Origin of the sequence: Streptomyces sp. PsTaAH-124, from assembly GCF_000373685.1 — a bacterium.
Taxonomy (GTDB): Bacteria; Actinomycetota; Actinomycetes; order Streptomycetales; family Streptomycetaceae; genus Streptomyces; species Streptomyces andamanensis.
The window spans coordinates 1-115,343 of record NZ_KB892170.1; the positions used below are offsets into that span (position 1 = coordinate 1).

The following is a 115,343-nucleotide window of genomic DNA, read 5'->3' on the forward strand; positions in this document are numbered from 1 at the left end:
GTCGCCTACCGCTACTTCGCCACCCCCCGACGCCGGTTCATCCTGGCCGACACTCCGGGGCATGTGCAGTACACGCGGAACATGGTCACCGGTGCCTCCACCGCCGAGCTGACCGTGATCCTGGTCGATGCCCGCAACGGTGTGGTCGAGCAGACCCGCCGTCATGCCGCGATCGCCGCGCTGCTGCGGGTGCCGCATGTGGTGCTGGCGGTGAACAAGATGGATCTGGTGGGCTATCGGGAGCCGGTGTTCGCGGCCATCGCGAAGGAGTTCACGGCGTACGCGACGGAGCTGGGCGTGCCGGAGGTCACGGCGATCCCGATCTCGGCGCTGGCCGGGGACAACGTGGTGGAGCCCTCCGCGGTCATGGACTGGTACGGCGGGCCCACCGTCCTCGAACACCTGGAGACCGTCCGGCTGGGCGACACCTCGGCGAGCGGACCTTCCCGCTTCCCCGTGCAGACGGTGATCCGGCACGGCGGGGAACGCCACTACGCCGGGCAGTTGCTGAGCGGCCGGCTCCGGGTCGGGGACACCGTGACGGTGCAGCCCTCCGGCCGCGTCACCACCATCACCTCGCTCGACGTCCTCGGACAGCCGGCGGACGCCGTCCGCGCGGGCCGGTCCCTCAGCGTGCGGCTCGCGGACGAACTCGACGTCGGGCGCGGCGACATGCTCACCGCCGGACCCCGGCCGCCACGGATCGCCAAGGAGACCGAGGCGACCGTCTGCCATGTCGCGGACACCCCGCTGACCGTCGGCCACCGGGTGCTCCTGAAGCACACCACACGCACCGTGAAGGCGATCGTCACGGAGATCCCCTCGCGGCTCACCCTCGACGACCTCTCCCAGCATCCCGAACCGGGGCGGCTCGTCGCCAACGACATCGGCCGGGTGCGGATCCGCACGGCCGAGCCGCTCGCCCTCGACTCCTACGCCGACTCGCGGCGCACCGGCTCGTTCCTGCTGATCGATCCCGCCGACGGCACCACGCTCGCGGCCTGCATGGTGGGCGACGCGTTCGCGACCCGTACCGCGCAGCTGGCCGCCGACGGCGACGGGTGGAACTTCTAGGATGGGGGGACGGGCGGGCGCCCGAGGGGACCGCCGGAGGTGGGGGAGAGCCTGTGATCGTCTGGGTGAACGGCGCGTTCGGCAGCGGGAAGACCACGCTGGTCGAGGAGCTGCGTCTGCGCCGGCCCGACGCACTGGTCTTCGACCCGGAGCTGGTGGGCTTCGTCCTGCGCCGGATCGTGGAGGTGCCGACCGGTGACTTCCAGGATCTGCGGCAGTGGCGGCGCCAGGTCGTCGGCATGGCCGTGGGCCTGGTGGAGGAGTACGGGCGCCCCGTCCTGGTGCCGATGACCCTGGTGGACCCGGCTTATCTCGCCGAGATCCTCGGTGGCCTGAAGGACGCGGGCGTCGAGGTGCACCACTTCTTCCTCCAGGTCCCCGAGGACGTCCTCGTCGGGCGGATCGACGGGCGGAGCTTCACCCCGGACGATCCCGCCAAGGACGAGGAGGTCCGCGCCTGGTGCAGATCCAGGATCGCGTCGTGCCTGGCCGTGGTGGACGCCCTGCCGCCGGACACCGTGCTGCTGGACGGCCGCTCGGCCCCGGCCGAGCTGGCCGACGCCGTGCTCGCGCGGATCCCGCGGCAGGCTCAGGGGAGCTGAGTCCGCTCAGCGCTGCCGACGGGCCCGGCGGCGGGCGCCCAGCAGGACCCGCAGCGCCCCCGCCACGGGCGGCTTCGCCGATCCGTGCAGCAGCCCGGTGCCGCGCGCCAGCGCAGCGTCCGCCGTCAGCAGCTCGATGTCGATGAGCGCGACGATCAGAGCGCTGTACGGGGACGAGGTGAGGGCGGGCAGCTCCCGGGCGGTGAGCAGGTCCGCTCGGGCCGCCTCGATCTGATGCCGGACCAGTGCGCCGACGCCCGGCGAGGCCCGGCCGGCGGCGATGTCCCGCGCCGTGACGGAGAAGCGCTCCAGCGTCCGTGCCGGGACACCGGTCCGCCCCTCCCGTGCGTCCTCGGCGAGGTCGTTGACGAAGTCCAGCCGCTGGGTGCCGTCGATGAGCGTCCGGCAGGCGGTCCGGTACGGCCCGTCGTCCCCCTCCGGCGCCAGCAGGATGCCGACCAGCAGGAAGGCGGGCATCGAGTAGGCGTCCAGGTAGACCTGGTAGTCCGCCTCGTCGGCGAACCCGGTGAACTCGAGCTCCGCGTCGGCGGTGGACAGATACGCCTCGACCACGTCCCGCAGCCGCGGATGGGCGCCGATGGTGTGCATCAGCGCGCGGATCATGGGATCGGTGCTCCGCCCGCTCGCCAGCGCCTCGCGCACGTGCCGCCGGAACTCCTCCCACGCTTTTGCCCGCAGGGGCTCGGGACCGGTGTCGAGAAGATCGTCGCCGTGGTGCATCACCGCCGTCGCCGCCACCACGTGCGGCAGCAGCGGCCGGGGCAGCAGCGTCCTCGCCGCCAGGTACGCACTGCGCCGGAAGCGCGCCACCAGTTCCCGCTGTGCGCCGTAGTCGCTGCGCAACTCCGGCTCCCGTATTCCCGCCGTGTCCAGGGACCGGCTCCATGCGCTCATGATCGCATCGTAGGCGTACCGCCCGAAGTCCGGTCGCGCACGGTCCCCCGGACAACTTCACACGTATGCTGAGGGCTAGCCGAAGACATGTGTTTCGGGAACCCGGCCCGGCAGGGACGACCTCCGCTATAAGGTGTGTGCAGATGTGAGACGCGGGCACACATACGCGGGCACCCGGCCGACCGGGACCACCGGGCCGTGAGCCATGCCGAGAACCACTTCCACCGAGGAGCGAGCAGTGCCCGAGAACAACCAGAGGCCCCTGACCACGGTCGCCGGTGCGCCGGTCCCCGACAACCAGAACTCCCTGACGTCCGGCCCGCGCGGTCCGATGCTCCTCCAGGACGTGTGGTTCCTGGAGAAACTCGCCCACTTCGACCGCGAGGTCATCCCGGAGCGCCGGATGCACGCCAAGGGCTCCGGCGCGTTCGGCACCTTCACCGTGACCCATGACATCACGCGGTACACCAGCGCGAAGATCTTCTCCGAGGTCGGCAGGCAGACGCAGTTGTTCGCGCGGTTCTCGACCGTCGCGGGCGAGCGCGGCGCGGCCGACGCCGAGCGCGACATCCGCGGCTTCGCCCTGAAGTTCTACACGGACGAGGGCAACTGGGACCTGGTGGGCAACAACACCCCGGTGTTCTTCTTCCGCGACCCGCTGAAGTTCCCCGACCTCAACCACGCGGTGAAGCGCGACCCGCGCACCAACCTGCGCGACCCCGAGAACAACTGGGACTTCTGGACCAGCCTCCCTGAGGCCCTGCACCAGGTCACGATCGTGATGTCCGACCGCGGCATCCCCGCCTCGTACCGGCACATGCACGGCTTCGGATCGCACACCTACAGCCTGGTCAACGCCGACGGCGAGCGGTTCTGGGTGAAGTTCCACCATCGCACCCGGCAGGGCATCGAGAACCTCACGGACGCCGAGGCCGAGGCCCTGATCGGCAAGGACCGGGAGTCCCACCAGCGCGACCTGTTCGACGCCATCGAGCGGGGCGACTTCCCGAAGTGGAAGCTCTTCGTCCAGGTCATGCCGGAGGCGGAGGCCGAGCACTACCGCTTCCACCCCTTCGACCTCACCAAGGTCTGGTCGAAGCAGGACTACCCGCTCATCGAGGTCGGTGAGTGGCAGCTCGACCGCAACCCCGAGAACTACTTCGCGGACGTCGAACAGGCCGCGTTCACCCCGGCCAACGTGGTCCCGGGCATCGGTTTCTCCCCGGACCGCATGCTCCAGGGCCGGCTCTTCTCCTACGGTGACGCCCAGCGCTACCGCCTCGGTGTGAACCACCACCAGATCCCGGTCAACGCCCCCAGGAACCCGGTGAACTCCTACCACCGCGACGGCGGCATGCGCGTGGACGGCAACCAGGGCGCCACCCCCGGCATCGAGCCCAACTCCTACGGCCGCTGGCAGGAGCAGCCCGCGTACCGCGAGCCGCGGCAGGCCGTGGGCGCCTTCGCCGACCGGTTCGACTTCCGCGAGGACGACGACAACTACTTCGAGCAGCCCGGCGACCTGTTCCGCCTGATGAGCCCCGAGCAGCGGCAGGCGCTCTTCGAGAACACCGCGCGGGCGATCGACGGCGCCTCGCGGCGGACCGTCGAGCGGCACATCGCCCACTGCACCAAGGCCGACCCCGCCTACGGCGAGGGCGTCCGCAAGGCGATCGAGGCCCTGGCCGCGGGCGACCGCTGAGCCCCGCCCGGCCCGGCGGGCAGCCCGCCCCCGCCGGGCCGGACCCATGTCCGCGCCCGCACGACCGCCCGTACGGCCACGATCACTTGTACGGGCACCATCGCCCGTACGACCGACCGGACCAGGAGGAGCCGCGCGTGAACGGAGACGGACCGTGACCCCCGAGCAGACGCGTCGCGTCGTCGGCCTGGCCCTGGACCTGGCCCGGGAGGGCCGCACCGGGGAACTGGCGGAGTTCGTGGAGCACGGGCTGCCGGTGGACGTCGGCGACCCGTCCGGCAACACCCTCCTGATGCTCGCCGCCTACCACGGCCACGCCGACACCGTCCGCGCGCTGATCCGGCTCGGCGCCGACCCCGACCTGCGCAACGCCCGCGACCAGACACCCCTCGCCGGCGCCCTGTTCAAAGGCGCCGACGACGTGGTGGGAGTCCTCAGGCAGGCGGGTGCCGACCTCGACTCCGGCACCCCCACCGCACGGGCGGCCGCCGCTCTGTTCGGCCGCGCCCACCTGCTCGCCGACTAGCCCCGGGCCCGGGACCGGACGTGGGCGCGGATCAGCCCAGCGGTACGACGACCTCGCCGCGGTACGCGGCCTTCTCCGCCTCGTCCAGCATCAGCGCGGCCACGGAGGCGCGGGACATCCTCGGCGGCAGCAGGGGCCGACGGAGCTCCGCGAGCCGTACGACGCGGCGCCCGGGACCGAGGGGCCCGCCGGTCAGATCCGGTGCGTGGAACACGGTGGCGCCCGCGTCCAGGGCGATCCGGTCGGCCTCGGCCTTCTCGGCCAGTTCCCCGCCGACCGCCATCCGCATCACCGCCTGGTAGAGGCGCCCGCCCGCACCGATCGACAGGCCGGACCCCAGCGCGCCGAGCCACACCGTGCGGACATGTGCCGCGGCGAGCAGTCCGGCCCCGGCGACCAGGGCGCCCGGACCGTCCTTCTTCCCGATGCCGATGGCCGAGACGGCCGCGTCGACGTCGTCCAGGCCGGGGAAGGTGCGCGGGGAGAAGACGTCCGCCCGCCGTACGTCGATGTGCCGCCCCGGCGGCGGAGCGGCCCGCTCCGGGTCGCGGACGAGGGCGACGACCTCGTGCCCCCGCTCCAGGGCCTGGGTGGTGAGCAGGCCGCCGACCCTGCCCGACGCGCCGAGTACCGCGATGCGCATGATGATCCGCCTCTTAACTGAACAACCGTTGGTGTTGTGAGTAAACGACTGTTGGTGACGACTGTCAAGGCGCCTCGTGGCTGTAGCATGAACACCTGTTGGTCAACGGTCCACGCTGGTCGGAAGGGGGAACGTGTCGACTGACGAGGAAGCCGCCACCACCCGGCGCCGCCGTAATCCGCGCGGGCAGGGGCAGGTGCTCAGGGCCCAGCTGGTGGAGGCCGCGGCGAAGCTCCTGGCCACCCTCGACCAGCCGGAGACGCTGACCCTGCGGCAGGTCGCGCGGGAGGTCGGGATCGCACCCGCCAGCATCTACGGCCACTTCCCGGACCTGGGCGCGCTGGTCGAGCACGTGCTGCGGCTGCGCTACGACGAACTGGCCGGTCTCATGCACCAGGCCGCGCGGTCCGCGCCGGACCCGCTGGCGGACCTCGTCGCCCGGTGCGCCGTGTATGTGCGCTGGGGTGTCGAGCAGCCCGGCCACTACCGGACGCTCTTCGGCGGGCGGATGCCGGCCGACCTCGTCCCCGGATCCGCCCACGGCGCCGGTGCCGAACTGCTGGAGTCCGTCGTCGCCTCCCTGGCGGCCGTCACCGGCACCGACGCGAGCCCCGACGCGGAACGCCGGTGGCAGGCCGGGCTCTTGCTCTGGACCGCGATGCACGGTCTGATCAGTCTCTACAACGACCACGGGGACATGCCCTGGCCGCCCCTGGACGACCTGCTCGCCGACCTGATCAGCCTGCACACCGCCCGGCCTGCGGCCGAGATCGCCGCACTCCTGGTCCAGGACGACGGCTGACCGCTCCCGGACGGCAGACCGCACCGGAGCGGGCTCGGCGCTCCTGAACACGCTGCGCCGGCTCGGCAGCGCCCTCGGCGTGGCCGTCCTCGGACCGGGATCGCTTCTCCGGTCGCGGTACGGGGCCGTGACGCACGACCGGCTCACCGGTCTCCCGGCGGACGTCCGCCGGACGGGCCTTCCTCGGCGCGACGCACCGGACGGGACCGGTCGCACCCGCACCCCGGGGAGGGGTGCGGGCGCGGTGTCCGTGCAGGTCAGGCGGTGGGGCGGGGGCCCGCGGCGCGGCGGAGCCGGTTGGCGATCGCCAGGCCGAGCCCCTCCTCGGCCGGAAGGGAGGCGACGATGAGGTCGCACTCCTGCCGGTCGAGCTCGCGCAGGAACCCGTACAGACCGCGCGCGTACGCGGCCGTCGAGGCGGGGACCGCGACCACGGCGTGCGCCTCGACCGCGGTACCGGCGAGGGCGGCCGGGAGGAAGACGCCCACCCGGTGCCCCCGCTCGCGCGCGAGCCGCGCCTCGGCGACGATCTCCTCGGGCTCGACGAGGACGACCCGGGCCCGCGGTGCGTAGTGCGACGGATGCTGGCCCGGCACCCGGACGGCGCTGGTCGAGGGGACCGCGAGCGGGTGGCCCAGCACCGCTTCGAGATCCTCGCGGGTCACCCCGCCGGGCCGGAGGATGCTCGGGACATCGCCCGTGACGTCGACGATGGTCGACTCGACACCGACCTCACACGTGCCGCCGTCCAGCACGAAGTCGACCGCGTCGCCCAGCTCCGCACGGACATGGTCGGCGGTGGTGGGACTGACCGAGCCGAAGCGGTTGGCGGACGGTGCCGTGACCCCGCCGCCGAAGGCCGACAGCAGCGCGAGCGCGACGGGATGGTCCGGCACCCGCACGGCCACCGTCTCCAGGCCGCCCGTCGCTTCGAGGGGCACGCGGGCGCCGCGCCGCAGCACCAGCGTGAGCGGCCCCGGCCAGAAGGCCCCGGCCAGCAGGCGCGCCGTCTCGGGCACCTCTTGGACCCAGTCGTCCAGGTGCTCCGCGCCGCCGATGTGGACGATCAGCGGGTGCGAGGGCGGACGGCCCTTGACCTGGAAGATGCGCGAGACGGCGGCGGGGTTCTCGGCATCGGCCCCCAGGCCGTACACGGTCTCCGTGGGCAGGGCCACGAGCCCGCCGCCGCGCAGCACACCGGCCGCCTTCTCGATGTCACTGGTTCTTGCCATCACCCTCGCCATCCTAGGCGCGCCGGGGACCGGCGACGGCCGCCGGAGGTCCGGGCGCGGGCCGCGGACGGCAGGGCGCCCGGCCGCGCACCGGACCCGGACCGTCATCCGATCGGGACGTAGCCGGTGTGCCGCAGCGGCGCTCGGGCGGGGGAGAGGTGTGCCGGCCGGGTCAGGGGCGGTCGGTGAGATAGCCGCCCATGGACCGGAAGTACTCCGTCGCGGGCAGCTCGCGGCCGTCCTCGGTCCGGACGCGGGTGACGGCCAGGCCGTGGTTGCGGCCCGTGCGGGCGTCGGCACCGGCGACGACGACCACGCCGTCGCCCTCGCGGTAGAAGATGCGGCCCGGGGTACCCCCGTAGCGGCCCTCGGACACGACGGCGGCGAGGATCTCCAGGCGCCTGCCCCGGTGGAAGGTGAAGGCGGCCGGATAGGGGGCGGACTGGGCGCGGACCAGGCGCTCCAGGTCCTCGGCGGGCCAGCCCCAGTCGATCCGGATGTCCTCCTCGGCCCGCTTGTGGAAGAAGCTGGCCTGCGACCGGTCCTGCCGGGTGAACTCGGTCTCGCCGGAGGCGATCCGGTCGAGGGCGCCGATCGTGACCGGGGCGATCAGGTCGACCGTCTTGTGGAACAGGTCGGTGGCCGTGTCCTTCGGGCCGACGGCGACCGCGCGCTGGAGGACGATGTCACCCGCGTCGAGCACCTCGTCCATCAGGTGCGCGGTGACGCCCACTTCGGACTCGCCGTTGATGAGCGCCCAGATCAGCGGGGAGAAACCGGCGTACTTGGGCAGCAGCGAGTCGTGCACGTTGAGGGTGCCGTGCGGCGGCAGGGCGTAGACGCGCGGCGGGATCCAGGTCCGCCAGTTGTTGGCGACGATGATGTCCGGGTCGGCCTCCTTGAGCCGCTGGAACAGCTCGTCGTCGTCGGGGCGGTTGCGGATGACGACCGGGACGCCGTGCTCCTCGGCGAGTTCGGCGACCGAGTCGCTCCAGATCTTCTCGTAGGCGTGCTCGCTCCTGGGGTGGGTCACGACCATCACGACGTCGTGTTCGGAGTCCAGGAGCGCTTTCAGGGTGCGATGGCCCCAGGTCTGATAGCCGAACATGACGACCCGCATCAGGGGTTCCTCCTCGGGGAGAGCGATATCACCAGAGGTGAGTAAAGCAAGCCTTACCTAACGTTGCAACAGCCATGTTTCCGGGTGCGGTTGGCGGGCGGCTGGACAGGTCGTCCGCTTTGTCTGGTCGACAGCGTCGGGTGATGAGGTTAGCTTTACCTAAGTTCCGTTCGGCCGTCGGTCCTCGGCGTGCCTGGAACCCGTACCGCCCCGTCCCCGCAACCCCCGTATCCGCACATCCCCGTATCGGTACCGGAGTTCCTCCGGTCTTCCGGCTTCCCCACCCCGACAGGACGCCCGCAGGCGGCTGTCCCGCACGAATGGGAGTGACATGTCACAGGCTCTTCCTGGCGACGCTCCACTGATCCACGATCTGATCGGTGTCGGCTTCGGGCCGTCGAACGTCGCCATGGCGATCGCGCTGAGCGAGCACAACGCGCGCGTCGGAAGACACGAGACGGTCACCGCTCACTTCTTCGAACAGCAGACCGGCTTCGGCTGGCACCGCGGCATGCTGATCGACGACGCGACGATGCAGGTGTCCTTCCTGAAGGACCTGGTGACGCTCCGGAACCCGGCGAGCGAGTACAGCTTCCTGTGCTATCTCCAGGACAAGGGCCGTCTGATCGACTTCGTCAACCACAAGAACCTCTTCCCGCTCCGGGTCGAGTTCCACGACTACTTCGAGTGGGCCGCGGCGAAGGTCGACGACATGGTCTCCTACGGGCACCGGGTCGTCGCCGTCGACCCCGTGGTGCGCGACGGTGTGGTGGAGTACTTCGACGTGACCGCCCGGTCCGGCGACGACGTCGTCGTCCACCGCGCCCGCAACCTCGTCCTCGGCACCGGACTGCGCCCGCTCATGCCCGAGGGCATCGAGCGCGGCGACCGCGTCTGGCACAACTCCGACCTGCTGGCGAAGGTGGACGGCCTGGCGGGCACCGAGCCGACCCGCTTCGTCGTCGTGGGCGCCGGCCAGAGCGCCGCCGAGAACGTCGCCTATCTGCACCGCCGCTTCCCCCGCGCCGAGGTCTGCGCGGTCTTCTCCCGCTACGGCTACAGCCCGGCGGACGACAGCAGCTTCGCCAACCGCATCTTCGACCCCGAGGCGGTCGACCAGTACTTCGCGGCGCCGGAGGACGTCAAGCGCCGGCTGATGGACTACCACGGCAACACCAACTACTCCGTGGTGGACATCGACCTCATCGACGACCTGTACCGGCAGGCGTACCAGGAGCGGGTGCTCGGCACCGAGCGGCTGCGCTTCCTGAACGTCTCGCGCCTGACGGGCGTGGCGCGGACGCCAGACGGTGTCCGGGTCACCGTCAGGTCCCTCGTCACCGGCGAGGAGACCCGGCTGGACGCCGATGTCGTGGTGTGCGCCACCGGGTACCTGGAGGCCGACGGCCTGGGCCTGCTCGGCGAGGTGGCGGACCGCTGCCTCCGCGACGACCAGGGCCGCGTCCGCGTCGAACGGGACTACCGGGTGGCGACCGATCCCGAACTGGCCTGCGGCATCTACCTCCAGGGCGGCACCGAGCACACGCACGGCATCACCTCCTCCCTGCTGTCCAACACCGCCGTACGCGTCGGCGAGATCCTGGACTCGATCCTCGACCACGGCCTCAAGGCCGCGCCCGACGCCATCCGGCCCGTCGCCGGGGGAGCCGGCGGCCAGATCCACCAGCCCGCCGGCTAGCCGGTCCGCGGCACCCAGCAGATCCGCGGCACAGCAGAAAGGAACGTCGGTGCCCCTTGTCACCCGCCCGCGTCCCGGCGGCCGGCCCCCCGGCCGGTGCGGAGCACCCCGGCGCCCCGGCGGCCGGGCCCGAGGCAAGGGATAACCTTCGTCGACATGGGCACGACTACAGTGGAACGTCCCGCGCCCTCGCGGGTGGTCGCGGGGGCCCGGCGGCGGCGGATCGCGGGCCTGGGCATCATCGTCGGGATCCTCGTGGTCGCCGCGGTGCTCTCCCTGGCCGTCGGTGCGCGGGCGTTGAGTCCGGCCGAGGTGTGGCACGGACTGTTCGGCGCGCCGGACCCCGACCAGAGGGCCACGGAGATCCGGCTCATCGTGCGGACCGTACGGGTGCCCCGTACGGTGCTCGCGATCGTGGCCGGGATCGCGCTGGGCACCAGCGGGGCGCTGATCCAGGGATACACGCGCAACCCCATCGCGGACACCGGCCTGCTGGGGGTGAACACCGGCGCCTCGTTCGCCGTCGTGTCGGCGATCTCCCTGCTCGGGCTCACCAACCCCTTCCAGTACGTGTGGTTCGCCTTCCTGGGCGCAGCGATCGCCGGTGTCGTCGTCTTCGGTCTCTCCAGCATCGGCCGGGGCGCGGGCAACCCGCTGACGCTCGCGCTGGCCGGACAGGGTGTCACCGTGTTCCTCGCGGCGATGACGACGGCGGTGGCGCTGTCGGACAAGGCGGCGATGAACGCGCTGCGCTTCTGGAACGCGGGCTCGGTGGCCGGCGTCCGGTTCGACGTCATCTGGCCGATGACGGCCTTCATCGTGGTCGGACTGGTGCTGGTCCTCGCCACCCTGCCCTCCGTCAACCTGCTCAACCTGGGTGACGACGTGGCGCGGGGCCTGGGTGTGAACATCACGCTGATCCGGACGGTCGGCATCGTCGCCATCACGCTGCTCGCGGGCGCGGCCACGGCGGCGTGCGGTCCCATCGCCTTCCTCGGGCTGATGGTGGCGCACGTGGCCCGCTATCTGGCCGGTCCCGACTACCGCTGGCTGGTGCCGTACGCGGGTCTGCTCGGCGCGGTCGTCCTGCTGGTCTGCGACATCGTGGGCCGCCTGGTGGTGCGTCCGGGGGAGCTGGAGGCGGGGGTCCTCGTCGCCCTCCTCGGCGCGCCGTTCTTCGCGGTCCTGGTGTGGCGGGGAAAGTTCAAGAACGCATGAACACGACAGTGGTGAAGTCCTCGGTGGCGCCGGGTGTGCGCATCGGCTCCGTGTCCTTCGTGTGGCGGCCCAGGGTCGCGCTGGTCACGCTGGTGCTGGCGGCGGCGGCCTTCCTGGTGTTCTGCCTGTCCATCGCCGTGGGGGACTTCCCCCTGAGCCTGAGCCAGGTGCTCGCCACGCTGTTCGGGCGGGGCGAGCAGGTGGACCGGTTCGTCATCATGGACCTGCGCATGCCGCGGGCCCTGGCCGGTCTCGTGGTGGGCGTCGCGCTGGGCGTGTCCGGGGCGATCACCCAGTCCATCGCCCGCAATCCGCTGGCCAGTCCGGACGTGCTGGGGATCACCGGGGGCGCCGGCGCGGTCTCGGTGTTCCTGGTGACGGTCTCGGGCGGGGCCACGACGGCGGTCGTCACCTCGGTCGGCCTGCCGGCCGCGGCGCTGGCCGGCGGTCTCGGCGCGGGACTGCTGGTGTACTTCATGGCGTGGCGCCGCGGGATGGACGGCTTCCGGCTCATCCTCATCGGCATCTCGGTGAGCGCCGTGACGGAGGCGCTCACCACCTGGCTGCTGGCCACCGCCGACATCCGGGACGTGGCGCGGGCCCAGGCGTGGCTGGTCGGCTCGCTGGACGACCGCTCCTGGGACCAGGTCCGGCTGGCGCTGTGGGGCACGCTCGCCGTCCTGGCCGTCGTGACGTGCGCCGCCTTCCAGTTCAAACCGCTGCACTTCGGCGACGACGTGGCCGCCGGGCTCGGTGTCCGCCACCGCCTGGTGCGGGCCGTCCTGATGCTGTGCGCGGTGCTGCTGGCCGGGTTCGCGGTGAGCGCGGCGGGACCGGTGCCGTTCGTCGCGCTGGTGGCGCCGCAGGTGGCCCTGCGCCTGACGAAGTCGCCGACACCGCCGATGACGGCGTCCGCCATGGTGGGAGCGGTGCTGCTGACCGGCGCCGACCTCGTCGCGCGCACCGCGCTGCCGGTCTCCCTGCCGGTCGGCGTGGTCACCGCCGCGATCGGCGGACCCTTCCTCGTCTACCTCCTGGTGCGGGCCAACCGCCGCTAGGTGATAGAAAGTTAGGCAAGCCTAAACTTGAGGGGGAGGCCGTGGTCGCTCAGTACACCACCGAGACCGGTTCCGTGACACAGGACGTCCCGCGGCTGGCGGCCCGGGGCGTCACGGTCGGCTACGGCGACCGGACCGTCATCGACGCGCTGGACGTGGCGATCCCGCCGGGCGTGGTCACCACCATCATCGGCCCCAACGGCTGCGGGAAGTCCACCCTGTTGCGGACCCTGTCCCGGCTGCTGAAGCCGACCCGGGGCTCGGTCGTGCTGGACGGCGCGGACATCGCGGAGCTGAGGACCAGGGACGTGGCGAAGAAACTCGGTCTGCTGCCGCAGTCGCCGGTCGCCCCGGAGGGCCTGACCGTGGCCGACCTGGTGGCCCGGGGCCGCCATCCGCACCAGAGCTGGCTGCGCCAGTGGTCCTCCGACGACGCCTCGGTGGTGGAGCGCGCGCTCGCCATGACCGGCGTGTCCGATCTGGCCGGCCGGCCGGTCGACGCGCTCTCGGGCGGCCAGCGGCAGCGCGTCTGGATCTCGATGACCCTCGCCCAGGGCACGGATCTGCTGCTGCTCGACGAGCCCACCACCTATCTGGACCTGGCGCACGCCATCGACGTGCTGGACCTCGTCGACGACCTGCACGAGTCGGGATGCACGGTGGTCATGGTGCTGCACGACCTCAACCTGGCCGCGCGCTACAGCGACAACCTCGTGGTGATGAAGGCGGGTTCGGTGCTGGCGCAGGGCCACCCGCGCGACGTGGTGACCCCCGAGCTGCTGCACGAGGCGTTCGGCCTGCGCGCCGAGGTGATGGTCGATCCGGTGGGGGAGCGGCCGCTCATCGTGCCCATCGGCCGGACCCATGTCCGGGATCCGGGCAGCCGGAAGGCAACTCCCGCAACTTAGGCTAGGTTTGCCTTACTCGTCGCGGGTAAGGTGTGCCTGCCCGCACGGGCCGCAGCGGACAGCACGAAAGCAAGGGATACCGGATGCTCCTCGATCGAACGGCACGTATGAAGTCCTGGCGGCGGCTGGCGGCGACCGTGTCCGCCGTGGCCCTCGGCGCGGGTCTCCTCGCGGGCTGCGGCTCCGGTTCGTCGGACGACAAGGACGACAGCGCCGGTGCCTCGGCGTCGTCCGGCGCCTTCCCGGTCACCGTGGAGCACGCGTTCGGATCCACCACGATCACCAAGGCCCCGCAGCGGGTCGTGACCGTGGGCTACACGGACGACCAGGACGTCCTCGCCCTCGGCATCAAGCCGGTCGGCATGGTCGACCAGTACCCGAACCCGGCGGGCAAGAGCCCCGACATCAACACCCAGTGGCCGTGGGTGAAGGACAAGTGGGGCGACGCCCGGCCCACGGTCATCATGAGCAACGGCGACACCGGTCCCAACTACGAGAAGATCGCCGCCCTGAGGCCGGACCTGATCATCGCCGTCTACTCCGAGATCGACCAGAACGCGTACGCCAAGCTCTCCAAGATCGCTCCGACGGTGGGCCGCACCAAGGCCGAGAAGGAGCCGTTCAGCGCTCCCTGGCAGGACAACGCCCTCCAGATCGCGACGGCCCTCGGCAAGGCCGACGAGGGCAAGAAGCTGGTCCAGGGCATCCGCGACCAGCTCGCCGCGGTCAAGAAGGCCCACCCGGAGTTCGCCGGCCAGAAGGCCGTCGCGCTGTCCTGGTACAAGGACGCGGTCGCCCCCTTCACCACCACCGACGTTCGCGGACAGCTCCTGGCGGGCATGGGCTTCAAGGGCCAGACCGAGATCGACAAGATCGCGGGTGACAAGTTCTACACGACGCTCTCCCCGGAGCGCATGGACCTCGTCGACGTCGACCGGGTGTTCGTCATCAACGACAAGGCCGACACCGAGGCGCTGAAGAAGTTCGCCCTCTTCACCAACCTGAAGGTGGTCAAGAACGGCAAGGTGTCCTACCTCCTCGACAGCGAGGGCCCGGCCGTGGGCGCCGCCATGTCGCAGGCCACCCTGCTCTCCCTGCCGTACGCCGTCGACGAGCTCGTCAAGTCGGTCGGCCAGGGGTGAGCACCCCGCAGACGTGTGCCGCCCCGGCGGTCCTGCGCACCACGACCGGCCGTGAGGCGGCCCGGTGGGTGGCGGCGCACTGCCGCGGCACACCCTGGCTGACGGCCGGCACCGTGTTCAGCACGGTGGCCGGGGCGGCGCTCCAGATGCTTCCGGTGCTCCTGCTCGGCCGGGTGGTCGACGGGGTGACCGGGGGCAAGGAGCGCTCGGCCCTGATGACCGTCGGAGTGCTGATGGTGGCCGCCGCGCTGCTCGGCGCGGCGGCCACCGCCGTCTCCACCTATCTGATCGGACGGCTCGGCGCCGACCTGCTCGCGCAGTTGCGCGAGGGCGCCGTCCGCGCCGTGCTGGGCATGCCCAGCGCCCGGATCGAACAGGTGGGCCGCGGCGATGTGCTCTCCCGGGTCGGCGACGACGTGGCCGTGCTGTCCAAGGGCATCCGCGCGGCCGTCCCCACGGTGTTCTCCGCGGGGGTGCTGGTGGCCGTCGCCACCCTCGGCATGTTCGGCCTCGACTGGCGGCTCGGCCTGGCGGGCGCCGGTGCGCTGCCCGCCTACGCGCTGGCCCTGCGCTGGTACCTGCCCCGGTCCGCCCCGCTCTACCGGAACCAGCGGGCCGCCCAGGCGGACCGTGCGCAGTCGCTGATCAGCGGCCTGAACGGCATCGGGACGGTGCGGGCGTACCGTCTGGAGGAGGCGTTCCGCGAGAAGGTGGACGCCGACTCGCGGCGGGTGCGCGACCTCGGCATCGAGGTGTTCCGCTTCTTCGGCCGGTTCGTCGGGCGGGAGAACCGCGCGGAGTTCATCGGCCTGGTCCTGATCCTGGTGGTGGGCTACGCCCTGCTGGAGACCGGCTCCGCGACCCTCGGCGAGGTGGCGGCGGCCCCGCTGGTGTTCCACCGCCTGTTCACCCCGCTGGGCGCCATCATGTTCACCTTCGACGAGGCGCAGAAGTCGGGCGCGAGCCTGACGCGGCTCGTCGGGGTGCTCGCGGAGCCCACCGAGGAACGGCTGGTGGGCGACTCGACCGCCGCCGCTGCCGCCGACGATGCCGCCGCGTGCTCCGTGACGGTCAAGGGGCTGACCTTCACCTATCCCGGCGCCGAGCAGCCGGTGCTGCGCGACGTCGACCTGGCGATCCCCGCGGGCGGTTCGCTGGCCCTGGTCGGCGCGACGGGCGCGGGCAAGACGACACTGGCCGCGCTCATCGCCGGTATCGGCACCCCGCAGGCCGGGTCGGTGCGCGTCGGGACGACCGATCTCGCCGAGCTGGACGAGGCCGGGGCGCGCGCGCTGGTGAGCATCCTGACCCAGGAGACACATGTCTTCTCCGGCCCGCTCGCCGAGGACCTGAGACTGGCCGCGCCGGGCGCGAGCGACGCGGAGCTGACGGACGCGCTGCGTACCGCCGGTGCCCAGGAGTGGGTCGAGGCGCTGCCGGACGGGCTGTACACCGCGGTCGGCGAGGGCGGCGAGCGGCTGGACGGCACCCGGGCCGCCCAGATCGCCCTGGCCCGGCTGGTGCTGGGCCGGGCGCCGGTGGTGGTGCTGGACGAGTCGACGGCGGAGGCGGGCAGCGAGGGTGCCGCCGAACTCGAACGGGCGGTGCTGGCCGCGTGTTCGGGCCGCACCGCGCTGTTCGTGGCGCACCGGCTGACCCAGGCGGTGGCCGCCGACCGGATCGCCGTGCTGGACGCGGGACGGGTCGTGGAGCAGGGGACGCACGAGGAACTGGTCGCTCTGGACGGCCGTTACGCACGGCTCTGGAGGGCCTGGCGAGAAGGTAGTTAGGCGCCGTCAGTTAGGTTAGCCTTGCCTTAATCCCTGGAAGGTGCTGAGACTTCGATGATGGAACCGAGCGCTCGTCTCGTGCAGATCTCCTCCGCGCGTCTGGCCGACGTACGCCGGCGCATCGGCGAACACTCCGACCGGACCATCGCCGAGGCATGTGCCATCGCACTGTCGTACTGGGCGACGGACCGCGGCCCGGACGGCATCGACCTCGCCCCCGGCACCCTCTTCGCCGACGTGCTCGGCTGGGTCCGCAACGGCGGCGGCGCCCCGCACGGCTGGGAGGTGGACGAGGCCCCGGACGGGATGCGCGTCGCCCTCCCCGAGGGCGTGCCGGCCCCCCGGGCGCAGCTCGCGCTGGACGACCTGGCCGACTTCCCGGACCGGCCCCTCGGCTCCATCGGCCCGTCCGGGACGGCCGAGCGGCTGAGGACCCTCGCCGCGTGGAACGACACCGCCGCCGAACGCGTCCGGCCGACCATCGTCGAGATGTTCCGCGAACAGGCGCGGCTCAGGCCGGACGCCGTCGCCGTCGTCGACGGACACCGGTCGCTGACCTACCGCGAGGCGGCACGCCTGTCGGCCCAGCTGGCCCACCACCTGATCGCCCGCGGACTCACCGCGGAACAGGTGGTCGGCATCTCGCTGGAGCGCTCGGCGGACATGGTGATCGGCCTGCTCGGCGTGCTCCAGGCGGGCTGCGCGTTCGTCCCGCTCGATCCGCAGTGGCCCGCCGCGCGCCGCGCCGTCGTCATCGCCGACGCACAGGTCGTGGTGCAGCTCAACGCCTCCGGCGAGCACGACGGCACCGAACCCCCCGCCGTCGCCGTCGGCCTCGACGACTGGCGCCACGGCTCCCACCCCGACGAGGCACCCCGGATCACCATCCCCGGCGGCGCCCTGGCCTACGTCATCTTCACCTCCGGTTCGACCGGCCGCCCCAAGGGCGCGATGATCCGGCACGAGGCGATCAGCGAGCGCCTGCTGTGGCAGTCCGGCGAGATCCTCGGCTTCGGCCACGACGACGCCTCGCTGTTCAAGGCACCGCTGTCCTTCGACATCTCCGTCAACGAGATCTTCCTGCCCCTGGTGTGCGGCGGCAGACTGGTGGTCCTGCGGCCGGGCGGCGAACGCGACCCGCACCACCTGCTGAGCGTGATCGCCGGACAGCGCGTCACCTTCACCTACCTCGTGTCGTCCATGCTGGACGTCCTGCTGGAGATCGCCGGTGACTCCGGGCGGCTGGACAGCCTGCGACACGTGTGGTGCGGCGGCGAGGTGCTCACCCCGGAGCTGTACGAACGGTTCCGCACCCGGCTCGACATCCCCATGTACCACGGCTACGGACCGGCCGAGACCACCATCGGCGTCTCCCATGTCATCTACCGGGGCGCGGCGGAACGCCTGTCGACCTCCATCGGCAGGGCCAACCCCAACACCCAGCTGTACGTCCTGGACGACGAACTGCGCCCGGTCCCGGTCGGCGTCGGCGGCGAACTCTACGTCGGCGGCTTCCTGCTGGGCCGCGGGTACGTCAACGCGCCCGGCCTGACCGCGACCCGCTTCGTCGCCAACCCCTTCGCGGACGACGGGTCCCGGCTGTACCGCACCGGCGACCTCGCGCGGTTCGCCCCGGACGGATCACTGGACTTCCTCGGCCGGGCCGACAACCAGGTCAAGATCCGCGGCATGCGGCTCGAACTGGAGGACGTCGAGGCCGGTCTCGCCGAACACCCCGGCGTACGGCACACCTGCGTCGTCGCCAGGAAGAACAGCGCGGGCGGCACCTACCTCGTCGGCTATGTGATCCCGGCCGCCGGGCACGAAGGACTGCGGGCGGCCGAGGTCAGGTCCTGGGCCGCCGGGCACCTGGTGGAGTACATGGTGCCCGCCCACATCGTCGTCCTGCCGGAGTTCCCGCTCACCCCCAACGGCAAGCTGGACCGGCGCGCGCTGCCCGAGCCAGAGATCGCCACCGGCCCCGCCGTCCGGCCCGTCACCGACGAGGAGCGGACGGTGTGCGCGGCCGTCGCCTCGCTGCTGCGGCTGGAGGAGGTCGGCGTCGACCAGGACTTCTTCCAGCTCGGCGGCGACAGCATCCTCGCCATCTCGCTGCTGAGCGCGCTGCGCGACGCAGGTCTCTACGTCAGCGCCGGGCAGATCTTCGCCCACAGCGTCCTGGGCGCGCTGGCCGCGGTGGCCGGCCGCGAGGACGTCACCGGCATGGACCACGACGACGTACCGACCGGCCCCGTCACCGGGTCGCCCATCGTCCAGTGGCTCGGCCGGACCACCGACGCGGTCGACGGCTTCGTGCAGTCGGTCGTGCTGAACACCCCGGCCCAGCTCACCGCCGACGCCCTCGACACCGTCCTCACCGCCGTCGTCGCCCGCCACGACATGCTGCGCGCCCGCCTCGTGCGCGGCGAACGCTGGAGCTTCGACATCCCGGAGGCCGCCACGGCACGGGCCGAGTGGCAGGAGAGCGACCGGCCGCTGGAGGAGTGCGTGGCCCTCGCCACCGGCGGGCTGGACCCGGACGGCGGGGTCATGTTGCGGGCCGTCTGGCGCCGCGCGGCACGCCAACTGGTCCTCGTCGTCCACCATGTGGTCGTCGACGGTGTGTCCTGGCGGGTCCTGATGGACGACCTGGCCACGGCATGGCGCCGGTGCGCCGCGGGCGAACCCGTCGAACTGCCCCCGGTGGGCACCTCGTTCCGGCGCTGGACACAACTGCTGGAGAGCGCGGACTTCGACCGGGACCGCACGTACTACGAGCGTCCCCTGCCGGGGCCCGACGCCCCGCTCGGCAGACGGGCGCTGTCCGGGGCCGACACCGTCGCACGGGAGAGGTCCCGGACCGTCACGGTCGGCGCCGACACCACCGCCGCCCTGCTGGGCGAGGTCCCGGCGCGGTTCCACGCGGGCGTCAACGACGTCCTGCTGACCGCGCTCGCCGTCACCCTCGCCCGGTGGCGCCGCGACCGGGGCCAGGACCAGACGTTCGCGCACATCGAACTGGAGGGCCACGGCCGCGAGGGCCGCCATGTCGCCGCCGCCACCGGCGTCGAACCCGAACTGTCGCGCACCGTCGGCTGGTTCACCACGCTGTTCCCCGTGACCGTCGACCCCGGCCCGGCCGACGACCTCACCGACCCCGGCTACCTCGCCACCGCGCTCAAGGCGGTCAAGGAGGACCTCGCCCGCGTGCCGGGCAACGGTGTCTCCTACGGCGCCCTGCGCCACCTGGCCGGCGCCTCCTTCACCGCCCCCGCACCCCAGGTCCTCTTCAACTACCTGGGCCGCTTCGACGCGGGCGCGTCCGGGGACTGGCAACTGACCACGGCCACCGGGCACCTGGGCGAGAAGCGCGACCCGGGCATGCGCCTGCCCCGCGTCCTGGAGTTCAACGCGATCGCCGAACCCGCCGCCGGTGGCGAGTACGAACTGGTCACCACCCTCACCTGGCCCGACGGCATGTTCACCGAAGCGGACATCGACACGCTCGGCGGCTACTTCCGTACCGCCCTCGACGGGCTCGCCGCCCTGGACGGCGGCGGCCACTCGCCCAGCGACTTCCCGCTGGTGCGGCTCACCCAGGCCGACGTCGACGCCCTGGACGGCCCCGCGCTGCGCGACATCCTGCCCCTGACCCCGCTCCAGGAGGGCCTGTACTTCCACTCGGTCTTCGACGACGACTCCACCGGCAGCTACGTCGAACAGCAGGTGCTGACCCTGGAGGGCGAAGCCGACGCCGACCGGCTCGCCGCCGCGGCCACCCGGCTGCTCGCCCTGCACCCCAACCTGGCCGCGCGGTTCACCGCGCTCTCCGACGGCCGCGTGGTCTCCGTACTGGAGAGCGGGGTCCGTGCGCCGTTCACCGTGCTCGACCGGCCCGGCATCACCGACGCGGAGATCCGCGACCACGCCGAGCAGGACCGCCGCGCCGGATTCGACCTGGCCACCGGCCCGTTGATGCGGTACACGCTGTTCCGCGACGCGGCGGCCGGCCGCGACGTGCTGGTGCAGACCGTGCACCACATCATCGCCGACGGCTGGTCCGTGCCGCCCATGCTCCGCACCCTGCTCGCCGAGTACCACGCGCCCGGCACCGTGTATCCGGCGGGCGGCTACGCCGACTACGTCGCCTGGCTCGCCGGACGCGACGCCGACGAGAGCGACCGGGTGTGGGACGCCGAACTGGCCGGGCTGCCCGGCCCCTCGCTGGTCGCGGCGGACCACACCCCCTCGGGCCGGTTCGCCGACACCTCCGTACGGCTGCCGCAGGACATCGACGCGGCCGCACGGGCCGCCGGAGTCACGCTGAGCGTGGCCGTGCACAGCGCCTGGGCACTGACCCTGGGCGGCCTCCTGCACACCGGTGACGTGGTGTTCGGCTCCACCGTCTCCGGCCGCGACGCGGACGTCCCCGGCATCGGCGACATGATCGGACTCTTCATCAACACCGTCCCGCTGCGGGCCCGGTGGGACGAGGGGACCACGGCGGCCGAACTGCTCTCCGCGGTGCGCGCCCACCAGGGCGCGGTCCTCGCGCACCAGCACGTCTCACTCGCGCGGATCGGCCGCCGGGCCGGCGCCGGCCCCCTCTTCGACACCCTCGTGGTGTTCGACGTGGCGACCGACGTCGCCGCCCTGCGCCGCCCCGGCGACACCCTGTCCGTCACCGGCATCGCCAACGAGGGCGCCCCGCACTACCCGCTGACCCTGGTCGTGGAGCGGACCCCCGACGGGCACCCGCGCTTCAGCCTCATCCACGACACCGCACTGCTGCGGGAGAACGCCGCCCAGGACATCCTGCGCAGGTTCACCCACGTCCTCACCGGCCTCCTCGACCGTCCGGACACCCCCGTCGCCGACCTGCTGCCGGGGGAGACCCGGAGCGCGGCGCCGACCGAACCGACCACCCTCGGCGCCCTGTTCGACGCCGCAGCGCTCCGCGACCCGGCGGCCACCGCCGTCACCCAGTGCGCCCTGGACGGCACCACCCGCTCACTGACCTACGGCGAACTGGCCGCGGCGAAGGACACCCTGGCCGCCGCCCTGCGCGCGGCCGGAGTCCGGCCGGGCCGTCGCGTCGCCGTGGCCGTTCCCCGCTCCGTGGAACAGGTCGTCGCCCTGCTCGCGATCGTCTCCGCGGGCGGCGCCTATGTGCCGCTGGACACGGCCTACCCCGACGAACGCCTGGAGTACATCCTCGCCGACGCCGCCCCGCAGGCCGTCCTCGTCGGCCCCGGAGAGCGGGACCGCTTCACGGCGCTGCTGGAGCGGGCGGGCGTCGCGGCCCGCGTCCTCGTGCAGGGCGACGAACCGCCGCAGGACGCCGCCGGTTCCGCCGCTGACGCGGCCGGCCCCTCCGACCCCGCCTACGTCATCTACACGTCCGGCTCCACCGGCCGGCCCAAGGGCGTCGTCGTCCCGCACTCCAGTGTGGTGGCGCTGCTCGCCAACACCCGCCAGGACATGGGCTTCGGCCCGGACGACGTATGGGTGCAGTTCCACTCGTACTCCTTCGACTTCGCGGTCTGGGAGCTGTGGGGCGCCCTGGTGCACGGCGGCGAACTGCTCGTCCCCGACTACGCGTTGACCCGCTCCCCGGTCGACTTCCACCGGCTGGTCCGCGAGCGCGGGGTGACCGTGCTGAACCAGACGCCCTCCGCCTTCCACCAGTTCACCGAGGCCGACCGGCAGGCGGGCCTGCCCCTTCCGGCGCTGCGCCGGATCATCTTCGGCGGTGAGGCGCTGGACCTCGCCCGGCTGCGCGGCTGGACCGAGCGGCACGGCACCACCACGCCCGAACTGGTCAACATGTACGGCATCACCGAGACCACGGTCCATGTGACCCACCGGGTGCTCACCGGCGACGACTTCGGCTCCGACGGCGCCAGCCCCATCGGCGGCCCCGTCCCTGGCCTGGTCACCCATCTGCTCGACGACCGGCTCCGGCCGGTGCCGCCCGGCCGGGAGGGCGCCATCTACGTGGCCGGGGACCAGGTGTCCCTCGGCTACCTGGGCCGTCCGGGGCTCACCGCGAGCCGGTTCGTGGCGAACCCGTTCGCGGCCGACGGCTCCCGCATGTACCACACGGGCGACCTCGCCCGCCGCACCCTCGGCGGCGAGCTGGAGTTCACCGGCCGCGCCGACGACCAGGTGCAGCTCAAGGGCTTCCGCATCGAGCTGGGCGAGGTCGAGTCCGTCGTACGGGACCTCGACGGGGTGACCGACGTCGCCGTCACCGTCGCGGACAGCGGTGACCACCTCGTCGCCCACGTCGTGGGCCGCGCACCCGCCGGCCTCGCCGGACTCCTCGCCGCGAAGCTGCCCGCGCACATGGTGCCGGGCCGCGTCCTGCCGGTGGACGCCCTGCCGCTGACCGTCAACGGCAAGCTGGACCGCAAGGCCCTCGCGGAACGGGCCGCCGCAGCGCCGGACGAGGACGCCCCGGCGGCCGCCACCGACTCCGTACTCTCCGCGCTGACCGGCATCTTCGCCGACACCCTGGACCAGCCGGGCGCCGACGCCGACACCGACTTCTTCGGCGCCGGTGGCGACAGCATCGTCGCCATCACCGTCGTCAACCGCGCCAGGGCGCTCGGCCTGCCGGTCACCCCCCGCGATGTGTTCCTGCTGAAGACACCGCGCGCACTCGCCGGAGAGCTGGCCGCCCGCGCACCGCGGAGCCCGCAGGCCGCCGCGGCGCCCGCGCGGCGCGAGCACGGCCCGGTGCCGCCCACCCCCATCATCCTGCGCCAGCGCGAACTGGGCGGCTCCCTGGACCGGTTCGCCCAGGCCAGGACCCTGGACGTACCCGACGGCATCGCGCACCCGGACATCGAGCGCGCCGCGAACGCCGTCCTGGCCGCCCACCCGGCCCTCGGACTGCGGCTGAGCACCGAGCACGGCGTGTGGAGCCTGCGCACCGGCCCCGCACGCGAGGCCGCCGTCGTACGCGCCGACACGGCCGACGCCACCGCGGCCGCCGACGAGGCCGCCGCCCGGCTCGACCCCGCGACCGGCGACCTCACCGCCTTCACCTGGCTCCCCGCCACCCGCACCCTGGTCGTCACCGTCCACCACCTCGCGGTCGACTCGGTGTCCTGGCTGATCCTGCTGGACGACCTGGCCGCCGCCCTGCGCGGGCGCGAACCCGCACCGGCGACCACGTCCTACGCCGAGTACGCCGAGGCACTCGTCCAGGAGTCCGCCGACACCACCGGCCTCGGCCACTGGATCGACACACTCCGGGCACCCGCGCTGTTGCCCGCGACCGGAGCGCTGCGCGAGACCACCGTCGTCCTCGGTCCCGGCACCAGCGACCGGGTGACGCGCACCGCGCCCGCCGCGCTCGGCATCGCCCTCACCGAACTGCTCTGCGGCGCGTTGCGCACCGCGCTGACCCGGATCCAGCCCGCCCCCAGCGATCTCGCGATCGACCTGGAACGGCACGGCCGCGTCCCCGTGCGCGAGGACCACGACTACACCCGCACGGTCGGCTGGTTCACCGCCATCGCCCCCGTACGGCTCACCGCGCACACCGACCCTGTCGCCGCAGCCCGCGAACTGGCCGAGCGGCAGCCGGACGAGACCGGGCACCTCGCCTACGGCCGGCTGCGCCACCTCAACCCGCAGACCGCCCCGCTGCTCACCGCCCGCCCGCAGGTGCTCTTCAACTACCTCGGCCGGGGCGGCGAGTCCCGGGCCCCGCGCATCACCGGCGGCGACCAGGGCAGCCCGTACGCCGTGGAGGTCAACGCCTGGACCGACGCGGCCACCGGCAGCCTGCACGCGGAGTTCACCCTCGCCGACGAGATCCCCGACGAGATCACCGCCCACTGGCTGCGCGCCCTGGAGGACATCGCGGACGCCGCCGCCACCGCCGAACGCACCGCACCGGTCACCCCGCTCCAGCGCGGACTGTTCTTCCAGGCCCAACTGGCGGGCCCGTCCGGACACTACGTCGCCCAGAGCCACTTCAGCTTCGACCGGCGACTGGACACCGACGCGCTCGCCGAGGCCATGGCCGCCGTGATCGCCCGGCACCCTGCCGTCGGCGCCGGTTTCACCACCGACGACGACGGCAACCCGGTCCAGCTCCTGCGGGCGGGCCTGCGGGCGGCCGTCCGCACGGTCGAACTGTCCACCGAGGCGGACGTGCGGGAGCTGTGCGTGCGCGACCGCGGCACCGGTTTCGACCTCGCCGATCCGCCCCTGATCCGGTTGACCGTGATCCGGCGGCCCGACGGACGCGACGACCTCCTCCTCAGCTACCACCTGCTGCTGTGGGACGGCTGGTCCCGCGCGATCGTCCTGCGCGACCTGTTCGCCGCCTACGAGGCCGTCCTCGCGGGCGAACAGCCGGACACCCGCCCCGCCGCACCCGGCTTCGAGGACCACGCCCGGACCCTCGCCGCCCGGGACCAGGCCGCGGCGGAACGCTTCTGGGCCGGGCACCTGGCCCCGCTGACGGGCCCGACCCTGCTCGCCGGACCGGCACCCGCCCTCTCGGCGGACCTGCCGCCCGCCCTCGTGCGCACCCTCACCGCCGAGCAGTCGGACCTGCTGCGGGAGGCGGCCAGGAAGCACGGCGTCACCCTGAACTCCGTTCTCACCGGCGCGTTCGGCCTGCTCCTGGCCGCCCACACGGGCCGCGCCGACGCGGTGTTCGGCGTGACCGTCTCCGGCCGCGAGGGCGAGGGACTCGCCGACGTCGTCGGGGTGCTGCTCAACACCGTGCCGATGTGGACCCGGGCCCGGCCCGACGACACGGTCGAGGACTATCTGACGGCGGTCCAGGCGTCCCGGGTCGCGGCCATGGAGCACGAACACCTCGGCCTCGGCGAGATCCAGCGGGCCGGCGGCCACGACACCCTGTTCGACAACCTCTTCGTGCTCCAGAACTTCCTGGACATGGACGCCTTCGCCGAGATGAACGCCCGCCACGGCATCACCGCCGTGCGCTCCGACGACTCCACCCACTACCCGTTCACCTGGGTCGTCACCCCCGGCGACCGGCTCACGGTCAAGCTGGAGCACCGCCACGGCGACGGAGACGACGCCCGCCGCCTCCTCGACGGCTATGTGCGCGTACTGGAGGACCTGGCCACGGCGAGCGGACCGGTGGGCGCCCTGCGCGGCTTCGGTCCCGAGCCCGAGCCGGCCGTCCGCACGGACATCGGCACGGACACCGTCGTCGACCGGTTCGACGCGGCGGCCGACCGCGCCCCGCGGCGCACCGCGCTCGTCTCGCACGGCAGCAGCATGACGTTCGCCGAACTCCGCGACCGCAGCCGGGCGCTGGCGGGCGTGCTCGCCGGACGCGGCATCGGCCCCGAGCGGACCGTGGCCCTCGCGGTCCCGCGCTCCCTGGACTCGATCGTGGCGCTGTTCGCCGTGCTGCGCACCGGAGCCGCGTACGTGCCGCTGGAGCTGGACCACCCCGACGAGCGGATCGCCTCGATCGTCGCCGACGCCCGCCCCGACGTGACCCTCACCGTCAGCGCCGTCTCCCCCCGGCTCACCGGCGAGCTGATCGAACTCGACCGGCCGCTCCCGCCGGCCGAGCCGTTCGTGACGTTCGCGCCGGACGACCCGCACCGTCTGCGGCACCCGGCGTACACGATCTACACCTCCGGCTCCACCGGGCGGCCCAAGGGCGTGGTGACCGAGTACGCCGGCCTCACCAACATGCTCGTCAACCACCAGCGCCGTATCTTCGGTCCGGTGCTGGCCGGCCACGGCGACCGGGTCTTCCGGATCGCCCACACCGTGTCCTTCGCCTTCGACATGTCGTGGGAGGAGCTGCTGTGGCTCGCCGACGGCCACGAGGTGCACATCTGCGACGAGGAACTGCGCCGCGACGCGCCTGCCCTGGCCGCGTACTGCCGTGAGCACGGCATCGACGTCGTCAACGTGACCCCCACGTACGCCCAGCAGCTGGTGGCCGAGGGGCTGCTCGACACCCCCGGCCGGCGTCCCGCGCTGGTCCTGCTGGGCGGCGAGGCGGTCACCCCGGCCCTGTGGCAGCGGCTCACCGACACCGAGGGCACCGTCGGCTACAACCTGTACGGACCCACCGAGTACACCATCAACACCCTGGGCGTGGGCACCTTCGAGTGCCAGGACCCGGTGGTGGGGGTGGCGATCGACAACACCGACGTGTTCGTGCTGGACCCCTGGCTGCGGCCGCTGCCGGACGGGGTGCCCGGCGAGCTGTACGTCTCGGGCATCGGCATCGCCCGCGGCTACCTCGGCCAGAGCGCGCAGACCGCGCACCGCTTCGTCGCCTCGCCCTTCGGCCGGCCCGGCGAACGCATGTACCGCACCGGCGACCTCGTGGTCCGGCGGCCCGACGGCAACCTGGCCTATCTCGGCCGCACCGACCAGCAGGTCAAGATCCGCGGCCACCGGGTCGAACTCGGCGAGGTCGAGGCGGCGTTCGCCGCCCACCCGGCGGTACGCTTCACCGCGGCCGTCGCCCAGCCGGACCCGCAGGTCGACGGCGCCCACCGGCTGGCCGCCTACCTGGTGCTCGACGGCGCCGACCTGGCGACGGTCGCCGCCGAGGTGGGCGCCGCGCTGCCGGACTTCCTGCGGCCGACCCACTACGCCGAGGTCGACCGCATCCCGCTCACGGTGAACGGCAAGGCCGACACCAAGGCCCTGCCCGAGCCCCGGCCGCTCGGAGCGCTGACCACCGCGGGCGAGCGCCGCCCGCGGACCGGCACCGAGACACTGGTCTGCGAGTATTTCGCCGAGGCCCTGGACCTGGACGACGAGGAGGTGAGCGCGGTGAGCGACTTCGTGTCCCTCGGCGGACACTCCATGCTCGCCGTCCGTCTGAACGGACTGCTCCGCCGCGAGTTCGGACCCGTGATCACCATCCGCGACCTGTTCACCCTGCGCACCCCGGAAGCGATTGCCCGCCACCTCGATGACCACTCCTGACGTCCAGCGGTCCCGCACCCAGGGATCCGGCATCCTCCGCACCGCCGTGCGCCGCAACGTGGGCGCGATGGCCTGGGGCACCCTCCTGATGGGGCTGTACCAGGCGGGCGAGACCGCCTTCCCGATCGCACTCGGCCTGATCGTCGACCACACGATGCGGCACCGGAGCACGGCGGCGCTCGCCCTGTCGGTGGCGGCGCTCGCCGTGATCATCACGACCGTGTCGCTGTCGTGGCGCTTCGGGATGCGCATCCTCCAGAAGGCCAACACGACCGAGGCCCACCGCTGGAGGGTGCGGGTCGCGGCCTGCGGCCTCCAGCCGGTGGCCCGGGACACCGGCCTCAAGTCCGGCGAGGTGCTCACCATCGCCACCGAGGACGCCGACCAGACCGCCGACATCGTGGAGGTGGTCCCCATGCTGATCAGCTCCCTGGTCTCGGTGCTGATCGCGGCGGTCACCCTGAGCCTGGCGAGCCTCCGGCTCGGCCTGCTCGTCCTGGTGGGCACCGTCGCCATCCTCTCGGTGCTCAGTGTGATGTCCCGACGCATCGGCACCAGCACCAAGGAGCAGCAGGCCCGGGTGGCACGAGCGGGCGCGAAGGTCGCCGACCTGATCACCGGCCTGCGCCCGCTGCACGGCTTCGGCGGCAACCACGCGGCGTTCCTGTCCTACCGGAAGGTCAGCCAGCAGGCCAGGCAGCAGGCGGTCACCGTCGCCCGGGTGAACGGCCTCTACGCGGGCGCCGCGCTGGGCCTGAACGCCGCCCTCGCCGCCTCGGTGACGCTGACCGCCGGATGGCTGGCCCTCGACGGGCGGATCAGCATCGGGGAACTGGTCACGGCCGTCGGCCTGGCGCAGTTCATCATGGAACCGCTCAAGCTGTTCTCGGACATGCCCAAGTACGTCATGATGGCGCGCGCCTCGGCCGAGCGGATGGCCCTGGTGCTGTCCGGGCCGCCGGTGACGACCCCGGGGACCGGGCGCCCGGAGCCGGGCGGGGACCTGGAGGTCGAGGGCGTCCGGTACGGGTCCCTGCGCGGTGTGGAGTTCCGGGTCCCGGCGGGCTCCTTCACGGCGATCGCGGCCCACCAGTCGCGCGCCGCGGGCGAACTGACCTCGATCCTGGCCCTGTCCGTCCCGCCGGACGCCTACGAGGGCACGGTGCGCGTCGGCGGGCGGCGGCTCGCGGAGCTGTCGGTCGAGTCGGTCCGCGAGCATCTCCTCGTGAACCCGTACGACGGCGAGATCTTCGCCGGTACCCTCCGCTCGAACATCGACCCCTCCGGGACGAGCCGCACGGTGGCCGAGGCGGTCGAGGCGTCCCTGCTGACCGACGTCGTCGCCCTGCACCGCGAGGGACTCGACCACGAGGTCCGCGACCGGGGCTCGAACCTCTCCGGCGGCCAGCGCCAACGGCTGTCCCTGGCACGGGCGCTGGCCGCCGACAGCGACGTCCTGGTGCTGCACGACCCGACGACGGCGGTGGACGCCGTGACCGAGCAGCTCGTCGCACGCAACATCGCGCGGCTGCGCCGGGGCCGTACCACCGTCGTCGTCACCACCAGTCCGGCCCTGCTGGACGCCGCCGACCGGGTCCTCGTCCTGGACGGCGGGGTCGTCACCGCCCGGGGCACCCACCGGGAACTGCTGGCCACCGACGAGGCGTACCGCCGGGCCGTGACCAGGTGACCCGGGCCCCGCGCCCGTCAGCCCAGCGCCCAGGCGACGTCCCTGAGCAGGGAGTGCCGCCAGCCCGCCCGGTCATGGTGCGAGGCCGACCTCGACACCCGGACGGTCGCGCCCGAGCGCCGGGTCAGCTCCTCGACCAGTTCGCAGTGGGGACGCATACGTGTCTCGTGCTCGCCCAGGTCGAACGCGATCCGCAGCCCGGCCGGGGCGGGCCGCTCGCGCAGCCGCGCGGCGACCGCGCCGCCGACCGGGCCGCCCAGCGGGTCGGGCAGCTCCATGGCCCCGGGCGTCCACCAGAACGACCCCGACTGGCAGGCGACCCGGGACACCAGCTCCGGGAACTCCAGCGCCGCGTACAGCGCGCTCAGCCCGCCCAGACTCTGCCCGGCGACCACCAGGCGGTCCGGGTCGGCGGGCACCCCGCTCTCCGCCACCAGCGGCAGCAACTCGTCCCGCACCGACTGCCACAGCTCGGGCCGGCACCCGAACTCGGCGAGCCGGTCCCGGGACGGCACGAAGACCAGCGTGACGGGAGGCACGTCACCGGCGGCGACGGCCGCGTCGAACGCCGCCATGGCCGGATGCAGGTACAGCCAGTCGTCGCCGTCCAGCAGCAGGACCACGGGGCCGCCGCCGCCCACCGGATGGACCCGCACCGTCCGCCGCCCGCCCAGCCGTCCGGCGGGCCAGCGGACCCGGGTACGGGGCAGCGGCAGCACGTCGTCGGCGCCGACGGACGGCCAGTGCGGCTGCGGGGGAGCGTCCGGTGTGGCGGTCACGGACCGGTCGCCGCCCATCTGGACGGGGCTGAGCGGATCGGCGCAGGAGGTGTCGCCCACCACGAACCGGTAGGTCGCCCGGAACCGCGTGGGCAGGGGCACCTGGGCGTACCAGCAGTCCGTGTCGCGCCACCGGGCCAGCGGCACCGGGTCCGGCCAGCTCTCGAACGCGACGACCGCCGGACCGCCGCGCCGCAGGAACAGGGTGAGCCAGCCACCGTCGCCGGACGGCACCGACACGGGAGCCGCCGCGGCCCAGAACGCGTCGGTGCCGGGTGTACCGGACAGGCCGAACGCGGCGAAGGGGCTCTGTGCGCCGTCCGCGTCCGGGACCCGTTCGACTGCACGCATCGGTGTCTCCTTGTGAGGGGAAAGAGGGAACGTTAAGCTGCGATTAGGCGAGCCTAACCTAAGTGTGTGGCTCCCTTGTTGCCGAACCCATCCCCGACCGAGCACCCCGTGGACATGGCGCCCGCCGTCCCAACGGGCCAGGAGGAAACCGGACATGAGCACCAACCCGTTCGACGACGCCGAGGGCCGCTTCCTGGTCCTGGTGAACGACGAGGGCCAGCACTCGCTCTGGCCGTCCTTCGCCGCGGTGCCCGGAGGGTGGACGGTCGCCCTGGAGGAGACCACCCGCGACGCCTGCCTGGAGTACGTCGAGACCCACTGGACCGATCTGCGCCCCCGCTCCCTCGCCGAAGCCGCCGACGCCTGACCGGAAGCGGGACAACCGTGAGCAGCCCGACGAACGTCCTGGAGCGGTACGCCCACCTCTGGGAGGAGCCCGACATCCTGCCCCGCTGGATCATCTGGCGCGCGGGCGCGGGGGAGACCCTCGTCTTCGACCGGCACGTCAACGTCCCGGTCGACGTGGACGACGCGTCGCTCGCCGAGGTCCTGCGCCGGATGCGCGAGGCGGGGGCGCCGGAGACGGACTCCTACCCGGGGCGGCGCTGCGGCTAGCACCCAGGCGTCCCCGACATGACGGTGGCCTCCCCGAGGGCGGGGCCACCGTCATGTCCGGCGGTCACCCGCCGTGTCGTGTGCCGTCAGATCCCGTCCGGGACCACCGTGGTGCCGGACGGAGTCCCGGCGAAGACGCCGCGCAGCAGCGCGTGCGGGACCCGGCCGTCGACGACCTGGGCCCTGGCGACCCCGGCCCGTACGGCGCGCAGGCAGCCCTCCATCTTGGGCAGCATGCCGGCGGCGAGCCCCGGCAGCAGCGCGTCCAGCTCACCGGCCGTCAGACGCCCGATCACCTCGGTGCCGTGCGGCCAGTTCGCGTACAGGCCCTCGACGTCGGTCATCACCACCAGCCGGTCCGCCCCCAGCGCCACGGCCAGGGCCGAGGCGGCGAGATCGGCGTTGACGTTGTAGACCAGGCCGTCCTCGCCGCGCGCGACGGGCGAGACCACGGGGATGCGGCCCTGCTCCAGCAGCGTGTCGATCGTGGCGGCCTCCACGGCCACGACATCGCCGACCAGGCCGATGTCCACCGGCCTGCCGTCCACCCAGGCGGGGCGCCGCACGGCGGTCATCGTATGGGCGTCCTCGCCCGACAGGCCCACGGCGAACGGTCCGTGGGCGTTGATGGCCCCGACCAGTTCGCGCTGGACATGGCCGGTGAGCACCATCCGGACGACGTCCATGGTCTCCGGCGTCGTCACCCGCAGCCCGGCCTCGAAGCGCACCTCCAGGCCGAGCCGGTCGAGCAGGGCGCTGATCTGGGGTCCGCCGCCGTGCACGACGACGGGCCGCAGGCCCGCGTGCCGCAGCTCCACCAGATCCTGGGCGAACGTCCGGTGCAGGGACGGATCCACCATGGCGTTGCCGCCGAACTTCACGACGACCGTGCGGCCCCGGAGCTCCTCGGGCCACGGCAGGTCCCGGCCGCCCGGCGCCGGGGACGGCACCGGCCTTGCGGCCGCCCCCGCCGTCCTCGTCGTTCCCGCGGCCTGCGCCGTACTCGGCTCCGTCATCTCCGCCCCGTTCACGAGCTGTACGCCCTGGGCGCGGGGAGAGGGTGCCCCACGCCGATCTCCCGCTTAGCTTAGCCTAACCTAAGCGGTATCGACGGCGCCGGGCCTCGGCGCGCGCGGGCTAGGCCCGCCGGTCGAACTCCGGTACCACCGTGAGCAGTTCGGAGACGTCCGACCCGACGGCCAGCTCCCGCGGCTGCGCACCCCGCCGGAACAGCCGGGCCGGACGCTCGCCTCCGACCGCGGCGCGGCCGTCCGCCACCCGCAGCCAGGAGCCCTCGCGCAGCCCCAGGACCGGCACGTCGTTCTCCTCCAGGAACTCCGTCAGCCGCTCCTCGCGGGTCTCGCCCTTGTGCGTGGAGCGCGGGTCGGGGTCCAGGTAGTGCGGGTTGATCTGGAAGGGGACCAGGCCCAGCGCCTCGAACGACGGCGGCTGCACGATCGGCATGTCGTTGGTGGTGCGCAGCGTGGGCGCGGCCATGTTGGTGCCCGCGCTGGCCCCCATGTACGGCAGCCCGCCGCGCACCGCGTCCCGCAGCGCCTCGCGCAGTCCCGTCCGGTACAGGGCGCTCAGCAGCCGGAACGAGTTGCCGCCGCCGACGAACACGGCGTCCGACGCGGCCAGTCGCGCGAGCGGGTCGCCGCCCTCGTGCACCCCCCGCACCTCGATCCCGGCGTCCGCGAGCGCGCCGCGCACCTTGGCGGTGTACGCGTCGTGGTCGGCGAGCGCGTACGGCACGAACGCCAGCCGCGCCCCGGCGGGCAGGAAGCCGGTCACGGTGTCCAGGGCGTGTTCCAGGTAACCGCGGCCGTACTGGGTGGAGTTGGACAGGAGCAGCAGATTCACGGGGTGTTCCTCATCGAAGGGACGCGACGCGGGTGCGACACGGGTGCGACGGTGGTGTGCGGGTCAGGCCGGGCGCGCGGCGCGCGGCCTGCGGTGGTGCTGCGGCGGGTGCGTCAGGCGCCGCTCCAGGAGCCGGGCCGCGCGGCGCAGCGCGTCGAGGCGGTCCTCGGGCCCGTCCGGGAAGCGCTCCTTGGCGGCGCCGAGGCTGAGGCTGCCGTAGGGCTCGGCGCCGAGGAAGACGGGCACGGCGACGGTGCCGATCCCGGCGTCGTACTCGCCCACGGTCCAGGCGTACCCCTGCGCGCGCACCTCGCGGAACTCGCGCTCCAGCCGGTCGGGGTCGGTGACCGTGCGCTCGGTGAAGCGCGCCATCGGGCGGCTGCGGAACAGCCGGTGGCGCTGCTCGTCGGGGAGGAAGGCGTAGTACGACTTGCTGGTGGCGCCCGCGTGCGCCGGGTACAGCTCGCCGACCAGCGGGTAGTAGCGCAGCGGCCCCTCCTCGCCCTCGACAGCCGCCACACAGCGCATGTGGAAGCTGTCCGGCAGACAGAACAGCACGGTGTCGCCGGTCGCCGCCCGCAGTTCCTGGAGCATCGGTTCCGCCAGCAGTTCCAGGGAGCCCGAACGCTCCCACAGCCGGCCCAGGCGCAGCGCGGCCGGGCCGATGCGGTAGCGCCGGGTCGCCGGGTCGGAGACCAGGAAGCCGCGGCCCGCGAGCGTGGACAGCAGCCGCTGGGCGACCGAGGTGTCCCAGCCGAACTCGCCGGCCACCTCCGTCACCCCCCAGTCGGGCCGGGAGCGCTCGAAGGCCAGCAGCACCAGCAGGGCGCGGTCCACGGTCTGCAACGCCCCGGCCGGGGTCCTGCGGTCGGCGGGCTGGCCGGACCGGCCGGGCTGGTCAGGCCGGCCGGGCCTACCGGGCTGATCGGGCACGGACGGCTCCTCTCTCTCGCTCGTCCCTCGCTTGCCGTCTCCTCGCCGCGCCGGACGACGTGTCTCGCCATCCAGACGCGTATTGCAGATAACGGGAAACAGTTGCGGAGAACGTTAACGGATCCCGAACCTGCTGTCAGCACCGCCCCGGGTGCGGATCAGGAGAACTGCCCATGTTGAAGTACGTCCTGGACCTCGTCGAGCTGCTCGACGACCCCGACGTCGACGGCAAGCGCGTCGCCGCCCATCTCGACACCTTCGCGGGTCCCGAGGGCTCCGGCGCCCAGGTCACCACCGTCACCGGCGAGCGCGGCTCGACGGACTTCGTCCTCGTGCGGATCCCCGGACGCAACGGCCGGGCCGGCGGCGGCACGGCCCGCACCCTCGGCGTGGTGGGCCGCCTGGGCGGCGTCGGCGCCCGCCCGGAGATCACCGGGCTGGTCTCCGACGCGGACGGCGCCGTCGCCGCGCTGGCCACCGCCGCCAAGCTGCTCGACATGCGCCGCCGGGGCGACGTCCTCGACGGCGACGTGGTCGTCGCCACCCACATCTGCCCGAACGCCCCGACCGCGCCGCACGACCCGGTCCCGTTCATGGACTCGCCCGTCGACATCGCCACCATGAACCGGCACGAGGTCACCGCCGACATGGAGGCGGTGCTCTCCATCGACACCACCAAGGGCAACCGGATCATCAACCACAAGGGCCTCGCCCTGTCACCCACCGTGAAGGAGGGCTGGGTGCTCCGGGTCAGCGAGCAGCTGGGCGAGCTGCTCGCCGTGGTCACCGGTGAGCCGTTGGTCACGTACCCGGTGACCACCCAGGACATCACCCCGTACGGTAACGGTGTACACCACATCAATTCGATCCTTCAGCCGGCCACGGCCACCTCCGCCCCGGTCGTCGGCCTCGCGGTGACCTCCGCCGCGGCGGTGCCCGGCTGCCAGACGGGCGCGAGCCACGAGGGCGACATCGCGGCGGCGGCCCGGTTCGCCGTCGAGACCGCGAAGGCGTACGGCGGCGGCCGCCTGGACTTCCACGACGAGGCCGAGTTCGCCGCCCTGGTCGCCCGCTACGGCCCGCTCGCCCACCTCCAGACCCTCGGCAACGCCCCCAGGGAGTCGTGACCATGGCCACACACGAGAACACGGCCGCGCCCCCGCAGGAGGGCGGCGCCAGAGCCGTCGGCAGCGACGACTACGCCCTGTCCCGCGTCCCGCGCGACAAGCGGCTCGGCTTCTGGACCATGCTGCTCCAGTGGCTCGCCCAGTCCGGCTCCATCTCGCAGTTCACCCTCGGCGCCACCATCGGTGTCGGCATGTCCTTCGGCGACGCGTTCTGGGCCTTCACCCTGGGCGCGGTGATCCTGGAGGTGGTGATCTTCGCGATCGGCCTCGCCGGGATGCGCGAGGGCCTGGCGACCCCGCTGCTCACCCGCTGGGCCGGCTTCGGCCGCAACGGCTCGGCCCTGGTCAGCCTGGTCATCTCGATCAGCCTCGTCGGCTGGTTCGGCGTCCAGAACACGATCTTCGGCGACAGCGTGTCCTCGCTGGTCGGCGGGCCGTCCTGGCTGTGGTGCGTGGTCGCGGGCATCGCCATCACCGTCCTGGTGATCTTCGGCTTCCGCTACATGGCCGTCTTCGCCAAGATCGTCACCCCGCTGTTCTTCGCGATGGTGGCCTGGTCGGTCACCGACGCGCTCAGCGAGCACTCGCTGTCCGAGCTGATCCACTCCCCGGCGCCCGGCCAGGCGATCCCGCTCTCCGTCGCCGCCACCGCCATCGCGGGCGGCTACATGACCGGCGCGATCGTCTCGCCCGAGATGACCCGCTACAACCGCAAGGGCAGCCACGTCTTCTTGCAGAGCGCCTCGTCGATGATCCTCTCCGAGTACATCGTCGGCCTGACCGGCGTGCTGCTCGGCCACATGGTCGGCAACGGCCAGGTCTCGCAGATCGTGCTCTCCACCTCCGGTGTCTTCGGCGTCCTGGTCGTCCTGATGTCCACGGCGAAGATCAACGACTGGAACCTGTACGGCTCCTCGCTCGGCGTCGTGAACTTCTTCCAGGTCGTCTTCGCCAAGCGCCTGCACCGCGGCGCGGTCACCATCGTCCTCGGCATCGCCGGGACCGTGCTGTCGGCCATCGGCATCATGACCCACTTCACCGACTTCCTGTCCGTGCTCGGCGTCGCCATCCCGCCGGTGGGCGGCATCATCGTCGCCGAGTACTGGGTCGTGCGCCGCATGCGCGCCCCGCTCGACGCCACCCGCGACGCCGGGACCCTGCCCGCCACCTCACCGACCTGGGTTCCCATGTCCCTGGTCATCTGGGCCGCCGCGTTCTGCGTCGGCAAGTTCTACGACGGTGGCATCCCCGCCCTGAACTCCCTGCTGACCGCCTTCGTCCTCTACGCCGCCCTCGGCCTCGCCGGCTGGATCCGGCCGTACGGCACCACCACCGTCGAGGACCAGCCCGGCGACACCGGCACCACGACCCCGGCCGCCGCCGGCCCGGCCCCCGTAGGAGCACCATGACCAGCACCGCCCCCGCCCTCGTCCCCGCCTCCGACGAGGCGCAGCAGGAAGTCGTCGACCTGTGCGCGGAGCTGATCCGCTTCGACACCTCCAACCCCACCAGCGACGAGCGCGCCTGCGCCGACTGGGTCGTGGCCCGCCTCGCCGACGTCGGCATCGCCTCCGAACTGGTGGAGAGCGCCCCCGGCCGCGCCAACGTCATCGCCCGCATCCCCGGCACCGACCCCGCGCGCGGCGCCCTGCTCGTCCACGGCCACCTGGACGTCGTACCCGCCGACGCCGCCGAATGGCAGGTCCCGCCGTTCTCCGGCGAGATCCGCGACGGCTACCTGTGGGGCCGCGGCGCCATCGACATGAAGGACACGGTGGCCGTCATGCTGGCCACCGCCCGGCACTTCGCCCGCACCGGCACCCGGCCCGCCCGCGAGATCGTCCTCGCCTTCCTCGCCGACGAGGAGGCGGGCGGCAGGTTCGGCGCCCACTGGCTGGTCGAGCACCGGCCCGAGCTGTTCACCGGCGTCACCGAGGCGATCGGGGAGGGCGGCGGCTTCAGCTACGCCCTCGACGACACCCGCCGCCTCTACCCGATCGAGAACGCCCAGCGCGGCATGGCCTGGATGGAGCTGACGGCCACTGGACGCGCCGGGCACGGCTCGTCGCCGAACACCGAGAACGCCGTCACCGACCTCGCCGAGTCCCTCACCCGGATCGGCCGCCACACCTTCCCGGTCCGGCTGATCGCGCCGGTGCGCGCCGTACTGGAGGAGGCCGCCCGGCTCCAGGGCGTCGACGTCGACCTGGACACCGAGAACGCCGAGGACCTGGAGGCGGAGCTGGCCAAGCTGGGCCATGTCGCCGACTTCCTCCAGGTGGTCCTGCGCAACTCGGCCAACCCGACGATGTTCTCGGCGGGCTACCAGACCAATGTGATCCCGGGCCGCGCCACCGCCCGCGTCGACGGCCGCTTCCTGCCCGGCCACGAGCAGGAGCTGATCGACACCGTCGACGCGCTGCTGCTGCCCTCGGTCTCCCGCGAGTGGGTCAACCACGACATCGCCATGGAGACGTCCTTCGACGGCCCGCTCGTCGACGCCATGTGCGCCGCCGTACGCGCCGAGGACCCTGACGGTCATCCCGTGCCGTACTGCAACCCCGGCGGCACCGACGCCAAGGCGTTCACCAAGCTGGACATCCGCTGCTTCGGCTTCAAGGGCCTCAAGCTGCCCCACGACCTCGACTACAGCCGTCTGTTCCACGGCGTGGACGAGCGGGTGCCGCTGGAGGGACTGCGCTTCGGCGTACGGGTGATGACCCGGCTGTGGCAGGACTGCTGAACCGGCCACGGCACCCCGGACAGCCCACGGCGGCCCGGTCCCGCGTACGGCGGGGCCGGGCCGCCGCGCACCCGGATCCGCGCGGCCCGCGCCCCGGCCTCAGTCGTTCGGCGTAGCAGGGCGCACCGGGCGCCGGGACGGCCACAGGGCTCCAGGGCTCCAGGGCGTACGCCCGCGCCGCCCGCGCCCCGCGCCCTGCCTGGGAGACTGCCGGTGCGCCGGGGCCGGATCCGGCAGACCATGTAAGGGACCGGAAGCCCCCGAGGTGCGTCTATGGAGAGCCAGCTCTTTCCGTTCGCCGACAGCATGGCCGGCGTCGTTCTCGACGGGCGGGGCGTCGTCGTCGGCTGGACGCCGGCCGCCGAGGACCTGCTGGGCCACCGGGCCGAGGACGTCTGCGGCCGGCCCGTATGGGGCCTGCTGCGGGACCCGGACATCCGGCCCGCGCCCCCACCGGACCGCGACAGCGGCGGGTCCTGGTACGGCGAGGCCGTGCTCCGGCATGCCTCGGGAAGCGAACAGAAGGTCGTCTTCCGGGTGCTCCCCCTGAGCGGGGACGAGAAGAGCGACGAGGGGGCCGAGAGGGCCGAGAGGGCCGAGAGGGACGCGAGGGACGAGGGGGCCGGGGCGACGGACAGCGGGAAGGCCCGCTGCCTGGTCCTGTGCGCGGCCGCCGCGGAGGTCTCCCACTGGCGTCAGGACCGCGCCCTCACCCGGGGACTGTTCCGGCAGGACCGGGTGGGCCTCGCCGTCTTCGACGACCGGCTCCGGCTGATGCGCACCAACATCCACTTCCTGCCGTACACCGGAGTCCCGCCCGACCTCACCGGCCAGACCCTGGGCGGCTTCCTGATGCCCGAGGACGCCGCCGAGATCGAACGGAACCTGGGCCGGGTGCTGGAGACCGGCCGCCCGCTGGTCCGCTGCGAGGTGCTGGCGCGGACGCTGGACGACCCGCGCGGCGGGGTTGTGATGGACCTCTCGGCGTTCGGCCTCCAGGCGCCGGACGGCCGTGTGATCGGACTGACCGCCCTGTTCACCGACATCACCGAACTGCACCGCTCGCGCGCCCGCCTCGAACTCCTGCACCACGCCACGGCCGCCGTCGGGGGACTCCTGTCCGTCACCGGCACGGGCGAGGAACTGGCCGCCGTCCTGGTGCCCGACCTGGCCGACACCGCCGTCGTCGAGATCGCCGACGCCGTCTTCTCGGGAGCCGAACCCGCCGTCGGACCCGACGGCAGGCTCCTGCTGCGGCGCACCACCGCCACCCGTGACGGCCTCACCGTCAGCGGCGCCGTCGTGGCCGCCCGCGAGGAGACCACCGACCCCGGCGCCGCCGCACCGCCGGAGCTGACCGCCCCGCTGCGCGCCCGGGGCATCCTCCTCGGCCATGTCACGGTACGGCGCGCGCCGCACCGGGGCGCCTACGAGGCCGCCGACCTGGACCTGCTGCGCGAGATCGCCGCCCGCGCCTCCCTCGCCCTGGACAACGCCCGCAGCTACACCCGCGAGCACCGGGCCGCGGTCGGCCTGCAACGCAGCCTGCTGCCGCCGTCCGAGGCGGGCAACGCCGCCGTGACCACGGCCGGTGCCTATCTGCCCGCCGACTCCTCCACCGGCGTCGGCGGCGACTGGTTCGACGTCATCCCGCTCTCCTCGGCCCGGGTCGCCCTGGTCGCCGGTGACGTCGTCGGGCACGGTCTGGGCGCCAGCGCCACCATGGGCCGGCTGCGCACCGCCGTCCGCACCCTCGCCGACCTCGATCTGGACCCGGAGGAACTGCTCGTCCACCTCGACGACCTCGTCGCCGAACTGGTCGTCGAGGACGGTGAGCCGGAGGGCGCCGAGTGGCGGCCGCTGGCCATCGGCGGGACCTGCGTCTACGCCGTCTACGACGCGGTGTCCGGGCGGTGCGCGGTCGCCTCCGCCGGACACCCGCCGCCCGCCGTGGTCGACCCGGACGGCCGGGTCACGTACGTGCCGGTCAGCCCCGGCCCGCCGCTCGGCGTCAGCGGAGTGCCCTTCGAGGCCACCGAGGTCGAACTGCGGCCCGGCAGCATCCTGGCCCTGTGCACCGACGGCCTGCTCGAAGAGATCGGCGGCGACCTGGACGGCGGGATGGCCGAGCTGGCCCGGCGGCTGGCCGGTGCCTGCGCCCCGGACCTGCCCCTGCGGGAGGCGGTCGCCGAGGTCGTGGCCGACCTGCCGGCGCACGAGCTGGCCGACGACGTCACCCTGCTGCTCGCGCGCACCCGGCGCGTCCCCGCGGCGGACACGGCCGTCTGGTCCCTGGAGGCCGACCCGGCGGCGGTCGCCAAGGTGCGCGAGCTGGCGAGCGGACGGCTGCGCGAGTGGGGCCTGGAGGAGCTGGTCTTCACCACCGAGCTGGTGCTCAGCGAACTGGTCACCAACGCCATCCGCTACGCGGGCGGCCCCTTGCAGGTGCGGCTCATCCTCGCCGAGTGCCTGACCTGCGAGGTGTCCGACCCGAGCGCGACCCAGCCCCGGATGCGCCGGGCCCGGCTGACCGACGAGGGCGGCCGCGGCCTGTATCTCGTCGCCCAGCTCACCACCCGCTGGGGCAGCCGCTACACCCGCCACGGCAAGACCCTCTGGGTGGAACAGGACCTCCCGGCCGGACTCGCCGACGACCCGTCCCCCGGCCGGGGGCGGGGACGCGGCCGGGGCCGGGGCTGATCCGGCGGAGGCCCGGACCTCGATCAGCGCCGTACGTGCCGCCGTACGTGCCCGCGAACCCGCCCTGCCGCAGCGCGCGGACGGCGGCCATGCCACGGCGGGGGAGCGGGCGACCGCCGCGTACCGTCAGCCGGTCTGGATGAGGAACCGCTGGTCGGCCGCGCCGGTACGCCGTTCCTCGACCGCCTCGGCTCCCGTGGCGACGTCGTTCGCCGTGATGCCGATCCTTCAGAACACCGTCGCGTTCAGAACACCGTCTCGCTCAGAACCCGACGGCGGCCCGTGCGCGCAGGTGGTCGCGGGTGACCTTGGTGATCTCGTGCCAGAACGGCGCGGCGGTCAGATAGAGACCCAGTGTGCTGAGGATGCCCAGGGAGACGTCCACGCTGATACGCCCCTGCCGGGCCCAGTACACGTCCTTGAGATCGAGCAGCAGGGCGAACTCGTCGGCGATGAGCGCCGAACCCGCGCCGTACGCGGCGCCCAGCGCCGGGTGGCCGACGTAGGCCCGGTCGCCGCGCACGGCCACCAGCCCGACACCCGCGAGTGTGGCGATACCGAAGTTGTAGTGGTGCAGATGCGTCCCGCCGGTGGAGATGTTGCCCCAGGGCAGCCAGCCGCCCCGGATGCCGTGGGTGATCAGCCGCACGGTGCCGAAGGTGCAGCCGAAGCCGAGCCAGGCCGCCATGAGCGAGCGCTGGGTGGGGACGGTGTGCTCGTCGAGCACCCGGCGCCAGCGTGTGCGCAGAGGCAGCCGGTCGCCGTCGGCGTACCGAGCCGTGGAGGCTGAGGGCATTCTTCGCTCCTGACCGTCGCCGGGTGACCGGGTCCGGGCCGACTGACGTGTCCGGACACCGGCCAGACCTACCACCGGGCGGGCGCGCTGATGCCCATGCGTCCCCCGGACGGCGCAGGGGCGGTCATGCACCGACGCGGGGCGGGGAAGGGGCGGCCGGGAGGCGGAGGAGAAGGATTCATCATTTTGATTGCGCAACTGAGGAACTGACGGGCCTTCGGGTCCGTTGACCGTGGTGGATTCGAGAGTGTGAGCAGTCGCGGAGGACGTGGATGAGCGTGACCCTGACCAAGGGCGGCAATGTGTCGCTGAGCGAGCGGGCCCCGGGTCTGACTGCCGTGTCGGTCGGGCTGGGCTGGCAGGCGGACACGGGATACGAACCGGACGCCAGCGCCCTGCTGTGCGACAAGTCGGGAAAGGTGCCCTCCGACGAGTACTTCGTCTTCTTCAACAACCTGACCAGCCCGGACGGTTCGGTCCGCCATGGCGGCAGCGGCGGCCCCGTCGGCGAGGACGGCCAGCGGATCGAGGTCGACCTCACGCGGGTCCCCGCCGAGATCGAGAAGATCGTCTTCCCGGTCTCCCTCTACGAGGCCGCGGGCCGCGGCCAGTCCTTCGGGCAGGTACGGCGCGCGCACATCCGTGTCCTGGACCAGTACAGCGGCACGGAACTGGCCCGCTACGACCTCGCGCCCGGCGGCCTGTCCGCCGAGACCGCGCTCGTCTTCGGCGAGCTGTACCGACACGGCGCGCAGTGGAAGTTCCGTGCGGTCGGCCAGGGATACGCCTCCGGGCTCGCCGGTATCGCCACCGACTACGGCGTGGGCGTCCTGGAGGAACCGCCCCCGGCCCCGGCCCCGTCTCCTTCTCCGGCTCCGGACCGGGCCGCGTACCAGGCGCCTCCGCCACCGGTGCACACGCCGCCCGCTCACGTTCCACCGGCACCCACGGCACCTGCGCCGACACCGACCCTCTTCTCCCCGGCCGCCCCGGCGGCGGCAGTATCACCGCAACCCTCAGGGAGTTCCCCCGTGACATGCTTCTTCGACCCCCACCACGGCCCCGGTGAGACGACCGTGACCTGGTCCCCGCAGTGGGGCGTGCCCCGGCCCGTGCAGGTGTGCGGCGGCTGCGCCCAGCGGGTGCAGAGCACCGCGCCGCCCTTCTACACCCCGCCCCAGCAGGGGTACCCGCAGACCGGTGCGCCGCAGGGCTATCCCCAACAGGGCTATCCGCAGCAGGGGTACCCCCAACCGGGTTACCCCCAGCAGGGATATGGTCAGCCGTACCAGGACCAGCACGCACAGCAGCAGGGCGGCGGCCGCCGCTTCGGCACCGGTGCCCTCATCGGCGCGGGTGCGGCCGGTCTCGTCGGCGGCGCCCTGCTGAACGAGGCGTTCGACGACGACGAGCCCGACGTGGTCGTCAACAACTACTACGAGGACTGACCGGGCGACGGTCCCGGTCCCGTGCCCCGGCGGCGGGGGAAGCGGGTCCGCCCGCGGTCCGGGCTCGGGACACGGGGCCGTCCGTCCTCCCGTACACGTGCGTCATCGGTCGAAGACGGGGCGCGAGAGAAGAAGGTGGCATGTCGACGTCCCGGAAAGCCAAGCGCCGCCTCTGGCTGCCCGCCGTGGTCCTCGCCCTGGTGGCCTGCGCCCTGGTGCTGACGGGCCACTTCTCCCGGAGCGACGCCCCGCCTTCCGGGGGAACGCCGGTCTCGCACCCGTCCTCTCCGGCGGGCTCGGCGGCGCCCTCGGCGTCAGGGACTTCCGCGGCGTACGATCCCGCCGCCTACGCCTCCGAGGTCCGCACCCAGGCCGGCCGGGCGGGTGTCAGCGCCCGGCTGCTGATGGCGATCCTCTGCAACGAGGCGTACAAACCCCACGATCCGGCCTTCGAGCGGGCGTGGCAGAAGTACAAGCCGGACGCCGCCTTCGGCATCGCGAACATGCACCGCGCCACCTTCGACCAGGTCAAGGAGGGCAGGGACTTCGCCGACCGGCGATGGTCGGAGCTGCCCGACGACAGGAACCTCGCCATCGAGGCGGCGGCGTGGTACCTGCACGACCTCAGGACGCAACTGCCCGCCCACCGGACCGGCTCCCTCGGCGAGGACGAACTGCTGGCCCTGGGCTACAACACCGGCGCGGGCAACATGCTGGCCTTCGCCCGCGGCGTACGGCCCGGCAGCCAGGCCCGGTCCTACCTCGACAAGCTGCATGCCAACTGGTCCAAGGCGGGAAAGGCCGTCGCGCACTGACCGACGTGTCCGGACCGGCGTCCTGACACCCCGGGCGCTGCTCTCTCCCGGCCGCCGCTCGCCACCCCGGAACGGCCCGGAAGGCCGCTGCCTCCGATGCGGCCCGGAAGGCCGCTGCCCCGGGACGGTCCGCAAGCCGCTGTGACAGACGTCACGCGCGTCGCGCCCACGATTCCTGTTGTGCGAGGGTTCGCGCGGGGTCTCCCTGTCGTGGCGCCCGTGGTGCGGAGACCGGAAGGAAGCTGATGCGCGAACAGAGCACGGACGAGACAGCGCTCGTCGCCGCGGCCCGGCAGGGGGATCCCGCCGCGCGGGACCGGCTGGTGTCCGCGTATCTGCCCCTGGTCTACAACGTCGTCGGACGGGCACTGAACGGCCACGCGGACGTCGACGACGTCGTACAGGACACCCTGCTGCGGGCCCTGAGCGGTCTCGACGGGCTGCGGGACCCGGCCAGGTTCCGGGCCTGGCTGGTGGCGATCGCCATGAACCAGGTCCGCCGGAGGTGGTCCGTCGCCCAGCGCAGGCCGCTGCCCCTGGACGCCGCGGCCGTGGACGCGGTCGAAGGCGACTTCGCCGAACTGACCGTCCTGCGCCTGGGACTGTCGGGACAGCGGCGGGAGGTCGCCGAGGCGGCCCGGTGGCTGGACCCCTCCGACCGCCAGGTGCTGTCCCTGTGGTGGCTGGAGGCGGCCGGTGAACTCACCCGCGGGGAGGTCGCCGAGGCGCTGGGGCTCTCCCGCGCCCACACCGGGGTACGGGTGCAGCGGGTCAAGGAGCAACTGGACGTCTGCCGGCAGGTCGTCCGGGCGACGGGATCCCGCGACGGATGCCGGGCCCTGGGCGCGCTGACCCGGAGCTGGGACGGGACCCCCGGCTCCCTGTGGCGCAAACGCATAGCCCGCCACCTGCGCGGATGCGACAGATGCGCGCGGTCGGCCACGGACCTGCTCCCGGTCGACGGACTGCTCGCCGGGATGGGACTGGTGGCGGTTCCCCTCGCCCTGCACGCCGCCCCCCTCACGGCGCACGGCACGGCGGCCCTGGCCGCCCACGGCGGCGCGGCGCACGCGGCGGGAGCCGTCCACCGGACGCTGGACGCCGGGCGACGCGCCGTCCGGCCCGGCACCGCGGCCAAGGGCACGGCGGCCGCGGCGGCGGTGGCCGCCGTCGCCCTCCTGATCACGGTGTACCGGGCACCGGAGAAGGAGCCCGACGCCGCCCCGCCCGTCCGCCCCACGGCCGCCGCCCCCGCCGTCCCGCGACTCCCGGCCTCCCCGGCCCCGGCCACCAGTCCCGGAGCACGGAAGACCGCCGCCACTCCCGCACCCGCCCGCACGTCCGCGCCCGCCCCCGCGTCGGCCCGCACACCGTCCGCCGCCGCACCCTCAGCCGAGACCGAGACCGAGAGCGAGGCCGCGAGCCGCGACGAACTGCTCGACCGGACCAACACGCTGCGCGCACGCGGCGGTTGCGCACCCCTGCGGACCGATCCGCGGCTGACCCGGGTGGCCCAGAGCGACGCACACGCCGTCGCGGCGCACGGCACCGTCGACCCGCCGGACGGCCGGACGGCCGACGTGGGGGAGCGGGTGACGGCTGCCGGGTACGCCTGGACGTCCGTCGGGGAGGCCGCCGCGTACGGGGACAAGGACGCCGCGGCGGTGGCACGGGAATGGGCGGAGGACCGCATGCGTCAGCTCCTGCTGGACTGCCGGTTCACCGACGTGGGCGTGGGCCTGGTGGTCTCGGGCAGCGAGCGCGCGTGGACCGAGGTGCTGGCGGGTTCGTAGTGAGCCGCTCGGGACGCGCGGTCGGGCAGCCCGCTCGCGGACGCCACGGCGAGCGCTTCGCCCAGGCGCAGCACGACCCGTGTGTCGGCCCGGCCGGCCAGGCGCCTGAGCAGCGGTCCGAGCACCGCCTCGTCCGCCGCGGCCACCGCGCGCGTGATGGCCGCGACCAGCGCGTCGTCGTCCTCGCCGCCCGTGGGCGACGTACCCGTGGGCGAGGGGGAGCGCGGCTCCGGCGGCGCGGCGGACGACACCGGTCCGGGGTGCGCGGCGGAGCCGTCCGCCCCCGAACGCGCCGCGGCGAGGGCGTGCACGGCGCGCAGCCGGGCGGGCCCGTCGAGTTCGCCGAGCACGGCCTCGCGGATCCGCGGCCAGGTGTCCGCCCGTGCCCAGACGCGCAGACGGCGCCAGGCCGTCACACCGGAGCACCCCAGTTCCCCGGTGCGGGCGGTGTGCCAGGGGATGCCCTCGCGCAGCACGTGCAGCACCACGGACAGCACCACCCGGTCGGGCACGGGCCTTCGGCCCGGGTACCGCGACCGCCGCTCGGCGGGCGGGGGCAGCAGGGGAGCCACGCGTGCCCAGACCCTCGCCAGGGCCGAACGCGCCGCCGCCTCCCGCGTGTCGTACGGATCCGCGAGCCGCACACCCTGCCGCTCGCTGTCGGCCGGATGCCGTGGGCACACCGGCTCCCGGGGCGGTACCGGCGTGGTCCCGGGCGGTGAGGTGCGCGCCGCCGGGCGGTCGTGATGGTGCGTCATGCTGCGGGTGACCCCGTGGCCGTGCGGTCATAACGAAAAATCTCTCCGCCGCCGTGTCGTCCGCGCGGGCCCTGTCCGGCACCGTCCGCACGACGGCCGTTTCACAATGAGCCGCGGAAATAAAGGGTTCGGCAATCTGCGCCGCCACCTTCTTCACGTGCGCATGCCAAGCATGTCAGGGTCCTCGGCAGCGGGCACCCCGGCCGTCCCGGACGAGGGGCCCGCACTCCCCACTCCCCACATCTTCGACTTCCGAGGACCACGCATGCGTTCCGCGCGAATATCCCGAACGGCTCTCGCCCTCGTCGCCGCCACCGCCCTGGCCGCGACCGCCGGCACGGCCGTGGCCGCACCGGCCGGACACACCCCCACGGCGGCGGCCCAGGCGGCCGGCCGGACGTCCGCGACCGTCGAAGCGGCCCAGGCCGCGGCCTTCGCCCACGCCGCCGCCACCGGAGTCGGCACGCAGACCCGGCTCAGGGCCGTCGAGGTGATGGCCGATCAGGACGGCAAGCGGCATGTGCGCTTCGCCCAGCTCTACCGCGGTGTGCCGGTCGTCGGCGGTGATCTCGTCGTCCACCTGGGCGCCGACTCCGCCTACCTCGGGGTGACGCGCGCGGCGGGCAGAGCCGTCTCGCTGCCCTCCACCGCCGCGGAACTCACCCCGCGCGAGGCCGAGAAGCACGCCGCCGCCCAGGTGCGCGGCGGACAGGCCGGCGCGGCCCGGCTGGTGGTGGACCACACGGCGGGCGCGAGCACCCTCGCCTACCAGGTCGCCGTCACGGCCGCGGACGGCGCCCCCGACGCCGCCCGGACCGTCCTGGTCGACGCGGCCACCGGCAGCGTGCTCCGCAGCGCGCCCACCGTCGACGGGTTCCTGTCGCCGCAGGTCGTGGCGCGCCTCCAGCAGCGCGGCGAGACCCCGCACCCGAGGACCGCCGCGGGCAGCGCCCTCGTGGGCGCCTCCGGCAAGAGCTCCGGCTACCCGGCTCCCGCCGTCGGCAAGGGCCTGTCCCTCTTCTCCGGCACCGTCACCCTCGACACCACGCAGACGGCCGCCCGGACGTTTCTGCTCAAGGACACCACCCGCGGTGACGCCGAGATCCGCGACGCCAAGCACGCCACCCGCGAGGACGCGAAGATCTTCACCGCGGCCTCCGCGCTGACGGACTCCGACGACACCTGGGGCGACGGCACCACCAAGGACAACGCCACCGCCGCGGTGGACGCCTCGCACGGACTCACCGCCACCTTCGACTTCTACAAGAAGACGTTCGGCCGCAACGGCATCCAGAACGACGGCGCCGGCCCCAAGGGCGTGGTCCACTGGGGCACCGATTACGGCAACGCCGCCTGGTACGACACCTGCCACTGCATGATCTACGGCGACGGGGACGGCCAGACCTTCACCAAGCCGCTGGTCCAGCTGGACGTCACCGGCCACGAACTCACCCACGGCGTCGTCGCGGCCACCGCCGGTCTCGAACCGACCCGGGTCGACTCGCGGGGCAACCAGTACGGTGAGCCGGGCGCCCTCAACGAGTCGCTCGCCGACATCTTCGGCAGCGCCACCGAGTTCAGCACGAACCCGAAGACCGGCAACTACCTGATGGGCGAACAGCTCGGCCTGGACCAGGGCTTCCTGCGCCGCCTGGACAAGCCCTCCCTCGACCGGCTCGAAGGCACCATCGACTACTGGACCGAGTCCACCGCCGACGCCGAGGTGCACGCCGGGTCCGGCGTCTCCTCCCACGCCTTCTACCTCCTCGCCGAGGGCAGCGGCCGCAAGACCGTCAACGGCGTCACCTACGACTCCGCCACCTACGACGGCTCCACCGTCCAGGGCATCGGCCGGGACAAGGCGCTGCGCGTCTTCTACCAGGCCCTGACCCGGTACATGGTCTCCACCACCGACTTCCACGACGCCCGTGAGGCGACGCTGAAGGCGGCGGGTGACCTCTACGGCACCACCAGCACCGAGTACGCCGCGGTCGACAAGGCCTGGGCGGCGGTCGACGTCACCGCCGCCAACCGGCCCTGATCCGCCGCGACCAGACGTCCGGCCCGCCCGGCTGCCACGAGCCGGCGGGCGGGCCGGACCTCCACCCGCCCAGCGCGCCCGCGGTCGGCGCCGGTCCCGGGGCGGGTGCACCCGGGCGGGCCGTCCGCGCAAGGACGGTCCGCCCGAAGTGACCGTCGCCGCCGGTGTGCGCGCGGCCGTACTGTGGCACTCCGGCCGCACTTCGGCGGGCCGGGCCGGGGACCGGAACGGACCCCCGGTGCGAGCGCCCGGCGCGGGGCCAGGGAGGACGACGATGACGGCGACGGCACAGGACCGCGGAGGCACGGGCGGATCCCCGCTGCGGGTGCGGCAGCTGCCCCCGCGGGTCCGGGCCGCCGTACTCGCCCTGCGCGGCGGACAGGAGGAGAGCCGCGCGCCCTCCCGGTGCTGGCACCCGGCCGCGCTGCGCATGCGCCCCGTGCTGCGGTCGGCGGCATCGGCGGTCCCGTCCGGACATGTGCTCCTCGGCGAGGTGCGCTACCGGTACCGGGGCTGGAACGAGGGCGATCCGGCCCAGGACGCCCTGGCCGCGCTGGACGAGCTGACCGCGGCCCACGGCGAGGTGCCCGTCGTGCTGATCGGGCACTCCATGGGAGGCAGGGCCGCGCTGGCGGCATCCCGTCACCCCCAGGTCACCGGCGTCCTGGCGCTCGCTCCCTGGGTGGTCGAGGACGAACCTGTCGACCAGCTGCGCGGCAGGAGCCTCGTCGTCGTGCACGGCGACCGGGACCGGGTGACCAGCCCCGCCGCCTCCGTCGCCTACGTCCGGCGCGCCCGCGCCCGCGGCGCGTCCGCCGGTGCGGTGCTGGTCCGGGGCGGCGACCACGCGATGCTGCGCCGGGCCGGCCTCTGGCACCGGTCCGTGGCGGAGATCACCGCGGACCTGCTCAGCGACGGGGAGGGCGGGGAACTCGGCGCGCCGGGCCGCACGCCCGAGGACGGACCGCGGACCGGGCTGGCCGCGCGGAGCATGACGAGCACCGACCCGGTCATGGTGTAGGCGGGGTGACCGGTCCCGGTCCCGGACGGGTGGAGAAGGATCCGGGACCGGGGGGAGTCATACCTCAGCGGAACGCCGCCACATGGCGCGCCGCCCAGTCGGCGAAGGAGCGCGGGGCGCGGCCGAGGACCCGTTCGACGTCCGGGCTGACACGCAGCTCGGCCGGGTTCGGCGAACCGAGGATGTCCAGGGTGTCGTCGGCCAGCTCCGCCGGCATGCTCTGTGCCATGGCGTCCCTGGCCTCCGCGCGGGTGAGCTCCTGGAACCTCACCGGTGAGCCCAGCGCGTCGGCCAGGGCCCGCGCCTGCTGACGAGGAGTGATCACCTCCGGGCCGGTCAGCTCGTAGACGCCGCCGGTGTGGTGGTCGTCCAGCAGGCAGGCCGCCGCGACCGCCGCGATGTCCGCCGGGTCGACGACCGGCACCCCGATGTCACCGAAGGGCGCGGCGACGAGCTGCCGCGTGCGCACGGACTCGGCCCACCACAGGGCGTTGGAGGCGAAGCCGCCCGGCCGCAGGATCGACCACTGGAGACCGGACTCGCGCAGCGTGTCCTCCAGCGCGCGCATCGCGATCCGCGTGGCACCGAAGGGCCTGGTCACCACGCCCAGCGTGGAGAGCAGGACGACCCGCCGGACCCCGCTGCCCGCCGCCTCCCGGACGATGTCGGCGGGGCTGGCTCCGGCGGCGTGCAGATCGCCGGAGAGCAGCAGGAACAGCGCCTCGGCCCCCTCCAGCGCGGGCTTGAGGCCGGCCGGCTCGGACAGGTCGGCCACCCGGTGCCGGACCCCGTCCGGCACCGGCGCCGGACGCCGCGACACGGCCGTCACCCGCTGTCCCGCCTCGGCCAGCGCCCGCGTCAACGGCCGGCCGATGTTCCCCGTGGCCCCGGTCACGACGATCATGAAAAGCTCCTTGCAAGAGATGGTTCGTCAGAAGTTCTGTGCGCTCGTCACGCTAGGAGCTTGGGCTAACTTTTGGTAAGGACGTACCTCCGGGTAAGCTCATGACATGGCGGGAGGCGTGCAGGACAGACAGGCCGGGGCGGGGGAGCGGTATGACGTGTTTCACACGGACTGCCCCGCGCGCGACGTGGTCGACCATGTGACCAGCAGGTGGGGCGTCTGGGTGCTGATCTCCCTGCGGAACACCGATCTCCGGTTCTACGAGCTGCGCGAGAGCATCCGGGGCATCAGCGAGAAGATGCTCGCCCAGACCCTGCGCGCGCTGGTCGAGGACGGCCTGGTCTGGCGGAAGGTCGAGCCGACGACACCGCCTCAGGTCACCTACGGGCTGACCGAGTTCGGCCGGGACGTCGGCGAGCCGCTGACGGACCTCTTCGACCGGATCACCCGGCGGCTGCCGCCGGGCGACACGCAGGACCGCTGACCACGGCCGTCGCCGTGGCGAGACGCTCGGCGCGTCCGTACGTGCCCCCGCCGGAGCCCCGGGAGCCGGGCGCGGCTGTGGCCTGCCGGGCGGCGTCGGCTAGGGTGAGGCACATGTCTACGCCCCGAATCTCCTAGCTGAGGACCCGCTTCCACGCCAGAAGTGTGTCCTTTCGCTTTTTCGGAGCGTCATCCCGTGATCACTGTTCGCGATGCCGAGTTGCGTGCGGGCGCCCGCCTGCTGCTCTCGGGAATTTCCTTCACCGTCTCCCCCGGTGACCGTATCGGCCTGGTCGGCCGCAACGGAGCGGGGAAGACCACCTTGATGACCGCCCTCGCCGGACGGGCCGAGCCCGCCGCCGGGACCATCACCCGCACCGGCGCGGTCGCCCACCTCGCGCAGGACTCCCGCGCCGCCGACCCGGCGGTCACGACCCTGGACCGGATCCTGTCCGCTCGTGGCCTGGACACGGCGCTGCGCCGCCTGCGCGCGGCCGAGACCGCGATGGCCGGGGCCGCCTCGCCGGGCGACCTGGAGCGGGCGATGCGTGCCTACGCCGGGGCCGAGGCCGCCTTCCAGGCCGGCGGCGGGTACGCGGCCGAGGCCGAGGCCGCCCGTGTGGCGGCCGGTCTCGGTCTGCCCGAGCGGGTGCTGCCCGAGCCGGTCGGCGACCTCTCGGGCGGCCAGCGGCGCCGGGTCGAGCTGGCCCGGATCCTGTTCGCCGGCCACGACGGCGTGCTGCTGCTGGACGAGCCGACCAATCACCTGGACGCCGATTCCCTCGGCTGGCTGCGCGCGTTCCTGCGCGAGTACCCGGGCGGTCTCGTGGTGATCAGCCATGACACCGCCCTGCTCGCCGGTGTGGTCAACCGGGTCTTCCACCTGGACGCCACCCGGGCGGCCATCGACGTCCACAACACCGGCTGGGCCGCCCACCTGACCCAGCGTGCGGCGGACCGGCGACGGCGGGAGCGGGAGCGGGCGAACGCCGAGCGCAAGGCCGCGGCCCTGCACACACAGGCGGAGCGGATGAAGGCCCGCTCGGCCACCGCCGCCATGGCCCGCAGCATGGCCCGGCGCGCGGACCGCATGCTGGCGGACCTGGAACCGGCCCGCCGCACGGAGAAGACCGCCAGGATCCGGCTGCCCGAGCCGCTGCCGTGCGGCCGGATGCCGCTGGGCGCGGTCAGCCTGACCAAGTCCTACGGCGGCCGCCGGGTGCTCGACGGCGTGGACCTGGCCGTGGACCGGGGCAACCGCCTGGTCGTGCTCGGCCTCAACGGCGCGGGCAAGACCACCCTGCTGCGCGTCCTCGCCGGAGCCGAGCGGCCCGACACCGGTCGTGTGGTGCACGGGCACGGGCTGCGGCTCGGCTACTTCGCGCAGGAGCACGACACCCTCGACCCCGGGCGCACGGTCCTACAGAACCTGTCCGACGCCGCCCCGCACCTGACGGAGGGCGAGGCGCGGCGGGTCCTGGGCGCGTTCCTGTTCGGCGGGGACGACGCGGACAAGAGCGCCGGGGTCCTGTCCGGCGGGGAGAAGACCCGCCTGGCGCTGGCCGGGCTGGTCCACTCCGGTGCCAACGTGCTGCTGCTGGACGAGCCGACCAACAACCTCGACCCCGCCTCCCGCAGCGAGGTCCTGGCGGCCGTCGGCTCCTACCCGGGCGCGATCGTGATGGTCACCCACGACGAGGGCGCCATCGACGCGCTGCGCCCCGGCCGCGTCCTGCTCCTGCCGGACGCGGACGAGGATCTGTGGAGCGAGGACCACCGCGCCCTGGTCGCCCTCGCCTGATCCGCCCCGCCCGCGCTCGTCCGCCGGGGCCGTCTCCGGGTCCGGCGGACGAGCGGCGGGGCCGCAATCTCAGAGTCCTCTGATCCGTGCCCGCTAGCGTCCGCCCCATGGTGCGCGACTACCTCATCATCGGGGCCGGACCGGCCGGACTCCAGCTCGCCGCTCTGCTGGAACGCGAGGGACGCGACTACGTCGTCCTGGAGCGGGGGAGCGGGCCCGGGACGTTCTTCACCCGCTTCCCCCGGCATCGGCAGCTCATATCGATCAACAAGGTCAACACCGGTTACAGCGACCCGGAACGCGACCTGCGCATGGACTGGAACTCGCTGCTCACCGACGATCCCGCGCTGCGGCTCACCCGGTACACCGAGCGCTACTTCCCGGCCGCCGACGACCTGGTGCGCTATCTGGACGACTTCGCCCGGCGCACCGGCGCCCGCGTCGAGTACGGCGTCCGGGCCGCCTCCGTCTCCCGCGACGACGACGGCTTCACCGTACGCGACGACACCGGCCGGACCTGGCGGGCCCGGCGCCTCGTCGTCGCCACCGGCCTGTCCCTGCCACACATCCCGGACATCCCCGGCATCGAGGAAGCCGAACGCTACACCGACTTCGACACCGACCCGGCCTCCTTCACCGGCCGGCGGGTGCTCGTCCTCGGCAAGGGCAACTCCGCGTTCGAGACCGCCGACTCCCTCATGGAGAAGGCCGCCGTCATCCACGTCGCCGGACCGCACTCGCTGAAACTGGCCTGGCAGACCCACTTCGTGGGCCATCTGCGCGCGGTGAACAACAACTTCCTCGACAGCTACCAGCTCAAGTCGCAGAACGCCGTCCTGGACGGCACCGTCGAGCGGATCGAACGGCGGCCGGACGGCGGCTACCGGGTGGAGTTCCGCTACGCCCGGACCACCGAACGGCTCCGCGAACTCCACTACGACCGCATCGTGGTCTGCACCGGATTCCGCTTCGACGCCTCGCTGTTCGACGTCGGCTGCCGCCCGGCCCTCGCCGTCGACGGCCGCTTCCCCGCCCAGACCTCGGCCTACGAGTCGGTCGACGTACCCGGCCTGTACTTCGCCGGTACGCTCACGCAGCAGCGCGACTTCAAACGCTCCACGAACGGCTTCATCCACGGCTTCCGCTACGGGGTGCGCGCCCTGCACCGCATCCTCGGCGCCCGCCACCACGCGACACCCTGGCCGGCCCGTACCCTGCCCGCCGCGCCGGAGGCCGTCGCCGACGCTCTCGTGGAGCGCGTCAACCGCTCCTCCGGCCTGTGGCAGCAGTTCGGCTTCCTCGGCGACGTGGTCACCGTCCACCAGGACCACGCCCTCTACCAGGAGGAGGTCCCCCTCGACTACGTCACCGACGGTGAACTCGGCCCCGCCGCACATCGGTTCGTCGTCGACCTGGAGTACGGGCCCGACCACGACCACGTCGACCCGTTCGACGTCACCGTGCCCCGCGTCAGCGAGAACGACCCCGAACACGCCATGGACGCCACCTATCTCCACCCCGTGGTGCGCCACTACCGCGACGGCGAACTCGCCGGGACCCACCACCTGGCGGAGAACCTGGAGAACGACTGGGACATCCCGGCCGTCCACCGGCAGCCGCTGGCCGCGTTCGTGAAGTCCTGCCTTGGCTGAGCAGTTCCCCGGCGCCGTCCTCGACCTCCTCGAAGCGGCGGGCGACCGCCCTGTCTTCGAGCACGGCGACCGGGTCGTCACCGGACACCGGCTGCTGGCCCTGACGGGGCGGGTGACGAACGGCCTGCGCGCCCGAGGCGTCCGCCCCGGCGACGGCGTCGCCCTGCTGCTCGGCGTCGGCCCCGAGGCGTTCGCCGCCGTCCTCGCCGCCCACACCGTTGGCGCCCGCGTCGTGGGCGTACGACCGGGCCTCACGCCACGCCAGCGCCAGCACGTGCTCACCGGCACCGCCTTCCGCGTCACCGACTCCCCGGACGGCGCGGCCGGTGCGCGGCCCGGCACCGTCCTCGCCCTGGACGACCTGCTCGCCACCGGGGACGACGGACGGCGCCCGCCGGTCTCGGCCCGGCCGCAGGACATCGCCCGGCTCCTGCACACCAGCGGCAGCACCGGCGTCCCCAAGGCGTGCGCCCAGACCTACGCCGCGATGACCGCGGCCTGGGCCGCGCACCCCGACCGCTGGCCCCCCGCCGTCCGCGAACTCGCGCCGCGGCTGGAACGGTTCCTCGTCTTCGGCACCCTGGCCAGCCAGGTCATGATGGAGTACGGGCTGCTCGCCCTCGCCGCGGGCGGCACCCTCGTCACCGCCGATGCCCCGGCCTTCCCCGACAGCTTGGTGCGCCACCGGGCCACCGGAAGCGTCATCACCGTGGCCCGCCTCACGAAGCTCGTCGCGAGCGTCCGGGCCCGGCCCGTGGACCTCGGCACACTGCGCGCCCTGATGGTCTCCGGCTCCCCGGTCGACGCCGCCCGGCTGCGCGAGGCGGCCGACGTGCTCGGACCGGTCGTCTTCCACGGCTACGGCCAGACGGAGACCGGCATGATCTCCATGGCCACCCCGGACGACGAACCCGGCTCGCTGGGCGTCCCCCCGGTCGACCTGGAGGTCAGGGACGACGAGGGGCGGTGCCTGCCGCCCGGAACGGACGGCGAACTCTTCGTGCGCACCCCCTCCCAGGGCTGCGGCTACCTGGGCGAACCCGCGCTGAGCGCCGAGGTGTTCACCGGCGGCTGGGTCCGCACCCGCGACCGCGGCCACCTCGACGCCGAGGGCCGCCTCTGGCTCACCGGGCGCGTCCGCGACGTGATCATCGTCAACGCCCAGGTGTACTACGCCGGTCCCGTCGAGCGGGTGCTCGCCACGCACCCGGCGGTGGGGGAGGCGTACGTCGTCGCCGTCCCCGACGACGACACCGGCGAGGCCGTCCACGCCTTCGTGGTGCCCGCACCGGGACGCCTTCCCCGACTCGGCGAACTGCGCGCCCTGGTCACCGCCGAGCTGGGCGAGGCCACCGCCCCGACCCGCCTCACCCTCCTCGACGAGGTACCGCTCACCCCCGCCGGGAAACCCGACAAGAGGCGCCTGGCGGAGGCTGGTTGACGGCTCATGGGTCCGTCAGCCGTACTGCCCGCCGGGCTCCGCCGACACGTGCCGCGCACGCGTCGGCGGAGCCCGGCCCCGTGTCAGCGCCCCTCCGGCACCCCCGGCGCGAGGGCCCCGGCGCGGGACGGGCCGAGGCGTGCCCGCTCCCGCCGGTCGATCCAGTGCAGCAGCGGGGTCGCCATCACGGTGGTGACGACGGCGACCACCACCAGCGCGCTGAACAGCGCCTGGGTCACGATGCCCGCCGCGAGGCCCAGATTGAGCGCGATGAGCTGCATCAGCCCCCGGGCGTTCATCAGCGCCCCCACCCGCAGCGCCACCGGCCCCGGCTCCCCGGCCAGCCGCGCGGCGAGCCAGCACGCGCCGAACTTCCCCGCCACCGCCACCAGCACGCACCCCAGGGTCAGCAGCAGCACCGGCCCCGAGCCCAGCAGGGCGAAGTCCGTGTTCAGCCCCGAGTAGGTGAAGAACAGCGGCAGGAACACCGTGCCCACCGGCTTCAGCGTCTCCACCGTGTGGTCCAGCCGCTCCGAGCGCGGGAAGACCAGCCCGAGGCAGAACGCCCCGAACACCGCGTACAGCCCGATCTCGTCGGTGTACCAGGCCACCAGGAACAGCGCGCCGACCAGCACCGGCAGCAGACTCTCGGGCGCCGCCCGCTCCGCGAGCCGCACGGTGCGGCCGTGCAGACGCGTCACCACCCCCAGCACCACGACGAGCCCCAGCGCACCGGCCACGGCCAGCGACACCAGCCCCGCGCTGCCCCCGGAGATGCTGAAGACACCCGCGAGCAGCACCCACGCCACCGCGTCGTCCACGGCGCCCGCACCGAGCGCCAGCGACCCGAACCGGGTCCCGGCCAGGCCCTGTTCGGCGATGATCCGCGCCAGCATCGGGAACGCCGTCACCGCCAGCGCCACCCCCACGAACAGCGCCGACACCACCAGCGGCACCCCCGGCGCGAGCGTGCCGGTCCGCTCGCCGACGGCGGCGACCAGCACCGCCCCGAGCACCACCGGCACCAGCACCCCGGCCGCGGACACCAGCGCGGCCGGGCGGGCGACCCCGCGCAGCCGGTCCACCCGGAAGTCCCAGCCGACATGGAACATGAACGCGACGAGGCCGATCTGCCCCACCACGTACAGGACCGGCCGCGACTCCGCGGGGAACAGCCGTGCCTCGACGCCCGGCAGGAGGGCGCCGAGCACCGAGGGGCCCAGCACCACGCCCGCGAGCATCTCCCCGACCACGGGCGGCTGCCCCACCCGCCGCAGCAGCCCCGAGACCAGCCGGCAGACGGCCAGGATCACCACGACGGCGAGGAAGAACACGGGGGCGAGCTCCGTCGGCTTCATCCGCCGTCACCTCCTGAGCGCGCGACCGGGCACCGGCCGGGCGGGAACCGTTCGAAGTAGCGTGCGGCGGGCCGCTGATGGCGGGCGTGCAGCACCATCACCGTGCCGAGCACGAGCTGCCGCACCCCCCGGGTGACGTCCTCCACGCCGTCGCGCACCCGCAGAAAGCCCCGCAGCGGCGCCAGCCGCCTGCCGGGCTCCAGGCCGCGCGGGACCATGAGGCAGGGCGCGCGGTGCGGGATGGACCGGGTGTGCGAGACCGCCGACTCCAGCCGGAAGCGGCCCAGCACCTCGCGCACGGCGGCCCGCAGCACCAGCGGCGACAGCCGCCACGCCGGACACGGCCGGTTGGCCGCCACCCCGAACGGGATGTGGTGGGCGTCCCTGGCGGACAGCGACGCCCAGCGGTCCGGGTCGAAGACGTCCGGCCGCTCGTAGCCCGTGGCGTGGTAGTCCGGGTAGCTGAAGCACACCACCGAGCCGCGCGGCAGCGTGGTGCGGGCGTCGAGCGGGATGTCGTCGGTGGTGATGCGGTGCGCGATGCCGAACAGCGGATACAGCCGCATCGTCTCGTCGAGCACCTGTGTCAGATACCGGTCGTCGCCCGGGTCGTCCGCGAGCCGCCGCTGCACCCGGGGATGCCGGGCCAGCGCCAGCAGCAGATGCGCGGTCGCCTCCGAGAGCTGCACGACGGCCGTGTTGAAGAACGTGCCCTGGAGGTAGAAGACCTGCTCCTCGGGCGAGAGCGAGGCGGGCAGCCGGTGCGGCACGTCACCGGCCGCCAGCCGCTCGCGCAGATACGCCGTCAGCCGCGCCCGGCGCCGCGGATGGCGCAGCCCCGTGCACTTCAGGGCGCTGATCACATCGTCGGCGTGCGCGGTGATCAGCTTTTGGGCGTGCGGCGGGCACGGCTCGCGGAACACCAGCCCGTAGCAGAACTCCGCCCAGGCGGGCATCACCAGGTCCCGCAGCCGCACCAGGCTGATCCGGTCCGCGGGCAGCGCGTCCAGGGCGGCGGCGACCGCGCGGGCGGCGCCCGCCGCCAGGTCGGCCGAGCCGCCGGCCAGGATCCGCCGGGTCGTCTCGGCCACGTCCTCGTAGCGCGCGCCCGGCTCCAGATGCTCCTGGTGCACCTCGGACCCCGGCGACAGCCAGTACCAGAACAGATCGGACAGACCCGCCCCGGCACTGCGGCCGTTCGCGGCCGGATGGGCGTACACCCGCTCGAACACCTCCGGCCCGTGGGCGGCGTTGGGCAGCGTCACGGCCCGGTCGTGGTTCACCTTCTCGAAGATGCGCACCCGCAGCGCCACCACGGCGCGCGGCAGCCACCACGTGTCCGCCGTCCGCCCGCCGCTCACCGCGTCCCGCCTCTCCGGACGACCATGTCCCGTGTCAGATCGGCGTTGCGGGCGCCGCCGCACAGGGCCAGCGTGTGGTCGTAGTCGTCGCGCAGTTCCGCGAGGACCCGCCGCACGCCCGCCTCGCCCTCGGCGGCCAGGGCCCACAGCACCGGGCGGCCCACCCCGGCCGCCGCCGCGCCCAGCGCGAGCGCGACGGCCACGTCGCCGCCCCGGCGCACGCCGCCGTCCAGCAGCACCGGCACCCGGCCCGCGACCGCCTCGGCGACCGCCGGCAGGCAGTCCACCGAGGCCGGTACGGTGTCGCACTGGCGGCCGCCGTGGTTGGAGACGACGATCCCGGCCGCGCCGTGCTCCACGGCGAGCAGCGCGTCCGCCGGGTGCAGGACGCCCTTCACCAGCACGGGCAGTGAGGTCGCGCCCAGCAGCCCGTCGAAGTCCCGCCAGGTCAGGGCCGGGGACATGGGGATGTCGGTGAGTCCGCCCGGCGGGGCGCCGGGCAGGTCCCGCATGTTCTCGGCGGCACAGCCGGGCGGCAGGTCAGTGAACCCGTTGCGCAGGTCCCGGGTGTGCCGTCCGAACACGGGGGAGTCGACGGTGACCACCAGGGCCGTGCAGCCCGCCTCCTCCGCCCGCCGCACCAGCGCCTCGGTGACCTCGTGGCGCGGATGCGGAGAGAGCTGGAACCACACGGCAGCGCCGGCCGCCGCCTCCCGCGCCGCCGCGGCCACCTCGCCCACCGCGACGGTCGCGGCCGTGCCCGTCACCAGGACGGCGCCCTCGGCGGCCGCGGCCCGAGCCGTGGCCAGCTCGCCGTCCGGGTGCATCAGCCGGTGGAACGCGGTCGGCGCGACCACCACGGGGCCCGCGCCGCGGGCGCCCGGCAGATCGACGGAGGTGTCCCGCCGCTCATTGCCGCGCAGCACCCTGGGCAGCAGCGCGTACCGGTCGAACGCCCGCTCGTTGTCGGCGAGGACGCGTTCCTCGCCCGCGCCGCCCGCCACATAGTCGTAGTGCACCGGGTCCAGGGTCCGGCGTGCCGTCTCGTGCAGCGCGCGCAGCGTCACGGCGCCACCGGGGCGGCCGGGCCGCGCCGGGCGGCGAGGAACGTGCGCAGCGGGCCCCGGTGCACGTCCTCGCTGTCCCACTCGTTCTCCAGGTTCTCCGCCAGATGGTGCTCGGCGACGTCCTCCCCGGCGCGGTACCAGCGCACCACCGGATGCAGATAGCGGCCGTCCAGGCCCGGCGCGTCCCGCCGCGCGGAGCGGCCCGCCGACACGTCGAACGGGTCCACCCGGTCGTGGTCGGCCCCGTACTCCAGGGTGACGACCGCGTACGCGGCCACCTCCCCGAAGTCCCCGGCGCGCACGGCCTGCGCCACGTGCCCGACCGGGACCTCCTCGGCGTGGCGCAGCGTGCCGTCCGGGGCGAGCAGCAGCAGGTCGCCGAGGACGCCGAACTGCTGCCACAGCGCGGAGGACCGGTTGACCCGCTCGATGATCCGGTCGACGGCCGCCCCGGTCTCCGGGCCCAGCTCCGCCACCGGCCAGGGCTCGCCGTGGTGGCGCCGGCGCAGCTCCCGGTACAGGGCGCGCACCGAGTAGCGGAAGCCGTGCACGAAACCGGTGGTGGACTTCTTGAAGTCGCGGCCCTGCGTCAGGGTCCCGGCGAAGTACAGCCCCGGCACGTTCACCGACTCACCGACCGGCGTCAGGGCGGGGAACCGGCCGTCGATCACCGTCTCGGGCGTACAGGTGGCGTCGAAGACCGACGCGTCGAACCGGAACCCGGTCGCGACGATCACCCGGTCGTAGCGCAGGTCCTTCACCACCTCGTCGGCCCGCTCGAAGGCCACCGGCACCCGGAAGCCGTCCCCGTCCCGCCGGATCTCCAGGACCCGCCCGTCCAGCAGCGCGTTCTGCGACTTGAGCTGGTAGCTGTCCAGGAAGTTGTTGTTCACCGCCCGCAGATGGCCCACGTAGTGCGACTGCCAGGCCAGGCGCAGCGAACCGGAGCCGACCAGGTGGATGACCGCCGCGGTCTCCATCAGGCTGTCGGCCGTCTCGAAGGCCGAGTTGCCCCGGCCGATCACCAGCACCCGCTGGTCCGTGAAGGACTCCGGGTCGGTGTCGAACGTGTCGTAGCGTTCGGCCAGTTCGATGCCGGGGATCGACGGCACGTTCGCGAGCGGCACCCCGGTGGCCGCCACCACGCGCCGCGCCCGCCAGGTCTCCCCGGCGGCACCGGTCACGGTGAAACCGTCGGCGTCGCGCGAGACGCGCTCCACCGAGGTGCCGTACCGCACGCGGACGCCGGTGCGCTCCGCGAAGTCCGCCAGATAGCGGACCATGTCGTCGGCCGCCGGGAAGTAGCGCCGGCTGTACCGGGTGAACAGCAGCTCGGGATCGTCGCTCAGCAGGGAGTTCCAGTCCATCCGCAGCCGCAGCTCCGGATCCTCGTAACCGGTGTGCACCTTGTTGGTCGAGATGAGGGTGCGGTGCCGGGGGAAACGGGTGAAGAACGCGCCCGGGACGCTGCCGCGCTCCAGGACCACGTAGTCCGCACCGGCACGCTCCAGGGAGGCGGCGAGCTGAAGTCCCGCGGGCCCCGCTCCGATGATCACGTAGTCATGCGCCATGGCCCGGAAGCTATCCAGCGGATTTCAGAGCGCTCTGAGATTCCCCGCCTACCGTTCCGGACGTGCTGACCACCACGGACACCGTCACCCTCACCGGCCCCCTCGCACCCGCCGTCCTGCGCCGCGCGGCCGAGCCCCTGACCGTCACCGTGGACGAAGCGGCCCGCGCCCGGCTCGACCGCGGGCGCCGCCTCTTCCGCGCCCTGCGCGACGGCGACGACGGCACCGGAGAGCGGCCGATCTACGGCGCCACCACCGGCTTCGGCGCCCTCGTCGGCTACCCGGGCCGGGCCGACGAGGCCGACCAGTGCGACAACACCCTCGCCCACCTCGGCGCCGGCCAGGGCCCCGACCTGCCGCACGGCATCGTGCGCGCCGCCCTGCTGGTGCGCGCCCGCTCCCTCGCCCAGGGCCTGTCCGGGGTCTCCGCCGAGGTCGTCGAACGGCTCGCGGCGATGTTCGCCACCACCTTCTCGCCCGCCGTGCCGCGCTACGGCTCCGTCGGCGCCAGCGGCGACCTCGTCCCGCTCGCCTACGCCGCACAGGCGCTGCGCGGCCGGGGCCACGCCTACGCGGACGGCCGCCGCATGCCCGCCGCCGAGGCGCTCGCCGCCACCGGACTGCGCCCCCTCGCCCTGGACGGCCGCGACGCCCTCGCCCTGGTCAACGGCACCTCCGTCACCACCGCCGCCCTGGCCCTGGCCCACGACACCGTCCGCACGGCCCACCGCGCGCTCACCGCCCTGACCTGCCTGCTGGCCGACCTGCTCGGCTGCGACCCGGGCTTCCTGGACGCCGGCCTGCTGCGCGCCTACGGCCACCCCGGCGCCGTCGACACCGGCACGCGCATGCGGCGCCACCTGGCCGGGACCACGCCGTCCGGCACCCGCCCGCTCCAGGAGCCGTACAGCATCCGCTGCTCCCCGCAACTGCTCGGCGCCGCCGAGGACGCGCTGCGCCACGTCGACGCGGTGATCGCCGCCGACCTGGCCGGGGTCAGCGACAACCCGCTGTTCTTCCCCGGCGTGGGGGACCCCGTCCACCCCGACCCGGCGGAGGGACGAGCGGTGCACGGCGGCAACTTCTTCGGGCAGCCCGCCGCGTTCGCCGCCGACCTGCTCGCCTCCGTCACCGCGCAGCTCGGCAATCTCGCCGAACGCCAGCTCGACCTGCTGGTGGACCCGGCCCGCAACGGCGGCCTCCCGCCCATGCTCGCCACCGAACCCGGCGCCCAGCACGGCCTCCAGGGCGTACAACTGGCGACCACCGCCTTCGTCGCGGAGATCCGCCGCTGCGCGACCCCCGCCGCCATGCAGAGCCTGCCCACGAACCTCCACAACCAGGACATCGTCCCGTTCGGCACCCAAGGCGCCCTGCGCGCCCACGACATGGCCGAACTGCTCGGCCTGCTGTGCGGCTCCCTCGCCCTCGGCCTGCGCCAGGCCGTCCACGTCGGTGCCAGACGGCCCACCGCGCCCCGGTGCGCCGCCCTCCTCGACGCCCTCAGCGCCGCGATCGACCCGGTCGACCCGGACCGGCCACTGGACGAGGACGTACGGACAGCGGCACGGCTGCTCGCCACCCACGCCATGCCCTGACCCCGCGGTCCGCGGCCACCGGCGGCGACGGCGCGCTCTGCGGCAGCCGCAGCGTGAACCGCGCGCCGTGCCCGGGACGGCCCGCCGCCACGACCGTGCCGCCGTGACTCGTGACCACCTCCCGCAGCAGGGCGAGCCCCAGCCCGTACCGGCCGCCGCCGCCCCGGTGGAAGCGCCGGAACAGCCCCTCGGCCTCACCGGCGTCGAAACCGGCGCCGGTGTCCGAGACCGTCAGCACCACCGTCGAGCCCGAACGGGACAGCGCCAGCTCGATCCGGCCGCCCGGCGGGGTGTGGGCGATGGCGTTGGCCAGCAGCTCCCCGACCGCCCGGCGCAGCGCGGACGCCACCCCGTCGACCCACAGCGGATACGGCGGCCCGTCCACCCGTACGGTCAGCCCGCGCTCCCGTACGCGCTCCGCCTCCTCGGCGGCCGCCGAGCGGACCAGGGCCGTCAGCTCCACCCGCCGCCGTGTCGCCCGCCACGCCGGTCCGGCCGCGAGCGTCGCCGACGACAGCAGATCGTCCAGCACCTCGCCGAGCCGTCCGACGGAGGCGACCAGCCGGACCAGACCCTCCCGGTGCGCGGGCGGCAGCCCCTCGGCCGCCGCCCGCCGCGCCAGCACCTGCGCCCGCGTGTGCACCCGGGTGATCGGCGTACGCAGCTCATGACTGGCGTCCGCCACGAACCGCCGCTGCCGGGCCAGCGCCTCCGCCAGCGGCGCCACCGCCCGGCGCCCGAGGACCGCGCCGGTGACGCCCGCCGCGGCGAGACCCACCGCCTCGGCCACCCCCAGCGCGAACCACAGATGGCTGCGGTCGGCGAGCGGGAACCGCAGGTCGAACACGGCCTGCACCACGGCGCCGTCGTCCCGGACCTGCGTGCGCACCAGATACACGGCGTCCCCGCTGCGCACCGTGCGCTCCACCGGCGCGCGGCCCCGCCGCACCCGGTCCAGATCGGTGCGCAGGGGGAATCCGGCCGGAGCGTTCGGCAGGACCGCCGCACCCGGGCCGTACAGCCACATGCACCCGGGCGGCCGCGACAGGTCGCCGTGCGCCGCGCCGAAGCGCACCTCGCGGCGCACCTGGTCGTCCTGCGCGTGTGTCATCACGGCGTACGCGACCCCGCCCACGACGGTGACCAGCAGGGTGATGATGGCCCCTGTGGTCCAGGCGATCCGCCGCCGCGCCCGGCGCACCGCCCCGTCGCCGCCGTGCTCCGGCTCCCTCACAACGCCCCCAGCCGGTAGCCCAGTCCGCGGACCGTGCGCACCGCCCTGCGGCCCAGCTTGCGGCGCAGGTAGTACACATAGGTGTCGACGATGGACGGCGCGTGCGCCTCCTCGAAGACGATCCGGCGCAGCTCCGCCCGCGAGTACACGGTGTCCGGGCGGCGGGCCAGCGCCCACATCAGCGTGAACTCCCGCGCGGCCAGGGCGATCCGCTCCCCGTCCGCCAGGACCACCTCGCGGCGCCCGACGTGCAGGCGGCCGGACCCGATCCGCAGCACATCGGTCGCCTCCAGCGATCTTCGGCACAACGCCCGTAATCTGGCGGTGAGTTCGTCCAGATCGAAGGGCTTGACCAGATAGTCGTCGGCGCCCGCGTCCAGACCGTCCACCCGGTCGTGCACACTGCCCATCCCGGTCAGCAGCAGCACCGGCGAACGCACCGGGCGCGACCGCAGCCGCCGCAGCAGATCGAGGCCGTCCACCACCGGCAGCCGCCGGTCGATGACGAGCACGTCGTACGTACGGGTGAGACCGAGGTGCAGGCCCCGCTGCCCGTCGGCCGCGACGTCCACCGCGTACCCCTCGTCCTCCAGCACCTCGATGAGCAGCCCGGCCAGCTCCCGGTCGTCCTCGACCAGCAGCAGCCGCCAGGGATCCCGCGTGTGCTCCTGAGTCACAGTGCCCTCCCTCGCCCCAAGTCTCACCTGTCAACGCCCTGGTGACACATGTGGGTTCCGGGCAGGCGTCCAGGAGACAGGGTGCCGCCGCACCGGCCCGCGACGGGCGGGTTCACGCCACCGCACACCTGTCGGCAAAACCCCGCAAGGCGGACACACACAGACACGGCACGGACCCTTGGACGCACACCTGAGGCCCGCCCCGGACGGTGCCGAAGCGGACCTCGTCGATGTCGGACCGGTCAGCCGGGCGGACGAGCGGCCGGCGCACGGACGTGTGCGGGGTCCGTGGGGGGGGCGGTCAGAACCAGTGCAGGCAGTGCGGGGCACGCTCGGCACGGAAGAGCGCGTCGGCGAGGGCGGCCGCGCCGGGGCGGTGGGCCCGGATGTGTCCGGCGCGCACGAGCGTGCTCGGGGCGGTGCCGCCGAGGTAGACGGAGCCCAGGTCGCTGATGTCCAGGAACAGGTCGGGATCCCGGTCCGTCGGGACGCAGTCGGCCTTGCCGTCCCGGACGGTCAGCAGGTGGCGGTCGTGCTCGCCGAGGAACGGGTCCTGGACGTCCAGGACGAGCTCGCCGTCCAGGGACCAGCCGCGTGCGGTCAGCGCGCGGGGGACGTCCAGCAGACGGACCCACAGCCAGTCGGTGTCGCCGCTCACCTCACCGGCGCGCAGGTCCGCGAGCTGCCAGCGCAACGGGTGACCGGGCGGGACGTGTTTGAACACGACCTGGGAGACCAGGTCGTGGCCGAGCACGAACCGTGCCAGGGCCGTGAAGACGGCGTCGTCGGTGGCGATGGTCTCGTCGACCGTCAGGGTGCCGGACTCGATCGAGTAGCTGGCGTACCCGTCCGGGACGCCGTCGGTGTCCCGGTGGACGGCGACGTAGCGCGGCGCCGGGGAGACGGGGGGCTGCCCCGCGCGCCGGGCCCACCAGCGGTGCGGCCGGGACAGCGCGCCGGGCTGGGTCCGGCGGTACCGGTCGTAGACCTCTTCCAGAAGCTCCCGGCACTCGGCACGGCGCAGGATCTCGACCGAGCCGCCGTCCGGTCCGGCCCCCGGTGCGCCGGTCACCGCGCCTCCCCGGGGAACGGCGAGGGCGGCCCGGTGGCGCGGCACCGTCAGCCGCGACGTGTGGGTGGCCGGTCCGTAGCCGAACCTGCGGTAGATCAGGGCCTCGGAGGCCAGCAGCACGGAGAGGAACTCCCCCCGCGCCCGCACCTCCTGGAGCTGATGACGCATCATCGAGCTGAGCACACCCTGGCGCCGGTGCGAGGGCAGGACGCCCACGGCGGTCACCCCGGAGACCGGGACGGGCCTCTCACCGGGCAGGGTCAGCTCGAAGGGGTACGTGGCGGCGGTGCCCACAGGCCGCCCGTCCGCTGTCCGGGCGAGCAGACAGCGCTCGGCCTCCAGCGCCGACCACCACAGCCCGCCGCCCTCGACCGGGGTCTCCGGGAAGTGCCCGAACGCCGCGTGGACGGTGCCGACGAAGGCGTCGAAGTCCTCGTCGGTCGTGGTACGGATATCCATTGCTGCCGCTGCCTCCTCGGGTTACCGACACCACGACTCGCGGTGTCTGCGCACAGTGCAGCCTCAGTCCGTGGCCGGAGCAAGCGCATGACGGCCGCCCCCGGATCGGCCGCCGCCGCGGCGAAGCCCACCGGCGACCGAGCCTAACCCGGGACCGCACCCGGCCCCGCACGGCCCGACCTCACCCGCCGCTGGAGGCAGGAGACGGCCGCAGCCGCCCGTGGCCTCTTCGAGCGGCGACGCGTACAGGGCGACCGGCGCCAGGTCGGTGTGGCCGTGCGGACAGGGATCCGCGACGTGCTGGTACCAGCCGCGCCGGTTCCGCATAGGTGTCATATGTGTGAGCACGGGCCGGGCGAGCGCGAACACCGTCGCCGTGAGCAGCAGCCCGGCCGGTCCGGACAGAGCGACGAGACGAGCCGTCACCCCGCCGGAGACCTCCGGTGCCGCCGCAGGACGGAGGGGCCGCGGTTCTGCGGACGTCTCCGCGCGGGAGTCCGAGCCGGGTTCCGAGGCGCTCGCCCCCGCGGCGCACGACGGTGTCCGTGCTGCGGCACTCACCGGATGACCGGACCGCACGGTCTGCTCGGCCGCCGGGCGGCAGCACGCTGCGTCTGCCACCCGACGACGCCGTCGCCGCCCAGGTCACGTCCGTCCGGCCGGCGCCGGCCCGGTCAGCCGTCGATGCGGTGCTGGCTCCAGAAGGAGGTGAGGTCCGTGCCGGTGGCGGCCTGGGCCGCCGCCTTGAACTCGGCCGTGGTCGACACGCCGTACCAGTGCGCGGAGGCGTAGTCCTTCAGCAGCTTCGTCATCGTGCTGTCGCCGATGAGCCGGCGCAGGTCGTGCAGGGCGCACTTGCCGTAGCCGTAGACGACGGTGGAGTAGCGCGAGGAGTGGGCGTCCCAGTAGGCCATCGAGTTGGTGATCTTCTCGGCGCCGGAGGCCCAGGAGACGCTGTTCCAGCAGTTGGTGCCGGTGATGCCCTGGGCCAGGTCGGTGGCGTAGTCGGTGAACGCCTCGTCCAGCCAGGGGCTGTTGTACTCGTCGTCGCCGACGATGCCGTACCACCACTGGTGGCCGATCTCGTGGGTGAGGGCGGTGGTGCTGACCAGGTCGAGGACGAAGCCGGGGTATTCCATGCCGCCGAACCAGTAGGTGTTGTCGATGACGGCGTCCAGCTCGCCGTAGGGGTAGGCGCCGAAGCGGGCGGCGTGGGCGTCGACGGCGCTCTTGGCGGTGCTCAGCATGGACTGGGCACTGGCGGAGCTGATGCCGGAGACGGAGTACACGTTGACCGCGACGCCGCCGGGCGAGGTGCCGGAGATCTTGCTGAAGGGCCCGGCAGCCCAGGCGAAGTCACGGACCTTGGCAGCGGTGGCCGTGGTGACCGTACGGCCGCTGGAGCCCGGGGTGTCGGCGGAGGTGCCGGTGGCCGGGACGAGCAGGCTGCTGGGGTGGTCGAGGGACACCTTGAAGTCGGCGGCCAGCGAGTAGAAGGACTCGCCGTTGTCGGTGTACGGGTCCAGGTGCCAGCCGGCGCTGTCGCGGACCGCGAGGACGGGCAGCGCGTTGCCGATGAAGTTGAACGCGCCGTCGTGGCCGAACCGGTCGGAGCCGCTGGGCACGGTGATGCCGAGGTCGAAGCCGACGGTGGCGCTCTGGCCCTGGGCGAGTGGGGCCGGCAGGTCGATCTTCAGGGCGGTGCAGGCCACGGAGAGGGCGCCTGCGGTGCCGCCGGTGACGTTGCCGACCTGGATCGGCATGGCGTCGCAGCTGCCGTGGTGGTTGTCCCACAGCCGCAGATAGACCTCGCTGAGCGCGGTGGCGGAGGCGTTGGTGAAGGAGACGCTCTCGTGGCCGTTCCAGACGGTGCCGGTGCTGTTGCTGCTCAGGCTGACGGTGTACGCGGGGGCCGCCGGTGTGCGGGTGGAGTCACCCGGCGGGACCGTGCCGCCGCCGGAGGTGTCCAGCGCGACGTCGTCGAGGACGAAGCTGGTCCGGAGGCCGGCGTCCTCGGTGCCGGTGAAGGACAGACCGACGGTCTGCCCGGCGTACGAGGACACGTCGACGGTCTTCCGGACGTAGCCGGTGTTCTTGTCCAGGTTCGAGTAGGTGGCCAGTGTGCTGCCGCCCAGCTTCACGGTGAGTCTGTCGTACGCCGTGGAGGTGGTGGTCTCGGCGGTGTCGACGTGCAGCCAGTAGCTCAGGGAGGCGGTGGAGCAGCCGGAGGGGATCGTGACGCTCTGGCTGAGGGTGTCGGTGCGGGAGCCGCCGGTGCCGTCCAGCCACGCGTAGGAGCTGCCGCCGTGAGCGGTCTGCCCGGAGCGGCTGGTGATCACGCCGGACGTGGACTGGGTCCACGGTGAAGTGCCGCTCTCGAAACCGCCGTTGGCAACGGCCTGGACCGGTGTGCAGGCGGCGGGGGCCGCGGCGGTGGCCGGCCGGGCGGCGGCGGAGGTGCCGGGCAGTACGAGCGCGGCCACGGCGGCGACGGTGAGCACACCGATGCCGAGGGCCTTGTGGGGGGTCGGTCTCACACGCTACTCCTTCTGCGGCGGCCGGGATCCCGGCCTGCTCGAATGCCGCCGGACCGGCTGGGGTGAGCCGGGGCGGCCGTGGGCATGGCTTGCGCGTTGCTGTGCTCAACAGCCCGTCGCAGCCCCTCTGGGGCCGGAGCCACGACTGCCAAAGAGTGGCAGCTCTGACCGGTGCATGCCAAGCTCTCGCGGGCGGTCGAGCAGGTTGTTGCAGAAGCAGGCCGGCCACCGCCGCTCGGCCGCCCTTGTGTGCACGGGGGAAGCAGGCCCGGCGCCGCCCGAGCACCCCCGTCCGCCAGCCGCTCCGGAGCCCCCGGATAGACTCGTGCGCATGGTCCGCTCGTCCCGCAGTGCAGCGAACCCCGGGCTGTGGCGGCGCGAGAAGGGCACCGTGGTGCGCCGGGCCGCCGCGATGCCCGCTCGGGCGCAGGACGCCTTCGTCATCACGGCCGGGCTGCATGTACCCGCCGTCCCCACGGAGTGGGCGCCGCACTCGCACGTCCTGCACGAACTCGTCTGGGTGCGCGGGGGCACGCTGACGTCCCGGGTGGCGGACCGCGTCTTCACCGTGTGCGAGGGGCACGGGCTGTGGCTGCCCGCCGGAGTGGTGCACGCGGGCCGGGCGACGGCCGGTGCCCGGTTCCACGACGCCTTCTTCGCGCCCGACCGCACACCGTTCGCGTCCGAGGAACCGCGGGCGATCGCGATGACGCCGCTGCTGGAGGCGCTGCTGACCCATCTGTCCCGCACGGATCTCGACACGGCGGCCAGGGCGCGGGCGGAATCGGTCGTCTTCGACGTGCTCCGGCCCTCGCAGCACCAGTTCGCGTTGCAGCTGCCCGGCGACCCGCGGATCGACACGATCGCCGAGTCCCTGCTGGACGACCCCGCCGACGGCCGGTCGCTGGAGGACTGGGCGGCCTGCCTGGGCCTGAGCGACCGCACCGTCACCCGGGCGTTCCGCCGGGCGACCGGACTGTCGTTCGCCCAGTGGCGGCAGGTGCTGCGTGTCCACCGGGCGCTGACGCTCCTGTCCGAGGGATTCGATGTGACGACCGTCTCCGAGACGCTCGGCTATGCGCAGCCCAGCACCTTCATCGCCGCTTTCCGGCGGGTGATGGGCACCACACCGGGGGCGTTCTTCGATTCGGCGGACCCGATGGACCCGACGGATCCCGCTGACCCGACCGGCCTGACCGGCGCGGGCGAGTCAGCCGAGGGCCGTACCGACGCGGCCTGACGCGGCCCGCCGCGGTGTCCGAAATTCCGTATCGGGTGTCCAGATCTCCTGATTGTCGACCTGGCGAGCGGAATATAACCTGCTCGGAGTTAGGTAACCCTTAGTTGTTGCTCGCCGCGCACGGCACCGCCGTTCGGGGAAGAGTCCGCTGCCCGGCCGGAGACGACCGGACGGAGGGTGCCACAGCCCTTGTCCCTCCGACCGTCCGGACCCGCCGATGCTCACAAGCCCCTCCCGGCCCGCCGGCCCCGCGGCCGACACCGGCCCCGCCACACCGGTGTCCGCCCTCACAGGGCACGACCTCGTGCTCCGCTACGGCGGCACCCCGGTCGTCCACGGCGTCTCCCTCGCCCTGGAACCCGGCCGTGCCACGGCGCTGGTGGGACCGAACGGCAGCGGCAAGTCCACCCTGCTGCGCGCGCTGTGCCGACTGCACCGGCTGGACGGCGGCCGCGTGGCGCTCGGCGCCGCCCCCGGACGGCCCGAGCGCGACACGGCCCTGCTCAGCGCCCGTCAGTTCGCCCGCGAGGTCACGCTGTTCTCCCAGTCGCGTCCCGCGCCGCAAGGGCTGACGGTCGCGGAGGTCGTGGCGTTCGGCCGCCACCCGTACCGGCGCGGCTTCGCCGGACCGAGCGCCGAGGACCGGAGCGCCGTCGAGCACGCGATGGGCGTCACCGGCGTACGGGACATGGCCGGGCGGCCGGTCGGGGAGCTCTCCGGCGGCGAGATGCAGCGCGTCTGGCTCGCCGCCTGTCTGGCCCAGGACACCGGCGTCGTCCTGCTGGACGAACCGACCAACCACCTGGACCTGCGCTACCAGATCGAGACCCTCGACCTGGTGCGCGACCTCGTCGAGGACCACGGCATCGCGGTCGGGATCGTGCTGCACGACCTCGACCACGCGTCCCGCGTCGCCGACACGCTGGTCCTGATGTGCTCCGGCCGCGTGCACGCGGCGGGCGCCCCCGTCGACGTCCTGACCGCGGAGAACATCGGCGAGGTCTACGACATCCGCGTCGAGGTCGCCCTCGACCCGCGCACGGGCCGACTGCGCATCGACCCCCTCGGCCGCCACCCCGCCTGAAGCGGCGCGACCGCCCTCGTACCAGAAGCGGCGCGACCGCCCCCCTGTACCAGTAGCGGCGCATCCACCGCCGTGACGCGCCCACGCGCCTACGCGCCATCGCGACAACGCGACAACGCAAGAAAGCAAGAAAGAGGAATCTCCATGAACCGTGCCCACCGCCTGGCGGCGTCAGCCACCGCGGGGCTCTTCGCCCTCGCCGCAACGGCCTGCGGCACGACCGCCGTCGACAAGCCCGAGGCGGCGGGCAGCGCCACCGCGAGCGCGACGCCCGTCTCGAAGAGCTGTGCCCAGGACACCACGACCACCTCCACGAAGCCGGTCTCCTTCAAGGACGGCGTCGGCCGCACGGTGAAGCTCGACAAGCCCGCCCGGCGGATCGCGGTCCTGGAGTGGCAGCAGGTCGAGGACGCGCTGACCCTGTGCGTCACCCCCACCGCCGTTTCCGACGCGAAGGGGTACAGCACCTGGGTCAGCGCGGAGAAGCTCCCCGCCGGGGTCACCGACATCGGCACCCGCGAGGAACCCGACCTCGACACCCTCTACGCGGCGAAGCCCGACCTGATCGTCGTGGAGGCGTTCAAGCCCGACGACGAGATGATCAAGAAGCTGGAGAAGCGGGGCGTCCCCGTGATGGCCACGAAGGGCGCCGACCCCAAGGACCCGATCGGCAACATGCGGAACGTCTTCAGCATGATCGGGGAGGCGACGGGCCGCACCGAGCGGGCCGACCAGGTGCTCAAGGAGTTCGACGACCACCTCGCCAAGGCCAAGCAGCAGGTCACCGACGCGAATCTGCCGACGAAGGACTTCCTGTTCTTCGACGGCTGGCTCGAAGGCGGCAACCTCACCGTCCGTCCCTACGGCAAGGGCGCGCTGTTCACCGAGATCGGCGAGCAGCTCGGCATGAAGCCGGCCTGGACCGAGGCCGTCAACAAGGCACACGGGGACGGAGGCGTCGATCCCTCCTACGGCCTCGCGCAGACCGACGTCGAGGGACTCACCGCCGTGGGCGACGCCAACTTCTTCTACGCCAACGACGAAGGCGCCGGCGGCTACGTGGCGGCGTTGCAGAAGAACCCGATCTGGAAGACCATCCCCGCCGTCAAGGAAGGCCGCGCGCACGCCTTCCCGGCGCGGGTGTGGGGCGCCGGCGGCCCGCGCTCCTGCGAGCAGGCCATCGACGCGTACGTCGACGTCCTCGACAAGAAGTGAACGCCCTTCAGGAAACGGTGACCCGGACGGGCACGCCGCCGCGCGCCGAGCGCGGCGGCGGCCCCGCCGGAGCGGCCGTCCTCGCGGTGCTGCTGGCCGCCACCGTACTGGTGGGCCTGTGGCATCTGACCCAGGGAACATCCGGCGTCGGCGTCGGCGACCTGGTGCGCTACCTCGCCGGGGAACGCGACGGCGGCGGGGCGCCGGTCGCCGAGATCATCACCGGCTCGCGTCTGCCGCGGCTGTTCGCGGGCGTGGCGGTGGGCCTCGCCCTCGGCTGCGCCGGCGCGCTGCTCCAGTCCGTCACCCGCAACTCGCTCGCCTCCCCGGACACGCTCGCGGTCACGGCCGGGGCCTACTTCACGCTGTCGCTCGTCGCGGCCGCCGGTCTCACCGTCCCGCTGTGGGCGTCGGGCGCCGTGGCCTTCACGGGCGGGCTGGCCGCGGCGGCGCTCGTACTGCTCCTCGCGGGCCGGGCCGCAGGCACCACGGGCACCCGGCTGATCCTCGCCGGTTCGGCGACGGCGATGGCGCTGGACGCGGGGACGTCGATGCTGCTCATCCTGTTCAGCCAGAACACCACCGGCCTCTTCGCCTGGGGGAGCGGCTCGCTCGCGCAGCTGAACATCGACGCCTCGGTACGGGCCTTCCCCGTGGTGGCCGTGGTGCTGTGCGCCGCCCTCGCGCTGTCCAGGAGACTGGACGTGATGGGCCTCGGCGACGACGCCGCCTCCGCCCTGGGCGTGCCGATCCGGTCCACCCGTGTCGCCGCCGTGCTCTGCGCGGTGGTGCTGACCGCCACCGCGGTGACCCTCGCGGGCCCCATCGGCTTCGTCGGCCTCGGCGCCCCCGTGCTGGCCCGGCTGCTCGCCGGACGGGTCCGGGCCCTGCGCAGACACCTGTACCTGGTGCCCGCGGCCGGGCTGCTCGGTGCGCTGCTCGTCCTGCTCGCGGACGCCTCGCTGCGCGCGGTGCAGGGCGCGGACGGCGCCGCCTCCATCCCGACCGGCGTGCCCACGGCACTGCTCGGCTCCGTGGTGATCGTGGTCCTCGCGCTCCGCCTGCGCGACACGGGCGGGCTGCGGCAGACACCGCACACACGGGTCGCGGTACGGTCGCGTCGTGCGTTCGTCCTCGTCGTGTGCGCCGCCACGGCGCTGCTGGCGGGCGCGATCCTCGTCGCGGTCCTCGCGGGAAGCCTCTGGCTGCGGACCGGCGACCTCGCGCTCTGGGTACAGGGCGCGGCCCCGGACCTGATCGGCCAGGCGCTGGACGACCGGGTCCCGCGGGTGACGGCAGCGGTCGTCGCCGGAGCGGCGCTCGGACTGGCCGGGTGCGTCGTGCAGAGCGCGGTGCGCAACCCCCTGGCGGAGCCGGGCGTGCTCGGCATCACCTCGGGAGCCGGACTGGGCGCGGCGGCGGTCGTCACCTCCGGCCTGCCCGGCGGGCGGGTGCTGCTGATCGTGGCCGCCGTCGTGACCGGGCTGGCCACGTTCGCGCTGATCGCCCTGCTGTCCTGGCGCGGCGGCTTCCTGCCCGACCGGTTCGTGCTGATCGGCATCGGCTGCGGATACGGCCTCAGCTCCGTCACCACGTTCCTCCTGCTGCGCGCCGATCCGTGGAACACGCCCCGGATCTTCACCTGGCTCTCCGGTACCACCTACGGCCGCACGCTGTCCGACGTCGTACCGGTCGCGGTCGCCCTGCTCCTCGCGCTCCCGGTGCTGCTCGCCCTGCGCGACCGGCTCGACCTGCTCGCCGTCGACGAGGACACCCCGCGGATCGTCGGCGTCCGCCCGGAACGCGCCCGCTTCACCGTCCTCGCGATCGCCGCGGTGCTCGCCGCGCTCAGCGTGGTCGCCGTCGGCGTGGTCGGATTCGTGGGTCTCGTCGCCCCGCACCTGGCCCGGTCGCTGGTGGGCGCCCGGCACGTCCGCGCGATCCCGGTCTCGATGCTGCTCGGCGCGCTGCTGGTCTGCGTGGCCGACGCCCTCGGCCGCACCCTCATCGCCCCGTCCCAGCTGCCGGCCGGCCTCATGGTCGCCCTGGTCGGCGCGCCGTACTTCGTCTGGGTGCTCCGGCGGTCGCGCGCATGAGGCGGGACACCGACGCAGGCACACCACAGCGAGACCCGTCGCGGCGAGGCACACCACAACGAGACACACCACAACAGGAAACAGCACAGCAGGAACCACCCGTGAAGAAGAGCACCGTGGACCAGCGCATCGTCCTCCCGTTCGTGCCCGACGCGCCGCCGCCCCCGCTGCGGCGGCTCGGCCCTCCTGAAGTACTGGAGCGCTGGCGCACGACCGACCGCGCCTCCCAGGCCCCGCACCTCGTGGCCGTCCCGGACGCCGACGGCGAGACGTGGAGCGCCGCCGCGCTGGTGACGGCGCGCCCGCACGCGTCCTATCTGAAGATCGTCGACGCGGTCGGCGACGTCCCGGCCGCCGTCGCCGCGGTCCTCGCCCACGCACGCCGCCAGGGACTCGCGCAGGTCAAGTGGGAAGGCTGGACGGCGAGTCCCGAGACCGCCGCCGCCGCGGGCTTCACCCCGCTGCGCCCCCCGCTCGCGCAGGCCGCGAACGCGGTGGGTCCCGACACCGGCTACGTCCGCTGGCTGGCCGGTGACCCGGTGGCCGAGCCCCCGTACTACGGCCAGACCACGCACTTCACCTGCGGCGCGGTCACCGCCCTGGTCGCGCAGGCGCACGCGGGCGCGCTGCCGCGGGAGGCCCTGGACCGCGAGCGGGAACTGACACTGTGGCGCGGCGCGACCAACTTCCCCGCGTGCGAACCCGTCGGACTGGGGGTCGCGGTGCGCCGGGCGTGGCCGGCGTCCCCCGTCACGATCCACCTCGACACGGACCGGCCCGTCCTGCTCGACCATCACCCGGAGCACGAACGGGAATGGCGCGCCCTGCTCCAGCACGCCTCACGGACGGACGCCGAGCGGACCGGCGTCCCGGTCGACCCGCGCCACCTCCCCATGGCGGAGATCCGGAACGTGCTCGGCCGAGGGGAACAGGTGCTGCTCCTGGTCTCGCTGGCCGCGATGCAGGGCTTCGACGTCCCCCACTGGGTGCTGTGCCACGGGACCGTCCCCGGCGCCGTCGTGATCGAGGACCCCTGGACCAACGCGGCCACGGGCGACACCTGGCTCGACGCACACCTGCTGCCCGTCCCCGACGCGTCCCTCGACGCGATGTCGGAGCTCGCGCCGGACGGCTTCCGCGGGGCGGTGACGATCGGCGCACCGCAAGGGCGTTGCTCGCCCACGTCCGAGCGCTCCGTCCGCTGAGGCCGAGGCTTCCCCCGTTTCCCCGGTCGCCGCCCGCCGCAGGCGCTTCTGGTAGGGCTGGCCCCACCCCCGGACGGTGGTCCGCACCAGGGTCCGCGGCCCGCCTCGGCCGATACCGTGACGTCACTCGCGGCGAAGCGCGCGGAACGTCTCCGGCCCGGCGGGCCGGCCCCATGCGGACAGGAAAGCCCCCCGATGTCGATTGCCTCCCCCTCCCCACGTCTTCTCCCCGCGCTCTCCCGGCGCGGCATCACCGGGCTGAGTGTGCTGTCCGGTTTCTTCGTGGTGGCGTTCCTTCTCGCCCCCAACGCGCTGGCGCGGACCTCCGTCAACACCGAGAACGTCGCCCGCGTCTTCCGCGGCGGTTTCGTCACGTACTGGAGATCGGGCGACAGCCGGTTCACCGGCGATCTGGACGGCGCGGTCACCTACTGGTTCCACTACCACTTGGTCAAGGCCGCCGTCTCCGTCCTGCTGCTCCTCAGCCTCGGCCTGCTGAGCGCCGTCCTGTGGAACGCCTTCCGCCGCAGCGGCGGCCGCGTCCGCGCCGCCTCCGCCACCGGGACCGGGCTGCTCGCGCTGGTCGCCCTGGTGGCCGCGATGGCCAACGTCCAGGGAGCGGCGGCCCCGTTCGCCTCGCTGCTCCCGATGCTGACCAGCGGATCCCCCCGTGGCGAACTCGCCGCCACCCTCGCCCAGGTCCAGCAGCGACTGCACGACGACCCGGGAGCGTACGGCCGTACGTCGCAGCCCCTGGACGCCATGGTCTCCCAGTTCGCCGTCTACCACGCCGTCCTGGCCGCTCTCGCCGCGGCCGTGGCGCTCGCGTTCCTCGCCGCGAGCGTGCCCGCCTGGCGCACCCTCCGGCGGTCCGCCCCGGCCGACCGGCGTGTGCGGCGCATGGCGGCGTGGCTCGGCGGCTCCAGCGTCGTGCTGGCCTTCACGTTCGCCGTCCTCGTCTTCGCCAACGCCAAGAACGCGCTGGACTCGACCGGGGCCCTGACAGCTTTCTTCGGCGGGCCGTGGTGACACCGAGCGGCAGCACGCTCCGTACCACCGGCGAGCACTTCGCCGGTGGCGGTGCTACTGCGCCCGGTGGGCGGCGGCGACATCCAGGACCCAGGTGACCCCGAAGCGGTACCCACCGGTGTGCTGTTGGCAACAGCACGTCCGTACCACGTGTCGCACCCCTTGCCCGACGAGTCGGCCGCATCCTATTTTACTCCGCAGTAAGTTTACTTAGGAGTAAGGGGATTGCCTTGGCCGCCTATCGCACTGTCCTGGTCGGCACCGACGGCTCGGAGTCGTCGTTCGCCGCGGTCGAGAGGGCGGCCCGGCTCGCCGCCGCCTGCGGGGCCGAACTCGTCGTCGCCTGTGCGTACACACCCCTGCGCGGCCCTGAACTCGACCTGGCCAAGGATCAGTTGGGAGCCGAGGCATATCAAGTGGTCGGCTCCGCGCCCGCCGAGGACACCCTGCGGATCGCCCGGGACCGGGCCCGCGCGCAGAAAGCGGCCCGTGTGCGGACGGTCGCGGTCCGGGACGAACCGGTCGCCGCGCTCGTGCGGGTCGCCCAGGAGTGTTCGGCCGATCTCCTGGTCGTCGGGAACCGGGGACTGCGCTCGCTCGCCGGCCGCATCCTGGGCTCCGTCCCCGCGGACGTCGCCAGAAAAGCCGGGGTCGACGTGCTAATCGTCCACACCACATGAGTGCGCCAGAGCAGGCGGAGGAACCCGGCACTTCCTCCGGCATCGACGAACTGCAACGCAGCGTCGAGGCGTTGCTGCTCGGCGGCGGCCGCACCTGGACGAGGCGGGAGGTCGCCGAGCGGGTCGGGACAGGGGCCGAGCGCACCGTGGAGATCTGGCGCGCGCTCGGGTTCCCCGTGGTCGACGACGACGCGCGCGTGTTCACCGACGCCGACATCGAGGCGCTGCGCGCGGGGGAGCGGATGATCGGTGCCGGACTCATCACCGCGCAGAGCGAGGCGATGATGGCACGCGCCCTCGGACACCATCTGTCCCGCCTCGCCGAGTGGCAGGTGTACACCCTCTGGTCCTGGATGAACCGCGCAGCGGACGCGCCCCTGGACGGAGGGGAGTTGATGGCCCGCGCGGCGGCACTGCTGCCGGAGATGGAACTGGTGCAGCGGCATGTCTGGCGCCGCCATCTCGCGGCCTACGCCGAACGGATGCTCGCCGAGGCGGAGGAGACCGGCCCGGCACGAGGACCGGCACGGGGGAAGGACGAGCCGGACGGCCCGGCCCGGGGCGGGGCGGTGCCTCCCGGCGAGGGCGCCGACGTCCGCGACCTGGCGGTGGGGTTCACCGACATGGTCGGCTACACGCGCATGACCCGTGGGCTGGAGAGGGGCGAACTCCTCAAGGTCCTCGACCGGTTCGAGACCCTGACCGGCGACGTGGTCGCCGACGGCCGGGGACGGGTGGTGAAGACCATCGGCGACGAAGTGCTCTTCACGAGCGAATCGGCGTCCGCGGCCGCCGGCATCGCCCTGGAACTCACCGCCCGCGCCGAGGCGGAGCGGATACTGCCGGACGTGCGGACCGGGCTGGCCCACGGCGCCGTCCTCACCCGCTTCGGCGACGTCTACGGGGCCGTGGTGAACATCGCTGCCCGGCTCACCGCGGTGGCACGCCCCGGCACCGTCCTCGCCGACACGGCGTTCGCCGGGGAACTCGCGGGGGAGGAGGCGTATGAACTCAAGGTGCTCCGCCCGGTGTCGGTGCGCGGGTACAGCAGACTGCGCCCGGTGCTGCTGCGGCCGGCCCCGGCCCACCCCGCCAGGAGCCCGGGAAGCGGCGGCCGGTGAGGACGTCCACCCGCCGTACCCGGCGCGTCAGGTGGTGGGCGTACACGTGGTACGCGCGGACATGAGGAAGGAGGTGCACGGCGTGCCGTGCACCAGCACGGGCGGACCCCTGCTGCCCGGGCAACGCCACGCCGCGCTCAGCCCTGCTTGGGCGCCGTGATGGGCATCAGCCGCAGTGTGAAGGAGTGACCGGCCGGATCGGCGTACCCGCGCTCCTCGTACGGGCCCGCCGGGTCCTTGGTCTCGACCGGCCGGCCGCCGAGGCCCACCACCCGCCGCTCGGCCTCGTCCATGTCCTCGACGTAGAAGACCAGATGGGCCTGGAGGGAGTTCTCCGGGCGCGGCCAGCTGGGCGAGGTGGCGTTCAGGTCACGGCGGAAGGCCAGCCGCAAGCCGTCGGCGCCGCGCACCTCCACCAGGTTGGCGGAGGCCTCCGTCTGCTCGCCCTCCAGCAACTGCTCGTAGAACGCGGAGAGTTTCTCGGGTTCGGCGCAGTCGAGGACCACGACACCCGCCTTCACCACTGCCATGCTTCCTCCCAGGGACGGTCTGCTTCTACGGATGTCCGCTGCCGCCGGATTCAGTCCGCGGACGGCGGCGTGAGTCCGCCGCCCGGCCGCCGGACGCCGTCCGCGCCGGGCGCCAGGTCGCGATCACCACGGACAGGCAGGCGCAGCCGGCGCGGCGCGCGGAGGCGTACGGTCACACTCCCGTGGTGGAACCGGGCCGGATGATCATCAACACCGTGACGGCGGCCCAGAGCAGGTTGAAGACGCCGGTGACCATGGCGAACCGACCGGGCTCCCAGAGGAGTCGGTCCGGTGGGACGTCCCCCTCCGTCCCGGCCAGCGCCCGCTCCTGGGCGGGCAGGATCAGCAGGCCCAGGACACCGGCGGCCGCCGCGGTCAACAGGATCGAGACGATCAGCCAGGCGTCGCCGAGGACACCGAGACCGCCGGCCGTGGCGAGGCCGAAGAGGGGGACCGCGACGCCGATGCCCGCGTAGACCCGGCAGACGCGGTGCAGCGTCCGCAGGGTCGTGAGGGCGTCCTGATCGCCGGGAGCGCGGCGCAGCGCCGCGGGAAACATGCTCGCGGCGACGGTGACCGGCCCGACGGTGACGAGGGCGGCGAGCACATGCAGGGACAGGAGGAGTTTGTTCACGCCCGCCGCTCCAGCGCGGACCGGCGTTCGCCGGTGACCTTCGAGGCCGGAAGGCGGCCCGCTCCGGAGGTGCCCCGGAGGGTGTGGCCGTCGACCGTGGCGCCGAACGCCGGGGTCAGCCGCATGGGCTCGGTGCGGGCCTGCGGCCAGGTGAGCCGGTCGCCGTCGAGGACGACACGGGTGAGGGGGAGCTCCTCACCGGCGCCGTACGCGGTTCCGGTCAGGACGAACAGCTCCTCGACGGCGTGGGCGATACGCGGACCCGGCTCGCGCTCCGGCAGATGGAGCCCGAGGTCCGGCCCCGGGTCGAACAGGACGGTCCGGATGTGCATGGAGGCGTTCCTTCGGAGGTGTTCCGGCTGTGCTGCCACAGCAGTCAACCCTCCGCCGGTCCGCTCGCCCAGTGGCACAAGTGACAGGCTTCGACGAGAAAACGCCAAGGGCTTCCCAGGGGCTTTCGGAGTGCGGTGACCTGGACCCACCCGGGCACCGGCCCGGGAGCACCGTTCCGTGAGGAGACAGGTTCCGGTCATGCACACCGTCGCGGTTCTCGCGCTGGATCAGGTGATCCCGTTCGACCTGTCCACCCCGATCGAGGTCTTCTCCCGGACGCGTCTGCCCGACGGGCGGCCCGGCTACCGGGTCCGGGTGTGCGCCGAGCGCGACGAGACCGACGCCGGGGCCTTCACCCTGCGCGCCCCCTGGGACCTGGCGGTCCTCCAGGACGCGGACACCATCGTCGTGCCGGGCGTCGCCGACGTCACCGCCCCGCTCTCTCCCGCCGTGCACGACGCGCTGCGGTCGGCGGCTGCCCAGGGCACGCGGATCGCCTCCCTCTGCGTGGGCGCCTTCCCCCTGGCCGCCACCGGGCTCCTCGACGGGCTGCGCGTCACGACCCACTGGCGGGCGGCCGGGCGGCTGGCCGAACTCCACCCGGACATCGAGGTCGACCCGGACGTCCTCTACGTGGACAACGGCCAGTTCCTCACGTCGGCCGGCGCCGCCGCCGGCCTGGACCTGTGTCTGCACATGATCCGCCGTGACTACGGCTCCGCCGTCGCCGCCGACGCCGCCCGGCTGTCGGTGATGCCTCTCGAACGGGAGGGCGGGCAGGCGCAGTTCATCGCCCATGACCACGTTCCCGTGCCGCGGGGCTCCGAGTTGGACGCGCTGCTCGCCTGGCTGCGGGAGAACCTCGCCCGCGACCTCACTCTGGCCGACATCGCCGAGCGGGCCGGGACCAGCACCCGCACCCTGATCCGGCGCTTCCGCGACCAGACCGGCACCACCCCGCTGCAATGGCTGCACCGAGCCCGCGTCCGCCAGGCGCAGCACCTCCTCGAAACCACGGAGCACTCCGTCGAACGCATCGGCGGCCAGGTCGGCTTCGGATCGTCCACCACCTTCCGCGACCGCTTCAAGCGCACCACCGGTGTCAGCCCGCAGACCTACCGGCGCGCGTTCGGCTGAGCCGGGGCGGGGCAGCCGCCGCCCGACCCGGCGGGCGGCACCCCGAGACCGGCACAGGAACCTGGTGACGCACCTCACGTGGGGTGCCGGGAGCGGGACCGCTCGCGTGTCCGACTACTGACAGGACACCGCGGAACACCGCGCTTCCCCGGCCGTGCGATCAGGAGCCACAGTGAGCCAAGTCCCCCGAGCCGACAGCGTCTTCCCCCCCTCCTCCGATGGCCGGGGACGGCGCGGGGCGCCGCCGGCCGCCCTGTGCGGCTTCGTTCTTCTGCTGGCACTGATGTCCGGTGCCGCGTACGCCGTCGGGCACAGCGTGGGCCCGGTCGCGCCGGGCATGCACGGGACCGGGAGCGGCGGATCAGACGGCCGGGACGGCTCCGGTGACATGGGCGGCATGACCATGGAGCACGGGAGCGGCGGCTGATGGGCGCCGGAACCGTGCCGTCCCTGACGGTCACCGACATCGCGGTCGGCGGGATGACGTGCGCCGCGTGCGTACGGCGGGTGGAGAAGAAGCTGGCCGGGCTCGACGGGGTCGTGGCGAGCGTCAACCTCGCGACGGGCAGCGCCCGGGTCAGCCACCCGGCGGACATCAGCCCGCTGCGACTGGTGGCGGCCGTTCGACAGGCCGGATACACGGCGCGGCTCCCCGATCCGGAGACCGGGGAAGGACGGGACGGCGACGAGCGGTCCGACGCGGAGCGTGTCGAACGGCAGCGGCTCGTGGTCGTGGCCCTGCTGTCGCTCCCGGTGCTCGTCCTGTCGATGGTGCCGCCGCTACAGTTCCGCGACTGGCAGTGGCTGTGCTTCGTGCTGGCCGCGCCGGTCGCCCTGTGGGGTGCGTGGCCCTTCCACGCGCGGGCGGTGCGCGGGGCCCGGTACGGCGCGGCGACGATGGACTCCCTGGTCTCGCTCGGGGTGGCCGCCTCGTTCACCTGGTCGGTGTACGCGCTGTTCCTCGGCGGCGCGGGCCGGGCCGGGATGCGGATGCCGTTCACCCTGGTGCCGTCCGGCTCCGACGGGGTCGCGCACCTGTATCTGGAGGCGGCGGTCGGGGTGCCGCTGTTCGTGCTGACGGGGCGGTTCCTGGAGGCGCGTGCGCGACGGGGCACAGGCGCCGCGCTGCGGTCACTGGCCCGCCTCGGCGCCAAGGACGTCGCGGTCCGCGAAGGCCGCGGCGAGCGGCTCGTCCCGATCGGGGAACTGAGGGTGGGCGACACCTTCCTGGTACGCCCGGGAGAGCGCGTCGCGACCGACGGGGTGGTGGTGGAGGGGAGTTCGGCGGTCGACCAGGCCCTGGTGACCGGCGAGAGCGCGCCGGTGGAGGTGGGGCCGGGAGAACGCGTGATCGGTGGTGCCGTCAACGCGGGCGGGCGGCTCCTCGTACGGGCCACCTCGGTCGGGGCGGACACCCGACTGGCGCGCATCGCCCGCTCGGTGGCCGACGCGCAGACCGGGAAGGCCCGTGCCCAGCGCCTCGCGGACTCCGTCGCCGGAGTGTTCGTGCCGGTGGTCCTCGCGCTCGCGGTGACGACGCTGGGCTTCTGGCTGGGTGCGGGAGCGGGGGCGCAGGCGGCGGTCACTGCGTGCGTGGCGGTGCTGGTGGTGGCGTGTCCGTGCGCGCTGGGGCTCGCCACGCCCACCGCTCTGCTGGCCGCGACCGGCCGGGGCGCGCACTTGGGCGTGCTGGTGACCGGGCCGCGAGCGCTGGAGGGGCTGCGGCACATCGACACCGTGGTGCTGGACAAGACCGGCACGCTGACCTCGGGACACATGAGTGTCGCCGCCGTCACGGTGATACCGGACGGACCCGCGCGGGAGGAGGTGCTGAGGCTGGCCGCGGCGGTCGAGGACGCGTCCGAGCACCCGGTGGGCCGCGCGATCACCGCGCACGCGGTGGGTGTGCCGGCCGCCGGGACCGTGCCCGCCGGAGCCGGGACCCTGCCCGCCGTACGGGACTTCGAGGCGGTACCCGGCTTCGGGGTCCGCGGCCGGGTGGAGGAACGTCTCGTGGAGGTGTGCACCGCCACCGTTGATCTCCCCGACGCGCTCGTGGACGCCCTGCGTTCCGCCGAGAAGGCCGCGCACACCGCCGTACAGGTGTGTGTCGACGGCGCGCCCGTGGCACTGATCGCGGTGGGGGACGTGGTCCGCGCGGGCAGCTACCGGGCCGTGGACCGGCTGCGCCGACTGGGTGTGCGTCCGGTCCTCGCCACCGGCGACCGCGAGGCCCCGGCCCGAGCGGTCGCCGCGGAACTGGCCATCGGCACCGTCCACGCCGCCTGTTCGCCCGAGGACAAGGCGGCGCTGGTCACCGCCCTGCGGGCCGAGGGGCACCGGGTGGCCGTCGTGGGCGACGGCGTGAACGACGCGGCGGCGCTCGCCTCCGCCGACCTGGGGATCGCGATGGGCGCGGGCACGGACGTGGCGATCGGCGCCGCGGACGTGACGCTGGTGCGCGCCGACATCGAGGCGCTGGCCGACGCGGTCCGCCTGTCCCGTACGACACTCGCCACGATCCGCGCCAATCTGGTGTGGGCGTTCGGCTACAACGCCGTCACCGTGCCGCTTGCCATGGTCGGCCTGCTCGATCCGATGCTCGCCGCCGCGGCGATGTCGGTCAGCTCGGTGCTGGTGGTCGCCAACAGCCTGCGGCTGCGCACCTGGCAGCCCGTGCCCGCCGCCGCCCGCAGAACGCACACGTCCCGGCAGCGGGCGAGGAGCGACTGGTGAGCATATCCGCACCCGGGACCGCGTCGGCTGCCACGACGGTGCGGCGCCTGAGGGCGTCCGCCCTCGCCGCCGCCGCTCCCGTGGCCGCGTGTCTGGTCGCGCTCGGCGCGCTGACCCTCTGGACCACGCTCGGCGGTGCCGGTTCGCCTCCCGACCTCGGCGTGACCCGGGCCCGCGTCTTCCGGCCGACCGGCGGCACCCCGGACACGGCCGCGTTCTTCCGCATCACGAACGAGGGCGGCGCGGCGGACGAGCTCGTCGAGGTGACGGCGCCGTCGGTGCCCGACGGCATCGCGCTCAGCCGCCACCGGATGACGCCGGACGGCGCGGCCTACCGGGACCCGGCCGACCGGCTGTCCGTGCCCGCTCGCGGCACGCTGGACATGTCACCGCTGTCGAGCGACGTGACCGTGCCCGCGAACCCGAAGTGGCAGGTGGGCGACCGCGTCTGGTTCGAGCTGCGCTTCGCGCACAGCGGCACGGTGCGGGTGCGCGCGCGGGTCGTACGCCCCGGACCGCTCGATTGACGGAATCGCTCCCGCGAACGCACGAACGCACCAACGCGAACGCACGAACTCACGAACGCACGAATCCGAGCGATCGGCAGGATCGCCTTCTCCCGGGAACTCTTCCCGGGCCCGGCCCGACCACTGATGCGGGAGCCGCCGAACGGCCCCTGCCGTCCGTATGCCGAAGGAGCACACGTATGCCCGCCCCGAGACGACTGGCCGCCGCGGCGGCCGCCCTGGCCCTGAGCCTCACCGCCGCCGCGTGCGGCGGCACATCCGGGACATCGGATGCATCGTCCCGTACGCCAGGCGGCGACGGAACGGCCGCCGAGCGAGGCGCCGCCCCGGCCTCCGGCTACCCCGTGAAGATCGAGAACTGCGGCACGACCCAGGTCTTCGACAAGGCGCCCAGCCGGGTCGTCGTGATGAACGGCGCCTCCGTCGCCGAGGTCTCGACGCTGCTCGCACTCGGCCTCGGCGACAGGATCGCCGCGAACCAGCAGTCGTACGGCATGTCCGAGGTACCCGGCCGCGCCGAGGCGATCAAGAAGCTGCCGACCGGTGGCGTCCGGCAGAACGACGCCTTCGGCGTCCCCCGTGAGTCGATGATCGGACTGCGCCCCGACCTCGTCCTGTCGACGACGTCGTACGGCTTCGACGCCAGGAACGGATTCGCCACCCGCGACGAACTGAGGAACGTCGGTGCGCGCACCTACATATCTCCCCAGGGCTGCCACGACGAGAATTCGAGGCTCACCATCGAGGACAGCTACCGCCTGCTGCGCGACATGGGACGCATCTTCCACGTGTCCGACCGTGCGGAGCGGATCATCGCCGCCTCGCGCAGGCACATCGACGCCGTCGCGGCGAAGGTGAAGGGCAGGAAGAAGCCCAACGTCATGATGCTGTTCACGAACATGACGATGGGCAGCAACGACTTCAGCGCCGTCGTGGCCAGGGGAATCTACAACGACATCCTCGGCCGGGCGGGCGCCACCAACGTCTTCGAGAACGCGTCGAAGACGTCGTTCGCCGACCTCAGCAAGGAGAAGGTGGCGGCCACCGACGTCGACGCGCTCGTCGTCATCGCCTACCAGGACCCGGACCCCGCGGCCTACGCCGAGAAACTGTTCAAGGAGTTCCCCCAGTGGCCGGCCGCGAAGAACCACACGTACGTGACGCTGTCCGACTCGATCTATCTGAGCCCCGACAACGATCTGGCCGTGGAGCGCCTCGCGAAGAAGCTCCACCCGGAAGCGTTCTGACGTCACCGGGCCGCCACCGGGCCGTCCTCGCGCTCTGCGTCCTTCCGGTCGCCCTGCTGGGCGTCATGCTGGTGGCCGTCAGCATCGGCGCGGTCGGCGTCCCGCTGGGCGAGGTGTGGCGGATCGTCTGGCATCACGTCACCGGCCTCGGACCGGCGTCCGACGACATCGCGACCGACCAGATCGTCTGGACGTTCCGCACCCCGCGCGTCGTTCTCGCGGCCCTCGCCGGAGCCGGACTCGCCCTGTCCGGCGGTGTGTTGCAGACCGTGGTCGCCAACCCGCTGGCCGACCCCACCGTGCTCGGCTTCTCCTACGGCGCCACCCTCGGCGCCGTCCTCGTCATCACCCTGGGCGGCGGAGCCGCCCTGTACGGACTTGGCGTCCCGGCCGCCGCGTTCGCCGGATCGGTCGTCGCGGGTGCGCTCGTGTTCCGGCTCGGCCGGCGCCACGGCCGGATGGCCCCCACCCGGCTCGTCCTGGCCGGGGTGGCGATCGGCTACGTCTTCCTGTCGGCCACCAGCTACGTCCAGCTCCGGGCGACGCCCACCGAACTGCGCACCGCCATGTTCTGGATGCTCGGCAGCGTGGCCGGCGCGCACTGGCACCAACTGCCCGCCGTCGCCACGGTCGTCGTCGGTTCCACCGTGCTGCTCACCCTGTTCGGCCGCCGGCTCGACGTGCTGCTCGCCGGGGACGAGACCGCCACCTCCCTGGGAACCGACGTCAACCGGCTCCGTACGGTCCTGCTGCTGCTGAGCGCGCTGCTCACCGGCTCGGTGATCGCGGTCGCGGGCGGCATCGGCTTCGTCGGCCTGATGGTCCCGCACCTGGTACGGCTCAGCGTCGGCGCCGACCACCGCCGACTCCTGCCGCTGTCGGCCCTGCTCGGCGCGGTCCACCTGGTCCTCGTGGATCTGCTGTCCCGCACGCTGAACCGCCCCGACGAACTCCCGCTGGGCATCCTCACCGCGCTCCTCGGCGCCCCGTTCTTCCTGTGGCTGCTGCACCGCGACAAGGGTCTGGACTGAACACACGATGCGTCTCACCGTCGACCATCTCCACGTCACGCTCGACCGGCACCCGATCCTCCACGGCGTGGAACTGGAGGCCCGTCCGGGTGACCTCGTCGGTCTGGTCGGGCCCAACGGGAGCGGCAAGTCGACGCTCCTGCGCGCCGTCTACCGCTCCCTGCGGCCCGACGGCGGTGCGGTCAGGGTGGGCGGTGAGGACGTCTGGGAGCTGAGCCCCCGCGCCGCCGCACTGCGTACCGCCGCCGTCCTCCAGGACGGTACGGCAGGCACCGGCGGGCTCACGGTCACCGAGACCGTCGCCCTGGGCCGCGCGCCCCACCACGGACTGCTGGGACGTGACGGACCGAGGGACCGCAACGCCGTCGAGGACGCCATCGACCTGTGCGCCGTACGCCACCTCGCCCACCGCGACCACGCGTCACTGTCCGGCGGCGAACGCCAACGGGTGCTGCTGGCCAGGGCACTGGCCCAGCAGCCCCGTCTGCTGGTGCTGGACGAGCTGACCAACCACCTCGACATCCGTGCCCGGTTCGAGCTCCTGCACCTGATCCGCTCCACCGGCACCACCACGCTCGCCGTCCTGCACGACCTCGACCTCGCGGCACGCTTCTGCGACCACCTCGTCGTGCTGGACCGGGGCGTCGTCGTCGCCGCCGGTCCCGTGCTCGACGTGCTCACCCCGGCCGTGCTCGCCGAGGTCTTCGGTGTGTCGGCGTCCGCGCGCCGCGAGGCCGACGGAGTGGTCAGGATCAGCTACGCCGCCGAACCGCTGGCCTCCGCGTCCCCGGCGCCGCGCTGAACGGATGGACAGGGACCGTACGCCTCCCTCAGACAGCGAGCGAGGAAGCCGCCTCGTACCCGGCGCGCTCGATGGCGGAGCGCAGCAGCGCGTCGTCGAGACTCGTCCCGGTCACCCGTACCGTGTCGCTCTTGAGGTCGACGGACACCTCGGTGACGCCGGGGACGGCGTGTACCTCCGCCGTGACACCGGCGGCGCAGTGCCCGCAGGTCATGCCGCTGACGCGGTAGTCGATTCGATTCATGGCGCAACTCCTGGAACGGGGAGACATCCGTGGGTCTCCGGCTGTGTGCGTGCAGGTCCGGCTCTCGGCCGGCCCCGGTCCTCCACGAGTCGGCCAGGACCGCGCCCCGGTTCCCCTGTGTCGCGGGCGTCACTCCGACGGGCGAGACCGGACGCCGGGCGCCCGCGGCGTGTGTCCGGCGCGGTGTTCCGGACAGGCACCTGGCCGATCGGGTGTCTTCCTCACCCGGTACGGCACGGTGCGCGCGGGGGGTGCCAAGATGTCGCCGTGTCCGTCAGCCGGGTGTCACGCCTCTCGCGCGCCGCGATGTTCGCGGCCGTGTGTGTCGTGCTCGCCGCCGCGGGCCACGTACTGATGTCCGGCTCCCCGCTGCCGTGGCCGGTACTGGCCCTGGCTCTCCTCGGTACGGCCCTGGCCGGTTGGGCGTTCGCCGGAAGCGAGCGCCGCCGGGGCACGGTGGTCGTGCTGACGCTCGCGGTGCAGACATGTCTGCACGTCGTGTTCACTCTGGCCCAGTCGGCCGCGCATGGGTCCGCGGCGCCCGGCACCCCGTCGGTGAGCCCCGAGGAGTGGGCCCGCCACATGCTGTGCGGCGACCCGTCGCCCGAAGTGGCGGCCCGCGCATACGACTTGGCGGTCCGGACCGGGCTCACCCAGGGCACGCCCGTGCCGTCGTCGCACGGACACGGCGCGATGGCGCACGACATGGCGGGAACGGCGGGAACGGCCGGCCCGGCGGCCATGGCCGGCATGCACCACATGGGCGGCATGTCAGGGCACATGGGCGGCATGTCGGGCACGGCTTCATGGGGCATGCTCGCTGTCCACGTGCTGGCCGCCCTGGTGTGCGGTGTGTGGCTGGCCCAGGGGGAGCGCGCGGTGTTCCGCGTCCTGCGGGCCGTGGCCGACCGGACCTTCGTACCGCTGCGGCTGGTCCTCGCCGTACTGCCGGCCGCCCAGGTGCCCTCGCCGCCCCGTCGTGCCGTCGCCGCCGTGCGACGCCTGCGCGCGCGGCTGCTCGTCCACACCCTCACCACCCGAGGTCCCCCGGGAGCGCGCACTGTCGCATGACAGTCCGCGCCACGCGTCCGGCGGCCGAGCGCTGCCCGGATGCGCTCCCGTGCACGCTCCCTGAAGCGGCACGGCTTTTCCTCCGCCTTCCCGCGACGCGCCTCCGGTCTCCGGACACCTGTGCCGTCGGCCTGACGCGCGCGCCCAGCGGGATCCGAGAAGGGACCTCGGGCCATGACTCCTGCCCTGCCCGCGGTGGCCGACGACACGGTCACCGCCATCGCCCTCGCCGCCGCGCGCGGTGACGGCGACGCCAGCGAACGCTTCGTGCGCGCACTCCAATGGGACGTGCGCCGTTTCGTGACCTATCTCGCCAAGGACGCGCAAGCGGCGGACGACCTCACCCAGGACACGTTCCTGCGCGCCCTGTCGAGCCTGCACCGTTTCGAGGGCCGGTCCTCGGCCCGTACCTGGCTGCTGTCCATCGCACGCCGTGTGGTGGCCGACAGCCTGCGGCAGGCCGCCGTACGACCCCGGATCGCCGACACGGCCGACTGGCAAGGCGCCGCCGAGCGGTCTCAGCCCCAGGGGCTGCCCGGCTTCGACGACGGTGTCGCCCTGATGGAGCTGGTCGACGGGCTGCCGCCGGACCGGCGGGAGGCCTTCGTCCTCACCCAGCTCCTCGGCCTGTCCTACGCGGAGGCCGCCGCGTTCGGCGGGTGCCCGGTCGGCACCGTGCGCTCGCGCGTGTCACGAGCGCGTTGCTCCTTGGCGAGCTGCCTCACCGACGTTACCCCGGCACCGGAGGACGTCACCGAACTGGTCACCGCCTGACGCCGCCCCGCACCGGACCGGCCCCCTCGCCTCCCCGCTCGGGCACGAGGCCGGGGCGTCGGCCCGCCCGGCGCCCCTCGGGGCCTCTCCGGGCGGGACCTAGCGGGCGCCCCGGGCGGCGCCGCGGAAGCCGACCATGCGGAAGATGCGCAGCTCACGCCGTACTCCCGGCAGCTCGGAGATCAGCAGGGCCAGGACGGCGCCGCCCAGCAGCACCGCCTCAGCCGTCAGAATCCGTTTGGCTGTCATCGCCTCTCCCTGCTCGCTCGTGTCAGTGACGCCCTTACGTGTGACGCCCTTACGTGTCCGGTCCTCCGGTCACCCCGGGGAAAGGTCCGGCATGACCTCCATGACCGTGTCGTGCTGCTTCCAGTGCACCCCGGTGGACCTGCGCGCGTCGGAGGTGCCGTCCTCGTGGTGTCCGGGCTGCTTCCGGTACGGGCCCGCGTTGCCCTGCCGGATACCGGAGACATGACTGGCGGTGTCGGGTCGCACATCGGGCTTGCCGATCCTGATCTCGCCCATGACATGTTCCTTCCTGTCGGATCTCCCGGGCTCCGGCGCCCGCCGGACGAGCGGGCCGCCTGTTCCGTTCACGGCCGTTCGGTCAGCTCCGTGAAGAACTGCTCGACGGCGGGCCAGACCCGGCCGCCGCCGGACAGGCCCCGCCATTCCCGGCGTACCAGCGCGACCAGCCGGTAGCAGTCGTCGACCGGCACGATCCAGTGGTGGCGCAGCTCGCGGGCGGTGTTCACCAGCAGCGCCTCCACCTCGGGTGCCACGGAGGCGAGATCGTTACACCGCGCGACCGCCTCCCGCCAGGCCGCGGGATCCACCTCCCAGCGGGTGGCCCCCGCCGGGCTCGGGTAGTGCGCCGACACGGTGCCGTCCGCCCGGGGCACGAAGAAGGCCAGCCCCACGGGCACCCCGAGCGGCCCGGTCTCGACCGGCGGCAGCCGCAGTCGGCGCCGCCGGATCAGCCGGTAGTGACCGTCACCGGCCTCCTTCTCCGCGAACAGCAGCGAGCACGCCTGGCAGGCGCACAGCGCTTCCTCACGGCCGGTGTCGTACAGATGGCGGTGGTCGGCGGCGACGGGCTCGCTGCACAGGTCACAGCGCTCCTCCGGGCCGCTGGTGGGGCGGTCGGCGGACGAGCGGATGAGCCGGGCCAGCGTGCCGGTCACGACACGCCCTGGCGCTGGTCCGGCCGGCGCGTCAGCGCCTCCAGGGGGACGAACGCGCCCGCACCGGCCTCCGGCACCGGCTCGACCGCCGTCAGTTCCGGTGCCGCCGTCAGCACGGCCTCCCGGACGGCCTCCTCGACGCCGGCGGACGCGGACCCGCAGCCGGATCCGCAGCCGGGGGTCTTCAGCCGGATCCGGGCGGCCCGCTCGTCGACGTCGATCAGTTCCACGTCGCCGCCCCGCTCCTGGAGGACCGGGCGCAGCCGCTCCACGGCGCGGGCGGCCCGGCGCGCGGGCGGCTCCGGGTGGATACCGTGCAGCACCAGCAGATGACCGAGCAGCTCGTCCGCGGCCAGGTGTCCTGTGAGCGCGTGGTCCGCGTGGTCCAGGACCCTGGCCAGGGCCTCGCCGTACACCTCGGTGAGCGCGCGTACGGCGTCCACGGCCGCGTGGGCCGTGGGGCCGGGCGCGTGCTCGACCTTCTCCAACAGCTCGTCGACGCGTGCGATCCGTGCCGCGACCTCGCCGTCGCCGAGCCGCGGCGGCGTGCGCACCGGCTCAGCCATGGGAGGCTCCGTACATGGGGGAGTGCTGGGTGGTGAGCGTCTTGCCCTTGCCGAGATACATGTGCACCCCGCAGGGCAGACAGGGGTCGAAGCTGCGGACGGTGCGCATGATGTCGACACCCTTGAAGTCGTCCGGACCGTTCTCCTCGAAGATCGGCTGGCCCTGGACGGCGTCCTCGTACGGCCCCGGAGTGCCGTAGCTGTCGCGGGGGCTGGCGTTCCACGGGGTCGGCGGATACGGATGGTAGTTGGCGATCTTCTTGTCCTTGATGACCAGATGGTGCGAGAGCACCCCGCGCACGGCCTCGTGGAAGCCGCAGCCGATCGCCTCGTCGGGCACCTCGAAGTTCTCGAACACCTTGGTCTGCCCGGTCCGCACCAGTCCCATCGCCTCCTCCAGGAACTGGAGCGCCATCGCGGCGGCGTAGGCGACGAAATAGGGGCGGGCGCGGTTGCGTTCGATGGTGTTGCTCCACCGGGGGACGCGCCACTCCAGCGTGGTTTCCGGGAGCTTCTCGCTGCGGGGCAGCGAGATCTGGACGCTGTGCCCGGTGGCCTTGATGTACGGCGTGTCGACCAGGCCGTTCAGCGCGGTCGACCACAGGCGGGCGAGCGGGCCGCCGCCGGTGTCCAGGGCCAGGTGGTCGCCGCTCCTGCTGTCGTACCACCGCGGGCTCATGACCCAGCTGTAGGTGGAGTCGAAGTCCCGCTTCTGCGGCAGCGGCACCGTGGTCTGGTTCCACGGGTGGCGCATGTCGACGGGGTTGCCGAGCGGGTCGTGGGTGACGAACGGCTCCTGACCGGCCCAGTCCTCGTAGTAGGAGCTGCCCAGCAGGATGCGCATGCCGAGGTTGATGTCGACGAGGTTGTTGGTGACCAGCTTGCCGTCGACGATGATGCCGGGGGTGACGTACATCGCCTTGCCCCACTCGTTCATCGTCTCGTAGCGGTAGTCGACGACGTCGGGGTTCTGCCAGGCGCCCCAGCAGCCGAGCATGATGCGGCGGCGGCCGACCTCCTCGTAGCCGGGCAGGGCCTCGTAGAAGAAGTCGAAGACGTCGTCGTTCATCGCCACGGCCTGCTTGACGAAGTCCAGGACCCCCATCAGGCGGGACAGGTAGTCGGTGAACGTGCTGGGCTGCGGCATCGTGCCGACGCCGCCCGGATAGAGCGTCGACGGATGGACGTGCCGGCCCTCCATCAGGCAGAACATCTCCCGGGTGACCCGGCTGATCTTCAGGGCCTCCTTGTAGACCTCGCCCTCGAACGGGTTGAACGCCCGCATGATGTCGGCGATCGTCCGGTAGCCGTGCACCTGGCCGCGCGGTGCCTCGGTGCGCTCCGCCCGCGCCAGGACACCGGGGTTGGTCGCCTTGACCATCGCCTCGCAGAAGTCCACGAAGACCAGGTTGTCCTGGAAGATGGTGTGGTCGAACATGTACTCGGCCGCTTCGCCGAGATTGACGATGTGCTCGGCCAGCGGCGGCGGCTTGACGCCGTACGCCATCTGCTGGGCGTAGTCGGAACACGTCGTGTGGTTGTCGCCGCAGATACCGCAGATGCGCGAGGTGATGAAACCGGCGTCGCGCGGGTCCTTGCCCTTCATGAACACCGAATAGCCGCGGAACAGCGACGAGGTGCTGCGGCACTCCACCACCTCGCGGTTGGCGAAGTCGATCTTCGTGTAGATCCCGAGGTTGCCGATGATCCGGGTGATCGGGTCCCAGTTCATGTCCACGATCTGCGGAGGTTTCCGCCCGGCGGTACCGGCCCGGTCCTCGGTTGTGGTCATGTGTGTTCCTGCCCTCGCTGCTCGGTGCGGTCGTCGGTCGGTGCGGCGCGCGGTCTCACGCACGCCAGTACGGGTCGTAGCCGGAGGTCAGCGCCGGCTCGTTGCGGCGCCACTTGGGTTCGCGGTTGACGGCGGCGTTGGTGATGCCGCGCATTCGCCGGATGAAGGCGCCGTACGGCTTGATGAGGAGGGACGACAGGCTGCCGCCCGCGGGCTCGTCCATGAACGGCATGAAGGTGTCCGGGAATCCGGGCATGGTGCAGCCGATGCAGATGCCGCCCACGTTCGGACAGCCGCCGATGCCGGACATCCAGCCGCGCTTGGGCACGTTGCAGTTGACGACCGGCCCCCAGCAGCCCACCTTCACCTGGCACTTGGGGGAGTTGTAGTCCTTGGCGAAGTCGGCCTGCTCGTAGTAGGCGGCGCGGTCGCAGCCCTCGTGCACGGTCCGCCCGAACAGCCACTGCGGGCGCAGCATGTGGTCCAGCGGGGGCGGCGGCGCGGTGCCCGCGGCGTGGTGGAGGACCCAGACGAGGGTCTCCATGAAGTTCTCCGGCTGGATGGGGCAGCCGGGGACGTTGACGATCGGCAGGCCGCCCTGCGACCTGAACTCCCAGCCCAGGTAGTCGGCGAGCCCCATCGAGCCGGTGGGGTTGCCCGCCATGGCGTGGATGCCGCCGAACGTCGCGCAGGTGCCCGCGCCGACCACCGCCCACGCCTTCGGGGCGAGCCGGTCGATCCACCAGTTCAGCGTGAGCGGCTCGCCCGTCACCTCGTCGTTGCCGAAGGAGGTCCAGTACCCGTCGCCCTGGATGATGTCCTGGTTCGGGACCGAGCCCTCGATGACCAGGATGAACGGCGCCACCTCGCCGCGCAGCGCCGCGCGGAACGGGGCCAGGAACTCCTCGCCGCCCAGGGTGGGCGAGAGGACCTTGTTGTGCAGATTCACCTTGGGCAGACCGGGGACGAGGCCCAGGACCAGGTCCTCGATGGCCGGCTGACCGGCCGCGGTGAGCGAGACGGTGTCGCCGTCGCAGCTCATGCCCTCGGAGATCCACAGGATGGTGACCTCGTCGAAACCGTCACGCTTCTCGGACCCGCCCGGTGCGGGCGCCGCGTCGTGTGTGCCGCTGTCGGTGCTCATGCTGTGGGCCTCCGTTCCGGTCGGTCCCGGCGCCGGTCGCAGGCCGCGGGCACCGGTGCCACGAGGGTGGGCGCGGGCGACGGGTCCGGCGCGCCGGGGTGCAAACGGGCCGCCGCGGCCTGACGCGGGTCCCGTCCCGGGTGCTCGGCCTGCCGAAGCCGCCCGGCCGTCCGGTGATCGTGCTTCGGCGTCTCAGGGGCAGCCATCGGGCCGTCCTCTCCCCGGCCCGTCGGCCAGTGGTCCGAGCGGCTCGACCTCGTCGGGCCGGAAGTGGTGGTAGCGGCCGTACCAGCTGTTCAGCTCGGCCGCGGGATCGTCGTCCAGCGTGACGGCGAGATGCACGCTGCCGTCCACGTCGTGGAGGACCGCCGCGACCTCGGCGGTACGGCCGACCAGGAACATGTCCTGGGCGTCGGCGCCCCGGCCGCGCGGGCGCAGCCGCACCCGGCTGCCGCCCCGTACGGGGGTCCCGTCGACGAGCACCGTGTCGGTGGCCGGCGACAGCCCGTCGTCGGCGCCCTCCTGCCACCACACCGCCCGGCCGGCGGGGGCCACCGGCCGGGTCACGGGCGCGGACGGAGCCGGGGCCGGTTCCAGCGAGCGGATGGCGCCGTGCAGCCGGGTGAGGATCTCCGGCGGCATGGTCTCGACCCGGTCGAGGATCCGGGCGGCACGCGGGTCGGTGGCACGTGCCTCGCGCTTCTCCTCGTCGGTCAGCAGCAGGGTGCGCAGCGTCAGGATCTCGTCGATCTCCGCGGCGTCGTGGAGATCACCCGGGCTCTCGGGCGCCACCTGCGGGTGATCGGGGAGGATGATCGGCGCCGACAGCACGGCGTCCGCGGCGGACCCGTCCCCGGCACCGGTGCCCGCGGCATCCGGGGCGCGACGGCCGGCCGTGGGCGGCTCGCCGCCGAGCACGGGGAACGTGAACGCGTTGCGGCACGCACGGGCGTGGAGCCGCAGCTCCTCCGGCGGGTCGATCAGCGAGACGAACCGCACACCGTCTCCGCCGACGAGCGTGTGCGCGGCGATCAGCGCGGTGCGCAGCGCCTCGCCGCGAGGCACGCCCGGCACCGGAGCGGGGCCCGTGTTCTCGGTACGGATCCGGAGCCGGCAGACGCCGTCGGCGACCCGCTCGGCCACGACACCGGCGCTCGCCCGGACGGCTGCGCGCCGCCGCACCACTCGTCCGGCGCCCCCGGGCAGCGGCTCGACGTCCTCGCCGTCCGGCGCGCCCACCGGGAACACGTTCTCGCGTACCAGCAGGTCGTCGAGCGGGACGACGATCTCGTGCTCGCACGGCACCGCCTCGTCGAAGGTGAGATGCGTCGTGCCGTCGTCCGCGCGGATCGACGCGACCGGACGGCAGCGCTCTCCCCGGACGGCCTCCTCGGCCTGCTTGTGCTGCCACTGGAGGTAGCGCACCCGCACCCGCACCACCGCGCCGGGTCGCTCGACGCGCAGCAGACACTCCGTCTGCTGGTACCAGGAGTCGGCTGACCCCGAGATACCGGGCTCGACCGGGCCGTCCCGCTCCACCCAGTCCCGGGGGAAGAGGACGCCGAACTGCCACCGCACCCGGTTCTTGGGCGAGGACCGGCGGTACGGGTAGAGCAGATATCCCTCGTAGAGGACGGCGTCGGCGACGGCACCGAGCTGTTCCAGGGCGCGTCCCGCCCGGTCCGGCGGCGGCGCCGGGGCGGCCGTCGCGCCGGTGCGCGCGCGACCGCCCTCGACCGGAGCCTTCGTCATCCCGCCTCCTCGTCACCGTGCGTGCGCCATTCCTTCCACCACGGTCACTCCGCTCACGCGTTCCCGCCCTTCCAGCGCCTTCGCGTTGAGCCGTTCAGGGGAACGACGGGCGACAGCGGCGGGGGCGGATCCGCGGCGCGCCGGGACCGGCCGCCGGACAGGGCCCGTGCCGTACGCCGCTGGACCGGGGAGGACGGGCGCCCGCGATCCTTCTCGGCGCAGACGGGTGAAGACCGCGCGCAACCAGGTGGTGAGAGGCGCCGGTGCCCCCGCCCCGGAGGATCCTGGCCGCCGTGAGCGTCGTCGTCCTCAGGAGGTGGCCAAGGCGTGCGGGTACTCGTGGCAGGCATCGGGAACGTCTTCCTCGGCGACGACGGCTTCGGCGTCGAGGTGGCGCGGCGGCTGCGGATCCGCGGCGGGCTGCCGGAGGGCGTCGAGCTGATGGACGTCGGCATCCGCGGCATGCACCTGGCCTACCGGCTTCTCGACGGCTACGACGGCCTGCTGCTGATCGACACGATGCACGGCGACGGGCCGCCGGGCACGGTCTACCGGATCGAGCACGACTCGGACGCCCCGGCCCGGGGGAGCGGCCTCGACGGACACGGCATGGACCCCGGCTCGGTGCTGGCCCTCCTCGGCGAGCTCGCCACCGCCAACGGCGTCCGCCGCCCGGTGGGCCGGATCCTCGTCGTGGGCTGCGAACCGGCCTCGCTGGACGAGCACATGGGACTGTCCGCACCGGTCGCCGCCGCCGTCGGACCCGCGCTCCTGGCCGTCGACGAACTGCTGGCCCTGCTGCTGGAGAGCCCGGCGGAGCGGACCGGCGACAGACCGGACCGATCGGTGGCGCGGCGTGTCACATGAGCACCGAGCCGCGGTCCGGGTCGTAACGTTCCTGTCCTGGCGGTCCGGCAGCGACGCTCGCGCCGGACGATTCCGCAGGTCCCCCTCCCCATGGCACACCGGCCGGTCCGGCACCGGCCGCCTCACACACCCCGGGAATCCGCATGCACGAGTTGTCGATCGCGATGGCCGTGGTGGAGCAGGTACAGGAAGCCGCGGCGGAGCACGGACACGTTGCCGCCTCGTCCGTGTCCCTGCGGCTCGGGGAACTCGCGGGCGTGGTGCCGCAGGCACTGCGCTTCAGCTTCGAGCTCGCCGCCGCGGGCACGGTGCTGGAGGGCGCCCGGCTGTGCATCGAGCAGGTGCCGGGGCGGGCGCGCTGCGCGAGCTGCGACACCGAGTGGGCCACCGGCGTCCCCCCGTCCCTGTGGTGCCCAAAGTGCCGGGGCTCCGCGGCCGACCTGGTGTCCGGACGGGAACTGCACATCGCCGAAGTCCGATGGACCGTCCGCACCGACCCCCCGGTAACCGCATCGCCCCACGAGGAGAGCTGACCATGTGCCAAGTCGCCGATCTCCAGCAGGCCGTCCTCGTCAAGAACGACGAACGAGCGGCGGACCTGCGGGCCGAACTGGCCCTCCGCGGCACCACGGTGATCAACCTGCTGTCCAGCCCCGGCAGCGGCAAGACCGCGCTGCTGGAGGCCGAGCTCGCGCACGCCCGGACCGAGGGCGTCCCGGTCGCCGCCCTCACCGCGGACCTGGCGACCGAGAACGACGCGGTACGGCTGGCCCGGTCGGGCGCGCCGGTCAAACAGGTGCACACCGACGGTCTGTGCCACCTGGAGGCGGACATGCTCCGCGCGCACCTCGACGGCTGGCTGCCCGACGGCACCCGGCTGCTGTTCGTCGAGAACGTCGGCAACCTGGTCTGCCCGGCCTCCTACGACCTGGGCGAGTCCCTGCGGGTGGTGCTCGCCTCCGTCACCGAGGGCGAGGACAAGCCGCTGAAGTATCCGACCGCGTTCGGACTCGCCCAGCTCGTCGTGGTGACCAAGAGCGACCTCGCCGAGGCCGCCGGATTCCAGGAGAGCACCTTCCTCGCCAACGTCCAGCAGGTCAACCCGGGTGTGGAGGTGCTGTTCACGTCCGCCCGGCGCGGACAGGGCGTCGGCGAACTGGCCGGGCGGGCGCTGGCGGTCGCCGAGGGCGGCACCGTCCACCGGCCGGTCATGGCCCGCACCGGCACCGGCACCGCGCACAGCCACCACGCCCCGGCCGTGACGCACCCGTGACAGGACACCCCGGCACGGCACCCGCCGCACCCGGGCTCCAGCGCCGCCGGGTGACGGTGCGCGGAGCCGTGCAGGGCGTCGGGTTCCGGCCGTTCGTCTACGTCCTCGCCGGCGAACTGGGCCTGGCCGGGCATGTCGCCAACACCGTCGACGGGGTGGTCGCGGAGGTGGAGGGCAGCGGCACGGCGCTGGCCGACTTCTGCGACCGGGTGGCCCGCGACGCGCCGCCCCTCGCCGTCGTGGAGTCCGTCTCCCACGAGGCGGTCGCCGCGGTGGGCGAGAGCGGGTTCGCCATCACCGCCTCCCGGCCCGGCAGCACGGCGCGCACACTGGTGGCGCCCGACACCGCGACCTGCGACCGGTGCCTGTCCGAACTGGGTGACCCGGCCGACCGGCGCCACCGCCACCCGTTCATCAGCTGCACCCACTGCGGGCCCCGCTTCACCATCGTCACGGGCCTGCCCTACGACCGGCCCCAGACCACCATGGCCGGCTTCCCCATGTGCCCGCGCTGCCGCGACGAATACCGCGACCCCGCCGACCGCCGCTTCCACGCCCAGCCCATCGCCTGCCACGACTGCGGCCCCCGGCTCCGTCTCGTCACCCCGGACACCGGCACGGCACGAGGCGGCGACGCCGACCCGATGACCGAGGCCCGCCGACTGCTCGCCGAGGGCGCCGTGGTGGCGGTCAAGGGACTGGGCGGCTACCACCTGGCCTGCGACGCGGGCAACCCCGGCAGCGTGCGAACGCTCAGACGGCGCAAGGGGCGCGGGGACAAGCCGTTCGCGCTCATGGTGCCGGACCTGGCCCACGCCGAAGCCCTCGTCCACGTCGACGCCGCCGCCCGCAGGCTGCTCACCGGCGGCCGCCGCCCCATCGTGCTGCTGCGCCGCAGACAGCACACCGAGCGGGACATCGCCGCCGACGTCGCCCCCGGCAGCGCCGATCTCGGTGTGATGCTGCCCTACACCCCGGTGCACCACCTGCTGTTCGGGCTGCCCGGCGACCCGCCGGGCCCGCACGCCCTCGTCATGACCAGCGGCAACCTCGCGGGCGAGCCCGTCATCACCGACGACGGCGAGGCGCTGCGCCGCCTCGCGGGACTCGCCGACGCCTGGCTGACGCACGACCGGCCCATCCACGTCCCCTGCGACGACTCGGTCGTACGGGTGCTCGACGGCCGGGAACTGCCGGTGCGCCGGGCCCGCGGCTACGCGCCGCTGCCGGTGCGGCTGCCCCTGCCGGTCCCGCCCGCCCTCGCCGTCGGCGGGGACCTCAAGAACGCCTTCTGCCTCGGCGAGGGCCGCCGCGCCTGGCTGTCGGCGCACGTGGGCGACATGGACGACCTGGCGACGCTGACGGCCTTCGAGGGCGCCGAGCGGCAACTGGAGGAGATCACCGGAGTCCGGCCCACGCTGCTGGCCGCCGACCGCCATCCCGGCTACCGCTCGCGGAGCTGGGCCCACCGGGCTTCCGCCGGACGCCCGTTGATCACCGTGCAGCACCACCACGCGCACATCGCCGCCGCACTGGCCGAGAACGGCCACGACGGCGGGAGCCCGGTCATCGGCGTCGCCTTCGACGGCACGGGGTACGGCGACGATGGCGCCGTATGGGGCGGTGAGGTCCTGCTCGCCGACTACGACGGATACCGGCGCTTCGCCCACCTGCGCTACGTACCGCTGCCGGGCGGTGACGCCGCCGTCCGGCGCCCGTACCGCATGGCCCTGTCCCATCTGCGGGCGGCGGGCCTCGCCTGGGCGGACGACCTGCCGTGCACGGCCGCCTGCCCGCCCGCCGAACTCAAGACGCTCGCCGTGCAGTTGGAGCGCGGCCTGTGCTGCGTGCCCACCTCCAGCATGGGCCGGCTCTTCGACGCGGTCTCCTCGCTGACCGGGATCTGCCACCACGCGCGCTACGAGGCGCAGGCAGCCATGGAGCTGGAGGCGGCGGCCGTCCGCGCCGGTGACCCCACCGGCGCCTACGCCTTCGAGCTGGCCGGCGGACCGGGTGACCCGCTCACCGCCGACCCCGGCCCCGTCCTGGCCGCCGCCGTCGCCGATCTGCGGCGCGGAGCACCCGTCGAACTGATCGCGGCCCGCTTCCACCGGGCGGTCGTCGATCTCGTACGACGTCTGTGCGCGGCGGCCCGGGACCGGCACGGGCCCGACACGGTGGCCCTCAGCGGCGGCGTGTTCGCCAACGCCCTGCTCGGCACGGCCTGCGCGGACGCGCTGCGCGCGGACGGCTTCACCGTCCTGAGCCACCGGCTGGTGCCGCCCAACGACGGAGGGCTCGCCCTCGGCCAGCTCATGGTCGCCTCGCGCGCGGCGGCGCCCACCCCCGGCGCACAGGGCCCGCACCCGCGCCCTGCCCACGACCGTACCCACCCCGAGGAGGACTGAATGTGCCTTGCGGTACCCGGAAGAGTGCTGCACATCGAGGAACGTGACGGCACCCGTATGGCCACCGTCGACTTCGGCGGCGTGGCCAAGGAGGTGTGCTGCGAGTACCTGCCGGACCTGCGGGTCGGCGAGTACGCGATCGTCCACGTCGGCTTCGCGCTGCAACGGCTGGACGAGGAGTCGGCACGGCAGACCCTGGCCCTGTTCGAGGAGATCGGGCTGCTGGAGGAGGAGTTCGGCGATCCCTGGGAGGCGGCCGCCCGGGACAGCGGGGCGCCCCGCCCGGCCGGCGCCGGGACGCCCGAGGCGACGGCCGACGCGACACGGAAGGCGGAACGATGAAGTACATCGACGAGTTCCAGGACCCGGACCTGGCACGCAGACTGCTCGACGACATCCACGCGACCGTCACCCGGCCCTGGGCCCTGATGGAGGTCTGCGGCGGCCAGACCCACTCGATCATCCGGCACGGCATCGACCAGCTTCTGCCGGACGCCGTCGAGCTGATCCACGGCCCCGGCTGCCCGGTCTGCGTCACGCCGCTGGACGTCATCGACAAGGCCCTGGAGATCGCCTCCCGGCCCGGCGTGATCTTTTGCAGCTTCGGCGACATGCTGCGCGTGCCCGGATCGGGCAGCGACCTGTTCCGGGTGCGCGCCGCGGGCGGCGACGTACGCGTCGTCTACTCCCCGCTGGACGCGCTGCGCCTGGCCCAGAAACACCCGGACCGCGAGGTCGTGTTCTTCGGCATCGGCTTCGAGACCACCGCCCCGCCCAACGCGATGGCGGTCCACCAGGCACGCAGGCTCGGCGTCCGCAACTTCAGCATGCTCGTCTCCCATGTGCGGGTCCCCCCGGCCATCGAGGCGATCATGGAGTCGGACACCTGCCGGGTGCAGGCGTTCCTGGCCGCGGGCCATGTGTGCAGCGTCATGGGCACGGACGAGTATCCGGCGCTGGCCGAGCGCCACCGGGTGCCGATCGTGGTGACCGGCTTCGAGCCGCTGGACATCCTGGAGGGTGTGCGCCGCGCGGTGCGGCAGCTGGAGCGGGGCGAGCACACCGTGGACAACGCGTACCGCCGTGCCGTACCGGCCGAGGGCAACCCGGCGGCCAAGGCCATGCTCGCCGACGTCTTCGAGGCCACCGACCGGGCCTGGCGCGGCATCGGGGTCATCCCCGGCAGCGGCTGGCGGCTGTCCGAGCGCTACCGCGACCTGGACGCCGAACACCGCTTCGCGGTCACCCACATCGACACCCGCGAACCGGCGCAGTGCCGCAGCGGCGAGGTCCTCCAGGGCCTCATCAAACCCAAGGAGTGCGCCGCCTTCGGCACGGTGTGCACTCCGCGTACGCCGCTGGGCGCGACCATGGTCTCCAGCGAGGGCGCCTGCGCCGCCTACTACCTCTACCGCCGGCTCGACGGCGACGGCACACGGGGCGCCGGCCGGACGAGCCAGGCGCCCGCGGCCCTGGAAGGAACCTCCGTTGTCTGACCTGACCGGCACCACCGGCCTCACAGCGCCCCGGCCGGCAGCCGTGCCCGCGCCCGACTTCTCCGGCTGGACCTGCCCGGCACCGCTGCGCGACCAGCCCTGCGTCGTACTGGGGCACGGCGGGGGCGGTGCGATGTCCGCCGAACTGGTCGAGCACGTCTTCGCCCCGGCCTTCGGCGGTCCGGCCCTGGCCGGGCTCGGCGACTCGGCGACCGTCACCCTCGGGGGAGCGCGGCTGGCGTTCTCCACCGACTCCTTCGTGGTGCGGCCCCTGTTCTTCCCCGGCGGCTCCATCGGCGACCTGGCGGTCAACGGCACGGTGAACGACCTGGCCATGAGCGGGGCCCGCCCCGCCTATCTCTCCTGCGGGTTCATCCTGGAGGAGGGCGTGGAGATGCCCCTGGTGGCACGCGTCGCCGAGGCGATGGGCCGGGCCGCCCGCGCCGCCGGGGTGGAGATCGCCACCGGGGACACCAAGGTCGTCGAGGCGGGACACGGGGACGGCATCTACATCAACACCGCCGGGATCGGTGTCGTACCGGACGGTGTCGACATCCGCCCGCAGCGGGCGGTACCGGGCGACGTCGTCATCGTCAGCGGCCCGATCGGCCTGCACGGCACGGCGGTGCTGAGCGTCCGCGAGGGCCTTGAGTTCGGTGTCGAGGTGGAGAGCGACTGCGCCGCGCTCGGCGGTCTGGTCGAGACGATGCTCGACGTCACCCCCGACCTGCACGTGCTCCGCGATCCGACGCGCGGCGGGCTGGCCGCCGCGCTCAACGAGATCGCCGCGGCGGCCTCCGTGGGGGTCGCCGTCCAGGAACGGGCGGTTCCGGTGCCCGCGGCCGTGGCGAGTGCCTGCGCCATGCTCGGCCTGGACCCCATGTATGTCGCCAACGAGGGCAAGCTCGTCGCCTTCGTCCCCCGCGAGCACGCGGACGCGGTGCTGGCCGCGATGCGCGCCCACCCCCTCGGCACCGAGGCGGTGATCATCGGTGACTGTGTCGCCGAGCACCCCGGGATGGTGGTCGCCCGCACCGGCCTGGGCGGCACCCGCGTGGTCGACCTGCCGATGGGCGAGCAGCTGCCGCGCATCTGCTGAGCCCACCCGCCATGGGCTCTCCGGCCGCCCGGCCGGAGAGCCCGGCGGTCGCGTCGGCGGGCAATGTCGCGTCAGGCCAGCAACAGAGCCGCGTACCAGGGGAGTTCACTGGTGGGGGCCGACGGGTCGAGGGTGAGGCGCAGGGCGAGCGCGGTGCCCGACGCGCCGTCGAGGAAGCCGGGCCGGTGCACGGGGGTGGGGCTGTCGGGGTCGGCGGCGGGCCAGAGGAAGGGGTGCTCCGGATCGGCGGCCCGCCTCAAGGCGTCGGTCAACTCACCGATTCTTCCGGTCAGTTCCCCGCCGCCGGGTTCGCGGGACATGAGGGTGGCGACGGTGGCCAGTCCCGCCAGGCCGTGGCAGAGCGTGGCGTCGCCGTGGGCGCGCGCTCCGTCCCGCCGGTCGCAGGTGGCGATGACGGCGGCCACCGCCTGCCGGTTCCAGTCGGGCTCCGCCAGTGCGAGGGAGGCCAGTTGGAGGGCGCGGGCGACGCCGGGACTTCCGTAGCACCACCCGGCCCGGACCTGGCCCAGGTCCGGGCGGCCCCCGGCGGCCGCCGTCAGCTCGGCGTCGAGCGGCACGATGTTCGGCCAGCCCGTGCCGTCCGTGCTGCGCCGGGCGAGCAGCCACTCGGCGATGTCGCGGATGGCCTGCTCCTGGCCGGGAACCCGGACGCCCGCGCGGTACGCCAGGGACAGCAGGGCGAGCGGGCCGGGGATGCCGTGCGCGAGACCGGCGTTGAAGTGGCCCCCGGGAACGCCGTCCGGTTCGCTGAACAGGATCGGGTCGGCGGTCCACCAGCCGGGCAGGCTCTGTCCGCCGGGTCCGGTGACCGGGCGCGTGAGCGCGACGAGGTGTGCGAGCACCAGTTCCGTGGTGGCGCGGTGTGCGGACCCGGCGGCGAGCAGCAGCCTCCCCAGTCCGGAGAGCCCGGCTATCACGTCGTAGCCGGCCATGCGGGCGCCCGCCGTCCCGGCCGCGATCCGGGGCGCGTCCGCGTCGATCAGCTTCCGGGCGAGCACCGCGACCTGCCCGTCGAGCCGGTCGAGCAGACCCGCGTACTGGCCCGGCCCGGTGACGGCGGTCCGGGCGGCGAACGCGACCGCGGGCAGCCCCGAGTAGAGCCCCTCGCGCGGGGACCTGCGCACCCCGGTGACCGCCGCCGACAGATGGGCGTGCGCCGTCCGTGCGTACTCGGGCGACCCGTGGGCCAGTGCCGCGAAGAGCAGCGCGACCCCGGCATGTCCGTCCGCGAGGGACTGCGGATGCCACAGGGCACGTGTCCTGGCCAGGTCGGCGTGCTCGGACGCCGTCACCTGCGCGGCGAGGGCCACCGGATCGGACAGCCGCTGTGCGAGGAGCGCGACGGACGCGTCACTCATGAACGGGCCCTTTCCCTGTCGAGTTGTGCCTGGACGGCGCCGCGGGCCACGGCGAGTGCCTGGACCTCGGCCGTGCGGTCGGTGCCGAGCCGCCGGTTGCAGTGCATGTGGACCAGGGAGGCGAGCACCGCGTCGGCGGTGACACTCAGGGTGCCCCGCTCCTCCTCTTCGCGCACGAGACGCCCGAACCGCCGCGGCGCCGCCCGGTACGGTGCGCCCACCGCGTCCGGGCCGCCGTCGCGGGTGATCCGCGCGAGCGCGGCCCTGCGTCGCGCGGCGAACGCCTTGTGGTGCTGTTCGCGCTTGGCATAGGTGGCGGTGAGCCACTGCCGCCAGTCGCCGCCGTAACCGTCGTGGAAGGCCCGGACGAGTTCCGCGACGTCGTGCGCCGCCGACAGGATCCGGTCGTCCTCCGGGACCGCGAGCCGCTCCAGTACCAGCAGACTGTCCGCGTGGAACACCTCCTCGGCCGCTTCCAGGAGTGCCGCGCCGCCGTAGCGTTCCGTCTCGGGGGAGTAGCCGTCGATCCGCAGCCCCCGGGCGAGCCCGGCGCGGGCCAGTTCCCCGGCCAGGTCGTGCAGCCGGGGCAGCAGCACGCCGTTGAGCAGGGCCGGTTCGCCGTGCAGCCGCAACCGCAGATGGGGGTGCGGATCGGCGTACCGGATGAAGAACCAGCGGTCGACGCCCCCCGGCTCGTCCGGCCCGTCCGTCGGGGAGGGCGGGGACGGCAGTGCGGTGAGGAAACGCCGGAGGGGGCCGGTCAGCAGTTCGTCCTGGCGCTCGGCGGAGGAGTAGAGCGTGGCGTAGAGCCAGGGACCGCCGGGCGGGATCTCCCCGGTGGTGCCCCGGCGCACGGTCGCGGTGGAGGCGCGGGCGACAGTCGCCGCCCCCGAAGGTCGGCGCACCGCACCGGCCTCCGGCTGACGCGACGTCAGAGTCACCACGGCCTCGACGTCATGGGCTCCGCCGGGCCCGTGCAGCCAGCCGCCGCCCACGTCCTGCCCCGCGGCCGGCTCGTGGACCACGGCGACGCCCGCACGCTCGTACTCGCGCCGCAGGATCTCCCGGTGCGCGGCGACGGTGAGGCTGAGGGGGATGCGGTGATCGCCGAGGGTGAGCTGGACGTGGTCCGGTACGCCCCACAGCGCGCGCCAGTCGTCGAGCGCCGGACTCGTGGCATCGAGGCGCCAGCGAGCCGGGCTCAGGACGGTGCGGCCGGTGCGTACGGCGGGCAGGAAGGGCAGATCGTCGGCCGTGCCCCAGTCCCACAGGCGCCACTGCCTGCGGCTGAACGCGGCGGCCTCGACGAGGAAGCGCACCGTGTTGGGCGCGGTCAGCTCGCGGTTGAGCACGTGGAGCGCCGCGGGCGTCAGCTCGCGGCCGAGCGCGGCCGAGGCGATCCGGAAGCCCTCGGAGTCCGCGGACACAAGGACATCGTCGAGCGTCAGGTCCGTGACGCCGGGCACGGCAGGTCCGGGATGGGCCCCGACGACGAGCCGGCCGTCCAGCCAGGTCGGCACCTGGGCCACATTGGCGTGCCGGTGGTGCGCCGCCTGGTGGTGGATCTGGACGGGCAGCCGTCCGGTGCCCTCGCGGGCGGCCCGCACCGTCTGGCGCATCGCCTCGGCCTGTCGTGGCGGCAAGAGGTGGGCGAACCGGCCCATGAGCCCCCCGGAGGCGGTGGCCGCGCCGTTCAGGAGCAGGGTGAAGTCGCCCCGGTCCACGGCGTCCGCGGACTCCGCCGCGATCTGCACGACGAGTTCCAGCGCGGGCGGTGCCGCGGTATCGGCGGCGGCAGCGGTACCGGGGTCGCGGTCGGCCTCCTCCAGCCTGCTCAGCCACGCCTCGTCGAGGACCACCTCGCGCACTCCGCGTGCCTGCGCCCCGGCGGCGAGCCCGAGGAGCAGGCGCTGCCGTACCGCGCCGACCGGGAGGGGCCCGGGAGCGGGACGGTGGCTCGGCGGCAGCCGGTACCCGGCCGGGGCACCGAGACCGACGTCCGGATCGAGGACTTCCTTGACGGGCACGAAGCGCCCCAGCCCGTAGCGCTCTACGAACTCCTCGTGATACGAGGTGAGCCGCCCCGGCCCCGGGGGCGAGAGCCGCCACAGCGCGGCGGCGGCACGCTCCAGCTCGCGCGCCACCTCCCGCGAGAGCACGACGGTCCCTTCGAGGCGCAGGTCGACCTGGACGCAGTCACTGGACTCCGGCGCTGCGGGCGTGGCGGCGGCACTCCCGGCAGGGACGGCCGTGGCAACGTCAAGTGCCCTACGCCAGGCGGGGGTTCCCGACCCGAGAGAGGTTCCCCCGTAGGCGGCGAGGGCCGAGCGCACTGCGGCGACCTGCCCGGCGGCGGACGAACCGGCAGGGAGCCGACGCTCGACGTGGGTCAGCGGGTCGGCGGCGTCCAGCGGCGGACGCAGCTCCGTCAACAGCACTCCGGCGGCGACGAGTTGGGCGATGAGGCCGCTCACGGCACCGTCGGGCGCCCCGGGGAAGCCCGCTTCCACGTGCCGGACGAGTTCCCGGTACGGAAGTGGGCGGGCCGCCGCCTCCACCGCGGAGCGTACGACCGGCGTGTACTTGAGGGTCCGTGACTTCGGGAGCCCGTCGTCCACCGGGCCGCCCGAGGAGACGGTGGACCCGAGGCGGGGACCGGCGGGGGCGAACGGCAGCACCAGGCGCTCGCCCCGTACGAAGCACAGCCCGTTCGCCACGATGCTCAGGTGCGGGAGCACCGCGGGGTCCTGCTCCCACGCGGTGACCCGGTGCGAGAGCCAACTCGCGTCGGGCCGGGCCGCCTTGTGCCCCTCGCCGGTCAGCTCGCCCTTGGTCGTGTCGCCGAAGGAGCCCCACAGGACGCCCGCCATGAGGCCGAACGGCGTGGGACGGGACGCGGCCCGGAGACGGTACCGGGTCACGGCCCGCAGCGCCTTGCGCAGATCGGAGACCGGCACCGGACGCCCCGCGAGCACGGCGTCGGTGGTGCGGGCGAGCGAAGGGCTGGAGACCTCGACCGCCTCCCTGAACCGGTCGTCGGCGAGCAGTCCGGTCAGGCGGGCGCGGAGCGACTCGGGATCCTGCCGGTCGTCCTCGACGTCCGACCAGGTCGCGCGGACCTCGTCCCGCGCAAGCAGCGGCGCCCGCAGGAGCATTCCGTCCGCGCAGTGGAACAGCGGTTCCGAGCTCTGGCCACCCCGCATGCTGCCACGCCCCCCCCATTACTGACTGCATAGTGAAACTGGCCGACGACTTATCCGCCGATCGAATCATCGAATCGCTGAGGAATGCGTCAACAGTAACCTCGAAGTCGTGTTCCCGTAACCCCTTGACTGCGTCAGCCGTCTGCATCTAGATTCCGCAGCGTCCGCCAAAAGGCGGCACATTTGACAGGCAGGGAGGAATGACTGTGCCCGAGAACCTGACCCAGGACCTCTTCGACATCGACCTCACCGAGACGGCCATCCAGGACACCGCGCCCGAGTCCGGCGGTATCGCTCTCTCCGGTGGCGAGACCTGCTTCCGCACCTGTACGACCTGCGCCGTCTGCTGACGCAGCCAGTCTGAAGGGCCGGTCCCGGCGGTCTCGTGCCGGCCGGGCCGGCCCCGCGGTGCTTCTGGAGGGGGCATTTCCCGGAAGCCGCGGGATCCGGCTGAAAAGGGCTGTCGAATTCTTCTTCGGCGGCGTCGAGTATAGAAATTCGTACGCCGTCTTCGCGTGCCGCGCAATCTCGTCCGCGCGTCGGAATTTCTATATCCGCCAGCAGAGGGTACGGCTCGAAAGGCGACCGTGGCGCGAGCAGACGGGGCAGTGTCGCGTGCAGCTCATTTACCCTTTAGGCCCCGCGGAATGCCCGTCCGGGCATTTGACTCCGGTCACGACCCGCGCCGCTCCTGCTCCAAGTCGTCCGAGGCGGCGAGCCGTTCGGGTGCCGTCAGCCGCCCGCCGAGGTCAGATCGGTCAGGGCGTCCGGCCGGGCTGCCCTCGCCAGCCGGGAGATCTCGGCCGCGACCGCGACCGGGTCCGCCGGTACGGTGACGTGGGCGACGCCCTCCAGGCTCGGATGGGCCCCGACCCGGACCGCCCGCTCCGCGTTCCGCAGGAGGCCGAGGTCGTTGATGTCGTTGCCGAACGCCACATAGGTGCTGATCCCCAGCGCGGTCAGGGCGTCCCACTTCGTCGTCGAGGCGGGTGCGAGGTCCACGATCGCCTCGTCGAGATGATGGTTGACCGTCAGTCCGAGCTCGCGCCCGGCCTCGGCGCAGGCGGCGAGGTCCGAAGCCCCGACGACGAGGAGCTTCACCACCTCGGGCAGTTCGGCCAGATCCACCCTGCGCGCGAGCCCGCCCTGATCCACGCGGCTCGTGATCGGGTGGTCCTCGGGCCCCGTGTACGCGTAGTCCCACGGGCCGTCGGCGAGGTAGCGGGCGTCGTACCGGGCGACCGCTTCCAGGAACGTGCCCAGGACGACGGGATCGAACGCGGCCCTGGCCGTCACCCGACCGCCGGCCGAGACCAGGCTCCCGTTGCCCCCGATCAGCGTCGCGGACGGGAAGGCGCCGTCGAGGACGGGCAGCAGGTCCCGGACGGGCCGGGCGGAGGCGAAGACCAGGGAATGACCCGCTCGCTCGCAGTCCGCGAGCGCCGCGAGGATGCGGTGGTCGACGGTCCGCCCGTCGAAGCAGAGGGTGCCGTCGATGTCGAAGACCAGGGAGCGGGCCGAGAAGTCGATCACCACCGGATCGTATACGTCGCGCCTAGGCTCCCACGTGCCAGGACACCGTCGCGTGAGCCATCTCATATGCCAAGCTGTGGCCCGTAAGTACCTGGCACATGCGGCAACAGGGAGTGAGTGACGGTGGGATTCGACGAGAACGAGCGCGCGGCGGGCCTCGTGCGCGCGCAGGAGAAGGCGACCGCGCTGTTCGCCGAGACCGAGCGCCGCGGCCTGGTCGCACCCGGGCGCGGCGAGCGTGAGGTCAGCGACGCGATCCGCGACCTGGCGAACGACATGTTCGGCACCACCAAGCACTGGCACAAGCGGATCATCCGCTCCGGCCCCAACACCCTGCTGCCCTACCGGGACAACCCGCCGGACCGCGTCATCGCAGCGGACGACATCGCCTTCGCCGACTTCGGCCCGATCTTCGAGGAGTACGAGGCCGACTTCGGCCGCACCTACGTCTTCGGCGACGACCCCGACAAGCATCGCCTCCTCGCCGACCTCCCGCGCATCTTCGACGCCGGACGGGCCGCCTTCCAGGCGGACGAGCACATCACGGGCGCGCAACTGTACGCGGAAGTCGAGCGGCTGGCCGGTGACGCGGGCTGGGAGATCGGCATCTGGCACAGCGGCCACCTGGTCGGCGAGTTCCCGCACGAGACGAACGACGGCGCGAAGACGGAGTCGTACATCACCCCCGACAACACCGGCCCGCTCCGCCGCACCGACCGCACCGGACGGCACTGCCACTGGATCCTCGAACTGCACCTCGTCGACCGGGGCAAGGGCTTCGGCGGCTTCTACGAGCAGCTTCTGGACCTGGCATGACCTGGCGTGACCTGGCCACCCTCCCGTGGTCGAATGCGCCGAATCCTGTCACCACGACCGACCAGTTGGTCACCGCCGCCCGAGCGGCTCTGCCGGAACCGACCGCCGGGACACTCCTCGCCCAGGCCCGCACCCGGATGCGCGCCGTCGCACCGCTGCCGCGGCACGGACAGCGGGGGAGCCCCGGCGGGCTCGAATGGCGGGAGTGATACCGCCGGGCTACGTTCCGAGAGCTTCTTGCGAAGGGGGCGGAAAGGGAGACCTGATGCCGAACGCTGCCCGTATCGACGTGCACACGCATGTGGTGCCCCCGTTCTGGGGCGAGGCACTGCCGAGCCACGGCGGGGATCCGTCGGGCTGGGCCACCCCGCAGTGGAGCCCGGAGGCGCACCTGGCGTACATGGATGACCAGCGGATCGCCACCAGCGTGCTGTCACTGACCGCGCCCAGTGTGGTCGGCTGGGAGGGCCAGGAGCGCCGGGACATGGCCCGCAGGGTGAACGAGTACGTGGCGGAGCTGGTCACCCGGTATCCGGACCGGTTCGGGAACTTCGCCACCGTTCCGCTGCCGGACGTCGAGGGTGCCGTGGCCGAGGCCGAGTACGCGCTGAACGAGCTGGGCGCCGACGGCGTGGTGCTCCTGAGCAACTACGCGGGGGTCTATCTGGGGAACGCGGAGTACGCGCCGCTCTGGGAGGCGCTGAACCGGCGGTCGGCCGTGGTGTTCATCCATCCGGGCCACCCTCTGATCCCGCTCCTGGCGGACGTACCCGGCCCGCTCGTGGACTATCCGTTCGACACCACCCGGAACGCCGTGCAGATGGTGTTCACCGGAGTGCTGGACCGCTACCCGGACGCCAAGATCATCCTGGCGCACGCGGGCGGGTTCGTCCCGTACGCGGTGATGCGGTTCTGTGAGCTGCAACCGGCCCTCGACCCGGACGGGCCCACCACCGAGGAGCTGCTGGCGAAGTTCAAGCTGTTCTACTGGGACACCGCCCTGTCCTCCGGGCCGGACGCCCTCCCCAGCTTCCTCGCCTTCGCGGACCACGAACGCATCCTCTTCGGCAGCGACTTCCCCTACGCCCCGGCTCCCGTCGCGGCAGCGTTCAACCAGCTCCTGGACACGCGGAGCGGCCTCACGGACGAGCAGAAGACGGCCTTCGACCACGGCAACGCAGAGAAGATCTTCCCGCGCCTCACCTGAGGAGGACGGCCGCACCGGACGCCCGCCCCAGACACCACGCGCGTCCGCCGTACCCGTCCGCCGTACCCGTCCGACACGCTCGTGCGGCGCCACGCGCCGACGCGGATCGTGCGCCGGAGGGCCGGGTCAGCGGGCGAGGCGGGGAAAGAGCGCCTCGGCGTTGCCGCGGTCGACGGCCGCCGCCTGGCCGGGGGCGAAGTCCGGGTAGGTCTCCAGGAACCGGTTGTAGTAGGTGCCCGCCTCCTGCGGGGCGAAGGGCCAGTCGCTGCCGTAGAGGACATGGCCGGGCTCGGCGAAGGCGAGCAGGGCCGGCAGGGCGGAGGGGCTGGCGGACAGCGCGGTGTCGAAGTAGAACCGCTTGAGGTCACGCAGGATGTCGTCGGCCTTGCGCTCGCGGTCCACGACGGTGGAGGTCAGACCGGAGAAGCGGTAGGCGGCGTACGGCAGGAATCCGCCGCCGTGGGACAGGATGACGCGGAGGTCGCGATAGCGGTCCATGACGCCGTTGAGCACCATGTTCAGGGCGGTGCGGGTGGTGTCGAAGACGTAGTCCGCGAGCGGGGCGGGGGTGCCCGGCAGCAGCGTCATCGGGGGCTGTGCGGGGTGGACGAAGACGTTCGCGGCACGGCGGTCCAGCTCGGCCCACAGCGGCTCGAAGTCCGCGTCGCCGAGGTACTTGCCGTGGGCGTTGGACATCAGCACCACGCCGTCGGCTCCGAGGACGTCGAGCGCGTGGACAGCTTCCGCGACGGCCGCGTCCACGTCGGGCAGCGGGATGCTCGCGAAGTGACCGAAGCGGTCGGGGTTGTCCTTGACGACCTCGGCGCCGTACTCGTTGACGGCGCGGGCCAGGCCGCGGGCCGCCGCGTCGTCGCCGAGGTGGACGCCGGGCGAGGTGACGGACATGACGCCGGTGGCGATGCCCTGCTGGTCCAGCATCGCGATCGCGCTCCGCGGGCTCCAGGCCGGGATGGCCCAGCCGCCGGAGTCCAGGCCGCGCGCGGCCAGGGTCTCGGCCCAGACCGGCGGGACGATGTGCTGGTGGACGTCGATGCGTGCGGGGAAGTCCATGATTCAAAGCCTCCTAAAGCTTAGCTTGCTAACTACTACCTTGAGTAAGCTAACAGTCATGCGCGAGACGAGCAAACGCGAGGAAGACGACTCCCCGGACCCGGCCTGCGACGAGGCGGGCGTACGGGAGCTGGCGCAGGCCGCTGACCGGCTGTTCTACGCGATGCGCCGCTCTCGGGCGGCCACCGTGGGCCGCTCCGGGGCCGGGCTGTCCATGGCGCAGCTCACCCTGCTGGAACCCCTCTCCGCGGACGCCCGGGGCGACGGACTGCCGGTCGGCAGGCTCGCCGCCACCGCCGAGGTCAGCGTTCCCACCGCCACCCGCATGCTCAAGCAGCTCGAAGCGGCGGGAGCGGTCACCCGGCAGCGCGCTCCGCACGACGAACGCCAGGTCCTCGTCCGGCTCACCGACGACGGCGCCGACCGGCTCGCGGCGATGCGGACGGAACTGCGGGCACGCCAGTCCGAGGCGCTGTCACACTTCACCCCCCGGGAACGCCGCGAACTCGCCGCGCAGCTCCAGCGCCTCGCCGCCGTCATCGGCGACACCGTCCCCCAGCCCGGCGACGGCGACACCACACGGCCGTGACACACCTGCGTCACCCAGCCGTCGGCGGCGCACTCGACGGCCGTACAGCCCTGACGGGGCCGGGGCCGGGGCGCGGCGGAGACGCCGGGGGAGTCGTGGTCGCGTCCGAGGCCACGCCGCCGTGCGCGACCCTGCCGCTCAGCGCACCCGGAACACCGGTCCGCGCGCGGTGAACGGCAGTCCCGCGCCCTCCGGGATCAGATAGGCGTGTTCACGGCGGATCCGCAGCACATCGCACCAGCCGTCGGTGATCACCAGGACGGGGGCCGTCGGCGGGAAGTCGTCGGCCCGCTGCAACAGGTCGATGCCGGGTTGCAGCACCGTGCCGCCGCGGCCCCTGATCCGTACCCGCCCGGCGATCTCCGTCGGCGCCAGATACCCGGCGTCGTAGGCCGCGGCGTCGCAGAACACCACACGGGCGGCCGGTACGTCGCGGGCCTCGGCGTAGGAGGCGATCGCGCCCAGTGCCTTGGCGAGCAGCGGGCCGGACATCGAGCCCGAGGTGTCCAGGACGACGCCGAAGGTGCAGCGGGCGACCTCCTCGGGCGGGAAGCTGCGGCCCGCACGCGGGATGTCGGGTGTCGACGCCTGCCGCCGGGCCGGCCGGGCGTAGCTGCGCACCGGCTCGGGACGGGGCACGAACTCGTCGAACCAGCGGGCCAGTCGGGCGTCCCACGGGACGGGCGGGTGCGCGAGTGCGCGGATCTCCTGGACCAGTCCGGCCGGCAGCAGGCCGCGCTGTCGGTCGGTGTGCAACTGGTGGCCCTGGACGAGGGCGCGCCGGTAGAACTCGTCGAGGTCGACGGGGTCGGCGATCCGGCCGGGCAGTGGTTCGCCCAGGATGTCGCCGACGCCCTTGCCGCGCAGCGTCGCGAGCCGTCGGCCGCGCCGCAGCCCGGTGGTGAGCCGGTCGTACACCTCCTCGGCCGACAGGCCCTTCAACTCGGCGTCGTACAGCAGCCCTTCGGGCATCGTGCCGACGCCCATCTCGACCAGCCAGCCGTTGATGACGTAGTCGGCGGCGACGTTGAAGAGATAGTGGTCGCGGGCGCCGCGGCGCCCGCCGTGGCGCAGGGCCGCGTGCAGCATCTCGTGGGCGAGGACGAACCGCCACTCCTCGTCCGTGAACCGCTTGAGCGGATTGACGTAGATCTCGCCGGCGGTGGCGTCCACGGCGGCCACGGAGATGCCGTGCACGCGGGCGAGTTCGGCGTCGGCGACGACGGTCAGTCCGGCCGCGAGGCCGCCGAGCAGTGGGTAGGACGAGACGAACCAGCTGAGGGCGCGGTCCCAGGGGCACTGGGCGACACGCTCACCGGTGAGCCGGTCCCGGCGGCCGCCCGCGACGTCCATCGCGGCGGAGACCGTACGGGTCAGGGCGTACGCGAAGGCGAGTTGCCGGTCGGGCAGGACGGTGCCCCAGTGCGGCCACTGGACCAGCAGCTGGTCGGGTTCGCCGTCCGCGGTGCCGCATCGCTCGTAGGCGGCCGGGACGCCGGTCTTGCGCCAGCGGGCGGCGAGCTGCTCCTCGTCGCCGTCGGGGTAGCTCTCGGGGAGGTGGTCGGGGGCGGTGCCGACGGGAAAGGCGGCCAGGAAGCGGTTGACGACGGTGCAGCGGGCGGCGAGGTCGAAGCGGTCCGGCTGTTCGCGGTGCTCCTTGGCGGCGGGGAGGTGGCCGAATCCGAGGTGGAGGAGGGCATGGGCGAGCGCCCAGGCCCACTCGCCGGGTTCGGCCCGCCGGGTGGGGTGGATGTGCAGCCGCCCGTTGGAGTCCGCCCGGACGAGGCCCTGGCCAGGGGCGTCGGCGTTGCCCTTGGTGCGGACGAAGTCGGCGTCGACGGCCGCGAGGGCGGGGTTGCGGCGCACCAGGTCGGCACCGGCGGCGAAGGCCTCGGCGGCCGGGTCGGGGCGGTCCGCGCCCTGCTTGCGGGACCGGCTCAACGCCGGGCCTCGACCAGGCGCGGCATGTCGCGGGCGGCCTCCACCAGGAACCAGGCGGGCAGCACCGGATTGCCGTCGGCGTCCTCGGCGATGACGGCCTGGGCCACCTCGACGGAGATCTCGGCGAGCTGCACCAGCAGCGACTTGGCGCGGTAGGAGGTCTCGCGCACGGCGGGCGAGGCGTGCTCGCGCCGGGCCGGGAGCTCCTTGACGAGCCGTCCCCGGAACGCCTCGGCGAGATAGTAGAGGAGGTCGCGGTCCTCGACGCGGCGCGGCCAGGAGGCGTCTCCCTTGAGGATCGCCTCGATACCGTAGGCGTGCCGCACGATCTTGGCGTACCCGCAGAAGGAGACGGCATGGGCGGGGGTCAGCGTCCCGTGCGCCACGATCTTCAGCGTCTCCTCGTCCAGAGCCGGGCCGAAGGAATGCAGCGCGTCGGAGAGCATGTGCCAGGAGCGGGGCGTGGAGAAGGGCTCCTCGGTCTTGGGCGGCGACCACAGATGGTCGGGCCGGTCGGTGAGGTACTCCACCACCCAGGGGTGGATGCCGTTCTCGCCCGCCCACACCAGCCAGTCGGTGGCGGAGGCGCGCAGATGGACGTGGGTGAGGCGGTTGACGAGTGCGGAGGCGATGGGGCGCGCCAGGGCGTTGTCGGTGGCGCGGTTGCCGGCGCCGATCACGATCGAGCCCGCCGGGAGTTCGTAGTTGCCGATCCGGCGGTCGAGGATGAGCGAGTAGAACGCCTTCTGCACATCCGGGGGGCGCGGCGTTCAGCTCGTCCAGGAAGAGGCAGTACGGCTCGTCGCGGGCGATTGCCTCCGGCGGGCAGAACACGGAGCGGCCGTCGCGGATCTGCGGCACGCCGATCAGATCTTCGGGCGCGAGCTGAGTACCCAGCAGGCTCACGCACTCCAGGCCCAGGGAGTCGGCGAACTTCCGCACCAGAGAGGACTTCCCGATGCCGGGAGCGCCCCACAGGAAGACCGGGCGGACTGTGGCGAGGCCCAGGAGAAGGTCCGGTATCTGAGCGGGGGTGACGGTCACTGCGGCCTGCAAGCGATGGGCTCCTTCGGGGAAATGTCCTGTCCGCCCAGTGTATTGGGGCTGCTCGGGGCGGTCGCATCCGGTTTTTCTCTCCTCCGCCGGTCTGTTGCCCCGCTGAGCGGCTTCAGTTCCGTCGGCGGCAACCGGCGCGGGAGGAAACGG

General features: G+C 73.4%; 93 protein-coding genes and 1 pseudogene. 58 read left to right on the forward strand and 36 right to left on the reverse strand.

The genetic code is table 11. The features are described 5' to 3' along the window. Positions 1 to 1,074, forward strand: a 1,074-nt coding sequence (locus tag B086_RS0117560) for a sulfate adenylyltransferase subunit 1 (protein ID WP_018567738.1), incomplete at its 5' end; no start/stop codon positions are given. Between the two features lie 53 nt (positions 1,075 to 1,127). Further along, positions 1,128 to 1,676, forward strand: coding sequence for an AAA family ATPase (locus B086_RS0117565; RefSeq protein WP_018567739.1), 549 nt, complete (start codon positions 1,128 to 1,130; stop codon positions 1,674 to 1,676). A gap of 6 nt (positions 1,677 to 1,682) precedes the next feature. On the opposite strand, the gene B086_RS0117570 is transcribed toward B086_RS0117565, so the two are convergent. Further along, positions 1,683 to 2,591, reverse strand: coding sequence for a phytoene/squalene synthase family protein (locus B086_RS0117570; RefSeq protein WP_026252521.1), 909 nt, complete (start codon positions 2,589 to 2,591; stop codon positions 1,683 to 1,685). 205 nt (positions 2,592 to 2,796) lie between these two features. On the opposite strand from B086_RS0117570, the gene B086_RS0117575 reads away from it, so the two are divergent. Together B086_RS0117575 and B086_RS0117580 are read left to right on the forward strand one after the other, a co-directional pair. After that, positions 2,797 to 4,293: a catalase gene (locus tag B086_RS0117575; RefSeq protein WP_199790763.1), complete on the forward strand. Its 1,497-nt coding sequence runs from the start codon at positions 2,797 to 2,799 to the stop codon at positions 4,291 to 4,293. A 154-nt stretch (positions 4,294 to 4,447) separates the two neighbouring features. After that, on the forward strand, positions 4,448 to 4,819 hold the full coding sequence (locus tag B086_RS0117580) for an ankyrin repeat domain-containing protein (RefSeq protein ID WP_018567742.1): 372 nt from the start codon (positions 4,448 to 4,450) through the stop codon (positions 4,817 to 4,819). A 31-nt stretch (positions 4,820 to 4,850) separates the two neighbouring features. On the opposite strand, the gene B086_RS0117585 is transcribed toward B086_RS0117580, so the two are convergent. Next, positions 4,851 to 5,462 (reverse strand): NAD(P)-dependent oxidoreductase, encoded by a 612-nt coding sequence (locus B086_RS0117585; RefSeq protein WP_018567743.1) that lies wholly within the window; start codon positions 5,460 to 5,462, stop codon positions 4,851 to 4,853. Positions 5,463 to 5,595: 133 nt separating this feature from the next. Here B086_RS0117585 and B086_RS0117590 point away from each other — a divergent pair, with 133 nt between their 5' ends. Beyond that, on the forward strand, positions 5,596 to 6,264 hold the full coding sequence (locus B086_RS0117590; RefSeq protein ID WP_158690396.1) for a TetR/AcrR family transcriptional regulator: 669 nt from the start codon (positions 5,596 to 5,598) through the stop codon (positions 6,262 to 6,264). Positions 6,265 to 6,521: 257 nt separating this feature from the next. On the opposite strand, the gene B086_RS0117595 is transcribed toward B086_RS0117590, so the two are convergent. Continuing rightward, the gene (locus tag B086_RS0117595; protein WP_018567745.1) at positions 6,522 to 7,496 is read right to left on the reverse strand and encodes an L-threonylcarbamoyladenylate synthase; all 975 of its coding nucleotides are present in this window, start codon (positions 7,494 to 7,496) and stop codon (positions 6,522 to 6,524) included. Between the two features lie 172 nt (positions 7,497 to 7,668). After that, positions 7,669 to 8,616 carry a methionyl-tRNA formyltransferase gene (locus B086_RS0117600; RefSeq protein WP_018567746.1) on the reverse strand — a complete coding sequence of 316 codons (948 nt, stop codon included), beginning with the start codon at positions 8,614 to 8,616 and terminating at the stop codon, positions 7,669 to 7,671. Positions 8,617 to 8,947: 331 nt separating this feature from the next. On the opposite strand from B086_RS0117600, the gene B086_RS0117605 reads away from it, so the two are divergent. The 8 genes from B086_RS0117605 to B086_RS0117640 all read left to right on the forward strand — a co-directional run bounded on the left by B086_RS0117605 (position 8,948) and on the right by B086_RS0117640 (position 29,083). Next, complete coding sequence (locus tag B086_RS0117605; protein ID WP_018567747.1) at positions 8,948 to 10,315, forward strand: lysine N(6)-hydroxylase/L-ornithine N(5)-oxygenase family protein; 1,368 nt, start codon at positions 8,948 to 8,950, stop codon at positions 10,313 to 10,315. Between the two features lie 156 nt (positions 10,316 to 10,471). After that, positions 10,472 to 11,533, forward strand: a complete 1,062-nt coding sequence (locus tag B086_RS0117610; protein ID WP_026252523.1) for a FecCD family ABC transporter permease — start codon at positions 10,472 to 10,474, stop codon at positions 11,531 to 11,533. Continuing rightward, on the forward strand, positions 11,530 to 12,591 hold the full coding sequence (locus B086_RS0117615) for a FecCD family ABC transporter permease (protein WP_026252524.1): 1,062 nt from the start codon (positions 11,530 to 11,532) through the stop codon (positions 12,589 to 12,591). The genes B086_RS0117610 and B086_RS0117615 overlap by 4 nt, the downstream gene beginning before the upstream one ends. 41 nt (positions 12,592 to 12,632) lie before the next feature. Continuing rightward, positions 12,633 to 13,499 (forward strand): ABC transporter ATP-binding protein, encoded by an 867-nt coding sequence (locus tag B086_RS0117620; RefSeq protein WP_018567750.1) that lies wholly within the window; start codon positions 12,633 to 12,635, stop codon positions 13,497 to 13,499. Positions 13,500 to 13,582: 83 nt separating this feature from the next. After that, complete coding sequence (locus B086_RS0117625) at positions 13,583 to 14,641, forward strand: iron-siderophore ABC transporter substrate-binding protein (RefSeq protein WP_026252525.1); 1,059 nt, start codon at positions 13,583 to 13,585, stop codon at positions 14,639 to 14,641. After that, positions 14,638 to 16,431 carry an ABC transporter ATP-binding protein gene (locus tag B086_RS0117630; protein WP_018567752.1) on the forward strand — a complete coding sequence of 598 codons (1,794 nt, stop codon included), beginning with the start codon at positions 14,638 to 14,640 and terminating at the stop codon, positions 16,429 to 16,431. The genes B086_RS0117625 and B086_RS0117630 overlap by 4 nt, the downstream gene beginning before the upstream one ends. Positions 16,432 to 16,485: 54 nt before the next feature. Beyond that, positions 16,486 to 27,393 (forward strand): non-ribosomal peptide synthetase, encoded by a 10,908-nt coding sequence (locus B086_RS0117635; RefSeq protein ID WP_026252526.1) that lies wholly within the window; start codon positions 16,486 to 16,488, stop codon positions 27,391 to 27,393. Then, on the forward strand, positions 27,380 to 29,083 hold the full coding sequence (locus B086_RS0117640; protein ID WP_018567754.1) for an ABC transporter ATP-binding protein: 1,704 nt from the start codon (positions 27,380 to 27,382) through the stop codon (positions 29,081 to 29,083). Before B086_RS0117635 ends, B086_RS0117640 begins: the two co-directional genes overlap by 14 nt. Positions 29,084 to 29,100: 17 nt before the next feature. Here B086_RS0117640 and B086_RS0117645 read toward each other — a convergent pair whose 3' ends face one another. Then, positions 29,101 to 30,213: an alpha/beta fold hydrolase gene (locus B086_RS0117645; RefSeq protein WP_018567755.1), complete on the reverse strand. Its 1,113-nt coding sequence runs from the start codon at positions 30,211 to 30,213 to the stop codon at positions 29,101 to 29,103. Between the two features lie 154 nt (positions 30,214 to 30,367). Here B086_RS0117645 and B086_RS0117650 point away from each other — a divergent pair, with 154 nt between their 5' ends. Then, positions 30,368 to 30,580: an MbtH family protein gene (locus B086_RS0117650; RefSeq protein ID WP_018567756.1), complete on the forward strand. Its 213-nt coding sequence runs from the start codon at positions 30,368 to 30,370 to the stop codon at positions 30,578 to 30,580. A gap of 17 nt (positions 30,581 to 30,597) precedes the next feature. After that, a complete protein-coding gene (locus B086_RS0117655; RefSeq protein ID WP_018567757.1) occupies positions 30,598 to 30,828 on the forward strand; it encodes a hypothetical protein in 231 nt (76 codons plus the stop codon). Positions 30,829 to 30,914: 86 nt separating this feature from the next. Here B086_RS0117655 and argB read toward each other — a convergent pair whose 3' ends face one another. The 3 genes from argB to B086_RS40160 form a co-directional block, all read right to left on the reverse strand. After that, positions 30,915 to 31,844 (reverse strand): acetylglutamate kinase, encoded by a 930-nt coding sequence (argB, locus tag B086_RS0117660; RefSeq protein WP_078531127.1) that lies wholly within the window; start codon positions 31,842 to 31,844, stop codon positions 30,915 to 30,917. Positions 31,845 to 31,965: 121 nt separating this feature from the next. Continuing rightward, entirely contained in the window at positions 31,966 to 32,691 is a 726-nt protein-coding gene (gene pepE, locus B086_RS0117665) for a dipeptidase PepE (RefSeq protein WP_018567759.1), read from the reverse strand. A 63-nt stretch (positions 32,692 to 32,754) separates the two neighbouring features. Then, entirely contained in the window at positions 32,755 to 33,537 is a 783-nt protein-coding gene (locus B086_RS40160) for an IclR family transcriptional regulator (RefSeq protein ID WP_018567760.1), read from the reverse strand. Positions 33,538 to 33,797: 260 nt separating this feature from the next. Here B086_RS40160 and B086_RS0117675 point away from each other — a divergent pair, with 260 nt between their 5' ends. From B086_RS0117675 to B086_RS40165, 4 genes are all read left to right on the forward strand, one after another. Beyond that, positions 33,798 to 34,751 carry a DUF1177 domain-containing protein gene (locus B086_RS0117675; protein ID WP_018567761.1) on the forward strand — a complete coding sequence of 318 codons (954 nt, stop codon included), beginning with the start codon at positions 33,798 to 33,800 and terminating at the stop codon, positions 34,749 to 34,751. Positions 34,752 to 34,753: 2 nt separating this feature from the next. Continuing rightward, on the forward strand, positions 34,754 to 36,160 hold the full coding sequence (locus B086_RS0117680) for a cytosine permease (RefSeq protein ID WP_018567762.1): 1,407 nt from the start codon (positions 34,754 to 34,756) through the stop codon (positions 36,158 to 36,160). After that, a complete protein-coding gene (locus tag B086_RS0117685) occupies positions 36,157 to 37,494 on the forward strand; it encodes a M20/M25/M40 family metallo-hydrolase (protein ID WP_018567763.1) in 1,338 nt (445 codons plus the stop codon). The genes B086_RS0117680 and B086_RS0117685 overlap by 4 nt, the downstream gene beginning before the upstream one ends. A 273-nt stretch (positions 37,495 to 37,767) precedes the next feature. Next, a complete protein-coding gene (locus B086_RS40165; RefSeq protein ID WP_018567764.1) occupies positions 37,768 to 40,194 on the forward strand; it encodes a SpoIIE family protein phosphatase in 2,427 nt (808 codons plus the stop codon). Positions 40,195 to 40,456: 262 nt separating this feature from the next. Here the strand turns inward: B086_RS40165 and B086_RS40170 are convergent, their stop codons facing one another. After that, on the reverse strand, positions 40,457 to 40,990 hold the full coding sequence (locus tag B086_RS40170; RefSeq protein WP_018567765.1) for a hypothetical protein: 534 nt from the start codon (positions 40,988 to 40,990) through the stop codon (positions 40,457 to 40,459). 272 nt (positions 40,991 to 41,262) lie between these two features. Between B086_RS40170 and B086_RS46100 the strand changes: the two genes are divergently transcribed. The 3 genes from B086_RS46100 to B086_RS0117710 all read left to right on the forward strand — a co-directional run bounded on the left by B086_RS46100 (position 41,263) and on the right by B086_RS0117710 (position 45,046). Continuing rightward, positions 41,263 to 42,438, forward strand: coding sequence for a TerD family protein (locus B086_RS46100; protein ID WP_018567766.1), 1,176 nt, complete (start codon positions 41,263 to 41,265; stop codon positions 42,436 to 42,438). Between the two features lie 140 nt (positions 42,439 to 42,578). Next, on the forward strand, positions 42,579 to 43,253 hold the full coding sequence (locus B086_RS0117705; RefSeq protein WP_018567767.1) for a hypothetical protein: 675 nt from the start codon (positions 42,579 to 42,581) through the stop codon (positions 43,251 to 43,253). Positions 43,254 to 43,498: 245 nt separating this feature from the next. After that, a complete protein-coding gene (locus tag B086_RS0117710) occupies positions 43,499 to 45,046 on the forward strand; it encodes a sigma-70 family RNA polymerase sigma factor (protein WP_018567768.1) in 1,548 nt (515 codons plus the stop codon). On the opposite strand, the gene B086_RS41965 is transcribed toward B086_RS0117710, so the two are convergent. Further along, the gene (locus B086_RS41965) at positions 44,950 to 45,804 is read right to left on the reverse strand and encodes a transposase (protein WP_051115854.1); all 855 of its coding nucleotides are present in this window, start codon (positions 45,802 to 45,804) and stop codon (positions 44,950 to 44,952) included. The two genes, B086_RS0117710 and B086_RS41965, sit on opposite strands and share 97 nt — an antisense overlap. 265 nt (positions 45,805 to 46,069) lie before the next feature. Here B086_RS41965 and B086_RS0117720 point away from each other — a divergent pair, with 265 nt between their 5' ends. Both B086_RS0117720 and B086_RS0117725 read left to right on the forward strand, forming a co-directional pair. After that, on the forward strand, positions 46,070 to 47,845 hold the full coding sequence (locus B086_RS0117720) for a M4 family metallopeptidase (protein WP_018567769.1): 1,776 nt from the start codon (positions 46,070 to 46,072) through the stop codon (positions 47,843 to 47,845). Between the two features lie 274 nt (positions 47,846 to 48,119). After that, entirely contained in the window at positions 48,120 to 48,866 is a 747-nt protein-coding gene (locus B086_RS0117725; RefSeq protein ID WP_018567770.1) for an alpha/beta hydrolase, read from the forward strand. Between the two features lie 64 nt (positions 48,867 to 48,930). Here the strand turns inward: B086_RS0117725 and B086_RS0117730 are convergent, their stop codons facing one another. Continuing rightward, on the reverse strand, positions 48,931 to 49,770 hold the full coding sequence (locus tag B086_RS0117730; protein WP_018567771.1) for an SDR family oxidoreductase: 840 nt from the start codon (positions 49,768 to 49,770) through the stop codon (positions 48,931 to 48,933). 106 nt (positions 49,771 to 49,876) lie between these two features. On the opposite strand from B086_RS0117730, the gene B086_RS0117735 reads away from it, so the two are divergent. The 4 genes from B086_RS0117735 to B086_RS0117750 all read left to right on the forward strand — a co-directional run bounded on the left by B086_RS0117735 (position 49,877) and on the right by B086_RS0117750 (position 55,147). Next, positions 49,877 to 50,254: a winged helix-turn-helix transcriptional regulator gene (locus B086_RS0117735; protein WP_018567772.1), complete on the forward strand. Its 378-nt coding sequence runs from the start codon at positions 49,877 to 49,879 to the stop codon at positions 50,252 to 50,254. A 195-nt stretch (positions 50,255 to 50,449) separates the two neighbouring features. After that, entirely contained in the window at positions 50,450 to 52,054 is a 1,605-nt protein-coding gene (locus tag B086_RS0117740; RefSeq protein ID WP_026252528.1) for an ABC-F family ATP-binding cassette domain-containing protein, read from the forward strand. A 107-nt stretch (positions 52,055 to 52,161) separates the two neighbouring features. Next, positions 52,162 to 53,706: an NAD(P)-binding domain-containing protein gene (locus B086_RS0117745; RefSeq protein WP_018567774.1), complete on the forward strand. Its 1,545-nt coding sequence runs from the start codon at positions 52,162 to 52,164 to the stop codon at positions 53,704 to 53,706. Next, positions 53,699 to 55,147: a class I adenylate-forming enzyme family protein gene (locus B086_RS0117750; RefSeq protein WP_018567775.1), complete on the forward strand. Its 1,449-nt coding sequence runs from the start codon at positions 53,699 to 53,701 to the stop codon at positions 55,145 to 55,147. The genes B086_RS0117745 and B086_RS0117750 overlap by 8 nt, the downstream gene beginning before the upstream one ends. Positions 55,148 to 55,230: 83 nt before the next feature. Here B086_RS0117750 and B086_RS0117755 read toward each other — a convergent pair whose 3' ends face one another. The 4 genes from B086_RS0117755 to B086_RS0117770 are packed head-to-tail and all read right to left on the reverse strand — an operon-like array spanning position 55,231 to position 60,504. Then, entirely contained in the window at positions 55,231 to 56,505 is a 1,275-nt protein-coding gene (locus B086_RS0117755; RefSeq protein ID WP_018567776.1) for a cation:proton antiporter, read from the reverse strand. Beyond that, entirely contained in the window at positions 56,502 to 57,866 is a 1,365-nt protein-coding gene (locus tag B086_RS0117760; RefSeq protein ID WP_018567777.1) for a cytochrome P450, read from the reverse strand. The genes B086_RS0117755 and B086_RS0117760 overlap by 4 nt, the downstream gene beginning before the upstream one ends. Next, on the reverse strand, positions 57,863 to 58,933 hold the full coding sequence (locus tag B086_RS0117765; protein ID WP_018567778.1) for an alpha-hydroxy acid oxidase: 1,071 nt from the start codon (positions 58,931 to 58,933) through the stop codon (positions 57,863 to 57,865). The genes B086_RS0117760 and B086_RS0117765 overlap by 4 nt, the downstream gene beginning before the upstream one ends. Next, positions 58,930 to 60,504 (reverse strand): NAD(P)-binding domain-containing protein, encoded by a 1,575-nt coding sequence (locus B086_RS0117770; protein ID WP_018567779.1) that lies wholly within the window; start codon positions 60,502 to 60,504, stop codon positions 58,930 to 58,932. The genes B086_RS0117765 and B086_RS0117770 overlap by 4 nt, the downstream gene beginning before the upstream one ends. 62 nt (positions 60,505 to 60,566) lie before the next feature. Here B086_RS0117770 and B086_RS0117775 point away from each other — a divergent pair, with 62 nt between their 5' ends. Beyond that, positions 60,567 to 62,102 (forward strand): aromatic amino acid ammonia-lyase, encoded by a 1,536-nt coding sequence (locus B086_RS0117775; RefSeq protein ID WP_018567780.1) that lies wholly within the window; start codon positions 60,567 to 60,569, stop codon positions 62,100 to 62,102. On the opposite strand, the gene B086_RS40180 is transcribed toward B086_RS0117775, so the two are convergent. From B086_RS40180 to B086_RS0117795, 4 genes are all read right to left on the reverse strand, one after another. Continuing rightward, on the reverse strand, positions 62,008 to 63,336 hold the full coding sequence (locus B086_RS40180; protein WP_018567781.1) for a sensor histidine kinase: 1,329 nt from the start codon (positions 63,334 to 63,336) through the stop codon (positions 62,008 to 62,010). The genes B086_RS0117775 and B086_RS40180 overlap by 95 nt on opposite strands. Continuing rightward, positions 63,333 to 64,013 carry a response regulator transcription factor gene (locus B086_RS0117785; protein ID WP_018567782.1) on the reverse strand — a complete coding sequence of 227 codons (681 nt, stop codon included), beginning with the start codon at positions 64,011 to 64,013 and terminating at the stop codon, positions 63,333 to 63,335. The genes B086_RS40180 and B086_RS0117785 overlap by 4 nt, the downstream gene beginning before the upstream one ends. 301 nt (positions 64,014 to 64,314) lie before the next feature. Continuing rightward, entirely contained in the window at positions 64,315 to 65,544 is a 1,230-nt protein-coding gene (locus B086_RS0117790; protein WP_018567783.1) for a GNAT family N-acetyltransferase, read from the reverse strand. Positions 65,545 to 66,218: 674 nt separating this feature from the next. Next, positions 66,219 to 68,081, reverse strand: coding sequence for a M1 family aminopeptidase (locus B086_RS0117795; RefSeq protein ID WP_018567784.1), 1,863 nt, complete (start codon positions 68,079 to 68,081; stop codon positions 66,219 to 66,221). Between the two features lie 331 nt (positions 68,082 to 68,412). Here B086_RS0117795 and B086_RS40185 point away from each other — a divergent pair, with 331 nt between their 5' ends. From B086_RS40185 to B086_RS0117835, 8 genes are all read left to right on the forward strand, one after another. After that, positions 68,413 to 69,321 (forward strand): helix-turn-helix domain-containing protein, encoded by a 909-nt coding sequence (locus B086_RS40185; protein ID WP_018567785.1) that lies wholly within the window; start codon positions 68,413 to 68,415, stop codon positions 69,319 to 69,321. Between the two features lie 217 nt (positions 69,322 to 69,538). After that, positions 69,539 to 70,405, forward strand: a complete 867-nt coding sequence (locus B086_RS0117805) for an ABC transporter ATP-binding protein (RefSeq protein WP_018567786.1) — start codon at positions 69,539 to 69,541, stop codon at positions 70,403 to 70,405. A gap of 144 nt (positions 70,406 to 70,549) precedes the next feature. Continuing rightward, positions 70,550 to 71,620 carry an iron-siderophore ABC transporter substrate-binding protein gene (locus B086_RS0117810; RefSeq protein WP_018567787.1) on the forward strand — a complete coding sequence of 357 codons (1,071 nt, stop codon included), beginning with the start codon at positions 70,550 to 70,552 and terminating at the stop codon, positions 71,618 to 71,620. A gap of 17 nt (positions 71,621 to 71,637) precedes the next feature. Next, positions 71,638 to 73,716 (forward strand): iron ABC transporter permease, encoded by a 2,079-nt coding sequence (locus tag B086_RS0117815; protein WP_018567788.1) that lies wholly within the window; start codon positions 71,638 to 71,640, stop codon positions 73,714 to 73,716. Positions 73,717 to 73,817: 101 nt separating this feature from the next. Then, complete coding sequence (locus tag B086_RS0117820; RefSeq protein ID WP_018567789.1) at positions 73,818 to 74,921, forward strand: peptidase C39 family protein; 1,104 nt, start codon at positions 73,818 to 73,820, stop codon at positions 74,919 to 74,921. A 195-nt stretch (positions 74,922 to 75,116) separates the two neighbouring features. After that, on the forward strand, positions 75,117 to 75,950 hold the full coding sequence (locus tag B086_RS0117825) for a hypothetical protein (RefSeq protein ID WP_018567790.1): 834 nt from the start codon (positions 75,117 to 75,119) through the stop codon (positions 75,948 to 75,950). A gap of 230 nt (positions 75,951 to 76,180) precedes the next feature. Then, a complete protein-coding gene (locus B086_RS0117830) occupies positions 76,181 to 76,630 on the forward strand; it encodes a universal stress protein (protein ID WP_018567791.1) in 450 nt (149 codons plus the stop codon). Continuing rightward, complete coding sequence (locus tag B086_RS0117835) at positions 76,627 to 77,751, forward strand: adenylate/guanylate cyclase domain-containing protein (protein WP_018567792.1); 1,125 nt, start codon at positions 76,627 to 76,629, stop codon at positions 77,749 to 77,751. The genes B086_RS0117830 and B086_RS0117835 overlap by 4 nt, the downstream gene beginning before the upstream one ends. A gap of 137 nt (positions 77,752 to 77,888) precedes the next feature. Here the strand turns inward: B086_RS0117835 and B086_RS0117840 are convergent, their stop codons facing one another. The 3 genes from B086_RS0117840 to B086_RS40190 form a co-directional block, all read right to left on the reverse strand. Then, a complete protein-coding gene (locus B086_RS0117840; protein WP_026252530.1) occupies positions 77,889 to 78,281 on the reverse strand; it encodes a VOC family protein in 393 nt (130 codons plus the stop codon). Between the two features lie 172 nt (positions 78,282 to 78,453). After that, entirely contained in the window at positions 78,454 to 78,915 is a 462-nt protein-coding gene (locus B086_RS0117845) for a DUF2269 family protein (RefSeq protein WP_018567794.1), read from the reverse strand. Next, positions 78,912 to 79,247 (reverse strand): hypothetical protein, encoded by a 336-nt coding sequence (locus B086_RS40190; RefSeq protein WP_018567795.1) that lies wholly within the window; start codon positions 79,245 to 79,247, stop codon positions 78,912 to 78,914. Before B086_RS40190 ends, B086_RS0117845 begins: the two co-directional genes overlap by 4 nt. 199 nt (positions 79,248 to 79,446) lie before the next feature. Between B086_RS40190 and B086_RS0117855 the strand changes: the two genes are divergently transcribed. The 7 genes from B086_RS0117855 (at position 79,447) to B086_RS0117885 (ending at position 86,728) form a co-directional block, all read left to right on the forward strand. Then, on the forward strand, positions 79,447 to 80,385 hold the full coding sequence (locus B086_RS0117855; RefSeq protein WP_018567796.1) for a GlxA family transcriptional regulator: 939 nt from the start codon (positions 79,447 to 79,449) through the stop codon (positions 80,383 to 80,385). A 283-nt stretch (positions 80,386 to 80,668) separates the two neighbouring features. After that, a complete protein-coding gene (locus tag B086_RS45495) occupies positions 80,669 to 80,812 on the forward strand; it encodes a hypothetical protein (RefSeq protein WP_234020955.1) in 144 nt (47 codons plus the stop codon). Beyond that, on the forward strand, positions 80,812 to 83,121 hold the full coding sequence (locus B086_RS0117865) for a heavy metal translocating P-type ATPase (RefSeq protein WP_018567798.1): 2,310 nt from the start codon (positions 80,812 to 80,814) through the stop codon (positions 83,119 to 83,121). Before B086_RS45495 ends, B086_RS0117865 begins: the two co-directional genes overlap by 1 nt. Then, positions 83,118 to 83,648, forward strand: coding sequence for a copper chaperone PCu(A)C (locus B086_RS0117870; RefSeq protein ID WP_018567799.1), 531 nt, complete (start codon positions 83,118 to 83,120; stop codon positions 83,646 to 83,648). The genes B086_RS0117865 and B086_RS0117870 overlap by 4 nt, the downstream gene beginning before the upstream one ends. 179 nt (positions 83,649 to 83,827) lie before the next feature. After that, on the forward strand, positions 83,828 to 84,895 hold the full coding sequence (locus B086_RS0117875) for an ABC transporter substrate-binding protein (protein WP_018567800.1): 1,068 nt from the start codon (positions 83,828 to 83,830) through the stop codon (positions 84,893 to 84,895). Between the two features lie 65 nt (positions 84,896 to 84,960). Continuing rightward, positions 84,961 to 85,926, forward strand: coding sequence for a FecCD family ABC transporter permease (locus B086_RS0117880; protein WP_018567801.1), 966 nt, complete (start codon positions 84,961 to 84,963; stop codon positions 85,924 to 85,926). A gap of 7 nt (positions 85,927 to 85,933) precedes the next feature. Continuing rightward, positions 85,934 to 86,728: an ABC transporter ATP-binding protein gene (locus B086_RS0117885; RefSeq protein ID WP_018567802.1), complete on the forward strand. Its 795-nt coding sequence runs from the start codon at positions 85,934 to 85,936 to the stop codon at positions 86,726 to 86,728. Positions 86,729 to 86,756: 28 nt separating this feature from the next. On the opposite strand, the gene B086_RS0117890 is transcribed toward B086_RS0117885, so the two are convergent. After that, positions 86,757 to 86,972, reverse strand: a complete 216-nt coding sequence (locus B086_RS0117890) for a heavy-metal-associated domain-containing protein (protein WP_018567803.1) — start codon at positions 86,970 to 86,972, stop codon at positions 86,757 to 86,759. A 267-nt stretch (positions 86,973 to 87,239) separates the two neighbouring features. Between B086_RS0117890 and B086_RS0117895 the strand changes: the two genes are divergently transcribed. Continuing rightward, positions 87,240 to 88,043 (forward strand): hypothetical protein, encoded by an 804-nt coding sequence (locus B086_RS0117895; RefSeq protein ID WP_018567804.1) that lies wholly within the window; start codon positions 87,240 to 87,242, stop codon positions 88,041 to 88,043. Between the two features lie 174 nt (positions 88,044 to 88,217). Further along, positions 88,218 to 88,817, forward strand: coding sequence for a sigma-70 family RNA polymerase sigma factor (locus B086_RS40195; RefSeq protein ID WP_018567805.1), 600 nt, complete (start codon positions 88,218 to 88,220; stop codon positions 88,815 to 88,817). Between the two features lie 99 nt (positions 88,818 to 88,916). On the opposite strand, the gene B086_RS45010 is transcribed toward B086_RS40195, so the two are convergent. The 7 genes from B086_RS45010 to B086_RS40200 form a co-directional block, all read right to left on the reverse strand. Further along, complete coding sequence (locus tag B086_RS45010) at positions 88,917 to 89,066, reverse strand: hypothetical protein (RefSeq protein WP_018567806.1); 150 nt, start codon at positions 89,064 to 89,066, stop codon at positions 88,917 to 88,919. Between the two features lie 69 nt (positions 89,067 to 89,135). Beyond that, positions 89,136 to 89,342 carry a hypothetical protein gene (locus tag B086_RS0117910; RefSeq protein ID WP_018567807.1) on the reverse strand — a complete coding sequence of 69 codons (207 nt, stop codon included), beginning with the start codon at positions 89,340 to 89,342 and terminating at the stop codon, positions 89,136 to 89,138. 68 nt (positions 89,343 to 89,410) lie between these two features. Continuing rightward, positions 89,411 to 90,001, reverse strand: coding sequence for a DUF5947 family protein (locus tag B086_RS0117915; protein ID WP_018567808.1), 591 nt, complete (start codon positions 89,999 to 90,001; stop codon positions 89,411 to 89,413). After that, positions 89,998 to 90,567 (reverse strand): NifU family protein, encoded by a 570-nt coding sequence (locus tag B086_RS0117920; RefSeq protein WP_018567809.1) that lies wholly within the window; start codon positions 90,565 to 90,567, stop codon positions 89,998 to 90,000. Before B086_RS0117920 ends, B086_RS0117915 begins: the two co-directional genes overlap by 4 nt. Beyond that, on the reverse strand, positions 90,560 to 92,359 hold the full coding sequence (locus B086_RS0117925) for a nickel-dependent hydrogenase large subunit (RefSeq protein WP_018567810.1): 1,800 nt from the start codon (positions 92,357 to 92,359) through the stop codon (positions 90,560 to 90,562). Before B086_RS0117925 ends, B086_RS0117920 begins: the two co-directional genes overlap by 8 nt. A 55-nt stretch (positions 92,360 to 92,414) precedes the next feature. Beyond that, the gene (locus B086_RS0117930) at positions 92,415 to 93,503 is read right to left on the reverse strand and encodes a hydrogenase expression protein HypE (protein ID WP_018567811.1); all 1,089 of its coding nucleotides are present in this window, start codon (positions 93,501 to 93,503) and stop codon (positions 92,415 to 92,417) included. 192 nt (positions 93,504 to 93,695) lie between these two features. After that, entirely contained in the window at positions 93,696 to 95,255 is a 1,560-nt protein-coding gene (locus B086_RS40200; protein WP_018567812.1) for a hypothetical protein, read from the reverse strand. 339 nt (positions 95,256 to 95,594) lie between these two features. Here B086_RS40200 and B086_RS40205 point away from each other — a divergent pair, with 339 nt between their 5' ends. The 7 genes from B086_RS40205 (at position 95,595) to hypE (ending at position 102,398) form a co-directional block, all read left to right on the forward strand. After that, positions 95,595 to 96,122 carry a hydrogenase maturation protease gene (locus B086_RS40205; protein ID WP_199790764.1) on the forward strand — a complete coding sequence of 176 codons (528 nt, stop codon included), beginning with the start codon at positions 95,595 to 95,597 and terminating at the stop codon, positions 96,120 to 96,122. Positions 96,123 to 96,265: 143 nt separating this feature from the next. Next, positions 96,266 to 96,655: a hydrogenase maturation nickel metallochaperone HypA gene (gene hypA, locus B086_RS0117945; RefSeq protein ID WP_018567814.1), complete on the forward strand. Its 390-nt coding sequence runs from the start codon at positions 96,266 to 96,268 to the stop codon at positions 96,653 to 96,655. A 2-nt stretch (positions 96,656 to 96,657) separates the two neighbouring features. Continuing rightward, entirely contained in the window at positions 96,658 to 97,395 is a 738-nt protein-coding gene (gene hypB / locus B086_RS0117950) for a hydrogenase nickel incorporation protein HypB (protein ID WP_018567815.1), read from the forward strand. Further along, entirely contained in the window at positions 97,392 to 99,803 is a 2,412-nt protein-coding gene (gene hypF, locus B086_RS40210) for a carbamoyltransferase HypF (RefSeq protein WP_051115855.1), read from the forward strand. The genes hypB and hypF overlap by 4 nt, the downstream gene beginning before the upstream one ends. Then, positions 99,804 to 100,145, forward strand: a complete 342-nt coding sequence (locus tag B086_RS0117960) for a HypC/HybG/HupF family hydrogenase formation chaperone (RefSeq protein ID WP_026252532.1) — start codon at positions 99,804 to 99,806, stop codon at positions 100,143 to 100,145. Next, the gene (hypD, locus tag B086_RS0117965; protein WP_018567818.1) at positions 100,142 to 101,299 is read left to right on the forward strand and encodes a hydrogenase formation protein HypD; all 1,158 of its coding nucleotides are present in this window, start codon (positions 100,142 to 100,144) and stop codon (positions 101,297 to 101,299) included. The genes B086_RS0117960 and hypD overlap by 4 nt, the downstream gene beginning before the upstream one ends. Further along, positions 101,292 to 102,398 (forward strand): hydrogenase expression/formation protein HypE, encoded by a 1,107-nt coding sequence (gene hypE, locus B086_RS0117970; protein ID WP_018567819.1) that lies wholly within the window; start codon positions 101,292 to 101,294, stop codon positions 102,396 to 102,398. The genes hypD and hypE overlap by 8 nt, the downstream gene beginning before the upstream one ends. Before the next feature lie 71 nt (positions 102,399 to 102,469). Here the strand turns inward: hypE and B086_RS40215 are convergent, their stop codons facing one another. Together B086_RS40215 and B086_RS0117980 are read right to left on the reverse strand one after the other, a co-directional pair. After that, a complete protein-coding gene (locus B086_RS40215) occupies positions 102,470 to 103,777 on the reverse strand; it encodes a lanthionine synthetase C family protein (RefSeq protein ID WP_018567820.1) in 1,308 nt (435 codons plus the stop codon). Beyond that, positions 103,774 to 106,980, reverse strand: a complete 3,207-nt coding sequence (locus B086_RS0117980) for a lantibiotic dehydratase (protein WP_078531128.1) — start codon at positions 106,978 to 106,980, stop codon at positions 103,774 to 103,776. Before B086_RS0117980 ends, B086_RS40215 begins: the two co-directional genes overlap by 4 nt. 200 nt (positions 106,981 to 107,180) lie before the next feature. Between B086_RS0117980 and B086_RS44610 the strand changes: the two genes are divergently transcribed. Then, positions 107,181 to 107,330 carry a hypothetical protein gene (locus B086_RS44610; RefSeq protein WP_234029326.1) on the forward strand — a complete coding sequence of 50 codons (150 nt, stop codon included), beginning with the start codon at positions 107,181 to 107,183 and terminating at the stop codon, positions 107,328 to 107,330. Positions 107,331 to 107,712: 382 nt separating this feature from the next. Here B086_RS44610 and B086_RS0117990 read toward each other — a convergent pair whose 3' ends face one another. Further along, positions 107,713 to 108,513: an HAD hydrolase family protein gene (locus tag B086_RS0117990; RefSeq protein ID WP_234029327.1), complete on the reverse strand. Its 801-nt coding sequence runs from the start codon at positions 108,511 to 108,513 to the stop codon at positions 107,713 to 107,715. Positions 108,514 to 108,636: 123 nt separating this feature from the next. On the opposite strand from B086_RS0117990, the gene B086_RS0117995 reads away from it, so the two are divergent. Genes B086_RS0117995 through B086_RS0118005 form a run of 3 tightly spaced genes read left to right on the forward strand, consistent with a single transcriptional unit; the run spans position 108,637 to position 110,536 of the window. Beyond that, complete coding sequence (locus tag B086_RS0117995) at positions 108,637 to 109,329, forward strand: M24 family metallopeptidase (RefSeq protein WP_018567824.1); 693 nt, start codon at positions 108,637 to 108,639, stop codon at positions 109,327 to 109,329. Then, complete coding sequence (locus B086_RS0118000; protein WP_018567825.1) at positions 109,326 to 109,538, forward strand: hypothetical protein; 213 nt, start codon at positions 109,326 to 109,328, stop codon at positions 109,536 to 109,538. The genes B086_RS0117995 and B086_RS0118000 overlap by 4 nt, the downstream gene beginning before the upstream one ends. Before the next feature lie 56 nt (positions 109,539 to 109,594). Next, positions 109,595 to 110,536, forward strand: a complete 942-nt coding sequence (locus B086_RS0118005) for an amidohydrolase family protein (protein ID WP_018567826.1) — start codon at positions 109,595 to 109,597, stop codon at positions 110,534 to 110,536. Positions 110,537 to 110,662: 126 nt separating this feature from the next. Here B086_RS0118005 and B086_RS0118010 read toward each other — a convergent pair whose 3' ends face one another. Beyond that, complete coding sequence (locus tag B086_RS0118010) at positions 110,663 to 111,607, reverse strand: amidohydrolase family protein (RefSeq protein WP_018567827.1); 945 nt, start codon at positions 111,605 to 111,607, stop codon at positions 110,663 to 110,665. 58 nt (positions 111,608 to 111,665) lie between these two features. Here B086_RS0118010 and B086_RS0118015 point away from each other — a divergent pair, with 58 nt between their 5' ends. After that, positions 111,666 to 112,196 (forward strand): MarR family winged helix-turn-helix transcriptional regulator, encoded by a 531-nt coding sequence (locus B086_RS0118015; RefSeq protein ID WP_018567828.1) that lies wholly within the window; start codon positions 111,666 to 111,668, stop codon positions 112,194 to 112,196. A 138-nt stretch (positions 112,197 to 112,334) separates the two neighbouring features. Here the strand turns inward: B086_RS0118015 and B086_RS0118020 are convergent, their stop codons facing one another. Beyond that, positions 112,335 to 114,137: a DUF2201 family putative metallopeptidase gene (locus B086_RS0118020; protein ID WP_018567829.1), complete on the reverse strand. Its 1,803-nt coding sequence runs from the start codon at positions 114,135 to 114,137 to the stop codon at positions 112,335 to 112,337. Beyond that, positions 114,134 to 115,193: pseudogene (locus B086_RS40220) on the reverse strand (ATP-binding protein). Before B086_RS40220 ends, B086_RS0118020 begins: the two are co-directional and overlap by 4 nt. Positions 115,194 to 115,343: the final 150 nt, after the last annotated feature.

What these genes read in the sequence shown, in the direction of transcription:
- B086_RS45495 (WP_234020955.1), top strand. Translation starts at nt 80,669, where the DNA reads ATGTCCGGTGCCGCGTACGCCGTCGGGCACAGCGTGGGCCCGGTCGCG.
- B086_RS0117770 (WP_018567779.1), bottom strand. Translation starts at nt 60,504, where the DNA reads ATGGCGCATGACTACGTGATCATCGGAGCGGGGCCCGCGGGACTTCAG.
- B086_RS40170 (WP_018567765.1), bottom strand. Translation starts at nt 40,990, where the DNA reads ATGCCCTCAGCCTCCACGGCTCGGTACGCCGACGGCGACCGGCTGCCT.
- B086_RS0117875 (WP_018567800.1), top strand. Translation starts at nt 83,828, where the DNA reads ATGCCCGCCCCGAGACGACTGGCCGCCGCGGCGGCCGCCCTGGCCCTG.
- B086_RS0117625 (WP_026252525.1), top strand. Translation starts at nt 13,583, where the DNA reads ATGCTCCTCGATCGAACGGCACGTATGAAGTCCTGGCGGCGGCTGGCG.
- B086_RS44610 (WP_234029326.1), top strand. Translation starts at nt 107,181, where the DNA reads ATGACTGTGCCCGAGAACCTGACCCAGGACCTCTTCGACATCGACCTC.
- B086_RS0117825 (WP_018567790.1), top strand. Translation starts at nt 75,117, where the DNA reads ATGTCGATTGCCTCCCCCTCCCCACGTCTTCTCCCCGCGCTCTCCCGG.
- hypB (WP_018567815.1), top strand. Translation starts at nt 96,658, where the DNA reads ATGTGCCAAGTCGCCGATCTCCAGCAGGCCGTCCTCGTCAAGAACGAC.
- B086_RS0117685 (WP_018567763.1), top strand. Translation starts at nt 36,157, where the DNA reads ATGACCAGCACCGCCCCCGCCCTCGTCCCCGCCTCCGACGAGGCGCAG.
- B086_RS41965 (WP_051115854.1), bottom strand. Translation starts at nt 45,804, where the DNA reads ATGACGCACCATCACGACCGCCCGGCGGCGCGCACCTCACCGCCCGGG.
- B086_RS0117575 (WP_199790763.1), top strand. Translation starts at nt 2,797, where the DNA reads ATGCCGAGAACCACTTCCACCGAGGAGCGAGCAGTGCCCGAGAACAAC.
- B086_RS0117680 (WP_018567762.1), top strand. Translation starts at nt 34,754, where the DNA reads ATGGCCACACACGAGAACACGGCCGCGCCCCCGCAGGAGGGCGGCGCC.
- B086_RS0117610 (WP_026252523.1), top strand. Translation starts at nt 10,472, where the DNA reads ATGGGCACGACTACAGTGGAACGTCCCGCGCCCTCGCGGGTGGTCGCG.
- B086_RS0117885 (WP_018567802.1), top strand. Translation starts at nt 85,934, where the DNA reads ATGCGTCTCACCGTCGACCATCTCCACGTCACGCTCGACCGGCACCCG.
- B086_RS40165 (WP_018567764.1), top strand. Translation starts at nt 37,768, where the DNA reads ATGGAGAGCCAGCTCTTTCCGTTCGCCGACAGCATGGCCGGCGTCGTT.
- B086_RS0117595 (WP_018567745.1), bottom strand. Translation starts at nt 7,496, where the DNA reads ATGGCAAGAACCAGTGACATCGAGAAGGCGGCCGGTGTGCTGCGCGGC.
- B086_RS0117910 (WP_018567807.1), bottom strand. Translation starts at nt 89,342, where the DNA reads ATGGGCGAGATCAGGATCGGCAAGCCCGATGTGCGACCCGACACCGCC.
- B086_RS0117805 (WP_018567786.1), top strand. Translation starts at nt 69,539, where the DNA reads ATGCTCACAAGCCCCTCCCGGCCCGCCGGCCCCGCGGCCGACACCGGC.
- B086_RS40185 (WP_018567785.1), top strand. Translation starts at nt 68,413, where the DNA reads ATGGTCCGCTCGTCCCGCAGTGCAGCGAACCCCGGGCTGTGGCGGCGC.
- B086_RS0117755 (WP_018567776.1), bottom strand. Translation starts at nt 56,505, where the DNA reads ATGAAGCCGACGGAGCTCGCCCCCGTGTTCTTCCTCGCCGTCGTGGTG.
- B086_RS0117710 (WP_018567768.1), top strand. Translation starts at nt 43,499, where the DNA reads ATGCGCGAACAGAGCACGGACGAGACAGCGCTCGTCGCCGCGGCCCGG.
- hypA (WP_018567814.1), top strand. Translation starts at nt 96,266, where the DNA reads ATGCACGAGTTGTCGATCGCGATGGCCGTGGTGGAGCAGGTACAGGAA.
- hypD (WP_018567818.1), top strand. Translation starts at nt 100,142, where the DNA reads ATGAAGTACATCGACGAGTTCCAGGACCCGGACCTGGCACGCAGACTG.
- argB (WP_078531127.1), bottom strand. Translation starts at nt 31,844, where the DNA reads ATGACGGAGCCGAGTACGGCGCAGGCCGCGGGAACGACGAGGACGGCG.
- B086_RS0117735 (WP_018567772.1), top strand. Translation starts at nt 49,877, where the DNA reads ATGGCGGGAGGCGTGCAGGACAGACAGGCCGGGGCGGGGGAGCGGTAT.
- B086_RS0117600 (WP_018567746.1), bottom strand. Translation starts at nt 8,616, where the DNA reads ATGCGGGTCGTCATGTTCGGCTATCAGACCTGGGGCCATCGCACCCTG.
- B086_RS0117790 (WP_018567783.1), bottom strand. Translation starts at nt 65,544, where the DNA reads ATGGATATCCGTACCACGACCGACGAGGACTTCGACGCCTTCGTCGGC.
- B086_RS0117640 (WP_018567754.1), top strand. Translation starts at nt 27,380, where the DNA reads ATGACCACTCCTGACGTCCAGCGGTCCCGCACCCAGGGATCCGGCATC.
- B086_RS0117930 (WP_018567811.1), bottom strand. Translation starts at nt 93,503, where the DNA reads ATGAGCACCGACAGCGGCACACACGACGCGGCGCCCGCACCGGGCGGG.
- B086_RS0117605 (WP_018567747.1), top strand. Translation starts at nt 8,948, where the DNA reads ATGTCACAGGCTCTTCCTGGCGACGCTCCACTGATCCACGATCTGATC.
- B086_RS0117925 (WP_018567810.1), bottom strand. Translation starts at nt 92,359, where the DNA reads ATGACCACAACCGAGGACCGGGCCGGTACCGCCGGGCGGAAACCTCCG.
- B086_RS40190 (WP_018567795.1), bottom strand. Translation starts at nt 79,247, where the DNA reads ATGCACATCCGGACCGTCCTGTTCGACCCGGGGCCGGACCTCGGGCTC.
- B086_RS0117585 (WP_018567743.1), bottom strand. Translation starts at nt 5,462, where the DNA reads ATGCGCATCGCGGTACTCGGCGCGTCGGGCAGGGTCGGCGGCCTGCTC.
- B086_RS0117890 (WP_018567803.1), bottom strand. Translation starts at nt 86,972, where the DNA reads ATGAATCGAATCGACTACCGCGTCAGCGGCATGACCTGCGGGCACTGC.
- B086_RS0117745 (WP_018567774.1), top strand. Translation starts at nt 52,162, where the DNA reads ATGGTGCGCGACTACCTCATCATCGGGGCCGGACCGGCCGGACTCCAG.
- B086_RS0117810 (WP_018567787.1), top strand. Translation starts at nt 70,550, where the DNA reads ATGAACCGTGCCCACCGCCTGGCGGCGTCAGCCACCGCGGGGCTCTTC.
- B086_RS45010 (WP_018567806.1), bottom strand. Translation starts at nt 89,066, where the DNA reads ATGACAGCCAAACGGATTCTGACGGCTGAGGCGGTGCTGCTGGGCGGC.
- B086_RS0117705 (WP_018567767.1), top strand. Translation starts at nt 42,579, where the DNA reads ATGTCGACGTCCCGGAAAGCCAAGCGCCGCCTCTGGCTGCCCGCCGTG.
- B086_RS40195 (WP_018567805.1), top strand. Translation starts at nt 88,218, where the DNA reads ATGACTCCTGCCCTGCCCGCGGTGGCCGACGACACGGTCACCGCCATC.
- B086_RS0117675 (WP_018567761.1), top strand. Translation starts at nt 33,798, where the DNA reads ATGTTGAAGTACGTCCTGGACCTCGTCGAGCTGCTCGACGACCCCGAC.
- B086_RS0117980 (WP_078531128.1), bottom strand. Translation starts at nt 106,980, where the DNA reads ATGCGGGGTGGCCAGAGCTCGGAACCGCTGTTCCACTGCGCGGACGGA.
- B086_RS0118005 (WP_018567826.1), top strand. Translation starts at nt 109,595, where the DNA reads ATGCCGAACGCTGCCCGTATCGACGTGCACACGCATGTGGTGCCCCCG.
- B086_RS0117650 (WP_018567756.1), top strand. Translation starts at nt 30,368, where the DNA reads ATGAGCACCAACCCGTTCGACGACGCCGAGGGCCGCTTCCTGGTCCTG.
- B086_RS40215 (WP_018567820.1), bottom strand. Translation starts at nt 103,777, where the DNA reads ATGAGTGACGCGTCCGTCGCGCTCCTCGCACAGCGGCTGTCCGATCCG.
- B086_RS0117615 (WP_026252524.1), top strand. Translation starts at nt 11,530, where the DNA reads ATGAACACGACAGTGGTGAAGTCCTCGGTGGCGCCGGGTGTGCGCATC.
- B086_RS0117855 (WP_018567796.1), top strand. Translation starts at nt 79,447, where the DNA reads ATGCACACCGTCGCGGTTCTCGCGCTGGATCAGGTGATCCCGTTCGAC.
- B086_RS0118015 (WP_018567828.1), top strand. Translation starts at nt 111,666, where the DNA reads ATGCGCGAGACGAGCAAACGCGAGGAAGACGACTCCCCGGACCCGGCC.
- B086_RS0117880 (WP_018567801.1), top strand. Translation starts at nt 84,961, where the DNA reads ATGCTGGTGGCCGTCAGCATCGGCGCGGTCGGCGTCCCGCTGGGCGAG.
- B086_RS0117725 (WP_018567770.1), top strand. Translation starts at nt 48,120, where the DNA reads ATGACGGCGACGGCACAGGACCGCGGAGGCACGGGCGGATCCCCGCTG.
- B086_RS0117720 (WP_018567769.1), top strand. Translation starts at nt 46,070, where the DNA reads ATGCGTTCCGCGCGAATATCCCGAACGGCTCTCGCCCTCGTCGCCGCC.
- B086_RS0117835 (WP_018567792.1), top strand. Translation starts at nt 76,627, where the DNA reads ATGAGTGCGCCAGAGCAGGCGGAGGAACCCGGCACTTCCTCCGGCATC.
- B086_RS0118000 (WP_018567825.1), top strand. Translation starts at nt 109,326, where the DNA reads ATGACCTGGCGTGACCTGGCCACCCTCCCGTGGTCGAATGCGCCGAAT.
- B086_RS0117920 (WP_018567809.1), bottom strand. Translation starts at nt 90,567, where the DNA reads ATGGCTGAGCCGGTGCGCACGCCGCCGCGGCTCGGCGACGGCGAGGTC.
- B086_RS40200 (WP_018567812.1), bottom strand. Translation starts at nt 95,255, where the DNA reads ATGACGAAGGCTCCGGTCGAGGGCGGTCGCGCGCGCACCGGCGCGACG.
- B086_RS46100 (WP_018567766.1), top strand. Translation starts at nt 41,263, where the DNA reads ATGAGCGTGACCCTGACCAAGGGCGGCAATGTGTCGCTGAGCGAGCGG.
- B086_RS0117645 (WP_018567755.1), bottom strand. Translation starts at nt 30,213, where the DNA reads ATGCGTGCAGTCGAACGGGTCCCGGACGCGGACGGCGCACAGAGCCCC.
- B086_RS0117730 (WP_018567771.1), bottom strand. Translation starts at nt 49,770, where the DNA reads ATGATCGTCGTGACCGGGGCCACGGGGAACATCGGCCGGCCGTTGACG.
- B086_RS0117865 (WP_018567798.1), top strand. Translation starts at nt 80,812, where the DNA reads ATGGGCGCCGGAACCGTGCCGTCCCTGACGGTCACCGACATCGCGGTC.
- B086_RS0117570 (WP_026252521.1), bottom strand. Translation starts at nt 2,591, where the DNA reads ATGAGCGCATGGAGCCGGTCCCTGGACACGGCGGGAATACGGGAGCCG.
- B086_RS0118010 (WP_018567827.1), bottom strand. Translation starts at nt 111,607, where the DNA reads ATGGACTTCCCCGCACGCATCGACGTCCACCAGCACATCGTCCCGCCG.
- B086_RS0117840 (WP_026252530.1), bottom strand. Translation starts at nt 78,281, where the DNA reads ATGGCAGTGGTGAAGGCGGGTGTCGTGGTCCTCGACTGCGCCGAACCC.
- B086_RS0117635 (WP_026252526.1), top strand. Translation starts at nt 16,486, where the DNA reads ATGATGGAACCGAGCGCTCGTCTCGTGCAGATCTCCTCCGCGCGTCTG.
- B086_RS0117960 (WP_026252532.1), top strand. Translation starts at nt 99,804, where the DNA reads ATGTGCCTTGCGGTACCCGGAAGAGTGCTGCACATCGAGGAACGTGAC.